This window comes from Streptomyces sp. NPDC039480 (assembly GCF_055597165.1).
Genome location: NZ_JBVITX010000013.1, coordinates 171,034 through 261,195, shown reverse-complemented (window position 1 = coordinate 261,195; position 90,162 = coordinate 171,034). Strand labels below are relative to the sequence as shown.

At 72.3% G+C, this 90,162-nt stretch carries 83 protein-coding genes and 2 pseudogenes (1 of these 85 only partly in view); 53 read left to right on the top strand and 32 right to left on the bottom strand.

Going from position 1 to position 90,162, the window contains the following annotated elements; genetic code table 11:
• Positions 1–149: 149 nt before the first annotated feature.
• The 5 genes from ACZ56E_RS34260 to ACZ56E_RS34240 form a co-directional block, all read right to left on the bottom strand.
• Positions 150–986, bottom strand: a complete 837-nt coding sequence (locus tag ACZ56E_RS34260; RefSeq protein WP_471220267.1) for a PhzF family phenazine biosynthesis protein — start codon at positions 984–986, stop codon at positions 150–152.
• Positions 987–1,157: 171 nt separating this feature from the next.
• Positions 1,158–2,333: a 3-deoxy-7-phosphoheptulonate synthase gene (locus ACZ56E_RS34255; RefSeq protein ID WP_471220265.1), complete on the bottom strand. Its 1,176-nt coding sequence runs from the start codon at positions 2,331–2,333 to the stop codon at positions 1,158–1,160.
• A 316-nt stretch (positions 2,334–2,649) separates the two neighbouring features.
• Positions 2,650–3,921, bottom strand: coding sequence for an NAD(P)/FAD-dependent oxidoreductase (locus ACZ56E_RS34250; RefSeq protein WP_471220263.1), 1,272 nt, complete (start codon positions 3,919–3,921; stop codon positions 2,650–2,652).
• Positions 3,921–4,244 carry a 2Fe-2S iron-sulfur cluster-binding protein gene (locus tag ACZ56E_RS34245; RefSeq protein ID WP_268774414.1) on the bottom strand — a complete coding sequence of 108 codons (324 nt, stop codon included), beginning with the start codon at positions 4,242–4,244 and terminating at the stop codon, positions 3,921–3,923. The genes ACZ56E_RS34250 and ACZ56E_RS34245 overlap by 1 nt, the downstream gene beginning before the upstream one ends.
• 258 nt (positions 4,245–4,502) lie before the next feature.
• A complete protein-coding gene (locus tag ACZ56E_RS34240) occupies positions 4,503–5,429 on the bottom strand; it encodes a LysR family transcriptional regulator (protein WP_471220260.1) in 927 nt (308 codons plus the stop codon).
• Positions 5,430–5,680: 251 nt separating this feature from the next.
• Between ACZ56E_RS34240 and ACZ56E_RS34235 the strand changes: the two genes are divergently transcribed.
• The 5 genes from ACZ56E_RS34235 (at position 5,681) to ACZ56E_RS34215 (ending at position 12,859) form a co-directional block, all read left to right on the top strand.
• The gene (locus ACZ56E_RS34235) at positions 5,681–6,982 is read left to right on the top strand and encodes a cytochrome ubiquinol oxidase subunit I (RefSeq protein WP_471220258.1); all 1,302 of its coding nucleotides are present in this window, start codon (positions 5,681–5,683) and stop codon (positions 6,980–6,982) included.
• Between the two features lie 63 nt (positions 6,983–7,045).
• Entirely contained in the window at positions 7,046–8,074 is a 1,029-nt protein-coding gene (gene cydB / locus ACZ56E_RS34230; RefSeq protein ID WP_471220256.1) for a cytochrome d ubiquinol oxidase subunit II, read from the top strand.
• Between the two features lie 30 nt (positions 8,075–8,104).
• Positions 8,105–9,973 carry a thiol reductant ABC exporter subunit CydD gene (cydD, locus tag ACZ56E_RS34225; protein WP_471220254.1) on the top strand — a complete coding sequence of 623 codons (1,869 nt, stop codon included), beginning with the start codon at positions 8,105–8,107 and terminating at the stop codon, positions 9,971–9,973.
• On the top strand, positions 9,970–11,745 hold the full coding sequence (cydC, locus tag ACZ56E_RS34220) for a thiol reductant ABC exporter subunit CydC (RefSeq protein WP_471220252.1): 1,776 nt from the start codon (positions 9,970–9,972) through the stop codon (positions 11,743–11,745). Before cydD ends, cydC begins: the two co-directional genes overlap by 4 nt.
• Before the next feature lie 115 nt (positions 11,746–11,860).
• Entirely contained in the window at positions 11,861–12,859 is a 999-nt protein-coding gene (locus ACZ56E_RS34215; protein WP_471220249.1) for a TIGR03842 family LLM class F420-dependent oxidoreductase, read from the top strand.
• Positions 12,860–12,880: 21 nt separating this feature from the next.
• On the opposite strand, the gene ACZ56E_RS34210 is transcribed toward ACZ56E_RS34215, so the two are convergent.
• Positions 12,881–13,945, bottom strand: coding sequence for a lipoate--protein ligase family protein (locus ACZ56E_RS34210; RefSeq protein WP_468601919.1), 1,065 nt, complete (start codon positions 13,943–13,945; stop codon positions 12,881–12,883).
• 182 nt (positions 13,946–14,127) lie between these two features.
• Between ACZ56E_RS34210 and ACZ56E_RS34205 the strand changes: the two genes are divergently transcribed.
• On the top strand, positions 14,128–15,501 hold the full coding sequence (locus ACZ56E_RS34205; protein ID WP_471220246.1) for a cryptochrome/photolyase family protein: 1,374 nt from the start codon (positions 14,128–14,130) through the stop codon (positions 15,499–15,501).
• Between the two features lie 29 nt (positions 15,502–15,530).
• Here ACZ56E_RS34205 and ACZ56E_RS34200 read toward each other — a convergent pair whose 3' ends face one another.
• Together ACZ56E_RS34200 and ACZ56E_RS34195 are read right to left on the bottom strand one after the other, a co-directional pair.
• Positions 15,531–16,178 (bottom strand): SDR family NAD(P)-dependent oxidoreductase, encoded by a 648-nt coding sequence (locus ACZ56E_RS34200; protein WP_471220244.1) that lies wholly within the window; start codon positions 16,176–16,178, stop codon positions 15,531–15,533.
• Between the two features lie 85 nt (positions 16,179–16,263).
• Entirely contained in the window at positions 16,264–16,902 is a 639-nt protein-coding gene (locus tag ACZ56E_RS34195) for an RNA polymerase sigma factor (protein WP_471220241.1), read from the bottom strand.
• Between the two features lie 99 nt (positions 16,903–17,001).
• Between ACZ56E_RS34195 and ACZ56E_RS34190 the strand changes: the two genes are divergently transcribed.
• The gene (locus ACZ56E_RS34190) at positions 17,002–18,000 is read left to right on the top strand and encodes a MerR family transcriptional regulator (protein WP_471220239.1); all 999 of its coding nucleotides are present in this window, start codon (positions 17,002–17,004) and stop codon (positions 17,998–18,000) included.
• A gap of 27 nt (positions 18,001–18,027) precedes the next feature.
• Here the strand turns inward: ACZ56E_RS34190 and ACZ56E_RS34185 are convergent, their stop codons facing one another.
• The gene (locus ACZ56E_RS34185; RefSeq protein ID WP_471220236.1) at positions 18,028–18,987 is read right to left on the bottom strand and encodes a ScbA/BarX family gamma-butyrolactone biosynthesis protein; all 960 of its coding nucleotides are present in this window, start codon (positions 18,985–18,987) and stop codon (positions 18,028–18,030) included.
• Between the two features lie 120 nt (positions 18,988–19,107).
• On the opposite strand from ACZ56E_RS34185, the gene ACZ56E_RS34180 reads away from it, so the two are divergent.
• The 4 genes from ACZ56E_RS34180 (at position 19,108) to glpX (ending at position 22,581) form a co-directional block, all read left to right on the top strand.
• Entirely contained in the window at positions 19,108–19,737 is a 630-nt protein-coding gene (locus tag ACZ56E_RS34180; protein WP_398312889.1) for a ScbR family autoregulator-binding transcription factor, read from the top strand.
• A 76-nt stretch (positions 19,738–19,813) separates the two neighbouring features.
• Positions 19,814–20,512: an HAD family hydrolase gene (locus tag ACZ56E_RS34175; RefSeq protein ID WP_471220234.1), complete on the top strand. Its 699-nt coding sequence runs from the start codon at positions 19,814–19,816 to the stop codon at positions 20,510–20,512.
• 62 nt (positions 20,513–20,574) lie between these two features.
• The gene (locus ACZ56E_RS34170) at positions 20,575–21,351 is read left to right on the top strand and encodes an SDR family NAD(P)-dependent oxidoreductase (RefSeq protein WP_471220288.1); all 777 of its coding nucleotides are present in this window, start codon (positions 20,575–20,577) and stop codon (positions 21,349–21,351) included.
• 198 nt (positions 21,352–21,549) lie between these two features.
• Positions 21,550–22,581 carry a class II fructose-bisphosphatase gene (gene glpX / locus ACZ56E_RS34165; RefSeq protein ID WP_470982946.1) on the top strand — a complete coding sequence of 344 codons (1,032 nt, stop codon included), beginning with the start codon at positions 21,550–21,552 and terminating at the stop codon, positions 22,579–22,581.
• Here the strand turns inward: glpX and ACZ56E_RS34160 are convergent.
• Positions 22,548–23,771, bottom strand: coding sequence for an IS701 family transposase (locus ACZ56E_RS34160; RefSeq protein WP_471220232.1), 1,224 nt, complete (start codon positions 23,769–23,771; stop codon positions 22,548–22,550). The two genes, glpX and ACZ56E_RS34160, sit on opposite strands and share 34 nt — an antisense overlap.
• A gap of 232 nt (positions 23,772–24,003) precedes the next feature.
• On the opposite strand from ACZ56E_RS34160, the gene ACZ56E_RS34155 reads away from it, so the two are divergent.
• The 5 genes from ACZ56E_RS34155 (at position 24,004) to ACZ56E_RS34135 (ending at position 29,541) form a co-directional block, all read left to right on the top strand.
• Positions 24,004–24,636 (top strand): TetR family transcriptional regulator, encoded by a 633-nt coding sequence (locus ACZ56E_RS34155; protein ID WP_471220229.1) that lies wholly within the window; start codon positions 24,004–24,006, stop codon positions 24,634–24,636.
• A 296-nt stretch (positions 24,637–24,932) separates the two neighbouring features.
• Positions 24,933–26,153, top strand: a complete 1,221-nt coding sequence (locus ACZ56E_RS34150) for a sulfotransferase family protein (protein ID WP_471220227.1) — start codon at positions 24,933–24,935, stop codon at positions 26,151–26,153.
• Positions 26,154–26,232: 79 nt separating this feature from the next.
• Positions 26,233–27,612 carry a sugar porter family MFS transporter gene (locus ACZ56E_RS34145; RefSeq protein ID WP_471220225.1) on the top strand — a complete coding sequence of 460 codons (1,380 nt, stop codon included), beginning with the start codon at positions 26,233–26,235 and terminating at the stop codon, positions 27,610–27,612.
• A 61-nt stretch (positions 27,613–27,673) separates the two neighbouring features.
• Complete coding sequence (locus tag ACZ56E_RS34140; RefSeq protein WP_471220222.1) at positions 27,674–28,882, top strand: acyltransferase family protein; 1,209 nt, start codon at positions 27,674–27,676, stop codon at positions 28,880–28,882.
• A 284-nt stretch (positions 28,883–29,166) separates the two neighbouring features.
• Positions 29,167–29,541 (top strand): MarR family winged helix-turn-helix transcriptional regulator, encoded by a 375-nt coding sequence (locus ACZ56E_RS34135; RefSeq protein ID WP_471220219.1) that lies wholly within the window; start codon positions 29,167–29,169, stop codon positions 29,539–29,541.
• A 101-nt stretch (positions 29,542–29,642) separates the two neighbouring features.
• Here the strand turns inward: ACZ56E_RS34135 and ACZ56E_RS34130 are convergent, their stop codons facing one another.
• The 4 genes from ACZ56E_RS34130 to ACZ56E_RS34115 all read right to left on the bottom strand — a co-directional run bounded on the left by ACZ56E_RS34130 (position 29,643) and on the right by ACZ56E_RS34115 (position 34,542).
• Positions 29,643–30,473 (bottom strand): alpha/beta fold hydrolase, encoded by an 831-nt coding sequence (locus tag ACZ56E_RS34130; RefSeq protein WP_471220216.1) that lies wholly within the window; start codon positions 30,471–30,473, stop codon positions 29,643–29,645.
• Positions 30,474–30,581: 108 nt separating this feature from the next.
• Positions 30,582–32,219 carry an FAD-binding oxidoreductase gene (locus ACZ56E_RS34125; protein ID WP_471220214.1) on the bottom strand — a complete coding sequence of 546 codons (1,638 nt, stop codon included), beginning with the start codon at positions 32,217–32,219 and terminating at the stop codon, positions 30,582–30,584.
• A gap of 72 nt (positions 32,220–32,291) precedes the next feature.
• A complete protein-coding gene (locus ACZ56E_RS34120) occupies positions 32,292–33,539 on the bottom strand; it encodes an MFS transporter (RefSeq protein ID WP_471220212.1) in 1,248 nt (415 codons plus the stop codon).
• 91 nt (positions 33,540–33,630) lie between these two features.
• Positions 33,631–34,542: an NADP-dependent oxidoreductase gene (locus ACZ56E_RS34115; protein ID WP_471220210.1), complete on the bottom strand. Its 912-nt coding sequence runs from the start codon at positions 34,540–34,542 to the stop codon at positions 33,631–33,633.
• Positions 34,543–34,767: 225 nt separating this feature from the next.
• Here ACZ56E_RS34115 and ACZ56E_RS34110 point away from each other — a divergent pair, with 225 nt between their 5' ends.
• The 9 genes from ACZ56E_RS34110 (at position 34,768) to ACZ56E_RS34070 (ending at position 44,699) form a co-directional block, all read left to right on the top strand.
• Positions 34,768–36,066, top strand: coding sequence for a sedoheptulose 7-phosphate cyclase (locus ACZ56E_RS34110; protein ID WP_471220208.1), 1,299 nt, complete (start codon positions 34,768–34,770; stop codon positions 36,064–36,066).
• A complete protein-coding gene (locus tag ACZ56E_RS34105) occupies positions 36,059–36,877 on the top strand; it encodes a cupin domain-containing protein (RefSeq protein ID WP_471220206.1) in 819 nt (272 codons plus the stop codon). Before ACZ56E_RS34110 ends, ACZ56E_RS34105 begins: the two co-directional genes overlap by 8 nt.
• Positions 36,874–37,356, top strand: a complete 483-nt coding sequence (locus ACZ56E_RS34100) for a pirin family protein (RefSeq protein WP_471220204.1) — start codon at positions 36,874–36,876, stop codon at positions 37,354–37,356. The genes ACZ56E_RS34105 and ACZ56E_RS34100 overlap by 4 nt, the downstream gene beginning before the upstream one ends.
• 16 nt (positions 37,357–37,372) lie before the next feature.
• Positions 37,373–38,470: a zinc-dependent alcohol dehydrogenase gene (locus ACZ56E_RS34095; RefSeq protein WP_471220202.1), complete on the top strand. Its 1,098-nt coding sequence runs from the start codon at positions 37,373–37,375 to the stop codon at positions 38,468–38,470.
• Positions 38,471–38,585: 115 nt separating this feature from the next.
• The gene (locus ACZ56E_RS34090) at positions 38,586–39,371 is read left to right on the top strand and encodes an SDR family oxidoreductase (RefSeq protein WP_471220200.1); all 786 of its coding nucleotides are present in this window, start codon (positions 38,586–38,588) and stop codon (positions 39,369–39,371) included.
• Between the two features lie 71 nt (positions 39,372–39,442).
• Complete coding sequence (locus ACZ56E_RS34085) at positions 39,443–40,552, top strand: VOC family protein (protein ID WP_471220198.1); 1,110 nt, start codon at positions 39,443–39,445, stop codon at positions 40,550–40,552.
• A 46-nt stretch (positions 40,553–40,598) separates the two neighbouring features.
• Positions 40,599–41,609, top strand: a complete 1,011-nt coding sequence (locus ACZ56E_RS34080; RefSeq protein ID WP_471220196.1) for a ketoacyl-ACP synthase III family protein — start codon at positions 40,599–40,601, stop codon at positions 41,607–41,609.
• 81 nt (positions 41,610–41,690) lie between these two features.
• Entirely contained in the window at positions 41,691–42,773 is a 1,083-nt protein-coding gene (locus ACZ56E_RS34075) for a transaldolase family protein (RefSeq protein WP_471220194.1), read from the top strand.
• A 96-nt stretch (positions 42,774–42,869) separates the two neighbouring features.
• Positions 42,870–44,699 (top strand): gamma-glutamyltransferase family protein, encoded by a 1,830-nt coding sequence (locus ACZ56E_RS34070; RefSeq protein ID WP_471220192.1) that lies wholly within the window; start codon positions 42,870–42,872, stop codon positions 44,697–44,699.
• A gap of 8 nt (positions 44,700–44,707) precedes the next feature.
• Here ACZ56E_RS34070 and ACZ56E_RS34065 read toward each other — a convergent pair whose 3' ends face one another.
• A complete protein-coding gene (locus ACZ56E_RS34065; protein ID WP_471220190.1) occupies positions 44,708–45,790 on the bottom strand; it encodes a hypothetical protein in 1,083 nt (360 codons plus the stop codon).
• 127 nt (positions 45,791–45,917) lie between these two features.
• On the opposite strand from ACZ56E_RS34065, the gene ACZ56E_RS34060 reads away from it, so the two are divergent.
• The 5 genes from ACZ56E_RS34060 (at position 45,918) to ACZ56E_RS34040 (ending at position 50,924) form a co-directional block, all read left to right on the top strand.
• Positions 45,918–46,745, top strand: coding sequence for an inositol monophosphatase family protein (locus ACZ56E_RS34060; protein WP_471220188.1), 828 nt, complete (start codon positions 45,918–45,920; stop codon positions 46,743–46,745).
• 92 nt (positions 46,746–46,837) lie between these two features.
• Complete coding sequence (locus tag ACZ56E_RS34055; protein ID WP_471220286.1) at positions 46,838–48,250, top strand: phytoene desaturase family protein; 1,413 nt, start codon at positions 46,838–46,840, stop codon at positions 48,248–48,250.
• Positions 48,223–48,780 carry an O-acetyl-ADP-ribose deacetylase gene (locus ACZ56E_RS34050; RefSeq protein WP_471220187.1) on the top strand — a complete coding sequence of 186 codons (558 nt, stop codon included), beginning with the start codon at positions 48,223–48,225 and terminating at the stop codon, positions 48,778–48,780. The genes ACZ56E_RS34055 and ACZ56E_RS34050 overlap by 28 nt, the downstream gene beginning before the upstream one ends.
• A 92-nt stretch (positions 48,781–48,872) precedes the next feature.
• Positions 48,873–50,354 (top strand): AlkA N-terminal domain-containing protein, encoded by a 1,482-nt coding sequence (locus ACZ56E_RS34045; RefSeq protein ID WP_471220185.1) that lies wholly within the window; start codon positions 48,873–48,875, stop codon positions 50,352–50,354.
• Positions 50,355–50,420: 66 nt separating this feature from the next.
• On the top strand, positions 50,421–50,924 hold the full coding sequence (locus ACZ56E_RS34040; RefSeq protein ID WP_471220183.1) for a methylated-DNA--[protein]-cysteine S-methyltransferase: 504 nt from the start codon (positions 50,421–50,423) through the stop codon (positions 50,922–50,924).
• Positions 50,925–50,962: 38 nt separating this feature from the next.
• Here ACZ56E_RS34040 and ACZ56E_RS34035 read toward each other — a convergent pair whose 3' ends face one another.
• On the bottom strand, positions 50,963–51,475 hold the full coding sequence (locus tag ACZ56E_RS34035; protein ID WP_471220181.1) for an NUDIX domain-containing protein: 513 nt from the start codon (positions 51,473–51,475) through the stop codon (positions 50,963–50,965).
• Between the two features lie 209 nt (positions 51,476–51,684).
• Here ACZ56E_RS34035 and ACZ56E_RS34030 point away from each other — a divergent pair, with 209 nt between their 5' ends.
• Positions 51,685–52,845, top strand: coding sequence for a glycerate kinase (locus ACZ56E_RS34030; RefSeq protein ID WP_471220179.1), 1,161 nt, complete (start codon positions 51,685–51,687; stop codon positions 52,843–52,845).
• A gap of 292 nt (positions 52,846–53,137) precedes the next feature.
• Here the strand turns inward: ACZ56E_RS34030 and ACZ56E_RS34025 are convergent, their stop codons facing one another.
• Positions 53,138–54,397 (bottom strand): PucR family transcriptional regulator, encoded by a 1,260-nt coding sequence (locus ACZ56E_RS34025; RefSeq protein ID WP_471220177.1) that lies wholly within the window; start codon positions 54,395–54,397, stop codon positions 53,138–53,140.
• A gap of 225 nt (positions 54,398–54,622) precedes the next feature.
• On the opposite strand from ACZ56E_RS34025, the gene ACZ56E_RS34020 reads away from it, so the two are divergent.
• The 6 genes and pseudogenes from ACZ56E_RS34020 (at position 54,623) to ACZ56E_RS33995 (ending at position 59,552) form a co-directional block, all read left to right on the top strand.
• Positions 54,623–55,480 carry an ABC transporter ATP-binding protein gene (locus ACZ56E_RS34020; RefSeq protein ID WP_471220175.1) on the top strand — a complete coding sequence of 286 codons (858 nt, stop codon included), beginning with the start codon at positions 54,623–54,625 and terminating at the stop codon, positions 55,478–55,480.
• A 26-nt stretch (positions 55,481–55,506) separates the two neighbouring features.
• A pseudogene (locus tag ACZ56E_RS34015) lies at positions 55,507–56,019 on the top strand (ABC transporter ATP-binding protein); the annotation flags it as partial.
• Entirely contained in the window at positions 55,993–56,283 is a 291-nt protein-coding gene (locus ACZ56E_RS34010; RefSeq protein ID WP_468713605.1) for an ABC transporter ATP-binding protein C-terminal domain-containing protein, read from the top strand. The pseudogene ACZ56E_RS34015 and the gene ACZ56E_RS34010, both read left to right, overlap by 27 nt.
• Positions 56,280–57,170 carry a branched-chain amino acid ABC transporter permease gene (locus tag ACZ56E_RS34005; protein WP_468603122.1) on the top strand — a complete coding sequence of 297 codons (891 nt, stop codon included), beginning with the start codon at positions 56,280–56,282 and terminating at the stop codon, positions 57,168–57,170. Before ACZ56E_RS34010 ends, ACZ56E_RS34005 begins: the two co-directional genes overlap by 4 nt.
• Complete coding sequence (locus ACZ56E_RS34000; RefSeq protein WP_471220172.1) at positions 57,163–58,287, top strand: branched-chain amino acid ABC transporter permease; 1,125 nt, start codon at positions 57,163–57,165, stop codon at positions 58,285–58,287. Before ACZ56E_RS34005 ends, ACZ56E_RS34000 begins: the two co-directional genes overlap by 8 nt.
• The gene (locus ACZ56E_RS33995; RefSeq protein ID WP_471220170.1) at positions 58,284–59,552 is read left to right on the top strand and encodes an ABC transporter substrate-binding protein; all 1,269 of its coding nucleotides are present in this window, start codon (positions 58,284–58,286) and stop codon (positions 59,550–59,552) included. The genes ACZ56E_RS34000 and ACZ56E_RS33995 overlap by 4 nt, the downstream gene beginning before the upstream one ends.
• 58 nt (positions 59,553–59,610) lie before the next feature.
• Here ACZ56E_RS33995 and pssA read toward each other — a convergent pair whose 3' ends face one another.
• The 9 genes from pssA to ACZ56E_RS33950 form a co-directional block, all read right to left on the bottom strand.
• Positions 59,611–60,465 carry a CDP-diacylglycerol--serine O-phosphatidyltransferase gene (gene pssA / locus ACZ56E_RS33990; protein ID WP_362997565.1) on the bottom strand — a complete coding sequence of 285 codons (855 nt, stop codon included), beginning with the start codon at positions 60,463–60,465 and terminating at the stop codon, positions 59,611–59,613.
• Entirely contained in the window at positions 60,452–61,108 is a 657-nt protein-coding gene (locus tag ACZ56E_RS33985) for a phosphatidylserine decarboxylase (protein ID WP_362997563.1), read from the bottom strand. The genes pssA and ACZ56E_RS33985 overlap by 14 nt, the downstream gene beginning before the upstream one ends.
• Positions 61,109–61,278: 170 nt before the next feature.
• Positions 61,279–62,484: an acyl-CoA dehydrogenase family protein gene (locus tag ACZ56E_RS33980; RefSeq protein WP_468603129.1), complete on the bottom strand. Its 1,206-nt coding sequence runs from the start codon at positions 62,482–62,484 to the stop codon at positions 61,279–61,281.
• A 4-nt stretch (positions 62,485–62,488) separates the two neighbouring features.
• Entirely contained in the window at positions 62,489–63,013 is a 525-nt protein-coding gene (locus tag ACZ56E_RS33975; RefSeq protein ID WP_404756919.1) for a MaoC family dehydratase, read from the bottom strand.
• Positions 63,014–63,019: 6 nt separating this feature from the next.
• Positions 63,020–63,985, bottom strand: a complete 966-nt coding sequence (locus ACZ56E_RS33970; RefSeq protein WP_356571372.1) for an HpcH/HpaI aldolase/citrate lyase family protein — start codon at positions 63,983–63,985, stop codon at positions 63,020–63,022.
• Positions 63,982–66,009 (bottom strand): methylmalonyl-CoA mutase family protein, encoded by a 2,028-nt coding sequence (locus ACZ56E_RS33965; protein WP_471220168.1) that lies wholly within the window; start codon positions 66,007–66,009, stop codon positions 63,982–63,984. Before ACZ56E_RS33965 ends, ACZ56E_RS33970 begins: the two co-directional genes overlap by 4 nt.
• A gap of 36 nt (positions 66,010–66,045) precedes the next feature.
• Positions 66,046–67,407 carry a crotonyl-CoA carboxylase/reductase gene (gene ccrA, locus ACZ56E_RS33960; RefSeq protein WP_471220166.1) on the bottom strand — a complete coding sequence of 454 codons (1,362 nt, stop codon included), beginning with the start codon at positions 67,405–67,407 and terminating at the stop codon, positions 66,046–66,048.
• Positions 67,408–67,800: 393 nt separating this feature from the next.
• Positions 67,801–68,607: a TetR family transcriptional regulator gene (locus ACZ56E_RS33955; protein ID WP_471220164.1), complete on the bottom strand. Its 807-nt coding sequence runs from the start codon at positions 68,605–68,607 to the stop codon at positions 67,801–67,803.
• Positions 68,608–68,740: 133 nt separating this feature from the next.
• A complete protein-coding gene (locus ACZ56E_RS33950) occupies positions 68,741–70,522 on the bottom strand; it encodes a 3-hydroxyacyl-CoA dehydrogenase family protein (RefSeq protein WP_471220162.1) in 1,782 nt (593 codons plus the stop codon).
• Between the two features lie 352 nt (positions 70,523–70,874).
• Here ACZ56E_RS33950 and ACZ56E_RS33945 point away from each other — a divergent pair, with 352 nt between their 5' ends.
• Positions 70,875–71,444: an adenylosuccinate lyase gene (locus tag ACZ56E_RS33945; RefSeq protein WP_468603143.1), complete on the top strand. Its 570-nt coding sequence runs from the start codon at positions 70,875–70,877 to the stop codon at positions 71,442–71,444.
• Between the two features lie 40 nt (positions 71,445–71,484).
• On the opposite strand, the gene ACZ56E_RS33940 is transcribed toward ACZ56E_RS33945, so the two are convergent.
• From ACZ56E_RS33940 to ACZ56E_RS33925, 4 genes are all read right to left on the bottom strand, one after another.
• Positions 71,485–72,051 (bottom strand): GNAT family N-acetyltransferase, encoded by a 567-nt coding sequence (locus ACZ56E_RS33940; protein ID WP_471220159.1) that lies wholly within the window; start codon positions 72,049–72,051, stop codon positions 71,485–71,487.
• A 12-nt stretch (positions 72,052–72,063) separates the two neighbouring features.
• Positions 72,064–72,462 (bottom strand): RidA family protein, encoded by a 399-nt coding sequence (locus ACZ56E_RS33935; RefSeq protein WP_468603147.1) that lies wholly within the window; start codon positions 72,460–72,462, stop codon positions 72,064–72,066.
• A complete protein-coding gene (locus ACZ56E_RS33930) occupies positions 72,459–74,045 on the bottom strand; it encodes an alpha/beta hydrolase (RefSeq protein WP_471220156.1) in 1,587 nt (528 codons plus the stop codon). Before ACZ56E_RS33930 ends, ACZ56E_RS33935 begins: the two co-directional genes overlap by 4 nt.
• A 119-nt stretch (positions 74,046–74,164) precedes the next feature.
• Positions 74,165–75,199 carry an Rv2578c family radical SAM protein gene (locus ACZ56E_RS33925; RefSeq protein WP_471220153.1) on the bottom strand — a complete coding sequence of 345 codons (1,035 nt, stop codon included), beginning with the start codon at positions 75,197–75,199 and terminating at the stop codon, positions 74,165–74,167.
• 299 nt (positions 75,200–75,498) lie between these two features.
• Between ACZ56E_RS33925 and ACZ56E_RS33920 the strand changes: the two genes are divergently transcribed.
• The 9 genes and pseudogenes from ACZ56E_RS33920 to ACZ56E_RS33880 all read left to right on the top strand — a co-directional run bounded on the left by ACZ56E_RS33920 (position 75,499) and on the right by ACZ56E_RS33880 (position 85,365).
• Complete coding sequence (locus ACZ56E_RS33920; RefSeq protein ID WP_471220151.1) at positions 75,499–76,035, top strand: GNAT family N-acetyltransferase; 537 nt, start codon at positions 75,499–75,501, stop codon at positions 76,033–76,035.
• A gap of 48 nt (positions 76,036–76,083) precedes the next feature.
• Positions 76,084–77,343 (top strand): SLC13 family permease, encoded by a 1,260-nt coding sequence (locus ACZ56E_RS33915; RefSeq protein WP_471220149.1) that lies wholly within the window; start codon positions 76,084–76,086, stop codon positions 77,341–77,343.
• A gap of 97 nt (positions 77,344–77,440) precedes the next feature.
• A complete protein-coding gene (locus ACZ56E_RS33910) occupies positions 77,441–77,884 on the top strand; it encodes an SRPBCC family protein (RefSeq protein ID WP_471220147.1) in 444 nt (147 codons plus the stop codon).
• 199 nt (positions 77,885–78,083) lie between these two features.
• Positions 78,084–80,540, top strand: coding sequence for an MFS transporter (locus tag ACZ56E_RS33905; RefSeq protein WP_471220144.1), 2,457 nt, complete (start codon positions 78,084–78,086; stop codon positions 80,538–80,540).
• Positions 80,541–80,717: 177 nt separating this feature from the next.
• A pseudogene (locus ACZ56E_RS33900) lies at positions 80,718–83,208 on the top strand (SpoIIE family protein phosphatase).
• Between the two features lie 97 nt (positions 83,209–83,305).
• Positions 83,306–84,028: a class I SAM-dependent methyltransferase gene (locus tag ACZ56E_RS33895; protein ID WP_471220142.1), complete on the top strand. Its 723-nt coding sequence runs from the start codon at positions 83,306–83,308 to the stop codon at positions 84,026–84,028.
• A 47-nt stretch (positions 84,029–84,075) separates the two neighbouring features.
• Positions 84,076–84,369 (top strand): ArsR/SmtB family transcription factor, encoded by a 294-nt coding sequence (locus ACZ56E_RS33890; RefSeq protein ID WP_468603165.1) that lies wholly within the window; start codon positions 84,076–84,078, stop codon positions 84,367–84,369.
• Positions 84,366–84,752 carry a VOC family protein gene (locus ACZ56E_RS33885; RefSeq protein WP_471220140.1) on the top strand — a complete coding sequence of 129 codons (387 nt, stop codon included), beginning with the start codon at positions 84,366–84,368 and terminating at the stop codon, positions 84,750–84,752. Before ACZ56E_RS33890 ends, ACZ56E_RS33885 begins: the two co-directional genes overlap by 4 nt.
• A gap of 121 nt (positions 84,753–84,873) precedes the next feature.
• Positions 84,874–85,365, top strand: a complete 492-nt coding sequence (locus ACZ56E_RS33880; protein WP_471220138.1) for a DUF5709 domain-containing protein — start codon at positions 84,874–84,876, stop codon at positions 85,363–85,365.
• 64 nt (positions 85,366–85,429) lie between these two features.
• Here ACZ56E_RS33880 and ACZ56E_RS33875 read toward each other — a convergent pair whose 3' ends face one another.
• On the bottom strand, positions 85,430–85,738 hold the full coding sequence (locus ACZ56E_RS33875) for a hypothetical protein (RefSeq protein ID WP_471220136.1): 309 nt from the start codon (positions 85,736–85,738) through the stop codon (positions 85,430–85,432).
• A gap of 147 nt (positions 85,739–85,885) precedes the next feature.
• On the opposite strand from ACZ56E_RS33875, the gene ACZ56E_RS33870 reads away from it, so the two are divergent.
• From ACZ56E_RS33870 to ACZ56E_RS33855, 4 genes are all read left to right on the top strand, one after another.
• Entirely contained in the window at positions 85,886–86,695 is an 810-nt protein-coding gene (locus ACZ56E_RS33870; RefSeq protein ID WP_471220134.1) for an SDR family oxidoreductase, read from the top strand.
• Positions 86,696–86,861: 166 nt separating this feature from the next.
• On the top strand, positions 86,862–87,545 hold the full coding sequence (locus ACZ56E_RS33865) for a nucleotidyltransferase family protein (protein ID WP_471220132.1): 684 nt from the start codon (positions 86,862–86,864) through the stop codon (positions 87,543–87,545).
• Positions 87,542–87,796 carry a hypothetical protein gene (locus tag ACZ56E_RS33860; protein ID WP_468603177.1) on the top strand — a complete coding sequence of 85 codons (255 nt, stop codon included), beginning with the start codon at positions 87,542–87,544 and terminating at the stop codon, positions 87,794–87,796. The genes ACZ56E_RS33865 and ACZ56E_RS33860 overlap by 4 nt, the downstream gene beginning before the upstream one ends.
• Positions 87,793–88,554, top strand: a complete 762-nt coding sequence (locus ACZ56E_RS33855) for a metallophosphoesterase family protein (RefSeq protein ID WP_471220130.1) — start codon at positions 87,793–87,795, stop codon at positions 88,552–88,554. Before ACZ56E_RS33860 ends, ACZ56E_RS33855 begins: the two co-directional genes overlap by 4 nt.
• Positions 88,555–88,599: 45 nt before the next feature.
• Here the strand turns inward: ACZ56E_RS33855 and ACZ56E_RS33850 are convergent, their stop codons facing one another.
• Complete coding sequence (locus ACZ56E_RS33850) at positions 88,600–89,181, bottom strand: hypothetical protein (RefSeq protein WP_471220128.1); 582 nt, start codon at positions 89,179–89,181, stop codon at positions 88,600–88,602.
• A 189-nt stretch (positions 89,182–89,370) separates the two neighbouring features.
• Here ACZ56E_RS33850 and ACZ56E_RS33845 point away from each other — a divergent pair, with 189 nt between their 5' ends.
• Complete coding sequence (locus tag ACZ56E_RS33845) at positions 89,371–90,042, top strand: ANTAR domain-containing protein (protein WP_471220126.1); 672 nt, start codon at positions 89,371–89,373, stop codon at positions 90,040–90,042.
• 55 nt (positions 90,043–90,097) lie between these two features.
• Positions 90,098–90,162: the 5' portion of an ANTAR domain-containing protein gene (locus ACZ56E_RS33840; RefSeq protein ID WP_471220123.1), read on the top strand. Its footprint extends 676 nt past the window's final position; only the first 65 of its 741 coding nucleotides appear in the window; the start codon lies at positions 90,098–90,100; the stop codon falls past the right edge of the window.

The window sequence follows — 90,162 nt, the reverse complement described above, 5'->3', positions numbered from 1 at the left end:
CGGTGAGCAGTCCCATCGGCTCGGCGGGCGGGGTGCGGAACTGGGGGAAGTCCACCTCCACGGTGCCCGTCAACGTCTCCGAACGCCGCGAGGGAACCCGGCCGTTGGCCGGCGCGGTGGTGGCGGTGCCGTTGGTCTTCTGGGACGGCTCAGACATGAATCGTTCCTTCGATCGTGACGACGCCGTGGCCCGAGACCTCGACCGAGTCGACCCGGTCGCCCTCGCCCTGGGCCAGCGCCCTCATGGGGGAGGGGCGGCCGATCTCGATGCCCTGGGTGATCTCGATGAGCTGCCCGTACGAGCCGAGGCCGTGCCGGGCGATGTGGATCGCGATGGGGCCGGCCACCGAGCCGGTGGCGGCGTCCTCCACGACTCCGTACGCGGGCGAGAACATGCGGTTGCGCCAAGTGGTCCCGGACCCGGCGATGCAGTTGGTCGCCATGTCGGGGAAGCTCGCGAGGGCGCGGTGGTCGGGGTCCACCTTCGACAGGGCCTCGAAGCTCTCGAAGCCGACCAGGACGTGCCGCGGGCCGTTGCGGTAGATCTCGACCGGCAGCGTCGACTCGCGGACGCCCAGCGCCTCCAGGAGCTCGTCGGCGCGGTCGAAGGGCTCCCAGACGGGCACCGGCTGGCGCATGCTCGTCGAGACGACCTGCCCGCCGGCGCGCTGCAGCTCGAAGGGGATCACGCCCATCGCGGTCTCGATCCGCAGCCGGTCAGCGTCGGTGCGCCGGCCCAGGGCGATGGCCGTACCCAGCAACGGGTGTCCGGCGAAGGGGAGTTCGTTGACGGGTGTGAAGATCCGTACGTGGACGTCGCCGCCCTGCTTGGGGGCCAGTACGAACGTGGTCTCGGAAAGGTTCATCTCCCGTGCGATGCGCTGCATCTGCTCGGCCGTCAGGTCGTCGGCGTCGAAGAACACAGCCACCGGATTACCGGTGAGGGGCTCTCGGGCGAACGCGTCGACAACTACGTAGTTGTGCATCTGCTCTCCACTGTCATTGGGGGGCGGCCGTGCCGTGCCGGGACGACGACCACGATGCGCGGTCCTTCTTTGGTTGACCCTGATTCCAGCTGGAATGGCGCGGAAAGCCCCGGCCACGGGGCCTGACGGGCCTTACGGCCTGGGTCGGACAGGCCGGAACCGTCAGGCGGGTCAGGCAGGCCAGGCGTTGACGGCGTGCAGGGCCTGGGTGGGGTTGAGGCGGGGGTCGCAGCACGAGGTGTAGCGCTCGCCCACCCGCTCCAGGTCGGCCTCGGTGCTGGCGCACTCGGTGACGTCGTCGGGGGTGGTCTCCAGGTGCAGGCCGCCGGCGATGCCGCCCGCGTTCTGCACTGCCTGGACGAAGCCGGTGATCTCGCGGGCGACGGTGTCGACCATGCGGGTCTTGTAACCGCCGGGCGCGGTGACGGTGTTGCCGTGCACCGGGTCGCTCAGCCAGATCGCGGGGTGGCCGGCCTCGCGGACCGCTTCCACCAGGCGGGGCAGGCGCTCGGTGACCTTGTCCGCGCCCATCCGGGCGATCAGCGTGAGCCGGCCCGGGTCGCGCCAGGGGTCCAGCTTCTCGCACAGCGCCAGCAGCTCGTCCACCTCCATGGCGGGCCCGACCTTGCAGGCCACCGGGTTGCTCACCTCGGCGAGCAGGGCGACATGGGCGCCCTCGACCTGGCGGGTGCGCTCCCCGATCCACGGCCAGTGCGTGGACCCCAGGAAGAGGCGGCCCTTGTCGTCGGTGCGCAGCATGGGCATCTCGTAGTCCAGCAGCAGCGCCTCATGGCTGGTCCACACCGGCGGGCCCACCGTCTCGCGGCCCGCCGCCCGCTCGCGCCAGCCCAGATTCTCCAGGATGTCCCCGGCCGCCATATATCCCGTGATGATCCTGAGCGGATCGGGGCGGCGGCTCTCGGCGTCGGGCTCGGGGCCGTTGACCATGTGGCCGCGGAAGACGGGCAGTTCGAGGCCGTCGACGATCTCGGTGGGCTTGGAGCGGGGCTTGGCGAACTGGCCCGCGATGCGTCCCACGCGCAGCACCGGGCGGCCGGTGATGAGGCCGAGCCGGCCGGCCAGCAGGTCGAGCAGGGCGGCCTTGCGGGCCACATGGCGGGGGGTGCACTCCTGGGGGTCCTCGGCGCAGTCGCCGGACTGCAGGACCATCGCCTCGCCGCGGGCGACCTTGCCCAGCAGGGTGCGCAGGGTGGCCAGGTCGTCGCCCTGGACGAGCGGCGGGCGGGCGGCCAGGGCCTCGCCCACCCGGTTCAGCTGAGAAAGGTCGCTCCAGTCGGGTTGCTGAAGTGCCCCGCGGATACGAATCTCCCGTATGACGTCTTCCATGACGTACTCCGATCCAGCGGTGAAGTGATACTCGGGCGGGTATTTCCCGTGCGCTTGATCTCCCGGTAACGGAGTCTTCGGCAACGGAATGCCGAGCGCGTGCATCTGCTGGAACGAAATGCGCAGGCGCCGAAAGCCCCCCGTTGGCCTCGAGCGATCCTGCCTGATTCAACGAAGCAAATCAACAGCGTTTCGATGTTTTATCAGTGAACGCGATGTAACAACATTCAACCATAAAGAAGGCGCACTGAGATAAACTCAGTGCGCCTTTTTTATAAATCACTCGCGGCGAATCCCCGCGCTATATCCGCCGGTGTCAGAGCGGCACCGGCGCCTCCGTCCCGCGCCTGGCGAGGCTCCGGAGATGCTCCCTGAGGCTGAATCCCGGCGCCGACGCCTCCTCGGGCGTCAGGGTGGTGCCCTGCGTCAGGAGGCGGCGGGCCGCGAGGTGGTCGGCGGGCCGGTTGACGGACTCGACCGCCTGCAGATCCTGCCCGCGGAAGAGCAGCACCGAGAAGGCGTCGGGGTCGTCACCGAGCACGACCTCGGAGTCGTGCCCTTCGTTGAACCCCGCGATCTGCACGGTGGTGGCGAACTGGTCGCTCCAGAACCACGGCAATTCGTCGTACGCGCGAGGCGACCCGGTCAGCCGCTGGGCGACCGACTGGGCGTGCCCCACGGCGTTCTGCACCGATTCGAGCCGCAGCCGGTTGCCGGAGCGCACCTGCGGGAACGCCGCACAGTCGCCGATGGCCGAGATGTGCGGATCACCGGTCAGCAGCCGGGAGTCGACGGTGATGCCGCCGTCCACGGGGAGACCGGCCGCCGCGGCCAGCTCCGTGCGCGGGGTGACACCGACACCGACCAGGACCAGGTCGGCGGGGAGCCGGCGGCCGTCGGCGAGCTCCACCGCCGTGACCCCCGAGCGGCCGTCGCCGTGCAGAGCCGTGACGCCCTGGCCGAACAGCAGCTCCGTGCCCCTGCCGCGGTGCAGCCGCGTGAAGTGTTCCGCGGTCGGCGCCGACGCGACCCGCGCGAGCGGCCGGTCCAGCGCCTCCACGACGGTCACCTCGACGCCCGACTCCCGCGCCACGGCGGCGAATTCGAGGCCGATGAACCCGGCCCCCACCACCACCGCGCGCCGCGCCCCCGCCAGCGACGACTGCAGCGCGGCGGCGTCCCGCGCGGTGCGCAGGGTGTGCACGCCGCGCAGCTCCGCACCCGGCACGGGAAGCGTGCGGGGCGTGGCGCCGGTGGCGAGGACGAGATGGCCGTAGCCGTACGTGGAGCCGTCGGTGAGGCGTACCGTGCGGGCGGCCGGGTCGATCTCCGTCACGGTGCCCGCGACGAGGTCGATGGACTGGCGTACGTAGTACGTCGCGGGCCGCAGCCACAGCTCCGCCTCGTCCGCCTCACCCTTGAGGTACGCCTTGGACAGCGGCGGACGCTCGTAGGGGAGCGCGTCCTCGGCGCTGATGAGCGTGATGCTCCCCGTGTAGCCGTGCTCCCGCAGGGAGGCCGCGGTCTGGTAGCCGCCCTGGCCGGCGCCGACCACGACGACCGAGTCGGGCCGGGTGTGCTCCGTCATCAGTTCTGCCGTTCGGGGGTGTGGACGATGAGGCCGTCCAGGGCGTCGCTCGACTTGAGCTGGCAGCTCAGCCGGCTGTTGGGCTTGCGGGGGCACGCCGTGAAGTCGAGCATCTCGTCCTCGCGCTCCTTCGGCGGCTCCAGCTTGTCGAGGGTGGTCTCGTCCACGTAGACGTGGCAGGTGGCGCACTGCATGTTGCCGCCGCACTGGGCGACGATGCCGTCGATGTCGTTGAAGACGGCGCCGCGCATGACGCTCGTGCCGGCCGGGACGTCGATCGTGGTCTGGTTTCCATCGACGGCGACATACGTGATTTTGGGCATGACGGAGCTCCTCGATGGCATCCGGAAGCGCGCGTGGGTGCGCCGTGACACGGATGCCTGGCAAGTGAATGACGGAAGGTGGAGAGGGTGCGGCCAGCGGTCGGCAGGGGACGCGACACCCGTGCCGACTCGCCATCACCCGCTGGCCGTTCGGACACGCGACTGTCCTGGACCACGGTTATGGCAGCGCGTTGGAGAGTACCAAACAAATTTCGGCCAAGCCAGGACCCGTTGGGAACCCGGGGTGCGGTGGACGCGTCAGGAGCGGTGGCCGCGGCCGCGCCGGGGGTCCGGCAGGCGGTGGGTCATGAAGGGCCTGCTGGTGGTGAACTCCCGGAACTTCGTGGCGGCGTCGGAGAGGTAGGTGTCGCGGTTCCACACCAGGGTGAGGATCCGGTGGCAGTCGGGCGCGTTCAAGTGCACCCAGGCGACCGGGACTTGGGAGTCGGTGCCGGCCTGTCGGGAGATCGCCGGAATCAGGCCGATGCCGAGCCCCGCACTGATCATGTCCTGGCTCGCGCCCGGCTCGTCGCCCTCGCAGGACAGCCGCGGCGTGAGCCCTTCGGAGGCGAACAGCCGGTCAAGGAGCGTGCGTTGCCACTGCCCGGGGCGGGTGGTGACGAACGGCTCGGCGGCGATCTCACGGACCGTCACGCTCTCCTGCCCGTCGAGCCAGTGGCCGCGCGGGACGGCGAGCAGCACCTCCTCGCGGGCGAGCTCGATCGAGTCGAGGTTCGCGCCGGTCAGGGGCTGTGAGGCAACACAGAAGTCGACCTCCCTGGCGCGCAGCTGACGGTCCATCTCCTCCGCGTTCGACTGGTAGAGCCTGACGTCGGCGCGGGGGTAGGCGGCGCGGAAGCTGCCGAGGAGATGGGTGATCGTCAGAAGGGTCTCGGAGGCGACGCTGACCCGGCCGAACGCCGTGTCGCGCGCGTCGCTCAGGGCCCGGCGGGCGTCGTCGAGCTCGCTCAGGGCGCGGTCCACGTGGCCCAGGAACACCACGCCGTACTGGTTGAGACGGATGCGGCGGCCCTGCCGGTCGAACAGCGGGGTGCCGAGGTCGGCCTCCAGGCGCGCGATGGTGCGGCTGAGGGAGGGCTGGGCGACGCGCAGCTCCTCCGCGGCCCGGCTGATGTGCTCGAAACGGGCGACGGCCTGGAAGTAGCGCAACTGCAGAAGATCCATGATCCACCTTCACTTATGCCTTCGCGGACATCATCACATGGCAAAACAAGTCTTGGAATGCATAAGGAATTCTCTCTACCGTTCTCGACGAGGTCACCGCACAGGTGGCGGGCAACGGCGCCCGGCAGCTGCACGCGAAGCGGCGACCCCGTCCACCGTCCGCACCACCGCACACACTCACAGACCCACCGCCCGCACCCAACCCCCCACCGCCGTCCCAACCGGCCACCGTCCCCCAGGAAGGTCGCATCATGAGCGCTGCGGATCTGGCCCGACTCCAGTTCGCGGCCACGACCGGCATCCACTGGCTGTTCGTGATCCTCACCATGGGACTCGTCCCCATCGTGGCGATCATGCACACCCGGGCCGCGTTCACCCGTGATCCCGCCAAGAGAGCAGTCCGGGAGCGTATGACCCGCTTCTGGGGCCAGCTCTACGTCATCAACTACGCGGTCGGCATCGTCACCGGCCTCGTCATGGAGTTCCAGTTCGGGCTCAGCTGGAGCGGCCTGAGCAAGTTCGCGGGCAACGTCTTCGGCGCCCCGCTGGCCCTCGAGACCCTCATCGCCTTCTTCGCCGAGTCCACCTTCCTCGGCATGTGGATCTTCGGCTGGGGCCGGCTGCGCAGAGGCGTGCACGTCACGCTCATCTGGCTGGTCGCCCTGACCGCGTACGCCTCCGGATACTGGATCCTGATCGCCAACGGCTTCATGCAGCACCCGGTCGGCTACGAGGTCCGTGACGGCGTCGCGTACCTGACCGACTTCGGGGCGCTGCTCACCAACTCCAGCGCTCTGATGGCCCTCTTCCACCTCTCGCTGGGCGCCCTCACCACGGGCGGCTGCTTCGTCGCCGGCGTCAGCGCCTGGCACTACCTGCGCGGCACCAAGGAGACCGAGCTCTTCCGGCCCTCCCTGAAGCTCGGTCTCTGGGTGTCGACCGTCGCCTCCTTCTTCGTGGTCGTCGTCGGCGAGATGCAGCGCCCCATCATCGAGCGCACCCAGCCCATGAAGGACGCGGTCCTGGAGAACCACGGCGTCGCCGAGCTGCAGGCCGAGCTCGTCAAGGAGCACGGGCCCGGCAACTACGTGCCCTGGCAGGACACGATGCGGATCTCGATGGACGTCATGACGATCATCGGCAACACCGTCTCCACCATCACCTTCATCGCCCTCATCCTTCTCTGGAAGAACCGGCTGATGCGCTGGCGCTGGGCCTCCTGGATCCTGGTCGCGACGATCCCCTTCCCGTTCATCGCCTCCGTGGGCGGCTGGATCGTCCGCGAGGTCGGCCGCCAGCCCTGGATCATCTACGGCGAACTGACCGTCGAGGACGCGCTGTCCCACGTCGGGAAGACCTCGCTGCTCCTGTCCTGCGTCCTGTTCATCGCCATCTTCGTCGCGCTGGCCGTGACGAACTGGACCCTGATCACTCGGTTCGCGCTCCGCGGCCCTGACGCCACCCAGCTCGGCGTCAGCGAGCCCCTGCCGGACGACCTGCCCGAGGGGCCGGGCGGCAGCACCAGCGAGAAGCAGCCGGTGCCCGCGCTCTGAGCCGGGCCGACCCGGCACCCCCCACCGAGATGATCCCCCTGCTGTAACGGAAAGTTGAGCGAGATGAGTCTGGAGACCGTCTGGCTGGCCCTCCTGGGCCTGCTACTCGCCGGGTACTTTGTGCTCGGCGGCTACGACTACGGCGCACAGATGCTGCACCCCTTCCTCGGCCACGGCCGAGACGGCCAGGAGGAGAAGCGCACCAGCGGAAACGCCGCCCTCGACGCCATCGCGCCGTTCTTCCTGGGCAACGAGGTCTGGCTGGTCGCCTTCGCCGGAGTCATGTTCGGTGCCTTCCCGCACCTCGAAGGCACCCTCCTGTCCGGCATGTACCCGCTGATCGTGGCGATCCTCGCCGGCCTGGTACTCGGCAACGCCGCGGTCCAGCTCCGCCGCCGCTCCCACAGCGCACGCGGCCGCCGGATGTGGGACGCCCTGATCGTCTTCGGCGGCGTCGTCCCCGCCGTGGCGTGGGGCCTCATCGTGGGGCTGCTGCTGCACGGCGTGCCCCGCCGCGCCGACGGCAGCTTCCACATCGGGTTCGGCGACGTGTTCACGCCGTTCGTGCTCGCCTGCGGAGCCACCACCGTGCTGCTCTTCGCGGCCCACGGCGCGACCTTCGTCGCCCTCCGCTCGGAGCCCGAACTCGCCGCGCGGGCACGGCAGCTGGCCGCCAAACTGCTCGTCGGGGTCGCCGCGGCGGGCGCCCTCGCCCTGCTCCTCACGCTCTTCGGAGCGGGCGCCTCGATGACGAACCGCGCGACCTCGGCGGTCATCGCCGTCCTGATCGTCGCGGCCCTCGCCGCCGCCCGGTGGTACCTCGACCGCGGACACAACGTCCTCGCGTTCGCCGCCACCTGCGCCGCGACCGCGCTGCCCGTCCTGCTCATCGGCGCCGGCCACTACCCGTACCTCCTGATCACCGACGCGGGCTCGGGCCTCGACATCGACCACGCCATCACCGACGACGCCACGCTGAAGATCCTCAGCGGCTTCGGGATCCTGGTGATCCCGACGATCCTCGCCTACCAGTTCTGGAGCTGGTGGGCCTTCCGGGGGCGGACGGGACAGCGTCACCCCAGCTACTTCTGACCCCCGGAAAGCGACGAGAGGGACCCCACGATGAAGCCCGTCGAACGCCGTCTGACGCGGGAGATACCGGCACTGCGGCGCCATATGACGTACTCCTCGGTGCTGGCACTCGCGGGCGCCGGGCTCATCGTCACCCAGGCGGTCCTGCTGGCCACGGCGCTCGCCGACGGCTTCGCCGGACACGGCCTGCGCACCGGCACACTGGCCGCGCTCGGCGCCGTCATGGCGCTGCGCGCGCTCCTCACCTGGCTCCGCGGCGTGCTCGCCCAGCGCGCCGCGGCCGACGCCAAGCGCACCCTGCGGGACCGGATCACCGGACGGCTGCAGCGGACGGGACCGCTGCGGCTGACCGCCCGCCGCCACGGCGAGACGGCCACGCTGCTCACCCGCGGCCTCGACGCCCTCGACCCGTACATCGTCGGCTACCTGCCCACGATGGCGGCCACCGCCGTCGTGCCCCTCACGGTCGTCGGCTGGGTGTGGTGGACCGACTGGACCTCCGCGCTGATCATCGTCATCACCCTGCCGCTGATCCCCGTGTTCGGCGCGCTGGTCGGCATGCACACCGCCCAACGCACCGCCCGCCAGTGGCGGTTGCTGTCCCGCCTCGGCGGCCACTTCCTGGACGTGGTGGCCGGCCTGCCGACCCTCCGCGCCTTCGGCCGCGAGCGGCACCAGACCAAGGTCGTGCACGAGATGGCGGACGCCCACCGGCGCGCCACCATGCGCACCCTCCGCGTCGCCTTCCTCTCCTCCCTCGTCCTGGAAACCGTCGCCACCCTCTCCGTGGCGCTGGTCGCCGTCCCCGTCGGGCTGCGGCTGCTCCACGGCGACGTCGGCCTGCACACCGCCCTGGTCGTCCTGTTCCTCGCCCCCGAGGCGTATCTGCCGCTGCGCGCCATGGGCGCCGCCTTCCACGACAGCGCCGAGGGCATCGCCGTGGCCGAACGCGTCTTCGCCGTCCTCGACGAAGAGGACACCGCGCCGGCGCCCGCCGACCGCGTCCCCGCCCCCGACGCCCGCACGGCCCGCCTCACCCTCGACGACGTCACCGTCCACTACCCGGGCCGCACCGAGCCCGCCCTGCGCAACGTCTCCCTGACCATCGCCCCCGGCGAGCACATCGCCCTGGTCGGCCCGAGCGGCGCGGGCAAGTCCACGCTGCTCTCGCTCCTCCTCGGCTTCGTCACCCCCGCATCGGGCCGGGTCGAGGCCGGCGGCACCGACCTCGCGGGACTCGACCCCGACGACTGGTGCACCCAGGTGGCATGGGTGCCGCAGCGCCCCCACCTCGTCGCCGGGACCGTCGCCGAGAACATCCGCCTCGGACGCCCCGACGCGAGCGACGCCGAGGTGCGGGATGCGGCCCGCGCCGCGTCCGCCGACCTCTTCGTCGACGAGCTGCCCCAGGGGTACGACACGGTGCTCGGCGAGCACGGCGCCGGACTCTCCGCCGGTCAGCGCCAACGGATCGCACTGGCCCGTGCCTTCCTCAAGGACGCCCCCGTACTGCTCCTCGACGAACCGACCGCCCACCTCGACCCCGAGAGCGAGGCCGCCGTCACCCGCGCCACCGTCGCCCTCATGCGCGGCCGCACCTCGATCGTCGTCGCCCACCGCACCAGCCTGCTCCCGCACGCGGACCGCGTCATCACGGTACGAGGGGGTGGCATCTCCGTACCCGGGGCGACGCCCGCGCCCGAGGCCGCACCCGCGCACGAACCGGCGCCGGAATTCGGGCCGGCGCCCGCCCCCGATCCGGTGCCCGCCCCCGATCCGGTGCCCGCCCCCAATCCGGTGCCTGCGCACGATCCGGTGCCTGTGCACGAACAGCCACCCACCCCCCGAGCATCCCCCGCTCCCGAACTCATGCCCACCGAAAGGCTGGTGGCCTCATGACCGTGTACGCCGAGGCCGTCGTCCCGCGCGCCGACGTCCCCGGGCCGCCCGCCCGGGGCACCCGCCCCACCGTCCGCCTCCTGCGCCACCTCCTGCCGTACTGGCGCAGGCTGCTGCCCGCCGCGCTCGCCGCCGCAGGCAGTGAACTCGCCGCCGCCGCGCTGATGGCCACCGCCGCCTGGCTCATCACCCGCGCGGCCGAACAGCCGCCGCTCGCCGCCGTGAGCGTCGCCATCGTCGCCGTGCGGGCGCTGGCCCTCGGGCGCGGCGCGCTGCGCTACATCGACCGGCTCCTCGGCCACGACGGCGTGCTGCGGGCCGTCGCGGGGTTCCGCGCCCGGGTGTACGAGGCGCTGATACCGCTCGCCCCGGCCGGCACGCCCGCCTTCCGCAGCGGCGACCTGCTGACCCGCCTCGTCGACGACGTGGACGCCGCCCAGGACCTGCTGCTGCGCGTCATGATCCCGGCCACGGCGGCCTGCGTCGTCGCCGCGAGCGCCACCGGCCTGACCCTGGTGCTGCTGCCGGAGGCCGGGCTGCTGCTCGGACTGCTGCTCGCCGTGGCGGGGCTGCTCGTGCCCGCCCTCGTGCTCGCCCTGTCCCGCCGCGCCGGCCGGGACGAGAAGACGGCGCGTGCCGAACTCGCCGCCGTCACCGTCGACCTGACGCAGGGAGCCGCGGACCTCGCCGCGTACGGCGCCCGCGGCCGCACCCACGACAGGGCCCGCCACGTCACGGCCCGGATCGCCGGACTGGAGCGCCACAAGGCCCTGACCACCTCGCTCGCCCAGGCCGTGGTGCTGGTGCTGCAGGCCGCGGCGACGGTCGGCGTCACCTGGCTCGCGCTGCGCGCCCACGCGGCGGGCGACCTGCCCGCCGTACAGCTCACCGTCCTCGCCGTCCTCGCGCTCGTCTCCTTCGAGGCCCTCGCACCGCTGCCCGCCGCCGCCCGCCGCTTCGCCGAGGTCCGGGCCTCCGCGCTGCGCCTTGCCGACCTGTTCGACACGCCGGCGCCCGTCGCCGACCCCACAGCCCCGGACCCGCTGCCCACCGACGCACCGCTCGACGTGACCATCGCCGACCTGCGGGTCCGCCACATCCAGGACGGCCCCCCGGCCCTGGACGGGGCGAGCCTGCGGCTGCCGGCCGGTCGCCGCGTGGTGCTCCTCGGGGCCAGCGGGTCCGGCAAGTCGACGCTGATCGCCGCACTCATGCGGTTCGTGCCGTACGAGGCCGGCAGCATCCGCGTCGGCGGCCGCGAACTCAGCGATTGCTCGGGCGCCGACGCCCGCCGCGCGATCACCGGCATGACGCAGGACGCGCACGTCTTCCACGCCACCATCCGCGCCAACCTGCTCCTCGCCGCGCCCGACGCCACCGACGCCGACCTGCGCGAGGCGGCCCGCAGGGCGCGCATCCTGGACTGGATCGAGTTGCTGCCGGACGGCTGGGAGACCGTACTCGGCGGGGACGGCGCCACCGTCTCGGGCGGCCAGCGCCGACGCCTGCTCCTGGCCCGCGCGCTGCTCGCCGACCCGCCCGTCCTCGTCCTGGACGAACCCACCGAGGGCCTCGACCCGGACACCGCCGCCGAGGTGCTCGCCGACATCCTCGACGCCACCCGCGGCCGCACCACGCTCCTCGTCACGCACGAGCGTTCGGGCCTCGCCGCGGCCGACGCGATCGTCACCCTCGACCGGGGCAGGATCCGTCCCGCCACCCACGAGGACCTCGACTCCACGACCGGCGGCCCGGCCGCCCCGGCGCTCTGAGTCCCTCTTGCCAAGCTCCGGCGGGCGGCCGAAGATTGTCCCTCCTCGGACGACCTTCGAGGGGTGCTCGTGCCAGGAGTCTGAGGGCGCTCGACCTGAGTGAGGAGCGAAGGCCATGGATTTTGGGCTCGTACTGCAGACCGACCCGCCCGCCTCGGAGGTCGTCGGACTCATGAGGCGCGCGGAGCGCAACGGCTTCGACTACGGCTGGACGTTCGACTCGTCGGTGCTGTGGCAGGAGCCGTTCGTCATCTACAGCCGCATCCTCGAACACACCTCGCGGCTGACCGTCGGCCCCATGGTCACCAACCCGGGCACCAGGACCTGGGAGGTCACCGCCTCCACCTTCGCCACGCTCAACGACATGTACGGCAACCGCACCGTGTGCGGCATCGGGCGCGGCGACTCCGCGATGCGCGTCGCGGGACGCAAGCCCAACACCCTCGCCCGGCTCGCCGAGGCGATCGACGTCATCCGTGACCTCGCCGAGGGCCGCGAGGCCGACGTCGGCGGGCAGCGGCTGCGGCTGCCGTGGGTGCGGGACGGGAAACTGCCGGTGTGGATGGCGGCGTACGGTCCGAAGGCGCTCGCGCTCGCCGGGCAGAAGGCCGACGGGTTCATCCTCCAGCTCGCCGACCCGTATCTGACGCAGTGGATGGTCAAGGCCGTGCGGGACGCGGCCGCGGACGCCGGGCGCGACCCGGCGGACGTCAAGATCTGCGTGGCCGCGCCCGCGTACGTGGGGGACGACCTCGCGCACGCCAGGGAGCAGTGCAGGTGGTTCGGCGGGATGGTCGGCAACCACGTCGCGGACCTGGTCGCCAGGTACGGCGAGCACTCTTCGATGGTGCCCGAGGCCCTCACCGCGTACATCAAGGCCCGCCAGGGCTACGACTACAGCCACCACGGTCGGGCCGGGAACCCGGACACGGCCTTCGTGCCGGACGAGATCGTCGACCGGTTCTGTCTGCTGGGTCCCGTCGAGGCGCACCTCGAACGGCTGGCGCAGCTACGGGAGTTGGGCGTCGACCAGTTCGCGGTGTACGCGATGCACGACGCCCGGGAGGACGTCATCGACGCGTACGGCGCCTCGGTCATCCCCGCGCTCTCCTGAGCCGCCCGCGCGCGGCGCCTATCAGGGGACGCGGGCCGTCCACTCGGCGGTCGTGAACTTGGTCCGCACGAGGTCCTGGGCGCGCGCCATCTCCTCCTCGGTGACCTTCCCGTCGACGAGGCCGTAGCGGCCGCGGAACGAGTCGACCATGCGCCCGATGACCGCCTCGCGGGGCAGCCCGGTCTGGCGGCGCAGCGGGTCGACCCGCTTCTTGGCGCTCCGCGTGCCCTTGTCGGACAGCTTCTCCTTGCCGATGCGCAGCACGTCGAGCATCTTGTCCGCGTCGATGTCGTACGACATCGTCACGTGGTGCAGCACCGCGCCCGGGCCGCCGCCGGGCGCCACCATGCGCTTCTGCGCGGCACCCGCGATCTTCCCCGCGTCCGTCGCGATGTCGTTCAGCGGCTGGTACCACGCCTTGATGCCCATGTCGGCGAGCGCGCCGAGCACCCAGTCGTCGAGGTAGGCGTAACTGTCCTGGAAGGAGAGCCCCTGCACGAGGGCGTCCGGGACGGAGAGGGAGTACGTGATGGTGTTGCCGGGCTCCACGAACATCGCCCCGCCGCCGGAGATCCGCCGCACCACGTCGATGCCGTGCCGCGCCGCGCCCTCCGCGTCGACCTCGTTGGCGAGCGACTGGAAACTGCCGATGATCACCGAGGGCGAGGCCCACTCCCACACGCGCAGCGTCGGCGGCCGCCGGCCCGCCGCGACCTCCTGCGTGAGCACCTCGTCGAGGGCCATGTGCAGCGCGGGCGGCTGCGGCTCCTCGTGGATCAGCTGCCAGTCGTAATCGGTCCAGTCCGTCGCGTGCGCGAGGGCACGGCGGACGGCGATCCCGACGCCCTCCGACGTCAGGCCGTACATGACCGTGCCCTCGGGGAGCGCGGCGTCGACGCGGGCGGCGAGACCCTGGGCGTCCGTGTCGGCGGGAGCGCCGTCCAGCGCGCCGTTGATCGCGTCGAGCGCCTCGTCGGGCTCCAGGAAGAAGTCACCGGCCACGCGCGTGTTCCGCAGCGCACCGCCCTCGACGTCCAGATCCACCACGACGAGCTTGCCGCCGGGGACCTTGTACTCACCGTGCACCTTGCTGCCTCCATGCCCTGTTCCGAATCGTCCCCCAACGCTAGCCCAGCGCGGGAATGTCCCGTTGTGTGCGCCGTGCGGGGGACCGCACCCCGTACGGCGCATCCCCGCACTCCGGACCGGCCGAAGGACAGGAGGAAGGAACCGCAACGGACCGGCCCACGCACCCTGGAGTACGCACCATGCACATCTCGGTCGTCCTGTTCACCTCCGACCTGCGGGTGCACGACCACCCTCCGCTGCGTGCCGCCCGCACGGGCGCGGACGCCGTGGTGCCGCTCTTCGTCCGCGACCGGGCCATCGCGGACCTCGGCCTCGCGGGGCCGAACCGGGAGGCGTTCCTCGCCGACTGCCTGAGCGAGCTCGACCGGATGCTGCGGGACCGCGGCGGCAGGCTCGTGGTGCGCGAGGGCGACCTCGTCGAGCAGGTGCGGTCCGTCGTCGAGGCGGCGGACGCCGACGAGGTCCACATGGCGGCGGGCGCCAGCCGGTACGCGCACGCCCGTGAGCAGCGGCTCCGCGAGGCGCTGGAGCGCGACGGCAGACGCCTGTACGTCCACGACGCCGTGGTCACCGCGGTCGCCCCCGGCACGGTGACCCCTGCCGGCTCCGACCACTTCGCCGTCTTCACCCCGTACTACCGCCGCTGGTCGGCGCAGGGCGTACGAGCCGTGCTCCCCGCCCCGCGCTCCGTGCCCGTCCCGGACCACATCCGCTCCGGCCCGCTCCCCGCCCGCGACGGCATGGACGGCCTCTCGCCGGGGCTCGCCAGGGGCGGCGAGAGCGTCGGCCGAGCGCTCTGGAAGGCCTGGCTGCGCGACGGCATCGACCGGTACCTGGAGACCCACGACGACCTCGCGGCCGACGCCACGTCGAAGCTCTCGCCGCACCTGCACTTCGGCACGCTGTCCGCCGCCGAACTCGTCCACACGGCCCGCGACCGGGCGACCGCGGGCGCCGAGGGCTTCGTCCGGCAGCTGTGCTGGCGCGACTTCCACCACCAGGTGCTCGCCGCCAGACCGGCCGCGGCCACCGCCGACTACCGCCCCCGCGGCGACCGCTGGCGCTCCGAGGAGTCGGCGCGGGAGGACATCCTTGCCTGGCAGGAGGGGCGCACGGGCTACCCGGTCGTCGACGCCGCCATGCGCCAGCTGCGCCACGAGGGGTGGATGCACAACCGGGGCAGACTGCTGACCGCGAGCTTTCTGACCAAGACGCTGTACGTCGACTGGCGGGTGGGCGCCCGGTACTTCCAGCGGCTCCTCGTCGACGGCGACACCGCCAACAACCAGCTCAACTGGCAGTGGGTGGCCGGGACCGGCACGGACAGCCGCCCCAACCGGGTGCTCAACCCCGTCCTCCAGGCGAAGCGTTACGACCCGGAGGGCACGTACGTACGCCGTTGGGTGCCCGAGCTCGGCGCGCTGCGGGGCGCGGCGGTCCACGAGCCCTGGAAGCTGCCGGACCGGGAGAGGGAACGGTACGACTACCCCGAGCCGCTCGTCGGGCTGGCCGACGGGCTGAGCCGTTTCAAGCGGGGCCGGGGCATCGCGTGACGGGCCGGCCAGGGGGGGAGCAGGCCCGCTCAGGCCGTGGCGATCCGCTCCACCAGGGAGCGCACCACCTCCAGCGTGTCGGCCCCGGGCGGCAGCGAGGACGGCTCGTCCAGGTGCGGGGAGCCGATGTCGTGCACCGCGACGGACCGCGGCGCGAGCTCCTCGGCGAGCACGCGGAGCCAGCTGCTCAACGCCGCCTTGGAGGCGGTGTAGTCGGCGGTTCCCGCGCGGGGCCCACATGGGGTTGTACGCGACCGGGGCGCCGTCGGCCCGCCGGTGGCCGCCAGCAGGAACCCCTTGTCCGCCACCACCGGAGCCGCGCCCCGCAGCACGGCCATGGGGCAGAGCGCGTTCACCGTCAGGAGATGCCCGGCCACGTCGTTCGACACGTCCTCGACGGCGCCGAAACCCGCGGCCCCGACCGTCACGAGCACCCCGTCGAGCCCCGGCAGGACCCGCTCCGCCCACGGGCCCAGCGCGGAACACTGGTCCAGGTCGGACGCCTCGAAGCACCGGGCGGGAGGCCCGCCGAGGTCCCGTGCGAGCGCGGCCAGACGCACGGGATTGCGCCCGGCCAGCGCGACCTGGGCACCGAGCTCGGCCAGGGCGCGGGCCGCGAGACCACCGAGGAGGCCGGTGGCCCCGACCACCAGAACGCGCGCACCCGAGATTTCCATGTCTGCCTCCCAGCTTTTCGGATGTACGGAACTTCACGCGGGACGGCCAGGACGGATGCACGGCTCGCGAGCCATTCGTGAGGGATCAAGGGCGTGCGGCGTCAGGGGCGGCGGGTCCGGCCGGCCCGGTCGTCCCGGCGGGGGCCAGGCAGTGCCGCAGGGCGCGCAGTCCGCGCCTCATGTGGCTCTTGACGGTGCCGAGCGGCAGGCCGGTCCGCTCCGAGATCTGGCTCTGCGTCAGGTCCCCGTAGAACGCCAGGCGCAGCACCAACTGCTGCGCCGAGGGCAGATTGGCGAGTTCGCGCTGGACGAGGAGCCGGTCCAGGATCTGCTCAGGGCAGGAGCCCGCGGCCACCGGGACCGCCTCCTGCCGGGCGCCCACGGCCGCCACGAGCACGGCGCGCCGGGCCCTTGCGGTGAGCGCGTCGGCGACCTTGTGCCGCGTGATGCCGACCAGCCAGCCGCCCAGGCCGCCCGCGCCCGGACGGTATCCGCGCCGACCGCGCCAGGCGGCGAGGAACACCTGCTGCGTCACGTCCTCGGCGTCCGCGCCGTCGCCCAGCGCACGCCCGGCGAGCCGGTGGACGAGCCGGCCCCAACGGCGGTAGACGGCCGCGAGACAGAGTTCGTCACCGGCGGCGAAGCCCGCCGCGAGCTGCTCGTCCCCGAGCAGGTCCTCGGGGTGCAGGATGCCGTCGTGGGTCCCGGGGTCGACCGTCACCATGATGCGTACTCCTCGTGCGGGGGCCGGAGTTGACCCCAGCCTGGTGACAGTCCGTGAGAGACGACAACTTGCAGCGATTGTGCGTCGTATCGTCGCGGGATGGGAGCTACCCGGCGACCGGGCCACACCCGGCAGAACGACCACGATCCAGGGCTGACCACCGGGACCGTCGCCCGCAGACTGGGCGTCGCACCGACCACGCTGCGCTCGTGGGAACGGCGGTACGGAATCGGGCCCGCCGACCGCGAACAGGGCCGCCACCGCCGCTGGACCGCCGTCGACGTGGGGCGGGTGGAGGAGATGTGCCGGCTGACCGCGCTCGGCGTGCCGCCCGCGGAGGCGGCGCGCGCCGCACTCCGGGAGGCCGAGACCGAAGCCGCGGTCCCGGCCCCGCGCTCCTCGCGGCACGGCGGCGGCCGCGGCACCCTCTCTCTCCCGCTCGGCCACGTCCGTCAGGAGTGCCGCGGCCTCGCCAGGGCCGCGGTGCGGCTCGACGCCCCCGCCGTCGAGGCGCAACTGCGGACCACCCTGGGCGAGTACGGCTTCACCACGGGCTGGGAGGAGGTCATGGCACCGGCCCTGCACGCCGTCGGACGCAAGTGGGCGTCGTCGGGCGAGCGGTATGTGGAGGTCGAGCACCTGCTGTCATGGCACGTCTCGTCCGCCCTGCGGCGCGCCCCGGGCGTCGGCGCCCCGGGGGGCGCGGCGAGGGCCGCCGCGCCCGTGGTGCTGACCTGCGTACCGGGGGAGCAGCACACCCTCCCCCTGGAGGCACTCACCGCCGTTCTCGGCGAACGGGGCCTGCCCACGCGGATGTTCGGCGCCGCCCTCCCCGCGGAGGCGCTGTACGAGGCGGTGCGGCGCATCGGCCCGTCGGCCGTGGTGCTCTGGGCGCACTCGCGCAACACCGCCGACCGTGCGCTGGTACGCCTCGTCGCCGACGCGGAGTGGGGCGTACGAGGGGCCCGGACCCACCCCGCCGTGCTCGTCGCGGGGCCCGGCTGGTCGCCGACCGCGGGCGCGTACGCACCCGGGGTCGAGCGTCTGACGGGGCTGCGGACGGCGGCGGACCGGATCGAGGCGCTCCTGGCGGTCTGACCCGGCGGGGGCGGGCCGGGCCCTCGTTCACGCCGTCGTGTCCGCCATGGTCACGCGGCAGGAGAACGCCTCGATGTCCTCCTGGAGGGCGGTGACCGACACGCTGGGGTGGCCTCCGGGGCGGGCGGCGGGCTCGACGCAGGCGGTGATCACGCAGGGGGCGTCGAACTCGACGTAGCGGAAGAACGCCGACTCGAAGCGGACCGGGACGACGGTGTCCGCGCGGTGGCCCTGGACGGCGTGGGCCGCCTGCCGGGCGGCCTCCAGGAGCAGCATGCCCGGGGCGTGGTCGACGGGGTGGTCGAACAGGATGGGGTGCGAGTGGTCGACGCGCAGCTGCCACCGGTCCGGTCTCGCGGTGGGCGCGAGCACGACGTCGGCGGCGTGCTCGCGGTTCACGAGAACGGGCTGGACCACCCCGAGCGCGCCGCCGGGCGGCACCGGGGCCGCAGCGGCGAGCTCGCCCGGCGCCGTGTACCGGTCGCCGCGCAGCCTGCGGTAGATCGACGGGGCGTGGCTGCTGAACCGCGTGTGCGCGGTGCCGAGGCGCAGACCGTCCCGCAGGATCTCGACGTCCATCGTGAGGGCCGCGAGACGACCGCCGCGCCGGACGATGTCGTGGCAGCCGATGCGGAGTTCGACGTCCATCGGTCCGCCGTCCGCCCACATCGCCTCGTGCGCGACCTCGTAGGTGAAGTGCTGCCAGATGAGGTGGTGGCCGAGCGGCACGTCGTAGCAGGCGTGTGAGATCAGCGGGATGCTCTGCCGCAGGGTCTCTGCGAGCAGCATCGGATCGTGCCGCCCGGCGACGGACGCGTAGAAGGAGTGGGTGCGCGGCCACCGGGCGGTGACCGTCACGCGGTCCTCGCCCGCGGGCTCCCAGCCGGTGAGCAGGACTTCGGTGCGGGCGAGCTTGTGGGTGAACTCCTGTGGAACAGGCCGGAGTTGGGCGGTGCGCGTGGTCTGTGCATGCGAAACGAGAGTCATGGGTCCCCCCCAGGGATGAGTGACGTCGTTACCCGAACGGTTGCGCGAGCTCTGGTGTCCCAGAACCATGCGGAGTAAAGTAACGTGCGTTCTTTTTGTTTGTCGAGAGAGGCCGTCCGAATGCCGGAACCGAAGCAGGAGCGGGCCCAGAAGACGCGCGACGAGATCCTTCGCGCCGCTGCTGAGGTCTTCGACGAGCGTGGGTACAGCGGCGCCAGCATGCGGGAGATCATGAACCGCGCCGGTGTGACGCTCGGAGCCGTCTACTTCCACTTCCCCAACAAGGAGGCGCTGGCCCTGGCCGTCATGCGGGCCCAGCCGGCGAGCATCGTGCCCGCCCTGAAGTCGCGGGGCCTGCAGCGCCTGGTGGACATCACGTTCGTGTGGGCGCACAAGCTCCAGACGGACCCGACGCTGCGCGCGGGCGTCCGGCTCACCAGCGAGCAGACGGGTTTCGGCCTCGACGACGCCACTCCGTACCGCGAGTGGGCCCAGATCATGGAGGAGTGCCTGGCCGACGGGCTCGCGGCGGGCGACGTCCGCCCGGACGTCGACGTCCGCACGCTGGCCGAGTTCGTCGTGTCGGCGTGCACGGGCCTCCAGGCGTACTCCCTCCTGGCCACCGGCCGCGAGGACCTGCCCGAGCGGACCCGGGCGATGTGGCGCCTGCTCATGCCCGCCATCGCCACGGACGAGGCCGCCCACAGCATCGACGTGAGCGAGGCGCGGGAAGCCGCTGTCAACGCCTGACGGCGCGCCCCGGCCGACGGCCGCACCCCTTGTCACCCATAAATCCGCCCGACCGAACAGCAGCCAAGGACGTTCCATGCACCAGCACTTCGACCGACTGCGTCTCGTGGCGCTCAACATCGACGGCGTTCTGCTCAACGACACGTTCAGCCCCGTCATCGGCAACTTCATCACCAGCCGCGGGGGTGTGTACGACGCCGGGACCGAGCGCCGCATCCTCTCCCAGCCGCGCCGCGTCGCGGGCGTCGAGATGGCCCGCGCGGCGGGCCTCGACGTGACGGGCGAGCAGGCGCTGGAGCTCTACTTCGCCGAGCGCGACCGCTATGTCGCCGACCACCCGGTGCGGCCGAACCCCGGCGCCGCCGAACTGCTCCACCGCGTACGCGACCTGGGGCTTCGAGTCGTCTGCTACGGAGGCCTGAGCAAGCCCCATTTCGACACCCACCTGGGCGCCTGGTCCCACCTCTTCGACGGTCCCGGTTACGTCTGCACCGACTCGTTCCGGCCGGGCATCGAGGAGATCGCCGGGGACGTCTTCGGTCTCCGCCTCGACGAGGTGCTGTTCGTGGACGACGTCGCCCGGGTCGCCGAGGCGGCCAAGGGACTCGACGTGCCGTTCATCGGCCACCCCTGCAGCTTCCAGCGCACGTTCATGGAAGAGCTGGCGACGCGGCACATCGTCGACTCACTGGACGCGATCGACGAGGAACTGCTGCGCACCGTCGACGCGGAGGCCGCGGCGGGCACGATCTGGCGCTCCCCGGTGCCGAGTTGAGCCACGGACAGGAACCCACGATGAACGACACCACCACGGTCGGCACCACGAGAGACGGCGCGATGACGAACACCGGACACGGCCTGCTGGCCGGCAAGACCATCATGATCACCGGTGCCTCCAGCGGCATCGGCGCGGCGGCGGCCCGGCTGTTCGCCGCCGAAGGGGCGGCCGTCGTCGTCACGGCGCGCAGGGAGGGGCACATCGAGAAACTCGCCGCGGAGATAGCGGAGACCGGGGGCCAGGCACTCGCGGTGGCCGGGGACGTGACGGTCCCGGCGGACGTCAAGCGGGTGGTCGACGCGGCGGTGCGGACGTACGGCCGTCTCGACGGGGGCTTCAACAACGCGGGATGGGCCACGGCGGGCACGCCGATGCACGAGACCGACGACGCCGTCTTCGACCGGGTCATGGACGTGAACGTACGTGGTGTCTGGAACTGCATGAAGGCGCAGATCAGCGCGATGCTGGCCGACGGCCGAGGGGGAGCCGTCGTCAACACCGCGAGCGCGGCGGGCGTCGTCGCGACCGGTGCCACGGCGTCCTACATCGCGGCGAAGCACGCGGTGATCGGTCTGACGAAGGCGGGCGGCGACGAGTACGGCCGCCGCGGGATCCGGGTGAACGCCCTGGTGGTGGGGAGCACGCGGACGGAGCTCATGGACCAGGTGCTGACGGAGACGCCCTCGCTGGAGGAGAGTTTCATCTCCCGCTCCATGCAGAAGCGCATGGCCGAGCCGGTGGAGGTGGCGCAGGCCGCGGCGTGGCTGCTCAGCGACCGGTCCTCCTTCGTCACGGGCGGCTCGGTGCCGGTCGACGGCGGGTGGACGGCGGCCTGACGCCGACGTGACACCCGACGGCAGCGTGCGCGGGCGGGGATGGGCGCCCCTCGCCCGAACGCGTGCGCGTTGTCGGTGAGTTGCCAAAGGCGGGAGCGGTTCGGGCGCAGGGGCCCGGTGGGGCGGTGCGGGGCCGGTAGCGTCCGGTCCGCAGCTGTCCGTCCCTGGATTCGGAAGGTCTCACCGGTGCCCCTGCTCATCTCTCCCGTCCCGACGTCCTCCCCCCTTGCGGTGCCCGCGGAGGCTCCCGACCGCAACCTCGCCCTGGAGCTCGTCCGGGTCACCGAGGCGGCCGCCATGGCGGCGGGCCGCTGGGTCGGCCGCGGCGACAAGAACGGCGCGGACGGCGCCGCGGTCAGGGCCATGCGGACCCTCGTCCACACCGTCTCGATGAACGGCGTCGTCGTCATCGGCGAGGGCGAGAAGGACGAAGCCCCGATGCTCTTCAACGGAGAGCGCATCGGTGATGGCACCGGTGCCGAGGTCGACATCGCCGTCGACCCCATCGACGGCACCACACTGACTGCCAAGGGCATGCCCAACGCGATCGCCGTGCTGGCCGCCGCCGACCGCGGCGCCATGTTCGACCCCTCCGCCGTCTTCTACATGGACAAGCTGGTCACCGGCCCCGAAGCCGCGGACTACGTGGACATCAACGCGCCCGCCTCGGTCAACATCCGCCGCGTCGCCAAGGCCAAGAACTCCTCGCCCGAGGACGTCACGGTCATGATCCTGGACCGCCCCCGCCACGAGGGCATCGTCAAGGAGATCCGCGAGACCGGCGCCCGCATCAAGTTCATCTCCGACGGCGATGTCGCCGGATCGGTCATGGCCGTGCGCGAAGGCACCGGCGTCGACCTGCTCATGGGCATCGGCGGCACCCCCGAGGGCATCATCTCGGCCTGCGCCATCAAGTGCCTGGGCGGCGTCATCCAGGGCAAGCTCTGGCCCAAGGACGACGCCGAACGCCGGCGCGCCCTGGACGCCGGACACGACCTGGACCGCACCCTGTCCACCGACGACCTGGTCAAGGGCGACAACGTCTTCTTCGTCGCGACCGGCATCACCGACGGCGAACTGCTCCAGGGTGTCCGCTACCGCGCGGCCACCGCCTCCACGTCCTCGCTGGTCATGCGCTCCAAGTCGGGCACGATCCGCAAGATCGACTCCGACCACCGGCTCTCGAAGCTGCGCGCCTACAGCGCCATCGACTTCGACCAGGCGAGCTGAGGGCCCGGGCCGACGGCCCCGGCGGTCCGGCCTCCCGCGATGAGCCGGTGGTACGCGTACGCGGCGGAAGTCAGCGTCATGTGGTGGTGCCAGCCGGGATACGAACGCCCCTCGAAGTCGCGCAGGCCGTAGTTCTCCGTGAGGTCCGCGAGGGCGGCGACGGTGCCGGACTGCGTCTGTACCAGGGGCAGCAGGTCGTGCAGCGGCGGGCGTACCAGGCTGGTGAGCCAGACGCGTCCGACCCCCTGGGCCCCGGGGCGCCGGCGGGCGAAGAGACGGTAGACGCCGGGGGAGACACCGCGCCGCCCCGGCAGGCGGACCAGGGCGGAGACCAGGCGGTCGCCGCGCGGCGGGCCGTGCCTGGGGTCGGCCGGGGTGGCCACCGCCCCCTTGGGCGCGAGGAGTTGGAGGAGCCGTCCGGCGGTGAGCACCCCGTCGGGTGAGCCCGGCGCGACCACGCGCTGGCCCTCCGGCACGACCCGCAGGCCGTGCGGCACGGCGATCACGCAGTCGCGCCCGCGCGCGGTCAGCTCTGTGGCCAGGTGCGCCCCGGACGTCGGGTGGTGGCTCGTGTCGGCGACGACCGGCACCGGTTCACGGCGGCTGAAGGGGGTGAGCGAGTCGACGAGGTCCAGGACGTGCTCCACGGAGGAACGGTGCCGCACGGTCTCCGGGATGCGCGTCCGCGCACGCAGCTCCTCGTCCTCGTGCCACTCCTTGGAGAGTCGCAGCCGCCAGTCCACGGGGACGTGTGCGGTGTCGGACGACAGGAACAGGCCTATTCCCATCTGGCAGTTGACCGTACGGCCGGTGGTCCGCTCGAACCGCTGGTGCACCCCGCAGGAGTGGCTGCCGCGCTTGGGCAGCACCGCGACGCCGACGGTCCAGGCACGCACCCGGAGGCGGCTCTCGGCAAGGCGCAGCAGCTCACGGCGGGCCGGCTCCCAGTCCCAGGGGCTGGCGTTGGCGAACTGGTGCAGGGACTGGGCGGCCGTCGGGCCCGCGTGCAGCTGGGCCGCGAGCCGCCTGACCGACTTCCTGCCGGGCGTGGTGAGCAGTCCCAGCACATAGGCGGCGGCCCAGCGCCGCTGATCCGCGCGGCGCAGGTGCCCGAAGACGGTCTCCGCGTACGAGCTGATCGACATGTCCGCGATCAGCTCGGGCAGCCGGTGGTCCTGGAGCTCTGTCATGGCATTCCCTCCCCGTGATGGCGCCTGACTCCGGCAATAATAGAGAACGTTCGTTTTCTTTTGAAGTCCCGGGGGCAGGTGGTCGCTACTTGGCCAACTTCAGTGCCACCCGACAACCGGAGGGGCGACTTTCGGAAGTCGGCGTTGTCGGCGCTCCGCCCAGTGCCCACAGTGGCTGTGGCGTGCAGGACCGGAGCGAAATGTGGGACTCCGGGGAACAGGGAAGGGTGCGATGGTGAAGCAGGAACGGGCCGCGAGGACCAGGGAGGCCCTGGTCCGCGCGGCGGCCCGCGAGTTCGAACACACGGGATACGAGGGCACATCCCTGGGCCGCGTCGCCCGGTCGGCCGGCATCTCGGTCGGCGCCCTCACCTTCCACTTCGCCTCCAAGGCAGGTCTAGCCGAGGCGGTGCGGACGCGCGGGGACGCCGCCGTCCGCGCCTGTGTGGCGCAGGCGAGCGCGGCCACGACGCCGCCGCTCGACACCGTGGTCGCGCTGACTCTTGACCTGGCGCGGCTGCTCGAACGGGACGAGGTGGTGCGGGCGGCGACCCGTCTGTGGCGTGAACTCCCCGAGGAGGACGGCACATGGTCCGCGCTCTGGCTGCCCACGGTGGCCGAGACCCTGGCCCGTGCGGACAGGGGCGGACTCGGCCCCGCCGTCAGCGAGGACGACGTGGTGCTCCTCGCCGAATACCTCCTGGCCGGCGCGGAGTCCCGCCTCTCGGGGCGGCTGCACGGTATGCCGGACGGGGGCGAGGACGCGAATGCGGGGGCCGGCGAGGAAGAGAGCGGCGACAGCGTGGAGCGGCACCTCTCCCGCCTCTGGGCGCTCGTCCTCCCGGGGCTCTCCGCCTCGTCGTAACGCGGCGGAGGCGCGCAACCACCGCTGAAAGCACGGCTGTTGTCCCGGGCGGTGACGCGCGGGTGACGCGCGGGCGGCGCGCCGCGCAAGCGAAGAGATCCAAGACCCGGCGGGCCGACGTGGCCCCGCCACCGTGCGGCCCCTGCGCGCACGGCAGTTGGTCCGGCACGTATCTGGAAGGTGGGTCGGTGAGCAGACGGAGTGAACCCGCTGTCCTCGCACGCGAGTCGGCTGTCCCCTGGGGCGGACCCGGCGGCGGACCGGCGTGGGGGAGGGGCGGCGGACCGGGACGGGGGATGGGTGGCGGACAGGCGCGACGGGCGTCCGGCGACCTGTTGTGGGCGACGGCGCACGGGGCGCCACCCGAGCGCGTCGACGGGTGCGACCGCGACGTGCTCGCCGTGGACGACCTCCTGGAACGGCTGCGCGAGGACGGTGACGCGGACGCCGTCGGACTGCGCTTCCTGCCGGCGCTCGACCGGCTCCTGCACTCCCTCGACACCGAGGCCGACCTACACGCCGAGGGCCGCAGGGCCGCCCGCGCCGAGCTGCTGTCGGCCCTCCAGAAGCAGCAGCAGATGATCCGGCTGCTCCGGGACCGGCCCGAGATCACACTGAACGACATCCGGGCCCCGGTCTTCGTCACCGGACTCCCGGGCAGCGGCGCCGCGCTGCTGCACAACGCCCTCGCGGAGCACCCCGGGCTCGACGCCCCGACCCTGGCCGAACTGCACGACCCGGCGGGCCGCCCCGCCACCCTCCGGCAGCGCCGCGCCGCACTGGACCGCGCGGGGAGCGTCGCGCGGAACCTGACGCGCGCCACCGCGGGGCGGGGCTCCGGGCTCCTCGTCGGCGCCACCCGGCCCGGCGGCTGCCACCGGCTCCTCGGCAACGCGTTCCACGGCATGGCGGCGACGCTCGCCTGGCGTGTGCCCGGTTACGCCGCATGGCTGGAGAGCGCGGACCCGACGGAGGCGTACGCGTTCCACCGCGCCCAGCTCCAGGCGGTCACCTGGCGGATCCCGGCCTCCCGGCTCGTCCTGCGCGACTCCTTCCACGCCCGCGGTCTGAAGCAGCTGCTCCGGGTCTACCCCGACGCCAAGGTGGTCCAGGTGCACCGTGATCCGGCGGACACGGTCGCCGCGTGCGCCGGCATCGCGACGGCCCTGCGCGGACGGACGGCCCGTCGGGTACGGCCCGCCGGGCAGGAGTGGGCCGACCGCGTCGAGCGCCATCTCGTGGCGGCCGAGCGGGCGCGGCTCGACGTGCCCCGGGGGCGGCTGCTGGACGTGCGCTTCGACGACCTGGTGGCGGACCCGGCCGGGCAGGTGCGTGCCGTGCTCGCCTTCGCCGGCGTCACCGCGACGCCGATGTTCGACCGGGTGGCGTCGACGTTCATCGACGGAACGGCCCGCGAGGCACGCCGTGCCCGCCCCTTCCAGCCCGCCGAATTCGGTCTCTCCCGCCGGGAGTTGACCAGCCGCTTCGCCCTGTACCGGGCGAGGTACGGGGTCTGAGCCCCCCGAAGCCCCTACACGTTCGCAGATACACGTACGCAGACATACGTATGCAGACTCGAGAAAGCGAGTGCCGTCGGTGACCGTGCACATTGACCAGGCGACGCGACCGCCCCTGCGGGTGGCGCCCGAAAGCGCCGAACCGGCCGTCCCGCCCTGGCGGCTGGCGCTCACCGTGGGCGTCGTCGCCCTGGGCGGGCTGCTCTTCGGCTTCGACACGGGCGTCATCTCGGGCGCCCTGCTGTTCCTCAAGGAGGACTTCCACCTCACGTCGTTCCAGGAAGGCGCGGTCATCTCGTCCCTGCTCCTCGGCGCGGCGGCCGGTGCGCTCTGGAGCGGCGGCCCCGCCGACCGCTGGGGGCGCCGCAAGACGCTGATCGCCGTCGCCGCCACCTTCACTCTGGGGCTCGCCCTCGCCACCCTGGCCACCGGCTTCTGGACCCTGGTGGCCGCGCGGGTGATCCTCGGCGTCGCCGTGGGCTCCGCGTCCTCGCTCGTCCCGCTGTACCTGGCCGAGGTGGCGCCGCCCAGGCTGCGCGGCCGCCTCATCACGGTTAACCAGATCCTGCTCACCGCGGGCATCCTCGTCTCGTACCTGATCAACCTCTGGTTCGCCGGGGACGCCAACTGGCGGGCGATGTTCGGCGTGGGCCTGGTCCCGTCCGTCCTGATGCTGGCCGGCCTCTTCTTCGTGCCCGAGAGCCCCGTGTGGACCGAGCGGAAGCGACGCACCGGGCTCCGGGACCAGACGGCGAGCCGGGGTGACGGGCCCGCCGCCGCGTCGGCCGCAGGCTCCGCCACCCCGCGCGGGATGCTGGCCGAGCCCGTCGTGCGGCGCGCGCTGCTGATCGGCGTCACGATCGGGGCGGTGCAGCAGTTCGCCGGGATCAACACGATCATCTACTACGCCCCCAGCATCATGCAGCGGGCCGGCCTGCCGGCCACCAACTCGATCCTGTACTCCGTCGCCATCGGCGTGGCCAACCTGCTCATGACGGTCGCCGCGATCCCGCTGGTCGACCGGGCGGGCCGCAAGCCGCTCCTCGTCTTCTCCCTGGTCGGCATGGCGGCGGCGCTCGTGCCGCTCGGCTGCGCCCTGAACGGGGCGTTCGGCGGGGCCTCGCACGGGGTCAGCTTGGTCTCCATGGGGCTCTACGTGTCCGCCTTCGCGGTCGGCATCGGCCCGGTCTTCTGGATCCTCGCCGCGGAGATCTTCCCGCCGGCCGTGCGCGCCAGGGGCGTGGCGCTGTGCGTCCTCGTCAACTGGTCCGCCAACTTCGTCGTGGGCCAGCTCTTCCTGCCCGCCGCCGACCTGTTCGGCGAGGCCGCCGTCTTCTGGTTCTTCGCCGCGGTCTGCGCCGTCGCCCTGGTCTTCGTGGTGCGCGTGGTCCCCGAGACGAAGAACCGCTCCTTCGCCGCGATCCAACGGGATCTGACGGCACGCGCAAAGCAGCTTTGACTCTGACTCTTGCATCAGCATGCATTGACTCCAGCGTGCACTGACTCTTCCGGAGGTTCCCATGGCGACGAACGTCGCACCCCTGGGCAGTACGTCCCTCGGCAGTAAGCTCCCCGTCCCGCCCACCGGCCCCAAGGGCTTCGCCCGGCTGCCCTCGCTGACCGGTCTGCGCTTCATCGCCGCGATGATGGTCTTCCTCTTCCACGCGTCCCTGACGACGGAGCCGCCCCTGAACCCCTTCAGCGGCGGGGTCTCGGACTTCTTCCACGCGGCCGCCAGCAAGACGGGGTGGATGGGCGTCACCTTCTTCTTCCTGCTCAGCGGCTTCATCCTCACCTACTCCGCGCGCCCGGACGACACCCCCCGCAGATTCTGGCGCCGCCGTCTCGTCAAGCTCTACCCCAGCCACGTGGCCGGCTGGATCGGGGCGATGGTGCTGTTCGCCGCGGCGACCGCGACCTGGCAGCAGTGGCTGCCCAACCTGCTCCTGCTGCAGACGTGGATCCCGGACTACCACACGTACCTGAGCATCAACCCGCCGAGCTGGTCGCTGTCCTGCGAGGTCTTCTTCTACCTCTGCTTCCCCCTGCTGCACCGGTGGATCGCGCGCATCCGCCCCGAGCGGCTGTGGGCGTGGGCCGGCGGCCTCGTCGTCACCATCACCGCGATCCCGGCCCTCGGCTACCTCCTGCTGCCCGACGGCACCATGTCCAACGGCTTCCCGGTCTCGGAGGTCCAGTACTGGGCCGTCTACATGCTGCCGCCGGTGCGCACCCTCGACTTCGTCCTGGGCATCGTCATGGCGCGCATCCTCATGACCGGCCGCTGGATCGGCCTGGGGCTGCTGCCCGCGTGCGGTCTCGTCGTCGTGGGCTACGCGATCGCCAACGCCACGCCCTGGCTCTTCGGGCTCAACGCGGCGGCGCTCGTCCCGTTCGCGCTGCTCATCCCCGCCGTCGCCGCCACCGACCTGCGCGGCGACCGCTCTCCCTTCCGGGGCCGCGTCATGGTGTGGCTGGGCGAGGTGTCGTTCGCCTTCTACATCGTGCACAACGTCCTGCTCGTGCACGTCCGTTCGCTGATCGGTGAGACGCGCCAGTTCGGGCTCGCCGGGGGCCTGGGCGTCATGGCCCTGTACTTCGTGGTGTGCCTCGGCTTCGCGTGGCTGCTGCACAAGGGCGTCGAGATGCCGATGATGCGCAGGTTCGCCAAGCCCCGCGCCGAGCGGCGGCCCCGTACCGAGCGGGGGTCCCGCGCCGTCCCGAAGTAGGCGCTCCTCCCGGCGGCGAGCGAGCCGGCGCACCCCGCTCCAGGGGTGCGCCGGCTCGCTCGCTTTCCGTGCGCCCTGGTCCTCGCCGCCCCGCTGTCCTATGCTTGCAAAGGCAAGTATTCACTGCTGTGACGACACCGTGGGGCGCGGAACCGCCTCGAGGGGGCCGGGGTCCGGGCGCAGGCGAAGGACAGGACGGTGAGGACGGCATGGCGACTGCCGCACGCGGACGACTCGGTGGCGAACTCGAGCTGTGGAGGCAGCTGTTGCTTCTGGTGAACGGGGTGAGTACGACACTCGACAAGAAGCTGCAGCGGCAACACGGCGTCACCGCATCGGAGTTCACGGCCCTGTCGGTCCTGGCGCGCGGCGCGCTGCGCATGCAGGAGCTGGCCGACTCGGTGGGCTCGAGCCAGTCCACGATGAGCCGCCTGGTCAGCCGCCTGGAGAACGAGGGCCTCGTGGCCCGTACGGTCGGCGAGGAGGACCGGCGCGTGATGTTCGCGCACCTCACGGCGGAGGGCCGCAGACTCGTCGGCCAGGCGCAGGGCACGTTCGCCAAGGAGCTGGCGCTCGCGCTCGACATGGCCTCCTTCGAGCCGGAGACGGCGTCGTTGGTCAACCGGCTCCGGCACACCCCGACGCCTCCCGCGTCCTAGGACCAGGGCCAGGACCAGGACCAGGACACGACAGAGCCCGGTGGGGGCGGCCCGAGCCGCCCCCACCGGGCTCTGTGCGTACGTGCGCGCTACGCGCAGGGTCAGGCCGCGGCGGTCGCGGCGGCCTCGCCCTCGACGCCGTCCGTGCCGGCGGCGTCGTCTGCCTCCAGGAACTCCTGGACCAGCTCGGCCAGTTCGGCGGGCTTCTCGAAGACCGCGAAGTGACCCGCCTCCAGCTCGGCGTACCGGCTGCCCTTGATCGCCGCGTGCAGCGCGCGGGAGTGCTCGACCGGGATCATGTTGTCGTGCGTGGCACCGATCACCAGGGTCGGCGCGGTGATCCTGGGCAGGTGCTCGGTGATGTCGAGCTCCAGGTTGAGCGCGATCTGCCGGCCGATGCCCGCGGGGACGCCGCCCGACACCATCTCCTCGACGCCCGCGACGCCGAAGGAATTCACCTGCTGCGTGGTCCAGCCGTTCAGCTGGAGGAACCGGCCGAAGGTCTCGTGGTCGAGCTGGTCGAGGCGGTGCCACAGGTCGAAGTAGAGCTGCTGGCGCGCATCGTTCTTGATCCACCCCGTGAGCAGCACCAGACGCCGCACCTTCTCCGGGTGCACGGCGGCGTAGGCGGCGACGGCCAGCGCGCCCTGCGACCAGCCGAGCAGGTCCACCGGGCCCTCGGCGCTGCTGTCCTCGATCGCGGCGTCGATCTGGGCGATGAGCAGTTCCAGGGTCAGCGGGCCGCCCTCGTCCTCGGTGGCGCCGCTGCCCGAGTAGTTGGGGACGACGACGGTGCGGCGGTCACTGAAGGTGTCGCGCAGCTGGTCGTACGTTCCCGCGTCGCCGCCGGTGCCGTGCACCAGGACGAGACCGGGGCCGGTGCCGGTCTCGAAGTACTCCACCTTGGAACCGTGCGTGGAAGCGAAAGGCATCGCTTTCTCCTTGCTGTCGTGTCGCTGTCGTGCGGGAGGGGAGGCCGCGCCGGTGACCCCGGCGCGGCACCGCGGTCCGGTGAGGGACCGCGGAAGTCAGGGGGCGGGTCAGCCCGCGGAGGGCTCGACGGACTGGGCGTGGCGCAGGATGCCGCGCGGGTCCCAGTCGGCCTTCACCCGTTGCAGGCGGGGGTAGTTGCCCTTGTAGTAGAGGGAGTGCCAGGGCGTCTTCGAGGTGTTGTGCGCCGGGTCGCCGAGGTCGACGTCGGCGTAGTTGACGAAGCAGCCGTCGTTCACCCGGCCCGGCACCGGAACTCCGCCGGAGGCTCCGTAGACGTCCCGGTAGAACTCGCGCACCCACGAAAGGTGGCGCTCGTCCTCCGCGGCGTCCTGCCAGAACGCGAGGTACTGGAGCTTCATCACCGAGTCCCGCTGGGCGACGGCGGTCGCGTCCGGCGCGACGGCGTTGACGCGGCCGCCGTACCCCGCGATCAGCAGCAGCGCCGCCGGGTTGGTGTAGTCGGTGCGGGTCAGGTGGTGGTACGCGGCCGAGAGCTGGTCGTCGGGGAAGCCCGCCCGCATGTACGCGGACTTGTCCTCGAAGCGCAGCGTGGGGTCACCGCCCGCGAACCCCGGCCACTTGGTGGCGTGCAGGAACGGCAGCCGCTGCGTGCTGACCCGCGGGGTGCTGGGCACCCCCGCGCCGACCGCGGCGACGAACGCGTCCAGGTCGGCCGCGGCCCCGGCGCGGGTGGCGTCGAGCTGCGTCACCATCGTGATCGCGCCCGCCGACCGGTGCGCCGCCTTGAGTTGGCTGAACAGGTCGAGGTGTGCGGCGTCGGGCCCGCCGTGGGCCACGAACCAGTCGCCGTAGTTCTTCACCAGACGCTTGAAGCCCGTCTGCGTCAGGCCGTCCCAGGACCAGGTGGCGGTGCTGGTCAGCAGCTCCGCCGGCGGGCGGGGGAGGAGCCCGGCCGGGGCGGAGCCGGTGGCGCCCGGCGTGCGCAGCAGGTACTTGGTGACGATGCCGAAGTTGCCGCCGCCGCCTCCGGTGTGCGCCCACCACAGGTCGCGCAGCCGGGCGTCGGCGGCGTCGCGCGTCGCGACGACCTTGCGCACGGTCCCGTCCTTGTCCACCGTCACGACCTCGACGCCGTACAAGTGGTCGACGGTGAGCCCGAACAGCCGGGACAGCGCGCCGTAGCCGCCGCCGACGATGTGGCCGCCGGCCGCCACCGACGGGCACGAGCCACCGGGCAGGGTGACCCCCCAGCGCTTGAACAAAGTGCTGTAGACGTCGGAGAGCCAGGCGCCGGGCTCCACCACGAAGACCCGCCGTTCGGCGTCGTAGTCCACCGTCGTCAGCTGCGACAAATCAATGAGGACCTTGATGTCGGAGCTGGTGGTGAAGTTCTCGTAGCAGTGGCCGCCGCTGCGCACCGCCACGCGCTTGCCCGCGGCGACGGCCTCCTTGACGGCGTCGACCACCTGGTCGGCGGAGGAGACGAGGCGTACGTACTCGGGCTTGCCGACCCAGCGCTGGTTGGTGCCGCGGATCAGCTCCGGGTAACGGGCGTCGTCGGGGCGCACGGTGACCGCCGAAGCCGCGGCGGACGCGGTGCGCGCGGCCGTGACCCGGACGGGCGCGGCCTGCGCGGGACCCGTGACGGGCAGCGTCGCGCCCAGGGCCGCGCCGCCCGCCACGGCGGACCGCCGCAGGACCTTGCGCCGGGTGAGCTCACTCATCAGTACTACTCCAGAAGAAGTCGGGTGCCGCAGCTGGTTGCTGCAGCGGGAGGTGGCCGGGGTCGGCCGCCCTCAGTCGGCCGAGGCGTCGGCCGCGGCGGGGACGGGCGAAGTCGGAACGGGGGCCGGGGCGGCGGCCGGTGCGGGCGCGGCGGCACCGCGCACGGCGCGCCGGTCCTTCCTGAGCTCGCCGACCGCGACGGCCGTCGCGAGCCAGGAGAGGAGGGCCGAGGCGGCGATGACCACGCGCAGCCCGAGGTCCAGGCCGAGGAGCTGGCCGCCGAACCAGGCGCCGAAGGCGATGCCGATGTTGAAGGCGCCGATGTTGATGGCGATGGCGAGCGTGGGCGCCCCGTCCCCGGCCCCGGTCAGGATGCGTGCCTGCAGCCCCGGCATGACGGCGAAGTAGGCGGCGCCGAAGACGACGAGCAGGACGAGCAGGAGCCAGGGCACGCTGCCGCCGAGCGCCATCAGGGCGAGGTCGGCGCCGAGCACCGCGAGGACGCCGACGAGGGAGGGCATCAGCGCCCGGTCGGCCAGCTTGCCGCCGATGAGGTTGCCGACGAGGGAGCCGCAGCCGACGAGCAGCAGCAGCCAGCTGACGGTCGAGTCGGCGAACCCGCCCATCGAGGTGAGGATGGGGTTCACGAAGGTGTACGCGGTGAAGACGCCCGCCATCGCCAGCGCGGTGAGCAGGATGGCCGTCTGGACCGTGCGGCTGCGCAGCACCCGCAGTTCGGCACCGACGCCACCGGACCCGCCGGCGACCGGCGTGGGAGTGACGGGCGGCCGCCAGGCGACCAGGGCGAGGGCGAACAGGCTCAGCCCGGCGATGCTCCAGAACGCCGACCGCCAGCCGAAGTGCTCCTCGAGGAGGACGCCGAGCGGCACACCGAGCACGGTGGCGAGGTTGAGGCCGACGGCGACCCGCGACACGGCCGAGGCCTCCTTGCCCTTCTCCGCCAGCGATCCCGCGACGACGATGCAGACCGCGAACAGCGTGCAGTGGGTGATCGCCGAGAGGACGCGGGCGGTCATCAGGACCGGGTAGGTGGGGGCCAGGGCGGCGAGCACGTTGCTCGCCGCGAACAGGCCCATCAGGCCGAGCAGCAGGGGAGTGCGGGGCGCCCGGCTGGTGGCGAGGGTGACGAGCGGGCCGAGGACCACGACGCCGAGCGCGTACGCCGTCACGAGCAGGCCCGCGTCGGACAGGGACACGTCCAGGTCACCGGCGATGGCGGGCAGCACACCGGCGACGACCAGCTCCGCGCTGCCGACGCTGAAGACGCAGAGCATCAAGGGGAAGAGGGCAAACGGCATGGCTGTTCCAGTCACGGGGTCGGGGTCGGGATCAGGTCACGTCACGTCACGACAGGCGCCGGGCTCGGAGCCGGGGTCATGAATCGGGCGCTCACTCCCAGGGGGAGATCAGCAGCTTGCCGCGGGAGCCGCCCGCCGCCAGGCGCCGGTGCGCCTCGCCCACCTCGGCCAGCGGGAACGTCGCGGCCACCCGCAGGGTGAGCACGCCCTCGTCCACCAGGGCGGAGAGCTCTTCGAGGCGCCGGCCGTCCTGCTCCACGAACGACATGCGTACGTCGATGCCGCGTTCCGCGACGGGCGGGGCCGTCGGCACGATCGAGACGGCGCGGCCGCCGTCGCGCACCCCGGCGATGGAGGCGGGCAGTCCCGCTGTCTCCAGGAGGGCGTCTGCGGCGCCGGGCGGCACGGGGCGCTCGTCGGAGTACGTCTCGTGGGCGCCCAGCGCGCGCAGCCGGTCGGTGTCGCCCGGTCGCCCGAAGGCGAGCACCTTCAGGCCGCGGGAGACGGCCAGTTGGACGGCGAAGCCGCCCACGGCGCCGGTCGCGCCGGTGACGAGCAGGGTGCCGCCCGCCGGTGGGGCGAGGGCTTCGAGCGCCTGGTGGGCGGTGAGTCCGGCGAGCGGCAGCGCGGCCGCGTGCGGGAGTTCGGCGGTGCTCGGGGCGGGCGCGGCGAGTGCGGCGTCGAGCGCGACGTACTGCGCGTGGGTGCCGACCCCGGTGGCCATCTGGGCCGACATGGCGACGACCCGGTCGCCCGCGGTGAAGCGGTCCACCCCGGGGCCGCACTCCTCCACGACGCCGGAGAGATCCCAGCCGAGGATCATCGGGAAGCCGTGGCCGATGTTGTCGGCCGCCGCCCCCGAACGCACTTCGAGGTCGACCGGGTTCACCGCCGACGCCGCGACGCGGACCAGGATCTGTCCCGGCGCGGGCGTGGGGCGGGGCAGCTCGGCCACGGTCAGCAGTTCGGGGCCCCCGTAGCGGGGAAGGGAGCTGGCACGCACGTGTGTCCTCCTGCAGATGTGTGATTACGGGAGAACGTAGCAGTCGTTCTGTTCTTCTCTCGCGCCCTGGAGAGCCCTGCGTTGCTACTTCGCCAAGTCCAGGAAATGGCCGATCGGCCTTGCAGGTGATTGCTTGAGAATGCATAGATTAGATCGCTCTCCCACACCGAGAGGCTCTCTCCGCACCGCTTACCGAACCACTCTCCGAACCAGTTGAGGTGATCCGTGTCCGGCAACATTTCGGCGCTTCTGGGCCGACCCAGCGAGCGCGCCAACGCCACCGAGTACGGGGCGGCCGGCTCTGCCGGTGACGCAGTCGTCGCGGCGCAGCCCGGCGCGGGGCTGTACGCCTACAGCGAGCGCATCGACGCGTGGGTGGTCCGCACCGCCAAGCCGGTCAGCTACGAAGTGCGCGTCGCCGACGGCCTGTTCGACTTCGAGCGCACGGACCTGCTCGAACCGGCGGCCGCTCCCGGCAAGCGCCTGCGCCGCTTCGTGGTCCTCGACTCCGACGTCGACCTGCTGCACGGCAACCGTATCCGCGCCTACTTCGACTACCACGACGTCGAGCACGTCATCTGTGTCGTCCCCGCCGACGAGACCGTCAAGAGCTTCGAGACCGCGGCCCGGATCGTCGAGGAGCTCGACGCCTTCGGCGTGGACCGGCGCAGGGAGCCCCTCATCGTCATCGGCGGCGGCGTCCTCATGGACATCGTCGGCCTGGCGAGCAGCCTCTACCGCCGCGGCACCCCCTTCATCCGCGTCCCCACCACCCTGATCGGCCTGGTGGACGCGGGCGTGGGCGCCAAGACCGGGGTCAACTTCAACGGGCACAAGAACCGGCTCGGCACCTACTTCCCTGCCGACCTCACCCTCCTGGACCGCACCTTCCTCGCCACGCTCGACCGCCGCCACATCGGCAACGGCCTCGCCGAGATCCTCAAGATCGCCCTGATCAAGGACGCGCGGCTCTTCGACGTCCTGGAGCGCTACGGCCCGCTGCTGCTGAACGAGAAGTTCCAGGGCGAGAGCGAAGCGGGCGAGGACGCCGCGCGCGAGGTCGTGCGCCGCGCCATCCAGGGCATGCTCGAAGAGCTGCAGCCCAACCTGTGGGAAGCCAAGCTGGAGCGCTCGGTCGACTACGGGCACACCTTCAGCCCGACCGTCGAGATGCGCGCCCTGCCCGCGCTGCTGCACGGCGAGGCGGTCTGCGTCGACATGGCACTCACCACGGCCCTCGCCCGGCGGCGCGGCCTGATCGACGACGTGGACGCACAGCGCGTCTACGACGTGATGCACGCACTGGAACTGCCCGCCTGGGACGACCTGTTGGACCAGCCGGAGCTCCTCACCGCCGCGCTGCGCGACACCGTCCGCCACCGCGACGGCCGGCAGCGCCTCCCGCTCCCGGTGGGCATCGGCGACGTCACCTTCGTCAACGACCTCACCGAACAGGAACTGCTGGACGGCGTGGCGGAGCTGCGCACAGCGGGCCGCCGCGTGGGAGGTCCGCAGCATGTCTGAGACCGCCTACGCGCCGGCCCCGGTCCGGGGAGCGACCTCCGGTGCCGCAGTGATCGTCGGCGATGTCAGCGGCCCCGCCGAGATCCACGGCGTGCACGGCACCACGGGGGTGACCCGCTGGAAGGCCCTCGCGTCCGGCGCGGATCTGCGCGGGGGCTGGGAAGCCGTCGAATGGGCGTGCGTCCCGCCGGGCGGCGTCAGCGGTGAACACCTGCACACCCGGACCGAGGAGGTCTACTTCATCCTCTCCGGCACCGGCGAGATCTACCTCGACGGCACCGCCCACCCGATCGCGCCCGGCTCGCTGATCCTCACCGGCCTCGGCACCGTCCACGGCCTGCGCAACACGGGCGACAGCGACCTGGCCTGGCTGGTCATCGAGATGCGTTCGCCCCGCTTCAGCGCGGCACTCGGCGCCGACGGCCCGGACACGCCCACCGCCACCCCCACCCCTGCCCACACCCCCGCCAAGGAGGAGCGCCCGGTGCGCACCGCACGCCTGCACGACCTGCGAGCCGAGCGCTCGGTCTCCCCGTCCGACGTCTTCACCGGCCCCATGCGTTCCGTCGCCCTGGAGACCGTCGACGCCTCCGGCACCGTCGAGCTGACGGCGGACGGGCGCGAGCACATGGTGTTCGTGGTCTCCGGCACGGGCTGGGTCGAAAACGGCAGCGGCACCGCCGAGCTCCACCCGGGCACGGCCGTGACGCTGCCGCTGGGCACGCGGGCCCGCATCGGCGCCGACCGCGAGGGCGGCCTCGAACTGTTCCACGCCGAGGTCGCCGTCGCGTCGTCGGAGGCCGCCCGGTGATCGTCAGCACCCCCGCCCCGCCCTCCTTCCGCCTCCGCCCGGCCGCCCCGGACTCCGGTGCCACGGGCGCCACTTGGCGCTGCCTCGCCCGCCGGGGCATGTTGCACAGCGAGTGCGAGGCCTTCGAGCAACTGTGGCTGGCCCCCGGCGCCACCTGGACGCACGAGCCGGCCCACGGCACCGAGGCCGCCCTCTACGCGGTCGCCGGATCGGCGTCGGTGCACACCGAGGCCGCGGCCGGGACCGAGGCCGACGACGGCGGCGGTGCTGGTGCGGAGAACACGCTCGACGCCGGTGGCGCGCTGCTCGTCGGAGCCCGTGCCGCGGTGCGGGTCACCGCGGGAGCCGAGGGGCTCGACCTCCTCGCCGTACGTGTGCTGCCGGCCGACGTCTCCTCCCGACTGCCGGCCCGGGTGCCGGAGTTGCCGGCGCGTGAGCAGACCCCGATTTTCCGCCCGCCGATCGACGGCGGGCACTGACCGAGGAGCGGATACGTTGGCTGAACACCACGAAAAGGTGCTGCCCCCCACGGACGACCTGCTGTGCGGGCGCTGGCCGCACGGCTCCATGAGCGCTGCCGCGATCATGGACGCCAACAAGGTCGGCCAGGTGGAGGTGGAGATACCGGGCCCCGAGCTCGGGTACGTCCTGGTGGCCCCCACGACGGTCGGCATCTGCGGCACCGACCTCGAACTCCTGCACGGCACGGCCAGTTATGTGCGGGACGGCCGGGCCACGATGCCCCACGTGTTCGGCCACGAGTGGGTCGGACGTGTGGTGGCGATCGCCGGGAACTGCCAGTACTCACGGCAGCTGGAGATCGGCGACCGGGTCGTCGGGCAGACCATGCTCTCCTGCGGGGGCTGCCGCGCCTGCCAGCGCGGCCACCGCAACGAGTGCTCGCAACTGAAGGAGGTCGGCCTCTACGGACAGCAGGGCGCGGCGGCGGAGTTCATCCGGCTCCCCGCCCAGTCCCTGACGAAGGTCCCGCCGGGCGTCGACGACTTCGCGGCGGCGCTCGCGGAGCCGGCGGTCACGGTGCTCGCGGCGCTGGACAAGGTCGGGGTCTTCCCCGGCGAGCGCGTCCTCGTCTTCGGCACCGGCACCATGGGCCTGCTCGCCGTCCAGATGGCCCGCCGCGTGGCCGGCACGGTCGACGTGGTCGGCATCGACGACGCGGGCATCGGCGCGGCGCTGCGGATGGGGGCGGAACACGCCTTCCTGCCAGGTGAGGCGCGCGACGGCGAGTACGACGTCGTCATCGAGGCGTCCGGCGCGGTGCCCGCTCTCCTGGAGGCGCTGCGGGTGGCGGACGTCGGAGGCCGCATCGCGGCGGTCGGCGTGCCCAACGACCCGCTGCCGGCCGTCGACGCCTCCGAGCTGGTGCTGCGCGGCGTCACCATGACCGGCGTACGGCACGGGCTCGACTACTACGAGCGCGCGCTGCGGCTCTTCGCCGAGGGTGTCCTCTCGGCGAAGGGCATGATCGCCGACGTCTTCGCGCTCACCGACGTCGACAAGGCGTTCGAACTCCTGGAGAGGGGGCGTCGGGCCGCACCCAAGGTGGCCCTCTCGCTGACGCCCCGCCCCTGAAGGGGCATGGCCGGCGACCGCCCCTGACGCATCCTCCCCCCGGCTGCGTCAGGGGCTCCCCTGCCCACCCTCTCCACTCCACTGACCTCATACATCTCACCAGAAAGGGCACCCCATGAATCGCCCCATCGCCGTCGTCACCGGCGCCAGTTCGGGTATCGGCGCGGCCGTGGCCGAGGCGCTCGCCGCGGCCGGCTTCGACCTCGTCATCGGTTACGGGCGACAGGCGGCCGCGGCCAAGGAGATCGCCGACGGGCTCGCCGTGCGGCACGGCGTACGGGCCGAGACCCTCGGGCTCGACCTCACCGACCCGGCGGCGGCGGGGGAGACCCTGCGGGCCTGCGTCGACGCGCTCGGCGGCATCGACGTCCTGGTCAACAACGCGGGCCTGAACCGACGCGCGACCGTCGTCGAGGAGACCCTCGAGGACTGGCAGCGCATCCTCGACGTCAATCTGACCAGCCCGTTCCGGCTGAGCCAGATCGCGGCCGCGCGCATGATCGAGCAGGGCCGCGGCGGCCGCATCATCAACATCACCAGCATCCACGAGCACATCCCGATCGGGGAGGGCAGCACCTACTGCGCCGCCAAGGGCGGCCTGGGCGCGCTGACCAAGGCGATGGCGCTGGACCTCGCCGAGCACGGCATCACCGTGAACGCCGTGGCGCCCGGCGAGACCGCCACCCCGATGAACAACGTCCCGGCCGGCATGGACGCCGCCGATATCGCCCGTCCCGCCATCCCCGCGGGCCGCCCCGGCCGCCCGGACGAGGTCGCCGCCCTCGTCGCCTACCTGGCGTCGCCCGCGGCCGCCTACACCACGGGCACGTCGACCCTGATCGACGGCGGCATGGCGCTCTCCGCGGCGGTCGCCAACGCAGCCCACGCCGGCACCGTCTGACCCCCGCCGCCCCTCCCCGCGTGCACCCCGCGTCGTACCCCGGGTGCACCCCGCAACCCTGGAGCAGAGTCATGTCACTCACCGCCCCGACGGCGCCCACCACGGACACCTCGGCCGCCACGTCCATCCCCACCGCCCGCAACGTCGACCACTACGCCTACACCGTCGCGGACCTGGACGCGGCCGTGGAGTTCTGCACCACGGTGCTCGGCGCCGACGTCCTCTACCGGCTCGGCCCGGTCGAGGAGCCGGACAGCGACTGGATGGCCCGCCAGCTCGGCGTCCACCCGCGCGCCAGCGCGCACATCGCGATGCTGCGCCTCGGACCGGACAGCAACCTGGAGCTGTTCGAGTACACCGCGCCCGGACAGCGGCGCACCGCACCGGAGTTCACCGACGTGGGCGGGCACCACATCGGCATCCACGTGAGCGACCTGGACGAGGCGCTCGCCGCGGCCACGCGGTCCCCCCAGGTCCAGGCCGTCGGCGAGCCCTGGACGGACGAGAGCGGCCCGACGGCCGGCAACCGCCGCGTCCACCTGCTCACCGACTGGGGCATGCGCATCGAACTGCGCCAAACGGCGGCCGTGCTGCCGTACGAGCAGGAGACCGAGGCACGCGTGTACCGGCCCGCGGGCGACTGGGCGGGTGGGCTGCCCGGCGCCCTCGGCGTCGGCCACGTCGGCTACTCGGTGGCCGACCTCGACGAGGCCGTCGCCTTCTTCACCGGCCCGATGGGCGGCGAACTCGTGTACCGCACCGCCGAGTCGGTGGACGCCGGGACGGCACGGCGCCGGTACGCGGTGTCCGGGCCGTTCCGCAAGGACACCGCGGCGATCCGGCTCGGCCCGGTCACCACCGTCGAGCTCAGCGGCTTCGAGGCCGAGGGCCGCCGCACCGAGCGGCCGCGCAACAGCGACGTGGGCGGCCACCACCTCGCGTTCTTCGTCGACGACGTCGAGCGCGCCGCCGCGTGGCTCGCCGGGACGGACGGCGCCGAGGTGCTCGGCGACCCCCAGCTGATCGAGGACGGCGGCCCGATCCACGGTGACCGGTGGGTCTACTTCCGCGGTGTGGGCGGATTCCAGCTGGAGGTGCTCAACATGCCGCCCGGCATGCCGTACGAGCGCCGCACGGACGCACGCAGGTTCGGCCCGAGCCCGCGGTGGAGCAACCGCTGAGCCGCACGGGCCGAGGACGAGGACCGGATCAGGAAGGGGTGGGCGAGTGCGCTGGGACGACATCTATGTGGAGGGCGCGGCCGCCGAGTTCGGGGAGCTGCAGACCGGCGGGGAGGCGGTGGCCGCCGGCCTGCTGCCCGCCGAGGAGATCGAGCGGAGCGAGCAGCGCTCCGTGTCGGTGAGCGACGGGCGGAGCGCGCCCGAGCTCGCCGTCGCCGCGGGCCGCGCGGCGCTCGCCCGCAGCGGCAGGGACGCACAGGACGTGGGGCTGCTGATCCACGCGAACTGCTGGTACCAGGGCCTGGAGTTCTGGAACACGGCGGCGTACATCCAGGACCGGGTGCTCGGCCACGGCGACTGCGTGGCGTACGAGCTGCGCCAGATGTCCAACGGGGGGATGAGCGCGCTGGAGAACGCGGCGGCGCGTCTCACGGCGGTCCCCGCCACGCGGGCGGCCCTGGTCACCACGGGCGACCGGTTCGCCGACCCGGCCTTCCCGCGCTGGAGCACCGACCGGGGTCTCGCGTTCGGCGACGCGGGCACGGGCGTCGTCCTCTCCCGCACGCCGGGGACGCTGCGCCTGGTCGCCACGTCGTCCTTCTCGCAGCCGATGCTGGAAGGGCTGCACCGCGGGGACGAGCCGTTCCTGCCGAGCGGGAGCCAGGCGGGGCCGCTCGACCTGGTCGCGCGCAAGAAGGGGTTCCTGCGCGGGCGCTCCCAGGAGGAGGTCACGACGCGCAACGAGACGGGCATGATGTCCGCCGTCAAGAACTGCCTCGCGGAGGCCGGCGCCGACATCCACGAGATGGCGGCCGTGATCGTCCCCTTCTTCGGTGCCCGGCTCTCCCGGCTGCAGTGCCTGGCTCCGCTCGGCATACAGCCCGAGGTGACGCTCCAGGAATACGGCCTGACAGTGGGCCACTTGGGCGCAGGGGACCAGGCGGCCGGTCTTGCGAAGCTCCTGGCGGACGACGCGCTGAAGAGCGGCGACCGGGTGTTGCTCGTGGGTGTGGGCGCGGGCTTCAGCTGGACCTGCGCGGTCCTGGAAAAGAGCTGACGGAGCGTCACGGCCGCGCGGGTGCGCGGGCATCGACGTGACGGGATTCGACGCGACGATTACGAGGAGAGGGACGGGGCGATGAATCACGCCTGGAAGCGGTTGAGGGCCGAGGGTGTCGACGTATGGATCGACGTGTCGGCCACCACCGAGGGTGCGGCGCGCGAGGTCCGCCGCGCGCTCGCACAGGGGGACGTGGCGGGAGCCCGCATGGGCGCCCCACAAGCCGGTTCCGCGGCCGGGGCCGACCCCGCCGACGAGATCAGGAGGGTCTGCGACCACCTGCTGCCGCGGCACCGGGCGAGCGCCGGAGCCAGGGGCCTGGTCTCCATCCCCCTGCCCGCACCACCGGCACCCGGAGCCGTCGCCTGGGTCGCGCGGGCCCGTGCCGTGCGCGACGAGATCGGCCGTCCCAACCTGGTCGTCCGCCTCCCCGCCGAGGCGGCCGACACGGCGACCCTGCGGGCGCTGTGCACGCTGGGCATCGCCGTCGAGGTGTCCGGGGTGCGCTCGCCGCGCCAGTACGGGCGTGCGGCCGCCGCCCTGCTGGCGGCACTGGACGAGTCGACCCGCGCACCCTCCTTCATCTCCTTCGACGTGACCGGCCTCGACGCGGACATCGACGCCCGCCTGGACCTCATCGGCTCCGACGAGGCCAAGGCGCTCCGGGGCCGCGCGGGACTGGCGTGCGCCCGCCTCGCGCACCGTACGCACGAGATGACGTTCTCCTCGGCGCGCTGGGGAGCGCTGGCGGCCGCAGGCACCCCCGAGCCGAAGCCGATCTGGGTGACCGGCACGGCTTCCCCGTCCCGCGCGGCGCACGCCGTGCAGGAACTGGTGACGAGGAGGACGGCCGCGGCGATGACCCCGGCCGCGGCGCACACCCTCGCGGAGTCCGGCACGGTGAGCGGCGACCGGGTGTGGCGCCACTACGCCGACGCCGAGCGGACGCTGGCGTACCTGGACTGGTTCGGCGTCTCGGTGGAATCTTTGGCCACGCAGGCCCCTAAGGCCACGGAACTCCGGGAGGCCACGGTGGCTCCGGAGGCCCTGGAGGCAGAGGTCATGCCCGCCTCGGAGCGGCACGCCGGCGCACCCACGGGTGTCGCCCGGTGGGCCGGGCCGGTCGGGAGAAGCGCACACCGGTCGCTGACACCGGCCTGACAGAAGGTGCGGGGCGGCGATCGATAGCCTGCTGGGGCTGCCCCCGAGCGTCCAACTCCCGTCCCGACACCAAGAAGCAGCGAGGCACGAGGTCCTGTGTTCACCACCCGCCCCACCCTCCAGGGCACCTTCGGCATGGTGTCGTCCACCCACTGGCTCGCCTCCCAGTCCGCGATGGCCGTGCTGGAAGACGGCGGCAACGCCTTCGACGCCGCGGTCGCCGCGGGGTTCGTGCTGCACGTCGTCGAACCGCACCTGAACGGTCCCGCCGGCGAGGTGCCGATCATCCTCGCGCCCGCCGGGGGCGAGGTCCGCGTGCTCTGCGGGCAGGGCTGCGCGCCCGCGGGCGCCACCGTGGCCCACTACCGTTTCCTCGGGCTCGACCTGGTGCCCGGCACCGGACCGCTCGCCGCGGCCGTGCCCGGCGCCTTCGACGCGTGGCTGCTGCTCCTGCGGGACCACGGCACGAAGTCGCTCGCGGACGTCCTCAAGTACGCCATCGGATACGCCGAGGACGGGCACGCGCCCGTGGAGCGGGTCGTCGAGACCGTGGAGACGGTACGGGAGCTCTTCGAGCGCGAGTGGCCCTCGTCGGCCGAGGTCTACCTCCCCGGGGGCACGCCACCGCGCCCCGGCGAACTGTTCCGCAACCCCGCGCTCGCGGCGACCTGGCGGCGGCTGCTCGCGGAGGCGGAGGCCGGTGCTGCCGACGGATCACGGGTGGCGCGGATCGAGGCCGCGCGCGAGGTGTGGCGCGGCGGCTTCATCGCCGAAGCGCTCGTACGGCAGGCCGGGCGGCCCACCATGGACACCAGCGGTGAGCGGCACGTGGGGACGCTCTCGGCGGAGGACCTGCGCGGGTGGAGCGCCTCCTACGAAGCGCCCGCCACCTACGACTGGAACGGGTGGACCCTGTGCAAGGCCGGCGGCTGGAGCCAAGGGCCCGCGTTCCTGCAGCAGTTCGCGCTGCTGCCCCGGACCGTCGACGAACTTCCGGCGTACGGCTCCGCCGAGTACGTCCATCTCCTCGTCGAGGGCTGCAAGTTGGCCATGGCGGACCGGGAGGCCTGGTACGGCGACGCGGGGGAAGAGGGCGTGCCGGTGCGGGAGTTGCTCTCCGCCGAGTACAGCGCGGTGCGGCGGCGGCTGATCGGGGACGAGGCGTCGTACCGGTTGCGGCCCGGGTCGCCGGGCGGGCGCGAGCCGCGGCTCTCCGCGCACGCGTACGCGGTGGCTTCGGGAGAGGCGGTGGACCTCGAGAGGTGGGGCGGTACCGCGGCCGCCGGCGCGGGGGAGCCGACGGTGGCGGGCGACGGAGGTACGCGCGGCGACACCTGCCATGTCGACATCGTCGACCGCTGGGGGAACATGCTGTCCGCCACGCCCAGCGGTGGATGGCTCCAGTCCAACCCCGTCGTGCCCGAACTGGGCTTCCCGCTGGGGACGCGTTTGCAGATGGCATGGCTGGAGGAGGGCCTGCCCAACTCCCTTACGCCGGGCAGGCGCCCGCGCACGACACTCTCGCCGGCTCTGGCGCTGAAGGACGGGGTGCCGGTCCTCGCCTTCGGCACACCGGGCGGCGATCAGCAGGACCAGTGGCAGGTGCACTTCTTCCTGGGGGTGGTGCTGCGGGAGACCGTGCGGGGCGGACTCGACCTCCAGGGCGCGATCGACGCGCCCAACTGGCATACGGAGTCGTTCCCCGGGTCCTTCCATCCGCGGGGCATGCGGCCCGGCAGCCTCACGGTCGAATCACGCATGGCCCCGGAAGTGGTGGACGAACTGCGGCGGAGGGGGCATGACGTGACGGTGGGCGGCGCGTGGTCGGAGGGGCGGCTGTGCGCGGTGGCGCGGGACGCGGGGAGCGGGGTGCTGTACGGGGCGGCCAACGCCCGCGGGATGCAGGGGTACGCCGTGGGGCGCTAGCCGGGGTTCTAGGAGCGGGTGGCGGTCGCGCAGTCGTCGTTCGGGGATGTCGTCTCGACCGGCTCGCTGCGGTCGTACGGGTCGATCCGGTGGGACTCGTCGGCGGATCGTTCGTCGGCCTCGCCGAAGGGCGGCTCGAAGTAGCCGGTCGGGTCGGAGCAGCCGCCGTTGGTCATGTCGAGCGCGTACGAGACGAGGGACATGGTGCCCGGTTCGGTGTTGACCTCGGCCGGGTCGTCCCAGCTCATCACCACCTCGCGCCGCACGATCGTACGGACGACCCGCGTGCCGTCGTCCGCCGGCATGACCGGGTACACGAAGGTGACGTCCGCCGTCACCTCGACCGCGCCCCGCTTCCCTTCCCGGTACGTGAGCCCGCCGCGCGTCTTCACGACGTCACCGACCAGGCGGGTCTCCTCGGGCCGGAAGCGGCTGAACAGGAGGAGGGGGTTGTTCTTGGGCGTGGGTGCCTTCGACGTCAGGGCGGTGCGGAGGTACTTCTGGACGTCCTTCTGGTGCGGGCTCAGCAGCGCGATCGCCTTCTTGGGCCGCTCGCCGCGGAGTACGCCGGGATCGAGCCCCGCGTCGACCATGAAGTCCCGGCTCCGCCGAAGCGCTCGTTCCACCTCGGCGGCGTCCATCCAGCCGGTCGCCTTGGCCGCCGGCACCTCGATACCGGCCGCTCCGTCGGCCCACCGGGCGGCGGGCGAGCCCCGGAAAGGGGCGGCACGGGTGGGCAGGTCCGACTCGGCGGCCGACGTCGTGCTGTCCCGGTCGTTGTCGTCGCCGCCGAACCAGCCGAGGATCTGCTGGGGGAAGAGCGCCGCGGCCAGCAGGGCCACGGCCACCAGGAGTCCCGCCACGTACCGGCCCGTTCTGCGCCGGGGCCGGGGCGGCGAGTAGGTGCGCCAACCCTCCGGCCGCTCGGAGCGCAGTCGGCGCTCCACCTCACGGGCGCGCGCCGACGGCTCCACGGGAGCCCCGCTCCCGCCCGCCTCCGCTTCACGGAGGAACCGCTCCCACTCCTCGTCGGACAAGGACGACCCGTCCTGCCCCCCGGCTCCACTCACGCCGCACTCCCCATCTCGCATGCCCCCTGATCGATCGCACGCATGATCGCATGAGCCGTCGGGGTGCGGAGCCGGGGGTTCACCGGGGGTTAAGGAGGCGTTTGCCGGAGGCGTACGGGATGTCAGTGCGGCGTGCTCTCATGGGGGCATGATCGAAGAGTTTTTGACGCACGGGGTGCGCGACGTGGAAGAGGCACTCCGCAAGGCCGCCGCGGCGGAGGTCACCCCTCGGTTCCGGCAGCTCGCCGCGGGCGACGTCCTGGAGAAGAGCGGCCCGCACGACATGGTGACGGTCGCCGACCGCCGCGCGGAGGAGCAGCTGACCGTCGACCTCGCCGCCCTTCTTCCGGGGTCGGTCGTCGTGGGCGAGGAAGCGGTCCACGCCGACCCGTCGACGTACGAGGCGATACGCGGCGACGCGCCCGTGTGGATCGTCGACCCGGTCGACGGGACGCGCCAGTTCGTCAACGGGGACCCGGGCTTCTGCATGCTCGTCGCCCTCGCGGTGCACGGCGAGGTGTACGCCTCCTGGACGTACGCGCCCATGCTCGACCAGTTCGCCGTGGCGGTCCGCGGCCGCGGCGCCTGGCTGAACGGGCAGCGGCTGACGGCCGGCTCGCCGGAGGCGGGAGCGGACGTGGAGGTGGCCACCTCCCACCCGGACTACACCACGGACGAGCAGAAGCGGGCCCTGCTGGGGCTGGGGGTCGACGGCGTGAAGCCGCGGCCGTGCGGCTCGGCCGGGCTCGAGTACCTCGCCATAGCCAAGGGCGAGCTGGACGCCATCGCGTTCTCGTGGGAGCTGGACTGGGACCACGCCGCGGGGCTGCTGCTCGTGTCCGAGGCGGGCGGCACCGACCTGACGCTGACGGGGGAGCCGTTCCGCCTCGGCGGGGGAAACGCCCTGCCGTTCACCGCGGCCCGCGACGCCGCCACCGCCCGCCGGGTCGCCGGCCTCCTCGCGGGCGCCGCCTGACCCGGCGGGGGCCCCGGGGGCGGGGCGGGTGCCCCGTCCTATCCTGGGCGGCACAGGCCATCGGCTGACAAAGGAGTCCGAAGGTGCCGTCGATGCTTGACGCCGTCGTCGTGGGAGCGGGACCGAACGGGCTGACCGCTGCCGTCGAGCTGGCCCGCCGCGGCTTCTCCGTCGCCGTCTTCGAGGCGAAGAGCACGGTGGGAGGCGGTGCGCGGACGCAGGAGCTGACGCTCCCCGGGTTCCGGCACGACCCCTGTTCCGCCGCCCATCCGCTGGGCGTCAACTCCCCGGCGTTCCGCGCCATGCCCCTGAACCGGTACGGCCTGGAGTGGCTCCAGCCCCCGCTGCCCATGGCCCACCCCTTCCCGGACGGCACGGCCGCCGTCCTGTCCCGTTCCGTCGCCGAGACCGCCGCCTCCTTCGGACCGCGCGACGCGGGGGCGTACCGAAGACTGGTGGAGCCCTTCCTGCCGCACTGGGACGTGCTGCTGCGGGACTTCATGTCGCTGCCGATGAGCTCGCTGCCGCGGGACCCGGTGACCCTCGCCCGGTTCGGCCTCGCGGGGCTGCCGCCGTCGACGTGGCTGATGCGCCGCTTCCGCGACGACCGGGCGCGCGCCCTGTTCGCGGGCCTCGTCGCGCACGTCATCGCGCCGCTCGACGGCATCGTCACCGGCGGCGTGGGCATGGTCTTCGCGCTGGCCGCGCACGCCCGCGGCTGGCCCGTCGCCCGCGGCGGCTCGCAGTCCATCTCCGACGCCCTCACCGCGTATCTGAAGGACCTCGGCGGCTCCGTCCACACGGACTACGAGGTCAAGCGGCTCGACGACCTGCCGCCCGCCCGCGCCTACGTCTTCGACACCTCGCCGACCGCGCTCGCAAGGATCGCCGGGCTCGGCCGCGCCTATGAGGGATACCGGTACGGAGCCAGCGTCTTCAAGATCGACTACGCGCTCGACGGCCCCGTCCCCTGGACCGCCGAGGAGCCGCGGACCGCAGGAACGGTGCAGATCGGCCCGGGCAGCAAGGACATCAGCGCCGCCCTGCACGCCGCATCGCGCACGCGGTACGCGCCGGAGGCCCCCTTCCTCATCACCGTGCAGCCCAGCGTCGTCGACCCCTCCAGGGCCCCGGAGGGCAAACACGTCTTCTGGGCGTACGGCCACGTCCCGAACGGCTGGGACGGTGACCTCACCGACGCGATCGAGCGCCAGCTGGAGCGCTTCGCGCCCGGCTTCCGCGACCGCGTCCTCGCCCGCGCCACGGCGGGTCCCCGCGAACTCGCCGCGCACAACGCGAATTACGTCGGCGGCGACATCGCCTGCGGCGCCGCGAGCGGACTGCAGCTGCTGCTGCGGCCCAAGCTCTCCCTCTTCCCGTACGCCACCCGGCACCCCGCCGTCTTCCTCTGCTCGTCCGCGACACCGCCGGGCCCCGGCGTGCACGGCATGTCGGGGCACAACGCCGCGAAGGCCGTATGGAAGACGCTCAGGAGACAGCAGTGACCGTCCGGATCACCCTCGTCCAGGGGGACATCACCCAGCAGCGCGCCGACGCGATCGTGAACGCCGCCAACTCCTCGCTGCTGGGCGGCGGAGGCGTCGACGGCGCCATCCACCGGCGCGGCGGGCCCGACATCCTCGCCGACTGCCGACGCCTGCGCGCCGCACACCTCGGCAAGGGGCTGTCCACCGGCCACGCCGTCGCCACCACCGCGGGACAGCTCGACGCCGGGCATGTCATCCACACCGTCGGCCCCGTCTGGTCCGCCACCGAGGACCGCTCCGAGCTGCTCGCCTCCTGCCACCGCGAGTCCCTGCGCGTCGCCGCCGAGCTCGGCGCGCGCACGGTCGCCCTCCCCGCGATCTCGACCGGCGTCTACCGCTGGCCCCTCGACGACGCGGCCCGCATCGCGGTCGGCACGGTCCGGGAGGCCGCCGATCCCGCGCTCTTCGACGAGGTGCGGTTCGTGCTCTTCGACCGGGCCGCCCACGACGCGTTCGCGGCGGAGCTCGCGGAAGTGGAGCGAGGCTAAAGAGACCCCGGCTAAGAGACCCCCCTGGCAGTGCGACGTCGATGTCGGATTCTCGCCAGCCATGCGGGCCGGGACCCGCGATCCTTGACGGCATGCACACCGACACAGAGCGCTGTGTACGCGCCGTTCAGTCGAAGGACGCCCGCTTCGACGGCTGGTTCTTCACGGCTGTCGTCACCACCCGGATCTACTGCCGCCCCAGCTGCCCCGTCGTACCGCCCAAGGCCGAGAACATGACGTTCTACCCGAGCGCCGCCGCCTGCCAGCAGGCCGGCTTCCGGGCCTGCAAGCGGTGCCGCCCGGACAGCAGCCCGGGCTCCCCCGAGTGGAACCAGCGGGCCGACCTCGTGGCCCGCGCCATGCGCCTCATCGGTGACGGCGTCGTCGACCGCGACGGCGTCCCCGGCCTCGCGGCCCGCCTCGGCTACAGCACCCGGCAGGTCGAGCGGCAACTGCTCGCCGAGCTCGGCGCCGGACCGCTCGCGCTCGCCCGCGCCCAGCGCGCGCAGACCGCCCGGCTGCTCATCGAGACCACTGAACTGCCCATGGCGGAGATCGCCTTCGCCGCCGGCTTCTCCTCGATCCGCACCTTCAACGACACGGTCCGCGAGGTCTTCGCCCTTGCCCCCGGAGAGCTCCGCGCCCGTGGGCCGAAGGGGGCCGGCGCCGCACCGGCCGGGGCACCGGGTGGGGTCCTCTCGCTGCGGCTGCCGTTCCGCGCGCCCCTCAACCCCGACAACCTCTTCGGACACCTCGCCGCCACCGCGGTGCCCGGCGTCGAGGAGTGGCGGAACGGGGCGTACCGCAGAACCCTGAACCTCCCCTACGGGCACGGCGTCGTCGCCCTCACCCCGCACCCCGAGCACATCGGCTGCCGGCTGAGCCTCACCGACCTGCGCGACCTGACCATCGCCATCAGCCGCTGCCGCCGCATGCTCGACCTGGACGCCGACCCGGCCGCCGTCGACGGCCGGCTGCGGACCGACCCGCTGCTCGCGCCGCTCGTCGACAAGGCCCCGGGGCGGCGCGTGCCGCGCACCGTCGACGAGGCCGAGTTCGCCGTACGCGCCGTCCTCGGCCAGCAGGTCTCCACGGCCGCCGCCCGCACCCACGCCGCCCGCCTCGTCACCGCGCACGGCCGTCCTGTCGACGACCCCGAGGGCGGCCTCACCCACCTCTTCCCCACCCCGGACCGCCTCGCCGCGCTGGACCCCGACTCCCTCGCCCTGCCCCGCAGCCGCCGCGCCACCCTGACGACGCTGGTGCGCCACCTCGCCGACGGCAGCATCGGCCTCGGCGTGGAGAGCGACTGGGACGAGGCCCGCGCCCGGCTCACCGAGCTCCCCGGCTTCGGCCCCTGGACGGTCGAGGTCATCGCGATGCGGGCGCTCGGCGACCCCGACGCGTTCCTCCCCTCCGACCTCGGCATCCGCCGCGCGGTGCAGGAGCTCGGGCTGCCGCACACCCCCGCCGCGCTCACCGCGCGCGCCGCCGCCTGGCGGCCCTGGCGGGCGTACGCGGTCCAGTACCTGTGGGCCACCGACGACCACCCGATCAACTCGATCCCCGAGTAAGGGACTTCACGCATGGAACCCATGGAACGCACGGAACGCACGGCCCGAAGGGAACGCACAGAGCGTATGGAACGTCTGCACACCCTCATCGACAGCCCCTACGGGCCGCTCACCCTCGTCGCCACCGACGGCGTGCTCAGCGGTCTCTACATGACCGAGCAGCGGCACCGCCCGCCAGAGGAGACCTTCGGCGCCCGGGACCCGGCACCGTTCGGTGCGGTGATCAGCCAGCTGGAGGCCTACTTCGCCGGGGAGCTGACGGAGTTCGACGTGCCGCTGCGGCTCGACGGCACGCCGTTCCAGCGCACGGTCTGGCGCGAGCTCCAGCGGATCCCCTACGGCGAGACCCGTACGTACGGTGAACTCGCCGAAGCCCTCGGCAAACCCAACGCGTCCCGCGCGGTCGGCCTCGCCAACGGGAAGAACCCGATCGGTGTCATCGTGCCCTGCCACCGCGTCATCGGCGCCAACGGCAGCCTGACGGGGTACGGCGGCGGGCTCGACCGCAAGCAGCGGCTGCTCGCCTTCGAGGGAGGGCCGGCGAGGGTCACCGAGGACGCCCTGTTCTGACCGTGCCGACGGCCCCGCTCGCGTGCGCGGGCACCGGGTCAGCGTCCGACCCGGTGCCCGTCCTCCAGCTCCGCCGGACCATTGCCCCGCGCCAGCACGTCGAGCGCGGCGGCGACCCGGCGCCCGAGCTCGCCCGGCAGATGCGCGGCGAGGTCTTCCGGGGCCACCAGCCGCCAGGAGAGCAGCTCCTCCTCCTGGAGTCGGATCGCCTTCAGCTGCTCGGTGTCGAGCACGCCACCGTCGTACAGGTATGCGATCACCGGCGGCCGGGGCTGCAGGGGGCCCGGCGGCACCCAGTCGACCGCGAGCAGCGGTCCCGGCTCCACGTCGAGCCCTATCTCCTCCAGGGTCTCCCGGCGCGCCCCCTGTCGCGGTGTCTCCCCGGCGTCCGACTCGACGGTCCCGCCGGGCAGCGCCCAGCCCTCGCGGTAGTTGGGCTCGACGAGCAGGACCCGGCCGTCGGCGTCCCGGAAGAGCGCGGCGGCTCCCACGAGGACGCGGGGGAGTCCTGCGACGTACGTGGCGAAGTCCTGCGCGTTATGAGTGGTCACGGAGAAAGGGTAGCCAGCGCGGGAGGGGGCTGATCGATCATTTCCCGGCTCAGGCACACCACTATGGGGCGGAATGAGGGGATATTCCGCCGTGGTGTGCCGTCTCGCGTCACGGTCGGCCATGGGCAGCGGGCCCTGTCTGCGGTTATGGTCGCAGCGGCGCGACTGCCTTGACGCGAGCAAGGCCCGGAAAGCAAGGGGAATGCAAGGTGGCGGACGCTGCAGGAACGACGGGACACGAGCAGCGTGTCCTCATCGCCGCGGACAAGTTCAAGGGTTCGCTCACGGCCGTGCAGGTCGCCGAGCGGGTGACGGCCGGAATCCACCGGGTCGCCCCCGGCACGGAGGTCGAGGCGCTGCCCGTCGCCGACGGCGGCGACGGCACGGTCGCCGCGGCCGTCGCGGGCGGCTTCGAGCGCCGCGAGGTGCGGGTCACGGGACCGCTCGGCAACGCGGTGACGGCGGCGTACGCCCTGAAGGACGGCACCGCCGTGGTGGAGATGGCCGAGGCCTCCGGCCTCCAGCTGCTCCCCGAGGGCGTCTTCGCGCCGCTCACGGCGACCACGTACGGCTCCGGGGAGCTGATCCGCGCCGCGCTCGACGCGGGCGCCCGCACCATCGTCTTCGGCGTCGGCGGCAGCGCCACGACCGACGGCGGCGCGGGCATGCTCGCCGCGCTCGGCGCGCGCTTCCTGGACGCGGGCGGCGAGCCCGTCGCGCCGGGCGGCGGCCCGCTGAAGGACCTGGCCAGCGCGGACCTGACGGGCCTCGACCCGCGGCTCAAGGACGTCGAGATCGTGCTCGCAAGCGATGTGGACAACCCGCTGACCGGGCCGAAGGGCGCGCCCGCGGTGTACGGGCCGCAGAAGGGCGCCTGTCCCGAGGACGTCGCCGCGCTGGACGCCGCGCTCGCCCACTTCGCCGCGGTCCTGGAGAAGTCCATCGGCCCCAAGGCCGCCGAGTACGCCAAGTCGCCGGGCGCCGGCGCCGCGGGCGGCATCGGGTACGGCGCGCTGGTCGGGCTCGGTGCGGGCTTCCGGCCCGGCATCGAGGTCATGCTCGACGTGCTCGGTTTCGCGCCCGCCCTGGAGCGGGCCACGCTCGTCATCACCGGCGAGGGCTCCCTCGACGAGCAGACCCTGCACGGCAAGGCCCCCGCCGGGGTGGCCGCCGCCGCGCGGGCCGCCGGGGTCGAGGTCGTCGCGGTCTGCGGCCGCCTCGCGCTGCCCCCGGAGGCACTCGGCAAGGCCGGCATCCGCCGTGCGTACGCCCTGACGGACATCGAGCCGGACGTGGCGCGGTGCATCGCCGAGGCGGGGCCGATCCTGGAGACGCTGGCGGAGCGGCTGGGCCGGGACTACTTGGCGTAGGCCTGGCGGGTTCCGGGGGCGTCTGCCTGGTTCGGGGCGGTCGCGGGGTGCGGGTTGTGTTGGGTTGCTCGCGCAGTTCCCCGCGCCCCTGGGCCCGCGTCCCCTGGCCTGCGCCGCTAGGCCCGCGCCCCCTGGGCCGCGCCAGGCCCGCGATCCCCGGCCTGCGCCCCCTGGGCCCGCGCCCCCTGGGCCTGCGCCGCTAGGCCTGCGCCCCCTGGGCCGCGCCAGGCCCGCGATCCCCGGCCCGCGCCCCTGGCCCGCGCCCCTTGAGGGGCACAGCTCCCCCTGCCCCTCAGGGGGCGCCCGTCCCGCCCGGGGTCAGGCGGTGTGCCTCTACCGCCAGGGCCACCTCCACCAGGTCGCGGGGGCGGGCCAGGGAGCGGGCGGTCAGTTGTTCCAGGCGGCGCAGGCGGTTGAAGACCGTGTTGCGGTGGCAGTAGAGCCGGCCTGCCGCCCGGCCGGCCGAACCCTCGCAGGCCAGCCACGCGTCCAGCGTCTCCAACAGCACCGCCTGGTCCGCCGGTTCGAGGGCGAGGACCTCGCCGAGCACGTCCTTCACCAGGCGCCCCGCCAGCTCGGGCTGGCTCACCACCAGGGCCGTCGGCATCCGCCGGTCCAGGCGCACGATGTCCGTCGCGCCGGGCGGGCAGGTGCGCAGCGCGAGCTCCGCGAGCCGCCGGGCGCGGCCCAGCTCCGCGAGCCCGCCGACCACGGGGCTGATCCCGCCCGGCCCCGGACAGCGTCCGTCCAGGAGCCGGGCGAGCCCGTCCAGGCCGCCCGCCTCACCCGCCTCGCTCTCCCCGCCGCCCCCGGCAGGGCCGAGCGCCACCACGCCGACCTCGCAGTCCGTCCGCATCCGCCAGATGAAGCGGAACCCCGTCCGCTGGATCTGCCGGTGGAACGCCTCGCGGCCGTCGCGCCGGTCCACGCGCAGCACCACCACCGCGTACGGGCCGTGCTCGGGCAGGTCGAGCCCGGCCGCCGCGCGCGCCGCGAGCCCCGGCGCCGAACGGCCCTCCAGGAGCGCGTCGAGCAGCGCCTGCAACTGCTCGTCCGTGCGCCGCCGCAGCTCCAGCTCCGTCGCGCGGTACGCGTCGGACGCCACCGCGGCCTGCGCGTCCACCGCCGACCACACCATCGTCGCCGAGCGCATCAGGACCGCGAGCTTCTCCGGGTCCTTGCCCGCCGTCCCCTCCAGGAGCGAGTCCCACACCAGATAGCCCGCGTTGCGGTACGAGTGCACCACCAGGTCGAGCGGCAGGCCCTGCTGGGCCCGGCGCCGCCCGGCCTCCTCCGCGTACTCCAGGTCGCGGCGCGGCGAGGCCCGCGGGGCGGAGATCGCCTCGATGCCGATCCGCATCGCCTCCTCGGCCTCCCGCCACTGCACGTCGTACGGCAGCACACGCCCGTATACCGGCGAGTGCTCGCCGAGCTGCCGCAGATGCTCGTCGACCAGCTCGGGCAGCCGCGGCAGGAGAGCCGTGCACGCCTCCTTGAGGAGTTTCCAGTCGTGTCCGGTCCTGGGCCTGCGTCCGCTCTTGGTTCCGGTCATCGTCGCCCCCGTCGCCGCGCTCCAAGACGTCGTCGTCCGGAGGATGCCACTCGTCGGGCCACTCCGGCAGGCCCCTGACACGCGGTGTTGTGCGCGTGCACAACCGGGGGACGCCGCCACTGGTCCCCCGCAGCGTTTCGCCCGCTGCCCGTGGACGGGCCGCTCCCGCGGTGCTGGGGTGAGCGCCACGCGACGGCGGACGGCCGGACGGGACGAGAGGGCGATATGGCTGGATCCGATGTGAAGGGCGCCGGGAAGGCCGGGCCCGGCGCCCGCGGCGGGGGGCTCGTCGTGCGGGACGTGTCGGTGGGGTACGGGCCCGTGCGGGCCCTGCGCCGTGTCTCGCTCGACCTGCCCGACGGCGCCGTCGTCGCCGTGCTCGGCGGCAACGGCGCGGGCAAGTCGACGCTGCTGCGCGCGATCTCGCGCACCCTCTCCTTCCAGGGCGGGACGCTCACCTCGGGCGACATCCACTTCGACGGGCGGCGCGTCGACGGCCTCGCGCCGGACCGGGTGGTGGCCGCCGGGATCTCCCACGTGCCCGAGGGGAGGCAGGTGTTCGCCCGGATGTCCGTCACCGACAACCTGCGGGCCGGGGCGCTCGGCTCCACCGGTTCGCGCACAGCCAAGGCTGCCGCCCTGCGGCGCGTCCACGACCTCTTCCCCGTCCTCGCCGAGCGCGGCGCCCAGCGCGCCGGACTCCTCTCCGGCGGCGAGCAGCAGATGCTCGCCGTGGGCAGGGCGCTGATGGCGTCCCCGCGCCTGCTCCTCCTGGACGAACCGTCCCTCGGCCTCGCACCGCTGATGGCCGCCCGCATCGCCGACACCATCCAGGAGATCAACGCACAGGGCATCTCGGTGCTCCTCGTCGAGCAGAACGCCGCCCTCGCGCTGCGGCTCGCCTCCATGGCGTACGTCCTCGACGTCGGCGAGGTCGCCCTCGCGGGGCCCGCCGACGAGCTCGCCGCCTCCGACGAGGTGCGCCGCCGCTATCTCGGCGTGGTCGACGAGGACGCGGCGGCCGACGCCACCCGCGGTCTCGGCGCGCTGCCGACGCTGCCGCGCTGGGAGGCCGACCGGTGACCGGAACGACCGTACCGCCCCTCGAAGTACGGGACCTGACGGTCCGCTTCGCCGGGCTCACCGCCCTCGACGCCGTCAGCTTCACCGTCCGCCCCGGCACCGTGCACGCCGTCATCGGACCCAACGGCGCCGGCAAGTCGACCTGCTTCAACGTCCTGTCCGGCGTCTACCGGGCGAGCGGCGGCAGCGTCCGCTTCGGCGAGCACGAGCTCACCGGCATGCGGCCGCACCAGATCGCGGGACTCGGCGTCGCCCGGATCTTCCAGAACCTCGCCCTGCCGCCGCGCGCCACCGTCGCCGACAGCCTGCTCCTCGGCCGCCACCGCCTGACCCGCACCGGCTTCGTGGCCGCCGGGATCCGGCTGCCGTCGGCCGCCCGCGAGGAACGCAGGCACCGCGAACGCGTCCGAGAGATCGCCGCGTTCGTCGGCCTCGAACACCAACTCGGCCTGCCCGCGGGCGCCCTGCCCTACGGACAGCAGAAACTCGCCGAGCTGGCCCGCGCCCTGTGCATGGAGCCGCGGCTGCTGCTCCTCGACGAGCCCGTCGCCGGCATGACCGCCGACGAACGGCGCCGCACCGCGGCCGTCATCGCGGGCGTCCGCGACAGCCTCGGCATCTCGATCGTCCTGGTGGAACACGACATGGGGGTGGTGATGCGGCTCGCGGACGCGGTGACCGTACTCGACTTCGGGCGCCGGATCGCCGACGGCGCACCCGGCGACGTACAGAACGATCCGGCGGTCGTACGCGCCTATCTGGGCGAGGGCGGCCGGACCGGTGAAGGGGAGGAGCGACCGTGACCACCTTCACCGAACTCCTCCTCAACGGGGTCTCGATGGGCTCCGTCTACGCCCTCATCGCCCTCGGCTTCGTCGTCATCTTCCGCGCCACCGAGGTGGTCAACTTCGCCCACGCCTCGCTGCTCCTCGCGGGCGGCTACGTCACCGCCTCGCTCCACGACGACCTCGGCTTCTGGGCGGCGCTGCTCGTCGGCATCGCGGGCGCCGCGGTGGTCGGTGCGGCCGTCGAGTTCCTCGTCATGCGCCGCTACCGCGGCTCCGACCACAGCGTCCTCGCCATCGTCACCATCGGCGTCGACATCCTGCTCACCACCGAACTGACCCGCCGCCTCGGCACCGACGTCCTGCCGCTCGGCGACCCGTGGGGCGACGACGTGCTGACCGTCGGCGCGATCTCCCTCGCGCACACCCGGATCGCGGCGTTCGTCGCGGCGGCGCTGCTCATCACCGTCTTCCTCCTCGCCTTCCGCTACACGTCGTGGGGCGTGGCGATGCGGGCCGCCGCCGAGAGCCCGGAGACCGCCGCGCTGATGGGCGTACGGCTCGGCAGGGTGTCGCTCGGGGCGTGGGCGGTGGCGGGCGCGCTCGCGGCCGTGGCCGCGCTGTTCCTCACCGTCTTCCCGACGCCCGGACTCGAACGCGCCACGTCCCTCGCGGCGCTCAAGGCGTTCCCCGCCGCGATCCTCGGCGGCCTCGACTCGACGACGGGCGCCCTGGTCGGCGGCCTTGTCGTGGGCGTCACGGAGTCCCTCGCCACCGGCTACCAGAGCGAGCTCAGCTTCCTCGGCCGCGGGCTCGGCGACCTGGCGCCCTACCTCGTCATGACCGTCATCCTGCTGCTGCGACCCGCCGGGCTGTTCGGCACGAAGGAGCTCTCCCGTGTCTGAGGTCTCCGAGGCCACCACCCGCCCGGCCCGCCCCGCCCCCACCGTCACCCGTACAAGGCTCGGCCGCCCCCGCACCTACGTGTGGGCCGCCCTCGCGGTCCTCCTCCTCGCCGTGCCGTTCTATCTGGACCGCTTCTGGCTCCAGGCGGGCCTCTTCGCGATGGCCGCCGCCATCGGCGCGATCGGCCTCAACCTTCTCACCGGCGCGACGGGCCAGCTCTCCATGGGCCACGCCTTCTTCCTGGCCATCGGGGCGTACGGCTACTGCGTCCTCGCCGGCGACGGCGGCGAAGGCCTGACGGGGCTCGGCCTGCCCACCTGGCTGGCCGCGACCCTCGCGGTGGCTGTCGCCGGACTCGCGGGCGGCCTCTTCAGCCCCATCGCGGGCCGCCTGAGCGGCGCCTACCTCGGCATCGCGACCCTCGCGCTGATCATTATCGGGCAGCACGTGCTCTTCAACGCCCACGACCTGACGGGCGGCTCCAACGGGCGTGACGTGCCGCCCCTGAACCTCTTCGGCATCACCTTCGACGAGAGCGAGGCCGTGATCGCGGCCGTGCCGTTCGGCGCCGCGGAGAAGCTCTGGTACGTCGGACTCGTCCTGCTCCTCGGCTGCGGTCTCTTCGCCCGCGGTGTGCTGCGCGGCCGCCCGGGGCGCGCCATGAACGCGATCCGCGACCACCGGGTCGCCGCGGGCGTGATCGGTGTCCCTGTGGCCCGCTACCGCGCCGGTGTCTTCGTCCTGTCGTCGATGTACGCGGGCCTCGCCGGGGTCCTGCTCGCCCTGGTCTTCCAGCGCACCGTACCGGACTACTTCGGCATGACGCTCTCCCTGGAGTACCTCGCGATGATCGTCATCGGCGGCCTCGGCTCGGTCGCCGGCGCGGTCGCGGGCGCCGCACTCGTCTCGCTGCTGCCGCAGCTGCTCACCCGGTACAGCGACGCGCTGCCCCTCGTCTCGGCGCCCGGCACCGGCGGGATCTCACCGGGTGAGGCGTCCCGGTATCTGTACGGCGCCGCCGTCGTGGCGGTGGTGCTCTTCCTGCCCGGCGGCCTGGCGAGGATCGCCGCCCGGCGCAGCAAGCCAAGACCAGGCACTCCAGGGGAGGAAGCATGAGAACACCGAAGACGCTCACGAGGGCCACAGCGGCCGCCACAGCGCTCGCCGCGCTGCTCGCGCTCACCGCGTGCAGTTCCAAGGCGAAGGACGACGACAAGGGCGACGAGGGCGCGGGAGGGGTGAAGTCCGGCGAGGGCGTGACGAGCGAGACCATCGATCTCGGCGTGCTCACCGACATGACCGGCGTCTACGCCACCCTCGGCAAGAGCGTCACCCAGGCCCAGCAGCTCTACGTCGACCAGACCAACGCGGACGGCGGCATCTGCGGCCGCAAGCTGAAGCTGACCGTCCGCGACCACGGCTACGACCCGCAGAAGGCCGTCGCCGCCTACACCGAGCTGGAGCCGAAGGTCCTCGGCTTCGCCCAGTTCATCGGCTCCCCGTTCGTCGCCGCCGTGAAGCAGCGCATCGACGGCAGCAAGGCCCTCGTCCTGCCGCAGGCCTGGTCGGCGAACCTGCTGGGCAGCCCCTACGTGCGCGTGATCGGCTCCACGTACGACCTGGAGACGATCAACGCGATCGACTTCCTGATGAAGGAGAAGGGCCTCAAGAAGGGCGACAAGCTGGGCCACGTCTACTTCGAGGGCGACTACGGAGAGAGCGCCCTCAAGGGTTCGCAGTACATGGCCGAGGAGGCGGACCTCACCGTCGTCGAGCAGAAGATCAAGCCCACGGACAACGACATGACCGCCCAGGTCTCCGCTCTGAAGAAGGCAGGCGTCAAGGCCGTCGTCGTCAGCGCGGGCCCCCGCCAGGCCGCGTCCCTGGTCGGCGTCGCGGCGGCGGGGCGCTTCGACGTCCCCGTCATCGGCAACAACTCGGCGTTCGCCCCGCAGCTCCTCGCCACCCAGTCGGGCCCGGCCCTCATGAAGAACTACTACGTGGCCTCGCCCACGCTGCCCATCGGCGCGGACACGACGGCGGCGAAGAAGCTCGTCGCCGACTACAAGAAGGCCCACCCCAAGGACTCCCTGGACAACGGCGTCGTGGCGGGCTGGACGGCCGCGTCCGTCTTCGGAGAGGCCCTGAAGAAGGCGTGCGAGGACAAGGACCTCACACGTGAGGGTGTGGACAAGGCCCTCCTCACGCTGGACGACTTCGACTCCGGCTTCGGCGTCACCCAGAACTTCACCGACCCGAAGGCACCCTCCTCCAAGGAGAGCGTGATCCTCCAGCCGGACAAGAAGGCGACGGGCGGCATGAAGGTGGTCCGCGAGCCGGGCGCGGCGGAGGCGGCGAAGGGTTACACCGTGGAGAACTGAGGCACGCAAAGGGGGCCTGAACCATACGGTTCAGGCCCCCTGGGCTACGTACGAAAAGCTACGGCAACTGCGCCGCCCGCGCTTCCCTGCGGTTGCCCCGGAAGTTGTTCACCCTCCGAGCCGTGGCGAAGAGGGGAATCACCGCTCCGAGGACGAGCTGCAGCGCACACCCCGTCTGGAGGAGCAGCTGGCCGCCCGGCGCGTCGAACGCCCAGGCCGCGAGGAGCCCCATGGCCGCGACGATCCACGAGAGCATGGCCACCGCGAGGGGGCCCCGCGGCTTCGGGTACTCGACGCGGCTGACCATGAGCCACGCCGTGCCGATGATCGCGAGGAGCGTCGCCACGAAGGGCAGCTCCAGGAGCACGATCGAGACGACCGTCAGCGCCCCGAAGGGCGACGGCATGCCCTGGAAGGTGCCGTCCTTCACGGTCACGCACGAGAACCGCGCAAGCCGCAGCACCACCGCCAACAGCACGACGATCGCACCGACCGCCGCCACCCGCTGGTGGGCGTCGTCGGCGACCATGCCGTAGACGAGGACGAAGTACGCCGGTGCCAGACCGAAGCTGATCAGGTCCGACAGGTTGTCCAGCTCCGCGCCCATCGGCGAGGACCGCAGCTTTCGGGCCACGAGCCCGTCGAACAGGTCGAAGACGGCCGCGCAGAGCATCAGGATCACGGCGGTCGCGGCGGAGTGCCGCGCCATGCCGCTCTCGGTGCTGCCCTGCACGTACGGGATGAGGATGCCGGTGGTGGTGAAGTACACCGCCATGAACCCGCACGTGGCGTTGCCGAGCGTGAGGGTGTCCGCTATCGACAGGCGCAGTGAGAGAGGCATCTCCTCGTCGGCCTCGTCCTGCACCGCCTCGGGCACCCAGCCCGCTTGTGTCTCGGGATCAACCACGGTCAATGCGAGTCACCCCAGCCACGGTCTTCTGACCGACCTCGACGTCCACCTCGACACCCTCGGGGAGGTAGATGTCGACGCGCGAGCCGAAGCGGATCAGGCCGATCCGCTCGCCCTGCTCCACCTTCGACCCCTGCGGCACGTACGGCACGATGCGCCGGGCGACCGCGCCCGCGATCTGGATCATCTCGATGTCGCCGAGCTCGGTGTCGAAGTGCCAGACAACGCGTTCGTTGTTCTCGCTCTCCTTGTTGAACGCCGGGACGAACCCGCCGGGGATGTGCTCCACGGACGTCACCGTGCCGGCCAGCGGCGCGCGGTTGACGTGGACGTTCAGGGGGCTCATGAAGATGGCGACGCGGGTCCGCCCGTCCTTCCACGGCATGATGCTCTGCACCACGCCGTCGGCGGGGGAGATGACCCGGCCCTGAGCGATCTCGCGCTCGGGGTCGCGGAAGAACCACAGCATGCCCGCCGCGAGAGCGGTGGCGGGTACAGCCACGGCCGCGGCGCTCTTGGAGCGGCGCGCGCGGGCGAGGCTGAGTGCGGCGGTGGCGACGGTCGGCAGGAGCCACGGCGATGCTCCGCGAGCAAGGCGTCCCTGAAGAATGCCGTCGCGTGGTGCAGAGGTTTGGCTGTGGGGCATGGATGACCTTCGTAGCGGATGATGCCGCGCAGTGAACGGGGGACGGCGGCTTTTTCCGGATGTTATCGGTTGCGAGCCACAACTGGGCAAGCCAGGAAGCCGAGTCAGCGGCCGAAGAGTGTTGACAGGGTGTGATCTTCTTCTCGGCGAAAGTGGCCCAAACCGGGCATCTAGCCCTGGAATCGATACTCTTCGAGTAGCCGTCGGCCAATGATCATTTTCTGGATCTCGGCGGTACCTTCACCGATCAGCAGCATGGGGGCCTCCCGGTAGAGACGCTCGATCTCGTACTCCTTCGAGAAGCCGTAGCCACCGTGAATCCGGAACGCGTCCTCCACGACTTCCTTGCAGTACTCGGAGGCGAGGTACTTCGCCATCCCTGCTTCGAGGTCGTTTCGCTCCCCTGAGTCCTTTTTGCGCGCTGCGTTCACCATCATCGCATGGGCGGCCTCGACCTTGGTAGCCATCTCGGCCAGCTTGAACTGAATCGCCTGGTGCTGGGCGATGGCCTTGCCGAAAGTGTGACGTTGCTGGGCATACGAGACGCCGAGCTCGAACGCACGCTGAGCGACGCCGCAGCCACGCGCCGCGACATTCACGCGGCCGACCTCGACACCGTCCATCATTTGGTAAAACCCTCGGCCGGTGACCCCACCGAGCACGCGATTGGCCGGAATTCGCAGGCCATCCATGATGAGTTCGGTGGTGTCGACACCCTTATAGCCCATTTTGTCGATCTTGCCCGGAATGGTGAGCCCGGGGCGGACCTCCCCGAAACCGGGCTCCTTCTCCACGAGGAACGTCGTCATGGACTTGTGGGGTGCCGTCCCCTCGGGGTGTCCTTCGTCACTCCGGCACAGCACGGCCACCAGAGTGGACGTGCCACCGTTGGTCAGCCACATCTTCTGACCGTTGAGAACGTACTCGTCGCCCTCCTTCACGCCCTTCGACGTGATGGCCGACACATCGGAGCCGAGCGCCGGCTCCGACATGGAGAACGCGCCCCGCACCTCGCCGGCCGCCATGCGCGGCAGGAAGGTCTCCTTCTGCTCCTGCGTGCCGTGCTGCTTGAGCATGTAGGCGACGATGAAGTGGGTGTTGATGATGCCGGAGACCGACATCCAGCCGCGCGCGATCTCCTCGACGCACAGCGCGTACGTGAGCAGCGACTCGCCCAGGCCGCCGTACTCCTCCGGGATCATGAGGCCGAAGAGCCCCAACTCCTTGAGGCCGTCGACGATCTGCTGCGGGTACTCGTCGCGGTGCTCCAGTTCGGTCGCGACAGGAATGATCTCCTTGTCGACGAAGTCCCGGACGGTGGACAGGATCTCCCGCTGGATGTCGGTGAGACCGGCGGTCTGCGCGAGTCGGCTCATGGGTTCACTTCTCCGTGCTCTTGGAAGGGGCGTTCAGCTCCGGGCGGCCGGGCTGCTCGCCGCCGCGCTCCTTGATGTACGTCTCGGTGGGCACCATCACCTTGCGGCGGAACACGCAGACGAGCGTGCCGTCCTGCTTGTAGCCCTTGGTCTCCACGTAGACGATCCCGCGGTCCGACTTGGACTTCGAGGGCGTCTTGTCGAGGACGGTCGTCTCGCCGTAGATCGTGTCGCCGTGGAAGGTCGGCGCCACGTGCTTGAGCGACTCGACCTCCAGGTTGGCGATCGCCTTGCCGGAGACGTCCGGCACGGACATGCCGAGGAGCAGCGAGTAGATGTAGTTGCCCACGACGACGTTCTTCCCGAAGTCCGTCGTCTTCTCCGCATAGTTCGCGTCCATGTGGAGGGGGTGGTGGTTCATGGTGAGCAGACAGAAGAGGTGGTCGTCGTACTCGGTGACCGTCTTTCCGGGCCAGTGCTTGTACACGGCGCCGACTTCGAACTCTTCGTAGGTGCGGCCGAACTGCATGATGTCCTACGCCTCCGGGGCCTCGAACTTGGACGTGCGGGTCATCCCGGCCGCACGGCCCTTCCCGGAGATGACCAGCGCCATCTTCCGGCTGGCTTCGTCGATCATCTCGTCGCCGAGCATCGCGGAGCCCTTCTTGCCGCCCGCCTCGGACGTGTAGTACTCGTACGCGTCCAGGATCAGTTCGGCGTGGTCGAAGTCCTCCTGGGAGGGCGAGAAGACCTCGTTGGCGGCCTCCACCTGGCCGGGGTGCAGGACCCACTTGCCGTCGAAGCCGAGCGCGGCGGCGCGGTTCGCGACCTCGCGGTAGCCGTCCACGTTCTTGATCTGGAGGTAGGGGCCGTCGATCGCCTGGAGGTTGTTGGCGCGGGCGGCCATCAGGATCTTCATCAGGATGAAGTGGTAGGCGTCCGCCGGGTAGCCGGGCGGCTGCTCGCCGACGACCAGGGACTTCATGTTGATCGACGCCATGAAGTCGGCCGGGCCGAAGATGATCGTCTCGACGCGCGGGGAGGCCTCGGCGATCGCGTTGACGTTGTTGAGGCCGCGGGCGTTCTCGATCTGCGCCTCGATGCCGATCTTGCCGACCTCGAAGCCCATCGTCTTCTCGATCTGGGTGAGGAGCAGGTCGAGCGCGACGATCTGGTCGGCCGTCTGGACCTTCGGCAGCATGATGCAGTCGAGGTTCTGGCCCGCGCCCTCGACGACCGTGACGACGTCGCGGTACGTCCACTCGGTCGTCCAGTCGTTGACGCGCACGACCCGCGTCTTGCCCGTCCAGTCGCCCTCGTTGAGGAACTTCACGATGGTGTGCCGGGCCTCCGGCTTGGCGAGCGGCGCGCAGGCGTCCTCCAGGTCGAGGAAGACCTGGTCGGCGGGGAGGCCCTGGGCCTTCTCCAGGAAGCGCGGGTTCGAGCCCGGTACCGCCAGACACGAACGGCGGGGGCGGAGACGGTTGATGGGGGCGGTCATGCGGGGACCTCCAGAGGGTCGAGGTGGTTCGCTTTCCGGATCTCGTCGACGATACGGCCGATGATCTCGGTGATGCCGAAGTCCTTGGGGGTGAAGACGGCGGCCACACCCGCCGCCTTCAGGTCCTCGGCGTCGCTGTTGGGGATGATGCCCCCGGCGATGACGGGGATGTCGGGGGCGCCGGCCTCGCGGAGCCGCACGAGGACGTCCGGCACGAGCTCCGCGTGGGAGCCGGAGAGGATCGACAGGCCGACCGCGTGCACGTCCTCGGCGAGCGCCGCGTCGACGATCTGCTCGGGCGTGAGGCGGATGCCCTGGTAGACCACTTCGAAGCCGGCGTCCCGCGCGCGCACCGCGATCTGCTCGGCGCCGTTGGAGTGCCCGTCGAGGCCGGGCTTGCCGACCAGGAAGCGGAGCCGGCCGCCGCCGAGGTCCTCGGCGGTCCGTGCGACCTTCTCGCGGACGAGGGCGAGCGGCGTGCCCTCCTCCGCGGTGACCGCCACGGGAGCGCTGGAGACGCCCGTGGGGGCCCGGAACTCCCCGAAGACCTCCCGGAGGGCCCCCGCCCACTCCCCGGTCGTCACACCGGCGCGTGCGCACTCCAGGGTGGCCTCCATGAGGTTGCCCGTCCCGGCGGCCACCTCCTTGAGCCGCTGCAGGGCCTTGCAGGGGCGCGGGTGGTTGAACGGCGGCTGGTAGCGGGTGTCCCGCCAGTGCTTGAGCGCGCTGACGACACGCGCCTCGACCGCCGGGTCGACCGTCATGATCGCCGCGTCCAGGTCCGAGGTGAGGGGGCTCGGCTCCGTGGACTCGTACGAGTTCACACCGACGATCTTCTCCTGGCCCGACTCGATGCGGGCCCTGCGCTCCGCGTGCGAGGAGACGAGCTGCGACTTCAGGTAGCCGGACTCGACGGCGGCCATCGCGCCGCCCATCTTCTCGATCCGGTCCATCTCGGCGAGGGACTCGTCGACGAGCGAGGCCACCTTGGCCTCGACGACGTGCGAGCCGTCGAAGATGTCCTCGTACTCCAGGAGGTCGCTCTCGTGCGCGAGGACCTGCTGGATGCGCAGCGACCACTGCTGGTCCCAGGGCCGGGGGAGCCCGAGCGCCTCGTTCCAGGCGGGCAGCTGCACGGCACGCGCGCGTGCGTCCTTCGAGAGCGTCACGGCCAGCATCTCGAGGACGATGCGCTGGACGTTGTTCTCCGGCTGGGCCTCGGTCAGACCCAGGGAGTTGACCTGCACGCCGTAGCGGAACCGGCGGTGTTTCGGGTTCTCGATGCCGTACCGCTCGCGCGTGACCTGATCCCAGATCCGCCCGAACGCCCGCATCTTGCACATCTCCTCGATGAAGCGGACACCCGCGTTCACGAAGAAGGAGATGCGGGCCACGACGTCCCCGAACTTCTCCTCGGGAACCTGCCCCGAGTCGCGTACGGCATCGAGAACCGCGATGGCGGTGGACATCGCGTACGCGATCTCCTGGACCGGTGTGGCCCCCGCCTCCTGGAGGTGGTAGCTGCAGATGTTGATCGGGTTCCACTTGGGGATGTGGGCCACCGTGTACGTGATCATGTCGGTGGTCAGCCGCAAGGAGGGTCCCGGCGGGAAGACGTGCGTCCCGCGCGAGAGGTACTCCTTGACGATGTCGTTCTGCGTCGTCCCCTGGAGCTTGGTGATGTCGGCACCCTGCTCCTCGGCGACCACCTGGTAGAGCGCCAGGAGCCACATGGCGGTGGCATTGATCGTCATCGAGGTGTTCATCTGCTCCAGGGGGATGTCCTGGAACAGCCGCCGCATGTCGCCGAGGTGCGAGACCGGCACGCCGACCCGGCCGACCTCGCCGCGGGCGAGGATGTGGTCGGGGTCGTAGCCGGTCTGCGTGGGCAGGTCGAAGGCGACCGAGAGGCCCGTCTGCCCCTTGGCGAGGTTGCGCCGGTACAACTCGTTGGACGCTTCCGCCGTGGAGTGACCGGCGTAGGTCCGCATGAGCCACGGCCGGTCCTTCTGACGCTCTGTCATGTTCCGCTGCTCCTCAGTGCGTTCAGATCAGTGCGTTCAGACGTTGCGGAAACGGTTGATCGCGTCGATGTGCTGGGCGCGCTTCTCCGGGTCGCGCACGCCCAGGCCCTCCTCGGGGGCGAGGGCGAGGACGCCGACCTTGCCCTGGTGGAGGTTGCGGTGGACGTCGTAGGCGGCCTGGCCGGTGTCCTCCAGGCGGTACGTCTTGGAGAGCGTCGGGTGGATCTTGCCCTTGGCGATCAGGCGGTTGGCCTCCCACGCCTCGCGGTAGTTGGCGAAGTGCGAGCCGATGATGCGCTTCAGGGACATCCACAGGTAGCGGTTGTCGTACTCGTGCATGTAGCCCGAGGTCGAGGCGCAGGTGGTGATGGTGCCGCCCTTGCGCGTGACGTAGACCGAGGCGCCGAAGGTCTCGCGGCCGGGGTGCTCGAAGACGATGTCGATGTCCTCGCCGCCGGTCAGCTCGCGGATGCGCTTGCCGAAGCGCTTCCACTCCTTGGGGTCCTGGGTCCGCTCGTCCTTCCAGAACTTGTAGCCCTCGGCGTTGCGGTCGATGATCGCGTCGGCGCCCATGGCGCGGCAGATCTCCGCCTTCTGGGGGCTGGAGACGACACAGATCGGGTTGGCGCCGCCGGCGAGCGCGAACTGCGTGGCGTACGACCCGAGTCCGCCGCTCGCGCCCCAGATCAGGACGTTGTCGCCCTGCTTCATGCCGGCGCCGTTGCGGGACACCAGCTGGCGGTACGCGGTGGAGTTCACCAGGCCGGGGGAGGCGGCCTCCTCCCAGCTCAGGTGGTCCGGCTTCGGCATCAGCTGGTTGGACTTGACGAGCGCGATCTCGGCGAGGCCGCCGAAGTTGGTCTCGAAGCCCCAGATGCGCTGCTCGGGGTCGAGCATCGTGTCGTTGTGGCCGTCGGAGGACTCCAGCTCGACGCTCAGGCAGTGCGCGACGACCTCGTCGCCCGGGTTCCAGGAGTTCACGCCGGGACCGGTGCGCAGCACGACGCCCGCCAGGTCGGAGCCGATGATGTGGTACGGCAGGTCATGACGCTTGCTCAGGTCGCTGAGCCGGCCGTAGCGCTCCAGGAAGCTGAAGGTGGAGACCGGCTCGAAGATCGAGGTCCACACGGAGTTGTAGTTGACCGAGGAGGCCATGACGGCCACCAGGGCCTCGCCCGGGCCGAGTTCGGGGATCGGCACGTCGTCCAGGTGGAGCGACTTGCGCGGGTCCTTGTCGCGGGTCTCGAGGCCCGCGAACATCTCCGTCTCGTCCTTGTGCACGGTGATCGCGCGGTACGAGTCGGGCAGGGGGAGAGCGGCGAAGTCGGCGGACGTGACCGCGGCGGAGCCGCTCGCGGTCGCGGTCTGGGCCTGAATCGCGTCCAGGATTTCCTTCACGGTTTTGCCTCCGGCGAAGAAGCGTCTGAGGGGAACGCTCTTAAGGGTTGCGTCGGGTGCTGAAGTTGCGGTGGAGGGTGTGCCGTCGGTTCGGCGAAGGGTGGTGCTCGGCGACGCCTTGGTGGGGCGTGGGAGGTGCCTGTGACGCAGGCGTCCGGGCGCACAAACCGTGGCTTGAGGGGACAGCCGACGTACGGATGATCTCTGCACGCCGGCCGCCCGGACAACATCAACGTATGGCACCGCGTGCCAGTCGGCAAGACACTGGGTGCCAGAAGTTTTTGACCGATGATCGATCAGTGCAGGTCAGAGGGGGTGACGGCATGACGGAGGGGGCGCTACCGGTCGGTAGCGCCCCCGCAAAAGCCAAGGACGAAATAGCTCAAATGGTGACTATGGGCGCTCGCGCAGCGCCTTCTCGATGGTGCGCATGACCTCGTCGAGCGGCGCGTCCGTGCGGGCCACCGTGACGAGGACCTCACCCTGTGCGGACACCGTCGCCGGGCCCGATGCGGGCAGGGTGTCGCGGCCCGCGCCGATCCCCGTGCCGAAGGTGCGGCGGACGATCGCGAAGGCGTGGTCCAGCTGGTTCTCCACGTCGCCCTGGCCGCCGGCCCGCAGCCAGCGCCGCAGCACGTGGTTGTGGGCGGTGACCACCGCGGAGGCGGCGACCTCGGCGAGCAGCGGGTCGTCGTTGCCGTCGTGGTGCGCGTGCTCGTCGAAGTGGCCGAGGAGATAGCGCGTGAAGAGCCGTTCGTAACGGGCCACCGAGGCGATCTCGCGCTCCCGGAGCGTGGGGACCTCACGGGTGAGGCGGTAGCGCTCCACGGAGACGGCGGGCGACGCCGCGTACATCTTCATGACCTCCTTGATGCCACGGCACACCGTGTCCAGCGGGTGCTCGTGCGGCGGCGCCGCGTTGAGCACGGCCTCCGCGCGGATCAAGGTGTCGTCGTGGTCGGGGAAGATCGCCTCTTCCTTGGAGCGGAAGTGCCGGAAGAAGGTCCGGCGGGCGACGCCCGCGGCGGCGGCGATCTCGTCGACCGTCGTCGCCTCGTACCCCTTGGACGCGAAGAGCTCCATGGCCGCGGCCGCCAGCTCCCTGCGCATCTTGAGCCGCTGGGCGGCGGCACGGTTGCCCGCGGCGCTCTCGGGGGCGTCGGGGCTTGCGTTGCGTGAGGACTTGGCGGCCTTGGACATGCCACGAACGTACTGCATATGCGCGCCGCGGTGCTCCTGAGGGACGGGGCCGCACTCCTGGGGGAGAGGGCTGCCCGGGGGTTCGAGCAGCCCGCCCCAGCCCGTCCGTTCGCCCGGGAGGCCCTCCGCCGGCTCAGCGCCGGGCATGTTCGCGGAAGCCACGGCCCGTCTTGCGGCCGAGGCAGCCCGCGGCCACCAGGTGTTCGAGCAGCGGCGCCGGGGCCAGGCCCGGGTCGCGGAACTCACGGTGCAGGACCTTCTCGATGGCCAGTGAGACGTCCAGACCGACGACGTCCAGGAGCTCGAAGGGGCCCATGGGGTAGCCGCCGCCGAGCTTCATCGCGGCGTCGATGTCGTCCAGCGAGGCGTAGTGCTGCTCGACCATCTTGATCGCGTTGTTGAGGTACGGGAACAGCAGCGCGTTCACGATGAAACCGGCGCGGTCGCCGCAGTCCACCGGGTGCTTGCGGATCTTCGTGCAGACCTCGCGGACCGTGGCGTGCACGTCGTCCGCGGTCACCACCGTGCGGACCACCTCGACCAGCTTCATCGCCGGCGCCGGGTTGAAGAAGTGCATGCCGATCACGTCACGCGGCCGCGACGTGGCGCGGGCGCAGGCGACGACCGGCAGCGACGACGTCGTGGTCGCCAGGATCGCGCCCGGCTTGCACACCTTGTCGAGCGTCGCGAAGAGCTGCCGCTTGATGTCCAGGTCCTCGGCGACGGCCTCCAGGGCCAGGTCGACGTCGGCGAACGCCTCGTACGACCCGGCGGGCGTGATCCGCTCCAGCGCCTGCGCGGCGGCCTCGGCCGTCATCCTGCCCTTGTCGACGGAGCGCGCGAGGGACTTGCCGATCCGGGCCTTGGCGGTCTCGGCCTTCTCGTCCGTGCGCGCGGCGAGCACCACGTCGAAGCCGGCCTTGGCGAAGACCTCCGCGATGCCGGACGCCATGGTCCCGGAGCCGGCGACACCGACCGAGCGGACCGTGCGCCCCCGCGCCCGCTCCTCGCCCGCCGCCGGGGTCAGCGCGTCGTCCACCACCTGGTCGCTGCCGGGTTCGGCGTACGTGTAGAAGCCGCGGCCCGCCTTGCGCCCGGTCAGCCCCGCCTCGCTGAGCTGCTTCAGGATCGGGGCGGGGGCGTGCAGACGGTCCTGCGACTCGGCGTACATGGCGTCGAGGACCGTGCGGGCGGTGTCCACGCCGATCAGGTCGAGCAGCGCGAGCGGCCCCATCGGCAGTCCGCAGCCGAGCCGCATCGCGGCGTCGATGTCCTCCCGGGACGCGTACTTCGCCTCGTACATCGCGGCGGCCTGGTTGAGGTAGCCGAAGAGCAGGCCGTCGGCGACGAAGCCCGGCCGGTCGCCGACCGCGACGGGCTCCTTGCCCAGGGCGTGCGCGAGCTCGGTGACCGCGGCGACGGCGGCGGGCGAGGTCAGCACGGACGAGACGACCTCGACGAGCTTCATCGCGGGCGCCGGGTTGAAGAAGTGCAGGCCCAACACCCGCTCGGGACGCGCCGATTCGGCGGCGAGCCGGGTCACCGACAGCGCGTTCGTGCCGGTCGCGACGATCGTCTCGGGGCGCACGACGGCGTCCAGCTCACGGAAGACCTGCTGCTTGATCTCGTACGACTCCGGGACGACCTCGATGACCAGGTCGGCGTCGGCGGCGGCCCGCAGCTCGGTGAAGGTGCGGAAGCGGGAGAGGACGCCGCGGCGCTCCTCCTCGGTGAGGCGTCCCCGGTGCACGGCACGCGCCGTCGAGGCCTCCAGCGACTCGACGGCCCGGGTGGCCGCCGCCTGGCTGATGTCGATGCCGATGACCTCGCGGCCCGCCCGGGCCAGGACCTCGGTGATGCCGGTGCCCATCGTGCCGAGACCGATGACGGCGACGGTGTTCAAGGGAGCGTCCATGCGTGGACTCCAGGAAGAGAGTGACGACTGAGGGGCGCGCGGGTGCGGCGAGCGCACGGCGAGCGGGGAGTGGTGCCTGGTGTGTCCGGGCGGCGCGCGAAGGGCACGCCCGGTGAGAGAAGCCGACCGGCTCTGTCCCGGAGCCGCGTCGTACTGAGGTACTGCACGTACCGAACCGACCTGCACTCGCCTTGGCTGCGTCACCAGGCCACGGCGAGGAAAGGAACTGCTACGGGGAGTGTGCCCCGCTCACATGAGACTAACCGGCGAGTAACGAGCGCGCCAGCCCGCGATGTTCTCCGATGTCTGTGATCTACATCGCGACCGCTGGGTAAGGCTTAGGCTCGCGACCATGGATGAGGAGTTGCGGACGGTGACGGAACGCTTACGGGCCGAGGCGGGTGGTTCGAAGGAGTACGAGAGGCTGGTCGCCACGGACGACCTCGATGAACTCGCCGAGGCGCTCGTCTCCCCGGGGCAGCCCCTGTGGGCCCGGGAGTTGGTGGCGGTCAGACTCGGCGTCGCCGGCGACCGCAGGGCCTTCGAGTCGCTCGTCCTCCTCCTCAACCACCGGGACCCGCCGCGGTGCGCCGCCGCGGCCCACGCCCTGGCCCGCCTCGGCGACCCGCGCACGGCGCGCGCGGCGGCCGCCCTCGCGACCAACGAACTCCGCGTCGCGTACGCCCTGTATCCGGTGCGCCTCCTCACGGAGCTGCGCGCCCCCGAGTCGGCGCCCGCGCTGATCACCACGCTGCAGCGCAGACTCGCGCCGCACGATCCGTACGGCAAGATCGCCCTCGCGTGCGTGGAAGGACTCGGGGCGCTCGGCGACGCGCGGGCCAGACCGGTCCTGATGGCCGCCCGCGTCCACCCCCGCCTCGCGGCGGCGGCCTCGGCGGCACTGGCGCGGCTGCCGGAGTGAGGACTTCCGGGGGCCGGAGCGCGGACTCGGGGGAGAGGGCTCAGGAGAGAGGGCGGCTGTAGCGGACCTCGGGCACGGGCATGCCGTCCATCTCCTGGGGGTCGCGGGCGCCGTCCGGGGTGAACCCGGCGCGTTCGTAGAACCGGCGGGCGCGGGTGTTGGCCTCCAGGACCCAGAGGCGCATCCGGCCGTGGCCCGCCGCGGCGCAGCGGGCCACGCACTCCCCGAGCAGTGCGCGGCCCACACCCGTGGAGTAGTGCTCCGGGTGCGCGTACAGCGCGTACAACTCGGCCTCGCCCGGCGGAAGATCGTCGTCGCGGGCCGGGCCGCAGCAGGCCCAGCCGACGATCCGCCCGGCGCGCACGGCGACCAGGTCCACCGAGCCCGAGCCCGAGTCCGCCCCGCCCGGCGCCAGCCGCTCGCGGAGCTGCGCCGCGCTCTCCTCGACGCTGAGCGCGTCCAGGTGCGGCTGGGGCATGAGGCCGGCGTACGCCGACTGCCAGCCGCGGACGCGGAGTTCGGCGACGGCGGCGCAGTCGGCCTCGCCCATCTCCCGTATCCGCACGCCCGCTTCGCGTATCCGCATGTCCGCGTCTCGTGCCCGCATGCCCGCCGCCCCCTACTCCGGCACCACCGCGAACGCCTCTATCTCCATCAGGAACTCGGGACGGACCAGCGACACCACCTGCACCGCCGAGGACGCGGGGAGCCGCTCGGGGTCCAGGAATTCGTCCCGCGCGGACCGCACGCCGGGCATGTGCGCCATGTCCGTCACGAAGTACGTCAGCTTCACGACGTCGTCGAAGGTCGCGCCCGCCGCCGCGAGACAGCGCCGCAGGTTCTCGAAGACCTGCCGGGCCTGCGCCGCCGCGTCGCCCTCGCCGACCGGCTTGCCGTCCTCGTCCAGGGGCAACTGGCCGGATATCGCCACGAAGCGGCCCGATCCCATGACGACGTGGGTGTACGCGGTGGCGGGGGCGACGCCCTCGGGGGCGCTGATGTGGGTCAGTCGGCTCATGACCCCATCGTGGACCATGGGTGTGACAACGCCCTGCGCGCGGGGGTGCTCCGCGGCTTCGGCTCGGGCAGCGCCTCGCACACCGCGTCGACCTCGCCGCCGCCGGCCGGTACCTCCCCGGTCGTCAGATAGGCGGCCAAGTGCCGGTCGAGGCAGGGGTTTCCGCGCAGGGTGACACCGTGGTTGCCGCCGCCCCGCTCGACCACCAGGCGGGAACCACGCAGCTTGCGGTGCAGGCTGACGGCGCCGTCGTACGGGGTGGCGGGGTCGTCGGTCGCCTGGAACAGCAGCACGGGCGGCAGCGCGGAGCCGCCGACGTCCGGCGGGGTCAGGGGAGGCGTCGGCCAGAACGCGCACGGCGCGTTGTACCACGCGTTGTTCCAGGTGGAGAACGGCGCCTTCGCGTGCACCCGCGCGTTGTCGTCGCGCCACGTCCGCCAGTCGCGCGGCCACCACGCGTCCCGGCACTGCACGGCCGCGTAGACGCTGTAGCTGTTGTCGCCCGCGGCGTCGACCGCTCCGATGCTCTCGTACGCGGCGACGAGCGGCCCGGTCTCCCCGTCGTTCACGTACGCCGCGAACGCCGTCGCGAGGCGGGGCCAGTAGCCGTTGAAGTAGCCGCCGGGGATGAAGGTGTCCTCCAGCTCGGCGGCGCCCACCTTCTCGCCGGCGGGCTTCACGGCGACCGCGTCCCGCATCGCGTGCCACGCCGCCTCGACCTCCTCGGGGGCCTTGCCCAGACCGTACGTCGCGTCGTGCCGGGCGATCCAGGCCATGAACGCCTTGTGGCGGGCGTCGAAGGCGAGGTCCTGGCGGAGATTGTTGCCGTACCAGACGCCCGTCGGGTCGACGAGGGAGTCGAGCGCCATGCGGCGCACCCGGTGCGGATGGAGCTTTCCGTAGAGCGCGCCCAGATAGCTGCCGTACGAGTAGCCGAAGAAGTTGATGTGCTCCGCGCCGAGGGCCGCGCGGATGGCGTCCATGTCCTGGGCAGTGCTCACCGAGTCGATGAAGGGCAGGATGTCCGCGTACTTCGAAGAGCACGCCCGCGCGAACGCCTCCGCCCGCCGGAGGTTGGCCCGCTCCAACTCGGGCGTGGCCGGGACGGCGGCGGGCCGCACGGGGGAGAAGTGCCCGGGGCGGCAGTTCAGCGCGGGCCTGCTCCGGCCCACGCCGCGCGGGTCGAAGCCGATGACGTCGTACTGGGCGGCCACCTCGTCGGGCAGCGCCTCGGCGACGAACGCCGCCATGGTCAGTCCGCTGCCGCCGGGACCGCCGGGGTTCACCAGGAGCGGCCCCTGGGAGGTCTTCGCGGTGTGCGGGACGCGGGACAGGGCGAGGGTGATCTGCCGGCCGTCCGGCCGCCGGTGGTCGAGCGGGACCTCCAACGACGCGCACTGGAGCGTCGGGTGCTCCTTGATGTCGCACGGTTTCCACGCGAGAGGGGCGTGCTGCCGCGTGTGGGCGGCGGGCGGGGCGCCGGGGCCGGACGGGGTGCCCGCCGCGGGCGGTACCGCGATGACCGTCCCCGTCACCGCCACCGCGGCGGCGACTGAACCGAGTACGACGGCACGCTTCTTCATCCGGCCTCCCGGGGCGGCGACTCGGGGCCCCGCAGGCCGTGACCCTCGGCGCATCTTCCCGGAAAGCCGTCCCGGTCAGGGCCGCCCTGCCGAGAAGCAACCCGAAAGGGGCACGCGGCTCACAACAGGGTGAGCTGAGTGGGCCCCGCTGCGGGCTCGGGTTGCTCGGGGAGCCGGACGCGCCGCGGGGCGCCCGCGCGCGTGGGGCCGATGCCGAACTCCTCGGCCAGCTCGTGCACGTGCCGGGTGATGCGGCGCTGGTACCACTTCGGGGCGTAGGCGCCCTCCGCGTACAACCGCTCGTACCGCCGCACCAGATGCGGGTGGTGCCGTCCGAGCCACGCCATGAACCACTCGCGCGCCCCCGGCCGCAGATGCAGCACCAGCGGCGTCACGGACGTCGCGCCGGACGAGGCGATGGCCCGCACGGTGGCACGCAGCTGGTCCGGGTGGTCCCCCAGGAAGGGGATGACGGGCGCCATCAGGACGCCGCAGCCGATGCCGTGCCCGGTCAGGGTGCGGACGACGTCGAGGCGCCGCTCCGGGGCGGGCGTGCCCGGCTCGACGGTGCGCCACAGCTCCTGGTCGGTGAAGCCCACGGAGACGGAGATCCCGACCTCCGTCACGGCGGCGGCCTGCCGCAGCAGATCGAGGTCGCGCAGGATCAGGGTGCCCTTAGTGAGGATCGAGAAGGGGTTGCCGCAGTCGCGCAGCGCCTCGATGATCCCCGGCATCAGGCGGTAGCGGCCCTCCGCGCGCTGGTAGCAGTCCACGTTCGTGCCCATGGCGATGTGGTCGCCGTGCCAGCGCGGCGAGGCGAGCTGGCGCCGCAGCAGCTCGGCGGCGTTGACCTTGACGACGATCTGGCTGTCGAACCCGAGGCCGGTGTCCAGGTCGAGGTAGCTGTGCGTCTTGCGCGCGAAACAGTAGACGCACGCGTGCGTGCACCCCCGGTACGGGTTGACCGTCCATTCGAACGGCATGCGGGACGCCCCCGGCACCCGGTTCACGATCGACCTGGCCCGGATCTCGTGAAAGGTGATCCCGGCGAATTCGGGGGTGTCGAAGGTCCGCGTGACCACCGCGTCCGCGCCGAACAGCGCGGCATCCGCGGTGCCCCGGCGCGGCCCGTCGGAAAGGTTCTCCCAGCGCATGACGCCTCCTCGGTAGCACTGGCCACACAATAGAACACTTGTTCCCTTGATCGTGCGGACGGAACATCGCGGTCTGTTCGGTCGGTCTCTGCGGCCGCTCTCTCCGGGTCGGCCTCTCCGGAGGCGTGCTTGGTAGGGTCATGTCAGGCGCGACACGCGCGACCGCTGTGTGACGAGGGAGGTTGATGAATATGGCCCGCCGGACGCCTCATCAGCATGCCCTTGTCCGGGTCGCGCGAGCCTGACGCAACAGAGCTCGTCGAGAGCGGCCCGGTCGTCCGCACGACCTGGAGTGTCGCGTGTCTTCTCTTCCTGTTCTCTCCCTCGCCGGTACCGACCTGATCACCGAGCGCCTCGTCCTCCGGGACTGGTCCGCCGGCGAGATCTCCGCCGTCGTCCGCGACGAGCGGCTCGTCCACTGGGCGGCGGACTTCCCCGCCGACGGCGACCGCGTCATCGCGGGCTTCGTCGCCGAACAGACCGGCCCGTCCGGCGCCCCGGGCGCGTACGGCCACCGGCTGATCGTCGAACGTGCGAGCGGTGCCGTCGTCGGCTCCATCAGCCTGCTCTGGCCGCCCAATGAGGGCTCCGTAGAGCTCGGGTACGGCGTGGTGCCCTCCCGGCGGGGGCGCGGTTACGCCCCCGAGGCCGCCCGCGCCCTCGTGACGGCCGCCCTGGCCCTACCGCAGGTCACCAGGGTCCACGCCGACGTCGAACTGTCCAACCCGGCCTCCATCCGCGTCCTGGAGAAGGCCGGGCTGCGCCGCTGGAGCGACGACGGGACGGTGGCCCGCTTCAGCGCCACCGCGCCCGAGCCGACCGGCGGCAAGCGGTAGGAACCCGGCCCCGCCGGGGCGGCGAACGGGCAGGACCGGGTGCGATGCATGATCGAAGACATGCTCGTCGAGTCCTTGTCCGTCGCCGCCCTGGCCGTGGTCCTCGTCTGCGCCGTCGTCCGCCCCTTCCGCTGGCCCGAAGCCGCCTTCGCCGTGCCCGCCGCCGGAGTCGTCGTCGCGGCCGGGGCGATCCCGCTCGACGACGTGCGGGACGAGGCCGCCCGGCTCGGCCCCGTGATCGGTTTCCTCGCGGGCGTCCTCGTGCTCGCCAAGCTCTGCGCCGACGAAGGGCTCTTCCACGCCTGCGGCACCTGGATGGCGCGCCGGGCCGCCGGCCGGCCCCGCACACTGCTCGCCGCCGTCTTCGGGCTCGCCTCCGTGATCACCGCGGCCCTGAGCCTGGACGCCACCGTGGTCCTGCTGACGCCGGTCGTCTTCGCCACCGCGGCCCGCATGGGCGCCCGCCCCGCGCCGCACGTCTACGCCAGTGCCCATCTGTCCAACACGGCGTCCCTCCTGCTGCCCGTCTCGAACCTGACGAACCTCCTCGCCTTCACCGCGACGGGCCTGAGCTTCACGCGGTTCGCCCTGCTCATGACGCTGCCCTGGCTGGTCGCCATCGCGGTCGAGTACGCCGTCTTCCGGCGGTTCTTCGCCGCCGACCTCGACGCCCCCGTCGAGGGGACCGACGTCGTGGAGCCGCCGCGGATGCCGCGGTTCGCCCTGGTGACCGTCGCCGCCACGCTCGCCGGGTTCGCCGTGGCGTCCGGCGTCGGCGTCGACCCCGCCTGGTCGGCGGCGGCCGGTGCGGCCGTCCTCGCCGTGCGGGCCCTCGCACACCGTCGTACGACACCGGTGGCGATCCTGCGCTCGGTCCAGCTGCCGTTCCTCGCCTTCGTCCTCGCCCTCGGCGTCGTCGTCAGGGCCGTCGTCGACAACGGACTCGGCGACGCCCTCGGCCGGGTCGTCCCCGACGGCACCTCGCTGCCCGCGCTGCTCGGCACCGCCGCCGTCGCCGCGCTGCTCGCCAACCTGATCAACAACCTGCCGGCCGTCCTCGCCCTCGTCCCGCTCGCCGCACCGTCCGGACCCGGCGCCGTCCTCGCCGTGCTCATCGGCGTGAACGTCGGACCCAACCTCACCTACGCCGGATCCCTCGCCACGCTCCTCTGGCGCCGCATCGCCCACCAGCACGAACACGACGTCAGCCTCGGCCGGTTCACCCGCCTCGGGCTGCTCACCACCCCCGCAGCCCTGGCCCTTTCGACCCTCGCGCTGTGGCTCTCGCTGCGGCTCCTGCCGGGCTGAGCGCGCCCTCCAAAGGGGACCCGATTTGGGAGGCCGGTGGCCCGGGTGGTTGGCTTTCCGCGAAGCCCCCCGAGAAACAAGTGCTGGAGGAAGTGCAATGGCGCAGGTCGAGGCGGTCACGGAGCGGATCATCACGGCAAAGCCGGACGACGTCTTCGACGCGCTGGCCGACTACAACGGCACGCGGCAGAAGCTCCTTTCGGAGCACTTCAGCGAGTACGAGGTGCGCGAGGGCGGCGACGGCGAGGGCACCCTCGTCCACTGGAAGCTGCAGGCCACCAGCAAGCGGATCCGCGACTGCCTCCTGGAGGTCAGCGAGCCCACCGACGGCGAACTGGTCGAGAAGGACCGCAACTCCTCGATGGTCACGACCTGGACGGTGACCCCGGCCGGCGAGGGCAGGTCCCGCGTGGTCGTCTCCACCGTGTGGAACGGCGCGGGCGGCATCGGCGGCTTCTTCGAGAAGACCTTCGCCCCCAAGGGCCTCGGCCGGATCTACGACGTCGTGCTCGGCAACCTCGCCACCGAGGTCGAGAAGTAGTCAACTCCCCTGTAGTCCATCAGGGTTGTCGTTACGCTCACCGTTTCGAGTGGTTTTCCGCTCGGCCCCGTTGTACGCCGTAGGGCTCCGACCGGCGCTTACGTCCGCAGGGCCCCACACGAGGGCGACTCGTCGCGCTTGCTCGCAGTTGTCGCGTAATGCGAGAAATGCGTCGCAGGCGCGACGAGGGGAGCAGGACGTGGGCGGGACGACGCTGGTCAAGGTCGCCGGGCAGGACGAGCGGAACGGACGGCACCGCGACGAGGGGGCCAACGGGCCCGCGACGCCCGGCGGTCGGGACCCGGGACAGGCACAGGCGCCACCCGCGGCCCCCGACCCGGCCGCACACGGGCTCAGCCCCGCCCGCGTCCGCATGGTCTTCGTCGGGCTCATGCTCGCGCTGCTGCTCGCCGCGCTGGAGCAGATGATCGTCGCCACCGCGCTCCCGAAGATCGTCGGCGAGCTGCACGGCCTCGACAAGATGTCCTGGGCGATCACCGCCTACCTCCTCACCTCCACGGTCGGCCTGCCGATCTACGGCAAGCTCGGCGACCTCTTCGGACGCAAGGGCGTCTTCCAGTTCGCGATCGTCATCTTCGTCATCGGCTCGGCACTCGCCGGCTGGTCGCGGACGATGGACCAGCTCATCGCCTTCCGCGCGATCCAGGGCGTCGGCGCGGGCGGCCTGATGATCGGCGTCCAGGCGATCATCGCGGACATCGTGCCGCCCCGGCAGCGCGGCCGCTACATGGGCCTGATCGGCGCCGCGTTCGGCCTCGCCTCGGTCGCGGGCCCGCTGCTCGGCGGCTTCTTCACCGACCACGCCTCCTGGCGCTGGTGCTTCTACTTCAACGTGCCCTTCGGCCTCGTCACCCTCCTCGTCGTCTCGCTCGTCCTGAAGCTGCCCAAGCCCACCGGCAGGGCCCGGCTCGACGTGCTCGGCGCGCTCCTGCTCGCCGCCGCGTCCACCTGCCTCGTGCTGCTGACCAGTTGGGGCGGGACCGAGTACGCGTGGGGCGACCGGATGATCCTCGGGCTCGGCGCCGGTGCGGTCGTGGCGAGCGTGCTCTTCCTCGTCGCCGAGAAGTTCGCGGCAGAACCGATCATTCCGCTGCACCTGTTCCGTGATCCGGTCTTCAACATCACCGGTCTTGTGGGCATGGTCGTCGGAATCGCCCTCTTCGGAGCGGCCAGTTATCTGCCGACCTTCCTGCAGATGGTCGACGGCGCGAGCGCCACCGAGTCCGGCCTCCTGATGCTGCCGATGATGGGCGGCATCGTGGGCGCGTCGATCGTCTCCGGCCAGCTCATCAGCCACACCGGGCGCTACAAGGTGTACCCGATCGTCGGAGGCATCCTCTCCGTAGTCGGCATGTGGCTGCTCTCACGGCTCGAAGCGGACACCTCCCGGCTGGAGTACAGCGCCTGGATGGCCGTGCTCGGCGCGGGCATCGGCCTGGTCATGCCGGTGCTCGTCCTCGCCGTGCAGAACGCGGTCCGCCCCGCCGACCTGGGCACCGCCACCAGCGCCAACAACTACTTCCGGCAGATCGGCGGCAGCGTCGGAGCTGCCATCTTCGGCACGCTCTTCGCCGACCGGCTCGCCGACGCGCTCCGGGACCGGCTCCCCGCCGGGTCGGACGAGGCCGTGCCCGACGCCGAGTCCATCACCCCGCAGCTCGTCCACGCGCTGCCCGCGCCGCTGCGCGAGGGCTACATCCAGGCCTATGCCGACGCGATGCCGCGGATCTTCCTCTACCTGGTGCCGGTGCTCGTCCTCGGCATGCTGCTCGCCTTCTTCCTCAAGGAGACCCCCCTGTTGTCCAGCACCGCCTCCCACAACGCACCCGCCGCCGAGCCGATGGCCGTGCCCCGGGCCCGTACGACGACGTACGCCGCCGGGGTCCCGGTCTGCGGCACCGTGCAGCACCCCGACGGCACCGTCGTGCCCCGTGCCGCCCTCACCCTCATCGACGTGGCGGGACAGCAGATCGGGCGTGGCGCGAGCGGCGAGGACGGGCGGTACGCGCTCGCCACCCCTGGCTCGGGTTCGTTCGTGCTGATCGCGGCGGCGGGCGGGCACCAGCCGCAGGCCGTCACCGTCACCGTGGGGGAGCGGCCCGTCGAGCTCGACGTCGTCCTTGGCGGGGCGGGCCGCCTCGCGGGGGCCGTGGTGACCGCCGACGGAACGCCCGTCAGGGACGCGGCCGTCACCCTCACCGACGTCCGCGGAGAGGTCGTCGCCACCACCCGCAGCGGTCGCGAGGGCGGCTATGTCATCACGGAGCTGGTGGCGGGCGAGTACACCCTCGCCGCCAGCGCGCCCGCGTTCCGCCCCGCCGCGCTGCCCGTATCCGTGCAGGCCTCGCGCGAGACCCGGCAGGACGTGGAGCTCGCGGGCGGCGCCGTGCTGCGCGGCACCGTGCGGGCCGGCGGCGGGCGGCCCGTCGAGGACGCGCGCGTGACGCTGCTCGACGCGGCAGGGAACGTCGTCGACACCCTGACCACCGGAGCGGACGGCTCCTTCCGCTTCGTCGACCTGTCGTCGGGCGAATACACCGTGATCGCGGCCGGTTACCCGCCGGTCGCCACGGTCCTCCAGGTCGCGGGCGGCGGCCGCACCGAGCGGGACCTGCAGCTCGGCCACGAGGACTGAGAGCTCGCGCCATGACCCCGGCCGGCGCACCGCACGGTGCCCGGCGCAGGGGGCGTGCGCCGGTGGCCCGGCCCGTCCGGCCAATTCCCGTATTGCCCCGCACGGCAACCTCCGTCGGCCGTACGGTGGTTGGTGGCGGTGCAGAATCTTGCGCCGCCGCGGGAAGGAGCATGAGCCATGGAACGAGGCACTCCGGGCGAGCCACCGGCGCAGAGTGCCGCGTCCGGCCGCATTCCGCTGGCCGTGGTCGTCGTCGACGGTGCCGGGCTCGTCTCGCACTGGAGCGTCGGCGCGCGCCGCCTCTTCGGGTACGGCAAGGAGGAGGCCGTCGGCCGTCCCGTGGGCGATCTGCTCCCGGTGCACGGCGCGATCCCGGAGGACCGCGGGTCCTATGGAGCCTTCGACGGACTCGGCCCCGACCTGGAGACCTCCCTCGACGGACGCATCTCCTACCCGGCCGCCGGGCGTGCCCGGCTGACCGGCTCGGCGGGCGGGGCGGGCGGTGTCCGCGGCCGCGCCCGGGTCGACGTGCTGTGGTGGGCGTACCCCCTGGTGGGCCCCGGCCCCGAGCGGCTCCTCGTGCTCGCCGCCGACGCCGCGCGACTGGCCGCGGCCGACGGACCGGACGGCGAGCGGGGCGGACGGGACGAGCGCGACGAGAGGGACCAGCGCGACGAGCAGGTCGAGCGGATCGCGCCGGGCTTCGCGCTGCACACCGACTTCCCCGGCGCGGACGAGCTCGCCGCGAGGCTCCCCGAGATCCTGCCCAGCATGAGCGTGGAGGAAAGCGCCCGCATCGTCGCCCAGGTCCTCGAACTGGGCTATCCCGTCCTGGAGTTCAGCAGGCACGACCGGGTGCCCGTCACCCCGGACTGGGGCGTCGCCCGCCGGATCGAGCGCAAGGAGCGCAGGGAGCGCGCCGCGCAGGCGGCCGCCCGCGGACTGCCGGTGACCCCGGAAGCGGTGGACGACGAGGGCGAGGACCTCGAACTACGCCGCCGTCCGCGAACACCTCGAATTCCTCAACGAGGTCAGCGGGCGCATCGGCTCCTCGCTCGACCTGTCGCGGACGATCATCGAGGTGAGCAGGGCGGTCGTGCCGCGCTTCACGGACGTGGCGGGCACCTACCTCCGCGAGCAGGTCGTCGCGGGCGAGGGCTTCCCCGAGGGCGCGCCGGACGAGACCACGATGTGGCACCGGGTCGCGGTCGAGCACACCGACGAGCCGGGCCGCTGGGACGACGTGGTGCCGGTCGGCGAGTCCATGCCGTTCCCCGCGCACACGCCCTTCTTCCAGTGCATGACCTCCGGCGACCCGGTGCTCGTGCCCCGCATCACCGAGGAGATGGGCAACGCCATCGCCTCCCAGTTCGAGAAGCGCGACATCCGCCCGCTGATCAACCACCGTTCGATGCTCGTCGTACCGCTCAAGGCGCGCAATGTGGTGCTCGGCTTCATGATCCTGCTCCGCCACCGGGAGCGGCCCGTCTTCAACGACATGGACCGCGTCACCGGCGCCGAACTGGCCGCCCGCGCGGGCCTCGTGCTCGACAACGCCCGCATGTACACGTACCAGGAGAGCGTCGCCGACACCCTCCAGGACAGCATGCTGCCGCACATCCAGCCCCGGATGCCCGGCTGCGACATCGCCACCCGCTATCTGCCGGGAACGCTCCTCGGCCGGGTCGGCGGCGACTGGTTCGACTCCGTCAAGCTGCCCGGCTCCAGGACCGCGTTCGTCGTCGGCGACGTGATGGGCCACGGCCTCAACTCCGCCGCGATGATGGGCCAGTTGCGCACGGCCGTACAGACCATGGCCGCCCTCGACCTGCCGCCCGAGCAGCTCCTGCGCAACCTCGACGACCTCGCGCAGCGCCTCGGCGAGCACTACCTCGCGACATGCCTGTACGCGGTCTACGACCCGATCGCGGGCGAGCTGCACCTCGCCAACGCAGGCCACATCCCGCCCGTCCTGGTCCGCGCCGCGGACGGCCGCAGCGAACTCCTCGACCTGCCCACCGGGGCGCCCATCGGCGTCGGCGGTGTGCCCTTCGAGTCGGTCGTGGTGCGCGTGGCGCCCGGCGACCGGCTGCTGATGTGCACCGACGGCCTCGTCGAGGTGCGCGGCGAGGACATCGGCGTCGGTCTCGCCACGCTCACCGAGTCGGCCGCGCACCCGGCCGCCTCCATGGACGACGCCTGCGACACCATCATCCGCGCCCTCAACCCGCGCGAGGGCCGCAAGGACGACGTGGCGCTCCTGATGGCCCGGCTCAACGGCATCTCGATGGAGAACGTCGCGCACTGGCGGCTCGCCGTCGACCCCGCCGAAGTGGGCAGGGCCCGCGAGATGGTCCGCGCCCAGCTGCGGGCCTGGTCCCTGCAACCCCTCTCCGAGACGGCCGAGTTGCTCGTCAGCGAGCTCGTCACCAATGTCGTGCGCCACTCCCGCAGCAACAGGATCGACCTGCGGCTCGTCCGCTCCGGGGCGCTGGTGTGCGAGGTCGAGGACGACGACCAGACCCTGCCGACGCTGCTCAGCGCGGGCCCCGGCGACGAGTTCGGGCGCGGCCTGCGCGTCGTCAGCTCGCTGGCGGGGGAGTGGGGCACGAGCCGCACGCGCGCCGGCAAGACGGTCTGGTGCGAACTGCCGCTCCCTCGCCGCTAGAAGGAGTGCGCGGGTGGTTGTCCGTGCGCCCCGGGCGCGATAGACCGATCTCGTCGTCGGCATCGGCGGCTCTCGTCGCACCCCGGGGAGTACGGACATGAGCGTCACGAGCCGGTACAGAGAGGCGTGGGAGGGGTTCTGGCGGGAGGCGCCCGACGAGCCCGGTGCGGTCTTCTGGGACGCCGAGCCGGCCCTCACCGCGGGCCTCCACCTCGCGCTCTTCGAACCGCACATGACCGCCGCGGGACTCCCCGTCGTCGACATCGGCTGCGGCAACGGCACCCAGACGCGCTTCCTCGCCGACCGCTTCCCGCGCGTCCTCGGCGTCGACCTGTCGGCGGCCGCCCTCGGCCACGCCCGGCGCGCCGACGCGGCAGGGCAGGTCGACTTCCGGCAGCTCGACGCGGGCGAGAGGCGCGAGACGGAGCAGCTGCACGCCGAGGTCGGCGACATGAACGTGTACATGCGGGGCGTCCTGCACCAGTGCGAGCCCGCCGGCCGGCAGCCGCTGCTCGACGGTGTCGCCACGCTGCTCGGCGAGCGCGGGCGCGCCTTCGTCGTCGAGCTCTCGGAGGCGGCGCGGTCCGTGCTGCTGGGGCTCGTGCGGAGCCCCGCGGGGCCGCCGCCGAAGCTGGCGCCGGTCTTCGCGCACGGGATCGCGCCCGCGGAGGTCGTCGACGCGGCGGTGGACGGGTACGTCGCGTCGGCCGGGCTCACGATCGTCGCCGCGGGTGAGCTGCCGCTGGCGACGACGGAGTTCGCCGCGGACGGCACGCGCATCGAGCTGCCGTCGCGGTGGCTGGTGCTCGCGGCCTCCTGACGGGCGGCCGCTTGATAGGCAAGTCGCTGCTTGCATATGGTCGGGTCATGGAAGAGGATGTTTTCAAGGCGCTGGCCGATCCCACCCGTCGGCGCATCCTCGACGAGCTCGTGGACCGGAACGGCCAGACGCTGTTCGAGATCTGCGCACGGCTGGCGACCAAGCACGGCCTGGGGCTGTCCCGCCAGGCGATCAGCCAGCACCTCGCCGTACTCGAAACGGCGGGCCTGGTCCTCACCCGCCGCGAGGGCCGTTACAAGTTCCACGACCTCGACACCGCACCCCTTGAGCGCGTCATGCACAGATGGCTCAGGCCCGACGCACCGGAGAGCACCCCATGAGAATCAACCTGACCAGCGTATTCGTCGACGACCAGCTCAAGGCCCTGGCCTTCTACACCGACGTCCTCGGCTTCGTGGCGAAGTCCAAGGTCGCGATCGGCGACGACTGGTGGCTGACCGTGGTCTCGCCGGAGGACCCTGACGGGACGGAGCTGCTCCTCGAGCCCGACGGGCACCCCGCGGTGAAGCCGTACAAGGACGCGCTGGTCGCGGACGGCATCCCGGCGGCCGCCTTCGCCGTGGACGACGTCACCGCGGAGTTCGAACGGCTGCGCGGGCTGGGGGTGCGCTTCACCCAGGAGCCGGTGCGGATGGACAAGGTCACCGTCGCGGTCCTGGACGACACCTGCGGCAACCTGATCCAGATCATGCACACCGAGTAGGACCGCGACGGGGGCCGGGGCAGATCGTTTGGGGCAGCGTCTCGCGGGCAACCCTGGAGGCTGAGCGCGACCATGAGAGGGCGAGCGCGACACCCCCGAGACCCCGAAGCGCGAGGTAGTCATGAGCGACCAGAACATGGCGGACGACGCCTACCAGCCCACCGGCGACAACGAGGAGCAGGCGGACGCGGCTCCGCTGGACCTCCAGGACGCGGTGGACGAGCGTACGTACGACGACATGCTCGACGAGGGCTACTCGCCGCCGGAGAAGCCGCTGGGCGTCACCAAGACCGGCACCACGGCGGCCGAGCAGTACGAGGGCGAGACGCTCGACGAGCGGCTGCGGCAGGAGGTGCCGGACACCGAGGTGCCCGACCCCGAGCAGCCCGTCCGCGACACCATCGGCGACCTGCCGGACGGCGACGGCGAGCCCGTGGACCCGGAGGCGGGACAGGAGCGTGCGGGCCGCCTGGTGGCCCCCGACGAAGGCGCCCACCCGGACACCACCAAAGAGGTGATTGCCAGGGACGAGGGCATCGACGGCGGCGCGGCGGGCGCGGAGGAGGCGGCGGTCCACGTCGTCCCGGACGAGGACCTGCCACCGGCGTACTAGGTCGTGGAGCCGCCACCGGCCTCTCGGAGCCCGTCCGGACCAGGAGCCGCCACCGGCTCCCGGGTCACGGGCGGGGATTCGTCCGGCGCCACGGCGGCCGGGCGTCCGCCCCGGCGCGGCCCGCCACAGACGCGCACCGGTGGCACAGCCGCTGTACGCGGTCGGCCGAACCGCCGGACTCCGGGATGGCGTCCGTCCACGGCACGTGCGGGAAACGGGTGAGGCGGGAGCGGCTCAGGGAGAGCCCGCAGACGGTCTCGTTCCTGCCCGGCTGCCACGCGTGCGCCTCACCGGCGGGCAGCCGCTCCCGGCCGTCCTCCTCGTCGACCCACTGGCCCGAGGCCGCCACCGCGTACCGCACCGCCCTGACCATCGGGACCACCTCCGGCCTCCCAGCGTACGAGCAGCACACGGGCGCGCGATGCGCGCGAAGCGCGTGGCTGCCCGAAGCTGGACAGAGGGCGATGAGCGATCCGACGAGGGATCCGCCGAGCGATCCGTTCGACGAACAGGAGGACCCATGACCGTCCCCACCGCCTCCGGCACCGGAGTGGCCGTCGTCACGGGCGCGGACTCCGGCATCGGCCGGGCCACGGCCGTCCGGCTCGCGGCGGCCGGAATGGATGTCGGGATCACCTGGCACTCCGACGAGGAGGGCGCCGAGCGCACGGCGGAGGAAGTGGGCCGGCACGGCCGCCGCGCGGCCGTCGCCCAAATGGACCTGACCCGGCTCCCCGATGCCGCGCAGGTCGTCGACGACCTCGCCGAGCGCCTCGGCCGCATCGACGTCCTGGTCAACAACGCGGGAACGGGCACCGCCACCCCCTTCCTCGACCTCGAACACGCCGACGTCAGGCGCGTCGTCGACGTCGACCTGATCGGCCCCTTCCTGTGCGGCCAGCACGCCGCGCGCCGCATGATCCGGCAGGGCGACGGCGGCCGCATCGTCAACGTCACGTCGGTGCACGAGCACCAGCCCCGGGTCGGCGCGGCCCCCTACTGCGCCGCCAAGGGCGGCCTCGGACTGCTGACGCAGGTCATGGCCCTGGAGCTCGCGGAGCACGGCATCACCGTCAACGCCGTCGCGCCCGGCGAGATCGCCACGCCCATGACCGGGCAGGAGGACACGGACGTGCACAGCGAGCACCGCCCCGGCATTCCGCTCGGCAGGCCCGGTGACGCCCGGGAGATCGCCGCCGTCATCGTCTTCCTCGCCGGGCCCGACGCCTCGTACGTGACGGGCGCGTCCTGGGTGGCCGACGGCGGCATGGTGCGCATGGGCCCGCAGGCGGGATCGCACCTGCGCAGCGACGAGTGGCGGCGCCCCTGAGGCCGGCCCGCGGGCCCGCCGTGTCCGCGGCGCCCCGCATCACATGCCTCCAGGCCCGTGTCGAACCCGGTGGCCCGGGTACCGGTGCTGCCTGGGAAAGGGATCGTCGGAGACCACGGGACCGCGCGAACGGTGCGGGGGCCCGTCTCCGGAAACGGAGCAGAAGGTGACGTCGAACGCAGAAGACACCACGCCCGACGCGCGGCGCCGGGCCACCGCGCCGTGCCCGGCGGGACCACCGGCCGGGGGATCCACGCACGAGGCGCCCGCGGAGGAGCTGCCGCCCGACCTGCACCAGGCAATCCTGGAGGCGGCTAAGCAGGTCGCCGCAATCCTCAAGCGGCGCGACCACGACTTCGCCCTGGCCGGCAGCGTCGCCGTGTACGCGCACGGCGGGACCGGCAACCTCCAGCACGACGCCGACTTCTGCATCAGGCCGGAGGACGCCGAAGCGGTCGCGGCCTCACTGGAAGAGGCGGGCCTCACGGTGTACGCGCCGCCCGAGGACTGGCTGCTCAAGGCCAAGTGCCTGGGCCAGGACATCGACCTCATCTTCGAACTGGCCGCCCAGCCGGTCACCACGGAGCTCCTGGACCGCGCCGTACAACTGCCGATGGACTCGGTGCACATGCCGGTCCTGTCGCCGACCGACCTGGTGCGGGCCCTGCTCGCCGCCTTCTCCGAGCACCACTGCGACTTCGGCGCCGTCCTGCCGATCGCACGGCAGCTGCGGGAGAAGGTCGACTGGGAGGCGCTCCGCGGCGAGTACGGAAACGTGCCGATGCCCGCCGCCTTCCTCTTCCTGCTGGAACGCCTGGAAGTCATCGCACCGCGAGGAGCAGACCGATGAACGACCACGCCCACGTCGAATACCGCATCGCCCATCTGAAGGAACGGCTCGCCGCGGAGGAACTCGGCGAACTGGGCATCCGCGTCGAGTCCCGCGGCTCGTCCGTCGCGGTCGTCGGGACCGTGCCCACGACACACTGCCGCGAAGAGCTGCTGCGTACCGTCAACGAGGAACTGGCAGGCCAGACCGTCCACTTCGACGTCGTGGTGACCGAGTCTGCAGCACCGGACCACCCGGAGGAAGTGTCATGATCCGCATCGCCGCCGTCGGGGACATCCACATGGGCCTGGACAGCCAGGGAATGCTCAGGCCCGCCTTCGAGACGCTGCACAACTGCGCGGACCTGCTGCTCCTCGCCGGGGACCTCACCCGCCACGGCACTCCGGAGGAGGCGCGGATCGTCGCCCAGGAGGTGACCGGCCTGCCGGTGCCCGTCGTCGCCGTGCTCGGCAACCACGACCACCACGACGAGCAGCCCGAGAAGGTCACCGCCATCCTGCGCGAAGCGGGCGTACGGGTCCTCGAAGGGGAGGGCACGGTCGTCGACGTCGACGGGGCACGGGTGGGCATCGCAGGCACCAAGGGGTTCGGCGGCGGCTTCGTCGGCCGCAGCGGAAGCGAATTCGGTGAACCCCTGATGAAGGAGTTCATCCGGTACACCCGGCGCTGCGCCGACGGCCTGCGGACCTCGCTGGAGGAGCTGGCCGAGCAGGGCTGCGGCACACGGGTGGCGCTCACGCACTTCGCGCCCGTGCCGGACACGCTCGCGGGCGAACCCCTGGAGATCTACCCGTTCCTCGGCAGCTATCTGCTGGCGGAGGCGGTCGATGAGGCGGGCGCCGACCTGGCCGTCCACGGCCACGCGCACGCGGGCACCGAGCACGGCATGACCAACGGCGGCGTACCGGTGCGCAATGTCGCCCAGCCCGTCATCCGCAAGGCGTTCAACGTCTACCACCTGCAGGACCACCGCAGCGCGGAACCGGCGACGGCCGCCCGTAACGGCTAGGCGCTCGGCGGGCAGGCGGCCAGGCGGACCGAGGCGGCCAGGCGGCTAGGGCTGAGGCTGCGGTCTGTCCGGCAGCGCGTCGCCGGAGGAGAGTTCCGCCCGCCACGACCGCGGCCACTCTCCCGGCGGCGGCGGGTCCCCCGCGATGCCGAGGTCCCGCCGCGCGCTCTCGTAGAAGGCGTCGCGCGCCGCGCTCGTCAGCTGATGGGCCCTGGCCCACATCCGGTCGTCGACAGGGCCCTCCCGCACGAGCAGTTCGACGGTCCAGACCATCTCGTGCCAGCGCCGCGCCGCCGCGATCGTCGCCGAATCCCCGACGAGCAGCACGGACTCCCACTCCGTCGCGCGGTGGGACTCCGCCTCGGCGAGGAGAGGCAGCCCTTCGGCCGGCTGCAACGGGTCGGCCACGTCGGCGAATCCGATGGCGGCGCCGATGCGCTGGGCGATGCGGAGCTGCGACTTGAGGGCGTTGCCGTAACGGCCGTAGGTCTCGAAGCGTTTCTCGTCCCACCGCTCCTCCCGCTGCCGCGTCCACCGGCGACGCTCGGTCAGGCTCTGCACGGCGTACGAGCCGAGCGTGCCGATCACGACGCCTATGAGAGCGGGCAGTTGATCCACCAGCGCCACAGTGCCTCCCCGTTCGGTTTCCGTTGCCGCACGGTACCCACTCATGGGTGATCGCGCGCCGGCCCGGGACCGTTATGTGCGAAGGCACCTCCCGTCGGGTGGAGAGGAGTAGGTTTCGACTACGGAACGTAGCCGTTCTCCAGAGCCGGTTCGCTTTTCGGCGTGGAAGGCTCAGTGATGGGGCACCAGGTGTCTGTGCAGGAGCTGATTGCCGGTCTGGAGCGGGCCGCCGAAGCCGGGGAGCACCGCATGTGGGCGGTGCGATGCGCGCATGCGCTGGGGCTGGAGGGAATCGCGGTCTCCTTGCGGTGGGGCGCGGAGCTGGTGTGGTTCAGCGACGACACCAGCGCGCGGCTGCTGGACGCGCAGTTCACCCTGGGGCAGGGACCGGGCATAACGGGGAACTTGAGCGAAGGACCGTGCCAGGTCGCGGACCTGGGCGCGGACGCGGGTGGACAGTGGGGGCAGTTCGCCGCCGAGGCCCAGGCCCTGGGCGTGCGGGCCGTGTTCGTGTGGCCCGTCAGGACGGGGGCGGCACTGTTCGGCACGCTGACCGGATACCGCCGGTCGCCGGGACCCCTGACCACGCGGCAAGCGGCGGACGGGCTGCGGGTGGCCGACGCCCTGACCGGCCGGCTGCTGGCCTGGCAGCCGGGCACCGAAGCCCCCCAGGGCGGGCCGGGGCGGGCGGGCGCCGTCGACCTGCACTGGGCGGAGGTGCACCAGGCCACCGGCGTGCTCAGCTACCGGCTCGGTGTGCCACTGGAGGAGGCGCTGATCCGGCTGCGCGCCCGGGCCTACGCCTCCGGCCGGCCCCTGACCGAGGCAGCCCGCGAGATCCTGCGGGAGCTGCCGTCGTGAACCCGCTGTCCGGTGCGGGCCGCCGAAAGGCGCCCGTGCACCGAGGAGTCAAGGCATGAGCCGAGAACGTAAAATCGCCGACACCTTCGTCGAACTCGCCGACACCTTCGTCGCCGACTT

Excerpts from the sequence above, each read along its gene's own strand:
- ACZ56E_RS34195 (WP_471220241.1), bottom strand. The coding sequence starts at position 16,902 with ATGGTGACGGTCGACCCCGGGACCCACGACGGCATCCTGCACCCCGAG.
- ACZ56E_RS34245 (WP_268774414.1), bottom strand. The coding sequence starts at position 4,244 with ATGCCCAAAATCACGTATGTCGCCGTCGATGGAAACCAGACCACGATC.
- ACZ56E_RS33980 (WP_468603129.1), bottom strand. The coding sequence starts at position 62,484 with ATGAGCCGACTCGCGCAGACCGCCGGTCTCACCGACATCCAGCGGGAG.
- ACZ56E_RS33975 (WP_404756919.1), bottom strand. The coding sequence starts at position 63,013 with ATGCAGTTCGGCCGCACCTACGAAGAGTTCGAAGTCGGCGCCGTGTAC.
- ACZ56E_RS33895 (WP_471220142.1), top strand. The coding sequence starts at position 83,306 with ATGAGCGTCACGAGCCGGTACAGAGAGGCGTGGGAGGGGTTCTGGCGG.
- ACZ56E_RS33870 (WP_471220134.1), top strand. The coding sequence starts at position 85,886 with ATGACCGTCCCCACCGCCTCCGGCACCGGAGTGGCCGTCGTCACGGGC.
- ACZ56E_RS33855 (WP_471220130.1), top strand. The coding sequence starts at position 87,793 with ATGATCCGCATCGCCGCCGTCGGGGACATCCACATGGGCCTGGACAGC.
- ACZ56E_RS33890 (WP_468603165.1), top strand. The coding sequence starts at position 84,076 with ATGGAAGAGGATGTTTTCAAGGCGCTGGCCGATCCCACCCGTCGGCGC.
- ACZ56E_RS34025 (WP_471220177.1), bottom strand. The coding sequence starts at position 54,397 with ATGACCGGAACCAAGAGCGGACGCAGGCCCAGGACCGGACACGACTGG.
- ACZ56E_RS34235 (WP_471220258.1), top strand. The coding sequence starts at position 5,681 with ATGAGCGCTGCGGATCTGGCCCGACTCCAGTTCGCGGCCACGACCGGC.
- ACZ56E_RS34040 (WP_471220183.1), top strand. The coding sequence starts at position 50,421 with ATGGAACGTCTGCACACCCTCATCGACAGCCCCTACGGGCCGCTCACC.
- ACZ56E_RS33970 (WP_356571372.1), bottom strand. The coding sequence starts at position 63,985 with ATGACCGCCCCCATCAACCGTCTCCGCCCCCGCCGTTCGTGTCTGGCG.
- ACZ56E_RS34205 (WP_471220246.1), top strand. The coding sequence starts at position 14,128 with ATGCACATCTCGGTCGTCCTGTTCACCTCCGACCTGCGGGTGCACGAC.
- ACZ56E_RS34045 (WP_471220185.1), top strand. The coding sequence starts at position 48,873 with ATGCACACCGACACAGAGCGCTGTGTACGCGCCGTTCAGTCGAAGGAC.
- ACZ56E_RS33915 (WP_471220149.1), top strand. The coding sequence starts at position 76,084 with ATGATCGAAGACATGCTCGTCGAGTCCTTGTCCGTCGCCGCCCTGGCC.
- ACZ56E_RS34255 (WP_471220265.1), bottom strand. The coding sequence starts at position 2,333 with ATGGAAGACGTCATACGGGAGATTCGTATCCGCGGGGCACTTCAGCAA.
- ACZ56E_RS33880 (WP_471220138.1), top strand. The coding sequence starts at position 84,874 with ATGAGCGACCAGAACATGGCGGACGACGCCTACCAGCCCACCGGCGAC.
- ACZ56E_RS34050 (WP_471220187.1), top strand. The coding sequence starts at position 48,223 with ATGGAAGACGCTCAGGAGACAGCAGTGACCGTCCGGATCACCCTCGTC.
- ACZ56E_RS34010 (WP_468713605.1), top strand. The coding sequence starts at position 55,993 with ATGGAGCCGCGGCTGCTGCTCCTCGACGAGCCCGTCGCCGGCATGACC.
- ACZ56E_RS34060 (WP_471220188.1), top strand. The coding sequence starts at position 45,918 with ATGATCGAAGAGTTTTTGACGCACGGGGTGCGCGACGTGGAAGAGGCA.
- ACZ56E_RS34130 (WP_471220216.1), bottom strand. The coding sequence starts at position 30,473 with ATGCCTTTCGCTTCCACGCACGGTTCCAAGGTGGAGTACTTCGAGACC.
- ACZ56E_RS34190 (WP_471220239.1), top strand. The coding sequence starts at position 17,002 with ATGGGAGCTACCCGGCGACCGGGCCACACCCGGCAGAACGACCACGAT.
- ACZ56E_RS34260 (WP_471220267.1), bottom strand. The coding sequence starts at position 986 with ATGCACAACTACGTAGTTGTCGACGCGTTCGCCCGAGAGCCCCTCACC.
- ACZ56E_RS33925 (WP_471220153.1), bottom strand. The coding sequence starts at position 75,199 with ATGCGCTGGGAGAACCTTTCCGACGGGCCGCGCCGGGGCACCGCGGAT.
- ACZ56E_RS34200 (WP_471220244.1), bottom strand. The coding sequence starts at position 16,178 with ATGGAAATCTCGGGTGCGCGCGTTCTGGTGGTCGGGGCCACCGGCCTC.
- ACZ56E_RS33930 (WP_471220156.1), bottom strand. The coding sequence starts at position 74,045 with ATGAAGAAGCGTGCCGTCGTACTCGGTTCAGTCGCCGCCGCGGTGGCG.
- cydD (WP_471220254.1), top strand. The coding sequence starts at position 8,105 with ATGAAGCCCGTCGAACGCCGTCTGACGCGGGAGATACCGGCACTGCGG.
- ACZ56E_RS34160 (WP_471220232.1), bottom strand. The coding sequence starts at position 23,771 with ATGACAGAGCTCCAGGACCACCGGCTGCCCGAGCTGATCGCGGACATG.
- ACZ56E_RS34215 (WP_471220249.1), top strand. The coding sequence starts at position 11,861 with ATGGATTTTGGGCTCGTACTGCAGACCGACCCGCCCGCCTCGGAGGTC.
- ACZ56E_RS34090 (WP_471220200.1), top strand. The coding sequence starts at position 38,586 with ATGAATCGCCCCATCGCCGTCGTCACCGGCGCCAGTTCGGGTATCGGC.
- ACZ56E_RS34155 (WP_471220229.1), top strand. The coding sequence starts at position 24,004 with ATGGTGAAGCAGGAACGGGCCGCGAGGACCAGGGAGGCCCTGGTCCGC.
- ACZ56E_RS34075 (WP_471220194.1), top strand. The coding sequence starts at position 41,691 with ATGAATCACGCCTGGAAGCGGTTGAGGGCCGAGGGTGTCGACGTATGG.
- ACZ56E_RS34175 (WP_471220234.1), top strand. The coding sequence starts at position 19,814 with ATGCACCAGCACTTCGACCGACTGCGTCTCGTGGCGCTCAACATCGAC.
- ACZ56E_RS33995 (WP_471220170.1), top strand. The coding sequence starts at position 58,284 with ATGAGAACACCGAAGACGCTCACGAGGGCCACAGCGGCCGCCACAGCG.
- ACZ56E_RS34065 (WP_471220190.1), bottom strand. The coding sequence starts at position 45,790 with ATGCGAGATGGGGAGTGCGGCGTGAGTGGAGCCGGGGGGCAGGACGGG.
- ACZ56E_RS34020 (WP_471220175.1), top strand. The coding sequence starts at position 54,623 with ATGGCTGGATCCGATGTGAAGGGCGCCGGGAAGGCCGGGCCCGGCGCC.
- ACZ56E_RS34170 (WP_471220288.1), top strand. The coding sequence starts at position 20,575 with ATGACGAACACCGGACACGGCCTGCTGGCCGGCAAGACCATCATGATC.
- ACZ56E_RS34150 (WP_471220227.1), top strand. The coding sequence starts at position 24,933 with ATGGGTGGCGGACAGGCGCGACGGGCGTCCGGCGACCTGTTGTGGGCG.
- ACZ56E_RS34250 (WP_471220263.1), bottom strand. The coding sequence starts at position 3,921 with ATGACGGAGCACACCCGGCCCGACTCGGTCGTCGTGGTCGGCGCCGGC.
- ACZ56E_RS33965 (WP_471220168.1), bottom strand. The coding sequence starts at position 66,009 with ATGACAGAGCGTCAGAAGGACCGGCCGTGGCTCATGCGGACCTACGCC.
- ACZ56E_RS34125 (WP_471220214.1), bottom strand. The coding sequence starts at position 32,219 with ATGAGTGAGCTCACCCGGCGCAAGGTCCTGCGGCGGTCCGCCGTGGCG.
- ACZ56E_RS33950 (WP_471220162.1), bottom strand. The coding sequence starts at position 70,522 with ATGGACGCTCCCTTGAACACCGTCGCCGTCATCGGTCTCGGCACGATG.
- ACZ56E_RS33935 (WP_468603147.1), bottom strand. The coding sequence starts at position 72,462 with ATGAGCCGACTGACCCACATCAGCGCCCCCGAGGGCGTCGCCCCCGCC.
- ACZ56E_RS34240 (WP_471220260.1), bottom strand. The coding sequence starts at position 5,429 with ATGGATCTTCTGCAGTTGCGCTACTTCCAGGCCGTCGCCCGTTTCGAG.
- ACZ56E_RS34180 (WP_398312889.1), top strand. The coding sequence starts at position 19,108 with ATGCCGGAACCGAAGCAGGAGCGGGCCCAGAAGACGCGCGACGAGATC.
- ACZ56E_RS33860 (WP_468603177.1), top strand. The coding sequence starts at position 87,542 with ATGAACGACCACGCCCACGTCGAATACCGCATCGCCCATCTGAAGGAA.
- ACZ56E_RS34105 (WP_471220206.1), top strand. The coding sequence starts at position 36,059 with ATGTCTGAGACCGCCTACGCGCCGGCCCCGGTCCGGGGAGCGACCTCC.
- ACZ56E_RS33885 (WP_471220140.1), top strand. The coding sequence starts at position 84,366 with ATGAGAATCAACCTGACCAGCGTATTCGTCGACGACCAGCTCAAGGCC.
- ACZ56E_RS34140 (WP_471220222.1), top strand. The coding sequence starts at position 27,674 with ATGGCGACGAACGTCGCACCCCTGGGCAGTACGTCCCTCGGCAGTAAG.
- ACZ56E_RS33955 (WP_471220164.1), bottom strand. The coding sequence starts at position 68,607 with ATGTCCAAGGCCGCCAAGTCCTCACGCAACGCAAGCCCCGACGCCCCC.
- cydC (WP_471220252.1), top strand. The coding sequence starts at position 9,970 with ATGACCGTGTACGCCGAGGCCGTCGTCCCGCGCGCCGACGTCCCCGGG.
- ACZ56E_RS34120 (WP_471220212.1), bottom strand. The coding sequence starts at position 33,539 with ATGCCGTTTGCCCTCTTCCCCTTGATGCTCTGCGTCTTCAGCGTCGGC.
- ACZ56E_RS34085 (WP_471220198.1), top strand. The coding sequence starts at position 39,443 with ATGTCACTCACCGCCCCGACGGCGCCCACCACGGACACCTCGGCCGCC.
- ACZ56E_RS33945 (WP_468603143.1), top strand. The coding sequence starts at position 70,875 with ATGGATGAGGAGTTGCGGACGGTGACGGAACGCTTACGGGCCGAGGCG.
- ACZ56E_RS34185 (WP_471220236.1), bottom strand. The coding sequence starts at position 18,987 with ATGACTCTCGTTTCGCATGCACAGACCACGCGCACCGCCCAACTCCGG.
- ACZ56E_RS34055 (WP_471220286.1), top strand. The coding sequence starts at position 46,838 with ATGCTTGACGCCGTCGTCGTGGGAGCGGGACCGAACGGGCTGACCGCT.
- ACZ56E_RS33910 (WP_471220147.1), top strand. The coding sequence starts at position 77,441 with ATGGCGCAGGTCGAGGCGGTCACGGAGCGGATCATCACGGCAAAGCCG.
- ACZ56E_RS33875 (WP_471220136.1), bottom strand. The coding sequence starts at position 85,738 with ATGGTCAGGGCGGTGCGGTACGCGGTGGCGGCCTCGGGCCAGTGGGTC.
- ACZ56E_RS33985 (WP_362997563.1), bottom strand. The coding sequence starts at position 61,108 with ATGCCCCACAGCCAAACCTCTGCACCACGCGACGGCATTCTTCAGGGA.
- cydB (WP_471220256.1), top strand. The coding sequence starts at position 7,046 with ATGAGTCTGGAGACCGTCTGGCTGGCCCTCCTGGGCCTGCTACTCGCC.
- ACZ56E_RS33940 (WP_471220159.1), bottom strand. The coding sequence starts at position 72,051 with ATGCGGGCACGAGACGCGGACATGCGGATACGCGAAGCGGGCGTGCGG.